Origin of the sequence: Chryseobacterium capnotolerans (assembly GCF_021278965.1) — a bacterium.
GTDB lineage: Bacteria > Bacteroidota > Bacteroidia > Flavobacteriales > Weeksellaceae > Chryseobacterium > Chryseobacterium capnotolerans.
The window spans coordinates 3,980,333-4,095,675 of sequence record NZ_CP065589.1 but is presented as its reverse complement, the minus strand read 5'-3'; the positions used below and the strand labels follow the sequence as shown (position 1 = coordinate 4,095,675).

Genomic DNA, 115,343 nt, shown 5'->3' with positions numbered 1-115,343 from the left:
GGATTAGATACCCTGGTAGTCCACGCCGTAAACGATGCTAACTCGTTTTTGGATTTTCGGATTCAGAGACTAAGCGAAAGTGATAAGTTAGCCACCTGGGGAGTACGAACGCAAGTTTGAAACTCAAAGGAATTGACGGGGGCCCGCACAAGCGGTGGATTATGTGGTTTAATTCGATGATACGCGAGGAACCTTACCAAGGCTTAAATGGGAAATGACAGGTTTAGAAATAGACTTTTCTTCGGACATTTTTCAAGGTGCTGCATGGTTGTCGTCAGCTCGTGCCGTGAGGTGTTAGGTTAAGTCCTGCAACGAGCGCAACCCCTGTCACTAGTTGCCATCATTAAGTTGGGGACTCTAGTGAGACTGCCTACGCAAGTAGAGAGGAAGGTGGGGATGACGTCAAATCATCACGGCCCTTACGCCTTGGGCCACACACGTAATACAATGGCCGGTACAGAGGGCAGCTACACAGCGATGTGATGCAAATCTCGAAAGCCGGTCTCAGTTCGGATTGGAGTCTGCAACTCGACTCTATGAAGCTGGAATCGCTAGTAATCGCGCATCAGCCATGGCGCGGTGAATACGTTCCCGGGCCTTGTACACACCGCCCGTCAAGCCATGGAAGTCTGGGGTACCTGAAGTCGGTGACCGTAACAGGAGCTGCCTAGGGTAAAACAGGTAACTAGGGCTAAGTCGTAACAAGGTAGCCGTACCGGAAGGTGCGGCTGGAACATCTCATTTTAGAGCGTCTTCGGACGATAAAAAAATTAGTATCGCAAGATACAGAACTTACTTAAAGTTCCAGCTTTAGTTTTTTGTTTGGTTGAATTATATTAAAAATACAAAACCCACTAGAAATTAGTAAAGGGATTGAGAGAGACGAGGATGTAAGATAAGATGGTCAGTTAAATCTGATATCTATTATCTGAAATCTGATAGTCTAAGAGACAGTCTCGTAGCTCAGCTGGTTAGAGCGCTACACTGATAATGTAGAGGTCGGCAGTTCGAGCCTGCCCGAGACTACTAATTAAAAGACGGGAAGATATGAGATAATAGACATCAGACATTTAGGTCTGAGATCTAGAATCTGACATCTGAAGTCTACTAGAGGGGGAATTAGCTCAGCTGGCTAGAGCGCCTGCCTTGCACGCAGGAGGTCAAGGGTTCGACTCCCTTATTCTCCACAGTTTTGGAAGACTGATTTAAAAGTTACGAATGGAGCCAAAAACAACATTTGTTCATCAGTTGGAAAAGAAGACATTAAGATCATTGACATTAACGGTAAAGACATCACAAAGAGAAAACCGAGCGCATAAAGCGCTTGAGTAACCTAAAAATAGGAAAGAAATCGTTAAGGGCGTATGGCGGATGCCTAGGCTTTCAGAGGCGAAGAAGGACGTGGTAAGCTGCGAAAAGCTGCGGGGATTGGCACACACGAATTGATCCGCAGATGTCCGAATGGGGCAACCCGGCTGGTTGAAGACCAGTCACCTCGTAAGAGGAGCAAACCCGGAGAACTGAAACATCTAAGTACCCGGAGGAAAAGAAATCGAAGAGATTCCGTAAGTAGTGGCGAGCGAAAGCGGATTAGCCCAAAAGCTAATATATGTTTAATAGAATGTTCTGGAAAGAACAGCCGTAGCGGGTGATAGCCCCGTATATGAAAGGCATATTTGAGTGATAAATGAGTAGGGCGGGACACGTGAAATCCTGTCTGAATATGGGGGGACCATCCTCCAAGGCTAAATACTCCTGAAAGACCGATAGTGAACAAGTACTGTGAAGGAAAGGTGAAAAGCACTTCGAATAGAAGGGTGAAATAGAACCTGAAACCGTACGCCTACAAGCGGTCGGAGCAGCATTAAGCTGTGACGGCGTGCCTTTTGCATAATGAGCCTACGAGTTAATTTTACTAGCGAGGTTAAGGTATTAAGTACCGGAGCCGGAGCGAAAGCGAGTCTGAATAGGGCGTATAGTTAGTAGGATTAGACGCGAAACCTTGTGATCTACCCATGGGCAGGTTGAAGCTCTGGTAACACAGAGTGGAGGACCGAACCGGTTGACGTTGAAAAGTCTTCGGATGACCTGTGGGTAGGGGTGAAAGGCCAATCAAACTGGGAGATAGCTCGTACTCTCCGAAATGCATTTAGGTGCAGCGTCGTATATAAGTTTATTAGAGGTAGAGCTACTGATTGGATGCGGGGGTTTCATCGCCTACCAATTCCTGACAAACTCCGAATGCTAATAAATGTTCTACGGCAGTGAGGGCATGGGTGCTAAGGTCCATGTCCGAGAGGGAAAGAACCCAGACCAACAGCTAAGGTCCCAAAATATATGTTAAGTTGAAGCAACGCGGTTGGACTGCATTGACAGCTAGGATGTTGGCTTGGAAGCAGCCATTCATTTAAAGAGTGCGTAACAGCTCACTAGTCGAGCGGTCCGGCATGGATAATAATCGGGCATAAACATATTACCGAAGCTATGGATTTGTATTTAAGATACATCTGGTAGGAGAGCATTCTATTTGCGCCGAAGCAGTACTGTGAGGTATTGTGGAGCGGATAGAAAAGAAAATGTAGGCATAAGTAACGATAAAGCAGGCGAGAAACCTGCTCACCGAAAGACCAAGGCTTCCTCAGCCATGCTAATCAGCTGAGGGTTAGTCGGGACCTAACGCGAACCCGAAAGGGGTAGTGGATGGACAATGGGTTAATATTCCCATACTTGCTCACGAATAAAGGGGACGGTTGGATGTAGCTGCTGGAGACTGACGGAATAGTCAAGGCCTAGCCTTCGGGCGAAGCTGCTGCAGTGTAATCTGATCCAAGAAAAGCCGAAGTGAAGCAACCCGTACCAAAACCGACACAGGTGGTCGAGGAGAGAATCCTAAGGTGCTCGAGTGAGTCGTGGCTAAGGAACTAGGCAAAATAGTCTCGTAACTTCGGAAGAAGAGACGCCATCAGCAATGGTGGCCGCAGTGAAGAGGCCCAGGCGACTGTTTATCAAAAACACAGGACTCTGCTAAATCGAAAGATGCTGTATAGGGTCTGACACCTGCCCGGTGCTGGAAGGTTAAGGAAGGTGCTTAGGTTTAAACCGAAGGCATTAACTGAAGCCCCAGTAAACGGCGGCCGTAACTATAACGGTCCTAAGGTAGCGAAATTCCTTGTCGGGTAAGTTCCGACCTGCACGAATGGTGTAACGATCTGGGCACTGTCTCAGCCACGAGCTCGGTGAAATTGTAGTATCGGTGAAGATGCCGATTACCCGCAATGGGACGAAAAGACCCTGTGAACCTTTACTATAACTTCGTATTGACTTTGAGTAAGTAATGTGTAGGATAGGTGGGAGGCTTTGAAGCAGGCACGCTAGTGTTTGTGGAGCCGACGTTGAAATACCACCCTTTACTTACTTGGAGCCTAACTTCTTTTAGAAGGACATTGCGTGGTGGGTAGTTTGACTGGGGTGGTCGCCTCCAAAAGAGTAACGGAGGCTTTCAAAGGTACCCTCAGCACGCTTGGTAACCGTGCGTAGAGTGTAATGGCATAAGGGTGCTTGACTGTGAGACCAACAAGTCGATCAGGTGCGAAAGCAGGACATAGTGATCCGGTGGTTCCGTATGGAAGGGCCATCGCTCATAGGATAAAAGGTACTCCGGGGATAACAGGCTAGTCTCCCCCAAGAGCTCACATCGACGGGGAGGTTCGGCACCTCGATGTCGGCTCGTCACATCCTGGGGCTGGAGAAGGTCCCAAGGGTTGGGCTGTTCGCCCATTAAAGTGGCACGCGAGCTGGGTTCAGAACGTCGTGAGACAGTTCGGTCTCTATCTATTGCGGGCGTTAGATGTTTGAGAGGGCTTGATTCTAGTACGAGAGGACCGAATTGAACAAACCTCTGGTGTATCAGTTGTACCGCCAGGTGCACCGCTGAGTAGCTACGTTTGGAAGAGATAAGCACTGAAAGCATATAAGTGCGAAACTCGCCTCAAGATGAGACATCTTTTAAGGGTCGTTGTAGATGACGACGTTGATAGGCTATAGGTGTAAAGACAGTAATGTCATAGCCAAGTAGTACTAATTACCCGTAGATTTATAGCCTATTGGTTGCTGTAATCTAGAATAATATCATATTAAATAGACAAGTACTTTATGCGCAGTAAAGGTTTTGTCTTTGTGAAAGTTTTTATCGCTTAAAAACGCAATTGGCAAAAAGCAATTAGCGATTGGCATACAAGCCAATAGCAATAAGCAATAAGCCAGCTGCTATATACAACCTTTAGGGTGGTTTTAGCGGTGGGGCTCACCTGTTCCCATTCCGAACACAGAAGTTAAGCCCACCAGCGCCGATGGTACTGCTAACGCGGGAGAGTAGGCCGCCGCCAGTTTTTATTTTATTTTTAAAAGTCTCATACAGCAATGTGTGAGACTTTTTTTTTGCGTTATACTTTTTATCCCCAAGGGAAAGCAAAGAGAAAATATCAGTAATCAGCAATGAGTAATGAGTAATCAAATGATACTTGTATTCCCGTGTTGCTGCTATTCCTATTCCTACCACCGGTTTCTTATACGGTTCTTTATTCTTTATTCTTTATTCTATAACAGATACACTCATGGTATCACTACATCAAACCAATATTTATCATTTACACCTCCTTTCTAGCCCTGATAGCAACGGTTACCCCGCAACAAGAGTTGGAGAGTGGCAGGGTTTGAGGGTGGCCGGCTCAGTGTGAGGAGTATGAGTGGATAGCAGGATTAAGCTCCTGAATGTATTTTGCATATAGTATCAAGATTATTTCTATTCATAAAAACTACAATAGACTAAATCTCTTAAAGAACTTTTATTTATGTTGTAACTTTAATGTATGAAAGAGCATATTGTGAGAGGGTTCAGATTTGAAACTTACAAAGCACCGGAACTCTCCGTATTCGATCGGTTACTGGAAATTTTTACAGATTTGTTAACCCATACTTCTGGAGATTTTGATGAAGCCATTGATTGGCTTCGAATGCTGGATGAAGAATATCAGCTTACTACTCCGGAATATACTATTGATGACTTTATTGAGGACCTTAAAAAGAAAGGATATATCCGCGAAGAAATTGATCCTAATGGAGGAAATGGAATTCGCCTGAGTGCAAAAATGGAACAAAATATTCGTAAACAAGCGCTTAATCAAATATTCGGAAACCTTGGGAAAAGTGGTAACGGAAATCATAAAACCAATAAGAGCGGAACGGGAGAGGATACAACAGGAGAATTCCGTAATTATAATTTTGGAGATCCGGTAGAGAAAATTTCTATTACGGAAAGTCTTAAGAATGCCCAAATCAATAACGGAATCGGAGATTTTCATCTTACTGAAGATGATCTCATTGTAGAAGACAGTATTCATCAGTCACAGATGAGTACCGTTTTGATGATTGATATTAGCCACAGTATGATATTGTATGGTGAAGACCGTATCACGCCGGCGAAAAAAGTAGCAATGGCGCTTGCAGAACTGATTACAACCCGCTATCCAAAAGATACGCTGGATATCATTGTTTTTGGTGACGATGCATGGCCTGTTAAAATTCAGGAGCTGCCTTATCTGCAGGTTGGTCCTTATCATACCAATACAGTTGCCGGACTTCAATTGGCAATGGATATTTTGCGAAGAAAGAGGAATACCAATAAACAGATTTTCATGATTACCGATGGAAAACCAAGCTGTGTTCGTCAGGCTGATGGTAGTTATTATATGAATTCTTACGGTTTGGATGAATATGTTGTCCAGAAATGTTATAATATGGCCTCTCAGGCGAGAAGGCTGCATATTCCAATTACTACGTTTATGATTGCACAGGATCCTTATCTGCAGCGTTTTGTGAGCGAATTTACAGAAGCTAATCAAGGGAAGGCCTTCTATACAGGACTCAATGGATTAGGACATATGATTTTTGAGGATTATGAGACCAATCGTAAGAAAAGAATCCGTTAAAAAATTATTATTCATTAAAAATATATTTCAAAGTTTATAAAATCAGATTTTAAATACAATGACTGAAAAGCCAAACATAAAAACACTAGGTTCATTAAGAACTTCAGGATATCTTTCAAAAAATATAAAAGACGAATTAAGAGATAATTTAAAAACTAAAATTCGTAATAAAGAGTCTGTATTTGAAGGGATTTTCGGATATGAAAATACGGTTATCCCTCAATTGGAACATGCTATTCTAAGCCGTCATAACATCAATTTATTAGGATTGAGAGGTCAGGCGAAAACAAGATTGGCCAGAATGATGACCTCTTTACTGGATGAATGGATTCCTTTTATTGAAGGAAGCGAGATTAATGATGATCCATTTCATCCAATTTCCCGTTATGCTAAAGAATTAATTGAAAAAGAAGGAGATCATACTCCAATAGAATGGCTTCACCGCGATGAAAGGTTTTTCGAGAAACTTGCGACTCCGGATGTTACGGTTGCCGACCTGATCGGTGATGTGGATCCTATTAAAGCTGCTAATCTTAAACTTTCTTATGCAGACGACCGTGTCATTCACTTTGGGATGATCCCACGTGCGAACCGTTGTATTTTTGTCATTAATGAATTGCCGGATCTTCAGGCGAGGATTCAGGTTTCTTTATTTAATATTTTGCAGGAAGGTGATGTGCAGATTCGTGGATTTAAAGTGAGAATGCCTCTGGATATACAATTTGTTTTTACAGCAAATCCTGAAGATTATACCAACAGAGGAAGTATTGTGACGCCGCTGAAAGATCGTATAGGATCACAGATTTTGACTCATTATCCTGAAAATATCAATATTGCAAGAGAAATTACCAATTATGAATCCAGCTTAGACAGTCGTCAGAAAAATGGAGTGTATGTTCCTTCTTTAGCGAAAGATCTTTTGGAACAGATTGGTTTTGAAGCTCGTGAAAGTGAATATGTAGATTCAAAAAGTGGAGTAAGTGCCCGTATGAGTATTACAGCTTTCGAAAACTTATTGAGTACGGCTGAACGCAGATCTTTATTAACAGGTGACGAAGCAACTTCTGTAAGGCTAAGCGATTTTGTGGGGGTAATTCCTGCCATCACAGGAAAGGTGGAATTGGTGTATGAAGGCGAACAGGAAGGAGCAGAAGCGGTGGCTCAATTATTAATTGATAACGCGATCAGAACTTTATTCACCTCTTATTTCCCGAAAGTGGAAAGACTGGAGAAAAAGAGCATTGATGGACCGTTTAGCCAGATTACAGATTGGTTTTTAGAGGACGATGGTTTCTTGGAAATTACAGATGAATCTTCGGATGAAGCCTATGCAAAATCTCTTAACAGAATTCATCCTCTTGATCAGATCATTGAAAAATATCAGCCAGACACTCAACCGGAAGATATTTTATTTTTAAAGGAATTTATTCTTTGGGGATTGGCTGTTAACAAGAAACTGAATAAAGAAAGATTCAGAACGGGAGTTTTCTTTTCTTAAATTTTCAAAAAATTCAAGGGTATAAAACAAAAAGATGTGGAATTAGTTTCCACATCTTTTTTATATTTTTAATCAAATGATGATCAGACCTGGATAACTCCGAGGTTAAATTTCTCTGTAATAGGAGAGTGATTAGCCGCTTCTATTCCCATAGAAATCCATTTTCTGGTGTCTGTTGGGTTGATGATGGCATCTGTCCATAATCTGGCAGCAGCGTAGGTAGATTCAGTTTGTTTTTGATATTTTTTTGAAATAGTATCTAATATTGCGTTGTGTTCTTCTTCAGTAATTTCTTTACCCTGTTTTTTCAATGTAGATTCCTGGATTTGTGCTAATACTTTTGCCGCCTGTGCTCCACCCATTACTGCAAGATCTGCCCAAGGCCATGCTACAATTAATCTAGGATCATACGCTTTTCCACACATCGCATAATTTCCTGCTCCATAAGAATTTCCTGTAATAATAGTGAATTTAGGAACTACAGAATTGGAAACAGCATTGACCATTTTAGCACCATCTTTGATGATTCCGCCATGTTCAGATTTAGAACCTACCATGAAGCCGGTAACATCCTGTAGGAAGATTAAAGGGATTTTTCTTTGATTACAGTTGGCAATAAATCGGGTCGCTTTATCAGCAGAGTCGGAATAGATTACTCCTCCAAATTGCATTTCTCCTTTACCACTCTTTACTAATTTTCTCTGATTGGCTACAATTCCTACAGACCATCCATCTACTCTTGCAGTAGCACAAATGATACTTTTCCCATAGTCTGGTTTATATTCTTCATATTCGGAGTTATCCACAATACATTTGATGATTTCATAGGTATCATATTGTTCGGCTCTGGAAACCGGCATAATTCCGAAAATATGATCAGCACTTTCTTTGGGTGGGAAGCTTTCTATTCTGTCGAAACCTGCTTTTTCAGTACTTCCGATCGATTTCATAATGTTTTTGATTCTGTCTAAAGCATCTTTATCATCTTTAGCCTTATAATCAGTAACTCCTGAAATAGAACAGTGGGTAGTAGCTCCGCCCAATGTTTCGTTATCAATACTTTCTCCAATCGCAGCTTTTACAAGATAGCTTCCTGCCAGGAAAATAGAGCCTGTTTTATCCACAATCATAGCTTCATCGCTCATGATAGGAAGATAAGCTCCTCCTGCTACACAGCTTCCCATAACAGCAGAAATCTGAATGATTCCTGAAGCACTCATTTTAGCATTATTTCTGAATATTCTACCGAACATTTCTTTATCCGGGAAAATTTCGTCCTGCATAGGTAAGTATACACCAGCAGAATCAACAAGATAAATGATGGGAAGTCTGTTTTCCATAGCTATTTCCTGTGCTCTCAGATTTTTCTTTCCTGTGATAGGAAACCAGGCTCCAGCTTTTACAGAAGCATCATTAGCTACAACAAGACATTGTCTTCCGGAAACATATCCCATTACTACTACAACTCCTCCACTAGGACAGCCACCATGTTCTTCATACATTTCATAGCCTGCAAAAGCCCCAATTTCTATGGAATCAGAATCTTTATCAAGGAGATAGTCTATCCTTTCTCTTGCTGTCATTTTTCCTTCCTCACGAAGCTTTTGAAGCCTCTTTTCGCCGCCTCCTTTTTTGATCTCGGCAAGCAAGCGATTTATCTCTGATAATTTTAATCTGTTCTGATCTTCTCGTTTGTTGAATTCGATGTCCATAGAATTTTCAATTTTTTACGCTTAAAGATACTATTTTTATGAGGAATGTGAATAAGAAGTAAAACAGATGTTTAATAGTTTGGTTACTAGTAAATTGTGAAATTTTTAACAAAAAAATATTTTTAAATAATCTATATTTTTTCTAACTTTACATAAGAGTAACAGAGGATGATATCCTCTGAAAAATACTCAGTTCCTAGTTTATTTTTTTAATAGTTTATTATTTGAAGGCCCTGAAAGTTCAACCAATTTTCAGGGTTTTTTGTATTATAGATTAATAGTATTTTCTATACTCTACCATATTCAGGTCATTGATGCTATCTTTACTTTTTTTGTATTTTTTTGCTGGAATGAATCCTAATTTTTCAGGAATTTTTTTGCTGGCTATATTTTCTTCGTCTACAGGATATAGAATGTATTGAAATATGAAATTGTTTTCCAGAAATCTGATAAGAGCTGTTATAATTTCAGTTCCTAATCCTTTTCCCTGAGAGCTCTTTTTTAACCATAAGCCAAGCTCAATGGATTCTTCTGTTATATGATGAATACCACAACATCCAATAAAATCCTTATTTGAATCCAGAACCACCATGACCAAATCTGTATTTCGTAATAAATTCTCTTTTGATGTTTGTACAAAGTTTTCAATCTCTTTTTTGTCACCTTGTGGATTAAAAGGCATATATCTGGTGACTTCTTGTGTAAAATGTTCTAAAATATCATCTATATATGAGTCATCAACAGGCAGTAGGATTAGATGTTGTGTACTGATTTGAATATCTGGATGTAATTTCATATGCTTATCGAAATAGTATTGTTTTTTTTTCTCTAATAGCCATTGTTTTTGAGAAAATGAACAGAATTGATCATCTATTAGGAAGAAAAATGATTAAAAACTTTATTTTTCATTTTTTTATTAAAGTAAATTTATATTTTTTATAAGATTTATAAAAGCCTATTTGTAAATTTGCCTGTTAAAATTTTAAAGAAGGTAGGTTATGCATAAATTAGCGCTTTTCAGATTGCACTTAATAGTATTTTTATGGGGATTCACTGCAATTTTAGGAAAACTGATTCATGCGAATGCTCAGATCCTTGTATTTTACAGAATGTTGTTTGCGGCGGTCTTTCTTTTTGCATTCATCAGAATCTATAAAAAAGAAAGTATAAAGGTTTCAAAAAAATATTTTTCCAGTTGGCAGCCATTGGTTTTACGATGGCGCTTCATTGGTATTGCTTTTTTTATTCCATTAAAGTTTCTAATGTTTCCATTGCATTAAGTTGTTTATCATTATCCACACTCTTTGCTTCTATTTTGGAACCTATTATCTTTAAAAGGAAGATTGATATTTCAGAGGTGTTGATGGGAGTTGTGATTGTAGCCTGTATCTTATTGATCTTTAAAACTGAATTTCAGTACAAGGAAGGGATCATATATGGTATTCTATGTGCGGTTTTTGGGACCATATTTTCAGTTTTTAATGGTAAAATGTTTGGAAAAACGAGTTCTGGGAACATTATATTTTACGAAATATTCTGTGGATGGTTTATTTTAATGGTATTTTATTTGTTCTCAGGCCAAATTTTTCAGATGAATGAAATAAACTACCGTGATATAGCGTTAATATGCTTATTAGCCAGTGTTTTCACTGCTTTTCCTATGTTGGAATCAGTAAATTTAATGAAATATATATCACCCTTTACTCTAATTTTAACAGTTAATTTGGAACCGGTCTACGGAATTATACTAGCTTTTTTTATCTTTGGGGAATCAGAACATATGAGCCCTATATTTTATATTGCTTCAGGAGTTATGATACTGGCAATCATTGTAAATGGATTAATAAAAGCCAGAAAGACTAAAAACTTTAACTAGCATCAATTTTATATGATGAAAAAATATTTTTTACTTGCATTTTCACTGTTCTATGGGCTGTCTCAATCTCAGATTATCAGGAAATATTCCAATGAATTCTTAAATATCGGAGCAGGAGCCCGAGGACTGGCAATGGGAGGTGCGGTAATATCCAATCAGGATGACGTGTATTCTCCTATGTGGAACCCGGCAGGTTTAATGGGGGTTGAAAAAGACTGGCAGGGAGCTGTAATGCATGCCGAATATTTTGAATCAATTGCAAAATATGATTATCTGGCCTATGCCAGGGTAATGGAAGAAGGTGTTTTTGGAGTTTCAGTAGTAAGACTTGGGGTAGATAATATTTTGAATACTACCCAGATGATTGACTCAGAAGGGAATATTGATTATGATAAAATCACAAAATTCTCTCAATCTGATTATGCTGCTATACTTTCATACGCATTCCGCCCTGGAGGAAACCCAAACCTTGATGTTGGGGTGAATGCAAAAATTGTCTATAGAAATGTAGGTAAATTTGCGAATGGTTATGGTTTCGGTTTTGATGTGGGTGCTATTTATAAAGGTGAAAACGGATGGAAATTCGGGGGAATGGTAAGAGATATTACCACTACTGTTAACTTTTGGAGCATTAACCAGAAAGAATTATCCACAGTAGTGAACGGTGAAGAATTCAACCCGGCGCCAAAGGATAAAATGGAACTTACCATGCCTAAACTTAATGTAGGAGCAAGTAAACTATTTGAAATCAACAGCAGTGTTTATGTATTGCCGGAAGCGGGAATCAATGTTGATTTTGCGAAAACGGCTTCTTTAATTTCAACTGATTTTGCAAGTATCAGTCCTTATGCGGGAGCTGAGTTAGGTTATCAGAAAATGATTTTTGTGAGATTAGGGATCAATAGGTTCCAGTCTATTACAGATATAGAAGATTTAAAAAGAAAAGTTTCATTCCAGCCAAGTGCGGGGATTGGGATAAGATATCGAGGACTTACCCTGGATTATGCGATTACAAATTCAGGAATTGGCGGTTCTAATTTCTATTCTAATTTCTTCTCTCTTAAACTGGATATGGGGGCATTCAGAAATGATTAAAATGAAGGTTATGAAAAAATTATCAATATTGATGTTGGCAATTTGCTCAACAGCTGTTTTCGGACAGAAGGTTTCAGATTATAAATATGTATCTATTCCGGAGGAATTTACAACATTCAAAGGAGATAGCTATGGATTGGAAGCTGCTTTAGCAAAAGCATTAAAAGGCAAAAATTATGTGGTCTTACCTGCTAGTATAGATCAGTGGCCATCAGAAGCAAAAGACAATTCATGCAATGTTTTGAATGCTAATGTTCTGAATGTTAAAAGTCTATTGTCAAACAAATTAATGCTGGAATTTAAAGATTGTAATAATAAGGTGATCCTTGAATCTAAAGGAAGCTCCAATATTAAAGAATTTGAAGAAGGTCTGGCAGATGCTCTGAAGGTAGCTTTAATAAAAGTAAGTACTTCTAGTCCTGTTGCCATGTTACCAGCTAAGAATCAAAACCAGTCTGCTGCAACTATTTCAAGTCCTGTTCAGACTTCTACGGCGGAAACTGTTTCAATGTCTTCTATGACACCTGCAGCGGGTAATTATTCGAATGGAAACGTGACCGTACAAAAAATACAGATTGATGCGAATCAGTTTATCCTGGCGAAATCAGGAAGTTCTGTACCTTTTGCAATCTTTAAAACCACTTCGAAAAAAGATGTGTTTATCGTAAAGCTTGAGAATGGCAATACAACCATTGGTTATTTTGAAAATGGGAGTATTGTAATTGATATTCCACAGGCGGATGGAAGATATTCTAAAGAGATCTTTGCAGGAAAATAATGAATTTCATTGAAAATAAAACTTAAATAAGCTCTTGAAAAAGAGCTTATTTTTTGTAATATATATGTTGATGTGTTTTTTCTATACTTATAGTAAATTTTTCTTGGTAATGGAACTCTACTGAATTGTATCGTGTAAAAATTATTTTGAAAAAGTAAAAGGTTAGGAAAGTAAATGATATTATATTATCATTTGTAGAATGAGTGTTTTTTCATGGTATTGTTTCTTTTATTTTATAATACTAATTTATGAAAAAAATACACATAATCATATTATTTGTTTGATATTTTAAATTTATTTGATTTTTATTAGTTTGAATTTGTGTTTTGTCCTTAATTTGTGACATTTGTCCCTTGTTGAGAAAATAGGGTTTGTGTTGAAATTTTGTAAAAAAAAGTTCAATTGTTTGTGAAAAATAAATTAATGTAGCAGGTGTGATTACCCATTGGTATTGAAAAACTCCCAAATCACTTTCGCTTTACTTTTACCTAAGATCTCTTCCAAGGTTTCTTGGTTGGCTTCTTTGATTCTTTTTACAGACTTAAGTTTGGAAAGAAGCAGTTCGATCGTTTTTTCTCCCACGCCAGGAATTTCTTCCAATTCTGATTTGATGGTAGAATTTTTTCTTCTCGTTCTGTGATGTTTTACCCCGAATCGGTGAGCTTCATCTCTTACTCTTTGCAGGATTTTTAAAGTTTCAGACTTTTTATCAAGATATAATGGAATAGGATCTTCCGGGAAGAAAATCTCTTCAAGTCTTTTTGCAATTCCTACGATGGTAATTTTCCCATATAATCCTAGTAGTCTAAGACTTTTGACAGCAGAAGATAATTGTCCTTTTCCACCATCAATAAGGATGAGTTGTGGCAGATTTTCACCTTCGTCCAGCATTCTTTTATATCGGCGGTAGATAACTTCCTCCATTGTGGCGAAGTCGTTAGGCCCTTCTACAGTTTTAGGATGGAAAATCCTGTAATCTGCTTTGCTGGGTTTTCCGTCTTTAAAAACTACACAGGCCGAAACCGGGTTGGTTCCCTGGATATTCGAGTTGTCAAATCCTTCAATATGTCGTGGCTCAACAGGCATTCTAAGAAGTTTCTGCATTTCTGCCATAATCCTGTTAGTATGTCTTTCCGGGTCAACAATCTGAACCTGTTTTAATTTTTCCAAACGATATTCCTTTGCATTCTTTTCGGAAAGCTCTACGATTCTCTTTTTATCACCAACTTTAGGAACAATAAGTTTTACATTTGGAATTTCTACAGATAAATGGAAAGGAAGCAATACTTCTTTTGAATCCGAACCAAATTTCTGCCGGATCTCAATTAAAGCCTCTTCCATAATATCCTCATCGGTCTCTTCCAGGATTTTTTTGATTTCGGTGGTGAAGCTCTGTATGATATTCCCGTTTCTTATTTTAAAGAAGTTGACATAGGCAGCTGTCTCATCACTGGTCATACCAAAGACATCCACATCATCAATATTTGGATTGACTACGGTGTTTTTAGCCTGATAATCTTCCAAAATATCTAGTCTTTCCTTAATAATCTGTGCTTCTTCAAACTGAAGGTTGGAGGCGTGTTTCATCATTTGATTCACCAGATACTCCTTTGCCTTACGGAAATCTCCTTTAATAATTCCACGGATGGCCTCTATCTTTTCATCATAATCTTCTTTGCTTTCAAGATCTTCACAAGGCCCTTCACAATTTTTAATATGATATTCCAGACAGACTTTATACTTTCCATCTGCAATTTTGGCCGGTGAAAGATTCAGATTGCAGGTCCTGAGTTTATAAATATGTTTGATCGTATCCAGTAATATCTTGGCAGGTCTTACTTTTGCATACGGACCATAATATTCCGAACCATCTTTAATGACATTTCTGGTTAAGAAAATTCTTGGAAAATCTTCATTTTTAATACAGATCCAAGGATAGGTTTTGTCATCCTTCAGCATGACATTGTAAAATGGCTGATGCTCCTTAATCAGATTGTTTTCCAGCAAAAGAGCGTCATACTCACTATTTACAATCGTAGTTTCTAGGCGTTGGATCTTGCCGACCATAATTTTGATCCTGTATCCTGAAAGATTTTTATTGAAATAGGAGAGAACCCTTTTCTTTAAATTCTTAGCTTTTCCAACATACAGAAGTTGTTCGTTCTTATCATAATAACGATAAACACCAGGTTCGGAAGGTAAAGTTTTGAGTTGTAATTCTAAAGAAGGATTCATATAACAAAATTAAGGAAACTTTCCCTATTTAAAAAAAGAAAAACCTGCAGATGATTCTACAGGTTTTGATATTTTGATGATGCATTTTATCCATTGTTCATATCAGTATATTGATATACTAAAAAGCTAAAATAATCCCATTCTACAGAATTTTTTGGATATTTTTTCATGAATTCGGCGTTATCTCCAAATAAAAAGTCATAATTGTCTTCAAAATCATCTTTGTGGAGCCACATTACCTTATTTCCTTTCTTTACATAATAAGATTTAATGACACCTCCTCCAAATGCGGGAGCACCAGCAAAACCAGTACTGATCGTTTCTGCAGCAAATGGATCATGGTAAACAGTTATAAGTTCATTAAATTCAGGATTGATGACCTGCATTAAAAAAGCTTTGGGTTCTTTCTTGTTTTTTAAAGAAACGATTTGGTTTTCATAGGGAATCGCATCGTCGGTTATAGATTTTTTGTATTTTTTGGTGCTGTAATTTCTCATATTTGAAATAAACTTTGCTGCTTTCATAGATTTTTCAGTGTCTGTTGCATACAAATACATTTCAGCAATATCAGCCGCTGCAAATTTCATAGGTTTTCTTGAATCAACATCTTCAATAGTAATAGAAAGAATCTGTCCTCTTTGCTTTTCCCATGATTTGCTATATCCTTGATGTTCAGTGTTGTCCTTTAAAATAATGGTAGAGACCTTTTTGTCTGTTGCAGTATTGAAGCCTTCGTTAAATAGATAACGGTTCATTTCTTTTCTTTCCTCCTTGGAATATTTCACTTTTTGGGCAAAAGTGGCTGTACTTGCAACGCATAATGCCAGCAGTAAAGTTTTCAGTCTCATGTATTATAGTTTTTAATTTTCGGCGATAAAAATAGCAAATTAATTTACTTCTTTAGATAAAAAGATAGAACAATAAAATTTAGTTTCTCCAATTATTGTTAAATGCGTAATTTTAAGAAAATTTTTTAGAAATGATATACGGAGTAGATGTTTTTACTTTCCATGATGTTCTGGAAATATGTAAAAAACCTAATAAAGCCAAGCTGAATAAAGCAGCAAAAGACCAAATTTTAAAATCTCAGAAAAACGTACAGCAAATTGTAGAATCCGACAGATGTGTATATGGAATCAACACTGGGTTCGGGCCACTGTGCGATACTAAAATATCAGCTGATGAAACCGCACAGTTACAGTATAACCTGATTATTTCTCATGCAGTAGGAGTAGGGAAACCTATTGAAAAAGAACTTTCCAAAATCATGATGATTGCTAAAGTTCATGCGTTGTCAAAAGGATTTTCCGGAGTTTCTCTTGATGTTATCGAGAGAATGATCCTTATGCTTGAAAAGGATATCATTCCTGTGGTTCCTGAGCAGGGATCTGTAGGGGCGTCAGGAGATTTGGCTCCTTTGGCACATCTGGTATTACCTCTACTAGGTCTTGGACAGGTTTGGGAAGGAGATAAAGTGTCTGATACCATGGAAGTATTGGAAAAGTATAATCTTGATCCATTGGTTCTTGGGCCAAAAGAAGGATTAGGATTAATTAACGGCACCCAGTTTATCCTGGCACATGCAATCAAAGGGCTGGAGAAATTTGAATATCTTTTAGATCTTGCTGATCTAACGGCTGCCATGAGTATTGAGGCGTATAGAGGTTCAGCAAGCCCGTTCAAAAAAGAACTTCATGACATCAGACCATTTGAAGGGAGTAAAAAAGTAGCCGCAAGAATGCTTAAGTTCCTGAAAGGTTCAGAAAATATGAAAGCTCATGAAGACTGTGAGAGAGTGCAGGACCCTTATTCCATGAGATGTGTACCTCAGGTTCACGGAGCGAGTAGAAATGCTTTTGAGCACCTTAAGAGTATGGCAGAAACAGAATTAAACTCTGTAACCGATAATCCAATTGTATTAAGTGCTGAAGAATCTATCTCAGGAGGAAATTTCCACGGACAGCTGATGGCTTTACCATTAGATTATGCAACCCTTGCTGCTGCTGAATTAGGGAATATTTCAGACAGAAGAAGCTACTTACTATTGGAGGGCAAATATGGACTTCCAAGATTATTAACAGAAAGCTCAGGATTGAATTCAGGATTTATGATCCCTCAATATACTTCTGCAGCATTAGTTACAGAAAATAAAACGTTATGTTTCCCTGCATCCGCAGACTCTATTCCTACAAGTTTAGGACAGGAAGACCACGTTTCTATGGGAAGTATTTCTGGAAGAAAATTCAATCAGGTTCTAGGAAATCTGGTTAATATCTTATCTGTTGAGCTAATGTTTGCCGCTCAGGGATTAGAATTCAGAAGACCATCAAAATGCTCTAAGATCATTGAAGAAAACTTCACGATTCTTCGTTCGAAGGTTGCTAAACTTGAAGACGATCGACTGATCGGTCAGGATATGCTGGCAATTGCAGAGCTCATTAAAGAAAGAAAGTTTGTTGTAAACTAATTGAATAAAAATGAAAGGCTCCCAATGGGAGCTTTTTTGCTTCTAAAATCTATTAAATAAATATGACCATACATAGAACCGATTCCAGCTCTTTAGATTTTCAAACCTTGGTAAAGCATCTCGACTCTACGCTTGCAGAGCATAACGGAGCTGAGGATGCCTTTTTTGCCCAATTTAATACCATTGATAAGATTAAAAATTGTATTGTGGTTTATATTGATGAAGTTCCGGCAGCATGTGGTGCTTTCAAAGAACTTTTTGAAGATACGGTGGAGATTAAAAGGATGTTTACTAATCCTGAGTTCAGGAAAAGAGGATTAGGCTCTTCCGTTGTAAAGGAATTAGAAACATGGGCTAAAGATTTAGGATATAAAAAAGCAGTGCTTGAAACTTCAAAGGATCTAACAAATGCTATTTCCGTATATGAAAAAAGCGGTTTCCAAAGAATACCTAATTATGGACAATACATTGGTATTGACAACAGTGTTTGTTTTGAAAAAGAATTGAAATAGGAAAATATAATGCCAATAGAAGCTGTAGTAATTCCCTCCAGAGAAGGGTGGGCAGTGCTGTAATTTATCTCATATTCATTAAAGTGCAATTATTTAAATGTTTTGGATAATTATCTTCAGAATTAATATTCATATAATGCTAAATTCATTTTTTTTAAACTTTTAATTCTCTTGAAAGTGTTATATTGTGGCTCCAACCAAAATTATAACATATGAAAAAAACTGTATTTTTCCTGGCATTATTTTTTGCCTTAAACTCCTGTACTCAGGAAGAACTTCGCAATGAGAACCCGAATATTGAAATGTCTCAAAAAACACCGTTAACGGAAAAACAGATCAATGAAAGGATCAATCAGGCTATAAAAACTGAAGGAATTTTCAATTGGAAAAATGAATCCGATCACTTTATTTGGAGCGCTGTTTTCCGTGGTAACAGAATGGTATCTATTGGATTTGGTTCGTCCAAAGATGATTTTGACAGGAGTAAATCTCCGGATCATAAAAATATGGAGGAAGAGATTTTAAATAGTATTGCAAAATCTGAGGGAAAAGGATCTGCAAGGTTCCTTTTGAATTCTGACAAGTATCTTAATCAAATGGATGTCACTATCGAAAAAGAGGAAACGATAACGGCTCTTCGTCAGATGAAAAACATCAGATATGTAGAACCCGCAGACTATCACTATTTTGAAAACGAAGCTAAGTACAACACTGCTGCAAAATCTTCCGGCAGTGGATCTTCCGGATGCGGCTTTTCGACAGCAACTCTAAGTGCTGTAGATTATACTTCTACAACACCAAGTGCAAAAATTCCATGGGCATTTGCCAAACATAATATTCCTGATGCCTGGAACTACAGTACAGGAGCAGGAGTAACCATCGGTCTTATTGACACGGGAGTTTCTCCGGACCAGTCTTTATTGGGATCCAGCTTTAACAATGGAGCATCATCAGGCAGAACGATTACTAAATACGGAGTATATAATGCTGATGGTTCAGCGGATCAGTGTGGGCACGGAACCAAAATGGCTTCTGTAATGGCTGCTCCCCGAAACAATTCAGGGCTTCCGGTGGGAGTAGCCTATAATGCGAATCTTATCGCTTACCGTGCTGCCGAAAATGTTGTATTGGAAACATCCAGTGAACAAAACGGAGTGAAAACGGCATTTACAGACCTTGGAAACAATACCAATGTAAAGATCATCTCTATGTCTATGGGACATATTTTTTCAGTAGGAAAAATTGAAGATGGAGTAAAATATGCTTACGCCAGAGGAAAACTGATTTTCTGTGCAGGAGGAACATCTACCAGCTTTACCAATTTTGTTGGGGTTATTTTCCCTGCTTCAATGTCGGAAACTCAGGCAATAACAGGAGTGAAAGAAGGAACTTCTAACCAAAAATGTGATGTTTGCCATTCCGGAAGCCAGATCGATTTTACCTTCCAGATGGAAAGAGCATCAGGAAATACAGTTCCGGTTCTGAGTTATTACAACGGACAGGCTGATTATGTAGGCGGATCTTCTGTAGCAACAGCCGCTACTGCAGGAATTGCAGCTTTGGTTTGGGCTAAGAATCCATCATGGACAAGAGATCAGGTACTTAATAAAATGAGACAGTCGGCAACCTATTACCCAACTGTTAATTCAAGCTATGGCTATGGGAACATCAATGTTTTAAAAGCTGTACAATAAGATCTTTAGAAAGGAAGCAGGAAAACAAAATTCCTGCTTCTTTATGTATACTTAATCTCCCAATTGATAATCCAAAGGAAGCATTTTTTCAATTTTATTTCTCGAAAATTCACCCTGGGTAACAAGCTGATCAGGGGTGGTAATATTTCCATCTTTTGAAACTTCAAAAGATTCCCCTTCGTCAGAATAGAGATAAGTAGTGAGATTTCTACTGTATTTTCCTTTAATAAACTGATTTTTCTTAATATCTTCATAAGGTATTTTGGTATAATTAACCTGAAGAATATCTTTAAAACCAAAGATAACCTGTTCATTTGTTCTTTTCACATAATCAGAATCAGGGATCAAGGTTTTTGTAATGGCAAGTATATAAGATTGTTGACTGTTCTTTCTGCGGGAAATATCTTTGATGTCTTCGGGAATATTGATAGTTTCTGACAATTTTAATTGGGTCATAAAATCCTTTAATGTATTCAGTTCCTCCTCTGTAGGATAGTTTGAATTGGGAAGTTTTACAACCTGATTGATAATAAATCCGTTTTCAGAAACCTTATTGTTATAAATACTCCTGAAAAAATGAAGCGAACTTCCGTCATAAGCATTCATCCTGTTAATTTTTACCCGATCTGTATTTTTAGTTTCTTTAAAGAAACTGGTTCCTGTATAATTGGTAATATTGGTATTAAAGTCTGTTGAATAATCGATCAGATTGTATTCAATTTCATATCCCAGATTTTTATTTTCAATGAGTAACGTTTTAGGCGCTTTTACCCTAAGCAGTTTCTTCTTCTTGTCATAAGAAAATTTAAGTGTCTTTTGATTCTTGATTCTCACATTTTCGAGATCATCTCCAATAAAATTACGGAGAAAAGCATGGATATATTTCGTGTAAGCTTCAGAAGTATAAGGAATGAGTACTATTTCTTCAATAGTATTCGTTTTAGTTAAGACAACTTTCAGATTTTTGTTGATAACTTCAGAAACTTCAGTGCTGAATGTTTCATAATCCTCTTTCTGAAAAATAATATTGCCGCTGGTTGGTGGAGAAAGAGAAAGCGTAAAAGTTCCATCTTCTTGGGAGACAGTTCCTGTTTTTGTTCCGTCAATATAGATGTTTACATTGTTTAATCGATGTTCCTTATCGTCTACTACAGTACCTTTAATGATCTGTGCAAAAGAAACAGAATAAACGAATAAAAAAAATAGTAATATCGTTTTCATGGTTAACAATATTACTAAAGTTTTAGTGATAAAAAAACATCTGATGGAGAATTGTTTATCCAATTCTTACACTGGTCATGCTTAATGAGCCGCCAATAAGTTCATCATTAAATAATTTCAGTTCCTCAGCCTGATCTTTCAAACCTAGCGTGTAAATCAACGGGAGATAATGGTCTGGAGTAGGAACTGCATATTGTAAAGATGTTCCCTGTTTGTGATAATCAATAATATTCTGAAAATTGCCATCCAAGAGCCAATTATTGGTTTTTTCTCTGGCTTCTATCGCCCAATCCCAGCCAGCACCTACTGTATTGATATTTTTCCAGTCGATCATACGTAGGTTATGAACAATGTTTCCGCTTCCTATAATCAGGATTCCTTTCTCACGAAGTTTATTCAGTCTTTTGGCAAGGTCATAATGATATTGTGGAGGTTTCGTATAATCAATGCTTAATTGAATAACGGGAATATCTGCATCAGGATACAAATGCCTGATGACAGACCACGCACCATGGTCCAATCCCCAGTTATGATCTTCCTCTACTTCTACCGGAAGTAAAAGCTCAGCAGTTTCCCTGGCAAGTTCGGGACTGCCAGGAGCGGGATATTGTACTTCAAACAGTTCTTTAGGAAATCCATAAAAATCGTGGATTGTTTTGGGCATTTCCATAGCAGTAACCAAAGTTCCCGGCGTATACCAATGCGCAGAAATACATAGAATTGCATTAGGCCGTGGAATTTCACTTGCTATTTTTCGGAATCCCTGTACAAATTGATTTTCTTCAATAGCATTCATCGGCGAACCATGCCCAAGGAATAAAACCGGCATTCGCTGTGTGCTATTGAAATTTTCACTTATATTTTGAAGATCGTTGAGGTTCATAATGCTTGCATATTGATAAAAAATAAAAGGTTCAAGGTTTTTTAGTAAAATCCCTGAACCTTTTAAAAAGTATGTTATAAATTAAGCTTGTTTTACAAACTGTAATTCACCAGCGATTTTTACATCATCACTTACCATTACACCGCCTGCTTCAAGAGCTGCGTTCCAGTTCAATCCGAAATCTTTTCTGCTGATTTTACCTTCAAAAGAGAAACCTGCTTTGGTATTTCCCCATGGGTCAACATTAATTCCACCGAAGTCTACATCTAATGTTACAGGTTTTGTGATCCCATTGATGGTAAGATTTCCAACTACTTCATTGTTCAGATTTTGAGATTCAAAAGTAATTGTTGGGTGATTTTCAGCATTGAAGAATTCAGCAGACTTTAAATGATTGTCTCTGTCTGTATTGTTAGTAAATACAGAATCAGTCTGAATTGTAGCTGTAGTTTTAGCGTTTGCAAAGAATTCATCTTCAGATTCAATTTCAGCGTTGAAAGTTCTGAAGCTTCCTTTTACGTTAGAAATCATCATGTGTTTTACTTTGAAAGTGATTTCACTATGCGTAGGGTCTAAGATCCATTTTGTTGCCATTGTATTTTGTATTTTTTGTTATGATTAATGATGCAAATTTAGGATAGCGAGCATATACAAGTCATTGATATAGGATAAGAAATGAAATGATCTGCATTGGATGATGAATTATCTTATTATAGTAAGTGTTAACGTTCAATATTTTCAATCAATTTTATCGAAGATAAAAATCTTGCGCCTTAAAAACATATTATATTAAATATTTTTTGCGCCCTTACTTTTTCCAAACTAAGTCTACAAAATTCTACTATTAAGGTAAGAAATATTTCCTATAGATGAATTAATTCTATTTTATGAATGTTTTATTTTAACGTTTCTTAACGGATGGTTTTTATTTCTTATTTTTGACGGATTCAATTTTATACGATGAAATTACATAAATATTCTTTATTGATGCTTGTTTTGGGGAGTGCAGTATTTGCCCAGACACAGAAGTTTACAATGGCAGAAGCTGTAAATGGGATGAGAACGAACCTGGCAGTGAAAAATATTTCACAGTTTTCATGGTCTGCAGATGGGAAATCTTATATCCAATCCGTAAAAGGAGGATACCTGGCTACAGATCTAAAAACAAACAAACAGGATACGCTGATCTCTTTGACACAGCTGAACAGACAGTTTATAGATGATAAACTGAGCAGTGTCCCATCTATTAAGTTTACAGGAATATCCAACGCATATTTCAATACAAATGGTAAAATGTTTTGGATTGAAAAGTCTGGAAATGACTGGAAGATAAAGAATTCAGCAAAGATTGATCTTGATGCTGCCAATGTGAAAATGTTTGGAGACGGGCAGACGTTTGCCTTTACCGCAAAGAATAATTTATTTGTTAATAAAAATGGAAAAACCATAGCGGTAACCAATGAAGCCAACGAAAATATTATCAGTGGCCAAGCTGTTCACAGAAATGAATTCGGAATTGATACCGGAATCTTTCCGGCTCCGAACTCAGAAAGCGTAGCATTCTACAAAATGGATCAGTCAATGGTTGCAGATTATCCGATTATTGACTGGTCGGTAACTCCAGCTGTAAACCATAATATCAAATACCCAATGGCGGGACAAACTTCCCATCAGGTAACATTAGGTGTTTTCAATATCAAGACGCAGACAACAGCTTTTCTGAAAGTAGAGGGTGAAAAAGATCAGTATTTAACAGCTGTTACCTGGAGCCCTGATTCAAAATATATTTTTGTGGCAGTATTGAACAGAGGGCAGAATCATATGAAGATGAACCAATATGATGCGGCTACGGGAACACTGGTAAAAACTTTATTTGAAGAAACAGACAGCAAATATGTGGAGCCACAACGTCCGCTTACTTTCTTCCCAAATTCAAATACAGATTTCATTTGGCAAAGCCAGAGAACAGGGTACAATCACTTATTTCATTATAGTTTAGAAAAAGGATTAGTCGCTCAGATCACAAAAGGAGATTGGCTGGTAACTGAGATCTTAGGATTTAATGAAAAGAAAAAGAAATTTTCTTTACTTCTACAAAAGAAACTCCTTTAGAAAGACACTTATATAAGATCAATTGGGCCAACTTTAAGATGGAAAAGCTGGATGCTGCCGAAGGGATGCACTCCGGAGTTCTTAGCAGTGACGGAAACTACCTGTATGATACTTATAGCAATTCAAATACTCCAAGAGTAGGAAACATTATCAATACATCCACTTTAAAATCTACCAATATTCTTACTTCTGAAAATCCATTAAAGAATTATCAGAGACCGGAGATTAAAAACGTAGAGTTAAAAGCTGATGACGGAACTCCTTTATATGGAAAGATCATCCTGCCAACCAATTTTGATCCGAATAAGAAATATCCAACCATCGTATATCTGTACAACGGGCCGCATCTGCAGTTGATTACAAACAGCTTCCCGTCATCCGGAAATCTTTGGTATGAATATATGGCTCAGAACGGATATATTATCTTCACGATGGATGGAAGAGGTTCTGCCAACCGTGGAATGAAGTTTGAGCAGGCTGTTTTCAGAAATCTGGGAACAACAGAGATGAACGACCAAATGAAAGGAGTAGATTATCTGAAGTCACTTCCTTATGTAGACGGAAATAAAATGGGTATTCACGGATGGAGCTTCGGTGGATTCATGACAACAAGTTTCATGCTTCGCAAACCGGACGTATTCAAAGTAGGAGTTGCAGGAGGACCGGTAATCGACTGGAATATGTACGAAATCATGTATGGAGAAAGATATATGGACACCCCTCAGGAAAACCCGCAAGGATATGCTGCGGCTAATCTTTTGGATAAAGTTCAGAACCTGAAAGGAAAGCTATTGATGATCCATGGTGCACAGGATGATGTCGTGGTATGGCAGCATTCTATTAAATTCATCAAATCAGCAGTAGATAATGGAGTTCAGTTAGATTACTTTGCTTATCCGGGGCATCCACACAATGTGATCGGAAAAGACAGAGTTCATCTTATGCAGAAAATCACAGATTATTTTGATCTGTATCTGAAAAAATAATATCAAAATCCAGCCAGTCCGGTTGGATTTTTTTGTTGCTTTTCGTTGGAAATTACAAGGGCCAAAGAATATTTAATATAATATGTTTTTAAGGTGTAAGGATTTTATATGCTAAGGTGTATGGATTTTATCTGCGATAAAATTGTATACTGCTAAATGATAGCCAAGAATCCAGGGCTTTTTTATGAGTGCAAAAACCTATGTGCCCCTTTGTGGTTTTAAAATTTTGAACCACATAGGCACATAGAATATCGTCTCTAATATACTATCATCAGGTATTCGTGGCAAAAAATCTGCACAGTTTTTACTGAAAATCTTTGATTTTCTTGCGCCTTAAAAACAACATAATCTTTAATCCCTTTGCGCCCTTGCGTTTTCCAACATCATAAAAAATTATCTGTGTTTAAAACATATTATCGATCTTATCAAACATCAATGCATCTGACACTTTAGAGCTGTATTTTTGTATAACTAAAATCAACAATATGGAATTAGGAATAGGAATGTTCGGAGATTTGGCTTTCGATCAGTCAACCGGAAAATATAGAGATGCAGGAATCAAACTTCAGGAAATTCTGGAGCAGGTAAAATTCATGGATGAAGTAGGAATAGATGTCTTTGCGATGGGAGAGCATCACCGTCCGGATTATGCTGTTTCTTCGCCGGAAATAGTATTGGCGGCAGCAGCAAGCATTACAAAAAATATAAAATTAGCGAGTGGAGTAACTGTTTTGAGTTCATCAGAACCGGTAAAAGTGTATGAAGACTTTTCCACGTTGGATTTGATCTCAAATGGAAGAGCAGAAATATTTGTGGGACGTGGAAGTTTCATTGAATCATTTCCTTTATATGGTTATTCGTTGAATGATTATGAGGAACTTTTTGATGAAAAGCTGGACTTATTATTAAAGATCAATGCTGAGGAAAATGTAACCTGGTCAGGGAAACTTCGTGCTCCAATGAATAATCAGACCGTATACCCAAGAGCAAAAAATGAGGGTAAAATATCGATCTGGAGAGCTGTAGGAGGAACACCACAATCTGTTTTAAGTGCTGCTCAATTGGGAATGCCATTAGTGGTAGCCATTATTGGCGGAATGCCGATCCAGTTTAAAAATCTGATTGAATTCTACAAACAGGAATATCAAAAAGCAGGGCATGATATGTCCAAAATGCAGATTGCGATCCATTCACATACTTTTGTAAGTGATGACCAGAAGGTGGTAGACGGATATTTTCATAACTATAAGTCTCAGATGGATAGGATAGGTTCTTCCAGAGGCTGGGCACCTTACACAAAAATGCAGTATGATGGCGGAAGAAGTAAGGATGGAGCATTGTTCATCGGAAGTCCGGCTGAGGTAGCAGATAAAATTGCTTATATGAAGGAGATCTTTGGAATCACAAGATTTATCGGTCATATGGATATTGGTGATCCGGCTCATGATATCATGATGAAATCTATTGAATTATTTGGGAAAGAAGTAAAACCGCAGGTGCAAAATCTGTAAGGACAGGTTTTCTTTAAACACAAAAAGTCACACAAACGTTTTTGAAAACAAAGCTTGTGTGACTTTTGTAGTTTAAAAATTATATGATTTGAATTAAGCTTCCCCTTTCCTCATCTTTAATAATGTTAAGTGCGGTAGGAATCTTTTCTTTAAGCTCTTCTACGTGAGAAATAATTCCCACAATTCTATTCTCCTTCATCAGGTTAGTGAGTGTCTCAAATACAATATTTACTGATTCTGTATCCTGGGTTCCGAAACCTTCATCAATAAAGAAGAAGTTTTTATCAGCCTGAGCATTGGATTGAACACTTTCTGCCAATGCTAAAGCAAGGCTTAAAGATACCTGGAATGCCTGTCCGCCCGAAAGCGTTTTCACACTTCTGCTTCTCCCTTCGTTGAGGTAATCAATGATCTCAAAGTCATTATTTTCATTAAGCTGCAGGCTCAGTTGATTTCTTGTCATCCTGTGGAAGCGGGTATTGGCATGATCGCACAACTGCCTCAGATAAATGGAGGATACATATTGTACAAAACCGGCACCTTTAAACAGATTCATCATCAGTTTCAGATTTTCAGAACGTTTCTGAAGCTTTGTTAATTCTTTCAGAAGCTCTTCTTTTTTCTTATATTCTTTCTCTAACCTGTCTTTTTCGGCGGTCATGGTTACCACAGCATCGTTGATCTGTTTCAATGCAGTCTGAGCATCATCAAACTGTTTTTCGGCCAATGAGAACTGTTCAGCATCAAAAGAAATTCCTTTTAATTTCAATTCTAACCCTTCAATTACTTTCTTTAAAGTTTCAAAATCAATTTTGAACTGCTGGATTTTCGCTCTTGTTTCCTGAATATTAATTTCCTGTTTCAGAATAGTTTCAACCTCATTAAATGCTGTGAAATGGTTCTCATTTAAAGCCTTATCAATAGTTTGCTGATTTTCAGAAATCTCTTTTTCAATGTCTGCAATTTGTTTCTCCGTTTGGCTGACAATCGCTTTCTGTTCTGCAAGTTTAGGGGCAAGATCTTTTTCCTGTTGTGAGGCTTTTTGATATAATTGTTCAGTTTCAGTATTGGATTGTTTCAGTTTCAGATAAGCTTCCTCCACTTCAGTTACTGTTTTTTGTTTATAAAGTGTCCATTCCAGGATTTTAAGATGGGAAAGGCTTATGTTGATTTCTTTCTGCTTGGTAGCTTCTTCCAATTTGAAAGTCTCTAAGGCATTTTTATATTTTTCCAGGACTTTATTTTCCTTTTCTAAGGTTTCACGTTCCAGCGTAATGGTTTTGTCTGTTTCTTCAATCTTTTTTCCAAGGAAAAAGAATCCGATCTTTTTTCTCAAAATCATCCTCATGGTCCGGGCTGAACTGTTTCCATATAAACTGTTGGAGATGACTTTCTATATCTTTTTGGATCTGCTGGAGAACTTTCTGTTCAGAGATCAGCTGCTCATCAAAGATCTTTTTTCTATCCAGTATTTTCTCAATAGCAGTTTCCTGTTGCTGAAGATGTTGAGCTTCTTGTTCAACGATCTTTATTTTTTCCTGAATGTCCTGGAGCTCGGTATTTACATCATGAAATTCCACAATATGCGGATGCTCCTGAGAACCACAAAGCGGGCAGGCCTCTCCATCATGGAGTTCACTGGCAAAACGGGAAAGTTCTTTTTGAATCTTCAGTTGATCCAGTTTTTGAGAAAGTTCTTTTTCTTGGCTTCCAGAGCTTCTCTTTTATTATTGAAATCAGTTTTAAAGTTTTCCTGAATCGCAAAAGATTTTAGTTCCTCAGCAATGAGCTCAATTTGTTTCTGATGTTTTTTCGTTTTTTCAATCTGTTCCTGTTGGGATTTTTTGAAGTTTTTCTGTTGAATAAACCAGTTCCCCACATTGGAAAGTAAAGAGGTGTCAAGTTTCTGGCTTTTTAAAACATCAATGTTTTTAGAAAGCTCAGTAATCTTTTTCTGAATAATATCTTTTTGAGCTTCTACTTCCGCTACCTTTTCCGATCCTTTCTGAGTTCTTTCATTAAGTGTTTCAATCTCCTTATAAAACTTCAGGATCTGTACAATTAGACTTAAATCATTTTCCTGTATTCTGGATTGTTCCAAAGCTTTAAATTTAGGTTCCAAAGCTATGAGTTGTTCCTTTACCGCACTAAAAGTAACCTCCGTTGCCTGTAAAGTTTTGATTTGACTTTCTTTTTCGTTTCTTTTTTCAGTAATTCCTTTTGAAAGCCTGTTTTTATCAGCAATCAATGGATTAAAAACCCTGAAAATACGATCATACAGTTCTAATTGAGCTTCCAGTGCATCTATTTGAGGTTTCTGCTCAGAAAGGGTGTTGAAATTTCCCCGGTTTTGTTGTAAACTTTCAAAATCTGTTTTTAGGTTCTTCAGTTGTTGATAAGTCTGGGAAACCTTTTCAAACATTTCATTAGCCTGAACAAGCTTTTTCTGTTCTTCTCCCAGAAGGTCTTTCTGAAGCTGAATTTTTTCCTCACTGATCTCTTCAAAACCTTTCAGCTGGCCTTCAAGTTGATCCAATTCGGATCTGTTTTTTGAATTCAAAGCTGAAACATTATTTTGCAAATCATATTGCTGAAGGTTGAAAATCTCCTTCATCATATTGGTTCTGTCTGCAGCTCCCAATTCAAGGAATTCTTTGAATTGCCCCTGAGGAATAATAATCGTTCTTTTAAAATTAGAATAGCTTAAACCAATGATAGCTTCTGCGTTGGAATGCTCCAGAGGAATCCACTTCCCATTACTATTTTCATAGAAGGCTACAGAATTAGGCTTTACATCCTCAAACTTTTTAGAATTTCGTCTGAAATCTCTGGTTGCACGGAAGAGTTTATTTTCATAATTAATAAAATCAAACTCAATATAAGAGCTGTTTGATTTTAAATTCATCATATTGTACGCTCTTTTGTCACGCATATTCAGACGTTCCGTTTCACCATATAAAGCAAACGAAATTGCTTCAAGAACTGATGATTTCCCCGAACCTACTGCTCCAAAAATACCGAATAATCCGGCTTCCGTAAGGTTTTTGAAATCTATGGTCTGGCGTTCCTGGTAAGAATACAGACCTTCAATAGTTAATTGAATAGGAATCATAGCTTAGGAATTTAAAATTTCGTTAAACAATTTTATCAGTTCTTCATTGGCCTCCTGTCCGCCGTTTTTTGATTTAAAATAATCCTTAAACAATGTCTCTATATCTTGACTTAAATTGATTTCAGTACTTGTTTCCTCACCAGATTCCCGGTTTTTAACTTTAGGGATAAGATGCACAATTCCTGTATGAGACTGGTAAATTAATCTACGTTCATCGGCTGTTAAAAAAGTTTCACTTTCTAAGGTCAGCTCAATAAACGTATATGGATTCTCTTTTAGCCAGAGAACGGCTTCATCAACAGAGGTAAATGTTTTCCTTACTAAAGTTCTTCCGCTTTGCAATATTTTTTTTCATAAGAAACAGGTTTCCCAGGTTCAGCATCGATGATGGAAACATATTTTTTCTGGCCGGCCTCACTAAAACTATAGCATAGGGGAGAAGATGAATAAATTACCGGTTTTTCTTTCGTTCCGATATTCTGAAAGCCATGCAAGTGGCCTAAAGCTGTATATTGAATCTGCTCAGGAATACTATCAGAAAAAATAAGATCAGCATTTCCGATTTTGATGGGTTTTTCTCCTTCAGGTTCTTCTAAAATCTCAGCTCCCTTTTTATTCATGTACAAATGGGCTGTTAAAAGGTTGATCCCCTTTTCATCACAAAACTGATCTGCAAGATCTTTCCATGTTCTTGAAAGTACGTTATTAATCTCTTCCTCTTTATTTTCTCCTAAATATTCCTTCAAACGGATTTCATTAGCGTAAGGAGTGTGCAATAATCTTATAGGAAAATCAATTGCATTGATCTTCATTTCTATAAATCCTTCTTTTGAACGGGTAATATTAAAATGTTCTGTTCCAAATGGAATAATTTCCGCTTTGGGATGTCCTATTAAAATAATTCCACATTCTCTGGCCAATGGATCCGGGGCATTGATGAGGTTTGGAGAATCATGATTTCCTGAAATAGCGATGACGGGACGTTTTCCGTTTTGAGACAAGCGCTTCAGGGTTTTATAAAAAAGCTCAACAGCTTCAACAGCAGGGTTGAAATTATCAAACAGATCACCGGCAACAATGATAAGGTCTGCCTGTTCTTCATCAGCAATCATAATGATTTCCTCCATCACTGAAACCTGCTCTTCCAGTCGGGAAAAGCGATCCAGTTTTTTTCCTAAATGCCAGTCGGCGGTGTGTAGAATCTTCATAAAAAGTTGATCATATTTTAAAGAAATAAAGATAAATGAAGTGGTATTTTAAAAAATACGGGTTACCTTAATTTATCAGGAAGTATATTTAGATAAAAGAACTTGTTTGTAACCCAAACTTTATGGGTTATTATCGGTTTCTTTTCCTTTGAAATCTTGATAAATTTGTTTTAAACGTGCTTTTCTCTCCGTTTCTGCATTTTGTGTTTTCCGTTTTTTCTGATCAATTTGCTTTTTATTTTTTTTCCTGTTGGCGTCGTTATTTTTGCTCATATTGATTTGCAGTGAATAATTTTTATGGGTAAAAATTGCTTCATCAAAAATACTAAAGATTAAGAGGGGAAACAATTTTAGTCGGTAAGTCAGATAAAATGTTTTAATTTTACTGCGTTATGGAAGAAAAATCAAAAGATCCTTTACACGGAAAAAGACTTGATGCCATTCTTGAAGAGTTGGTAGAATATTATCAGGGCTTTGAGGAATTGGGAAAACAAATCAATATTAAATGTTTTACAGATAATCCGAGTATCAATTCCTCATTGAAGTTTTTACGAAAAACAGATTGGGCAAGAGCAAAAGTTGAAAGTTTGTACTTGTATGTCTTAAGACAGAAAAAAAGAGACGAAGCCAGGAATAAAAAATAAAGATTGTAAGCTTGAAGAATAAGTGGTGACCTTATAACTTCTGACAATTATTTTAATTATAATAAAAAGAGTTTTGGAGGATGAAAAAAGAGCTGTAGGGATTTTTGTGTCCCTCATAACTTCCTTCTTCCATCTCCCAGCTTTCAACCTCATGGAATCATTTCAAAAAGAGTATATTTGTACTATCGTTAATCGTAAAAAAAATTACGACAAAAAAAGAAAAATATGACAATTGAAAACAATCACGTTGTAGCTGTAAAGTATATCCTTCACACTATCGAAGCAGATGGAAGTAAAGTTCTTGTAGAAGAAACAACAGCAGAAAACCCACTTACATTTTTGTATGGTGTAGGAATGATGATTCCAAAATTTGAAGAGAATATCCTAGGTTTGAAAGCTGGTGATAAAGCTGCTTTTGTAATTCAGCCTGAAGAAGCTTACGGAGAAAGACAGCCTGATGCTATTGCACAATTACCAATTGAAATGTTCAAAGAATCAGGAACTCCTCCAATCGGAGCAATTTTACCTTTATCAGACAACCAAGGAAATAACTTCCAGGCTTTTGTAGTAGAAGTAACTCCTGAAGCTGTAGTAGCAGACCTTAACCACCCAATGGCTGGTAAAGTGTTAGATTTCCAGGTGGAAGTTTTAAACACTCGTCCTGCAACAGAAGAAGAATTGTCACACGGTCATGCTCACGGAATTGACGGAACTGACGCTCACTAAGAAATAATATAAATGTCCGATTTTTTCGGGCATTTTTTTTGTGCTGCAAGTACATTGTAATACAATATAAAAATCACCAGCAGAGCATTCTGTTGGTGATTTTGTTTTATATACTAATCTTAGTATAATGCTTGGCATTCCCCTCCGCTGGAAGGGTGTCAAATCGAAGATTTGACGGGGTGGTTTTCACTATTTTCTTACTCAGCATCATACTCCGTCACATCAATAAACGTAAGGAACCATTTTCCTTCAACCTTTGTCATGACAAATCTAAATCCGTTAATAGGAGTTTTTTCTTTACTGTTCTCAGCAAGTGTTACAAAAACAACATCTTTAGGATTGGAATTGATCTTAAAAATCGTCTGATCCTTTACAGCATATAGTTCTGAAAACTTGTCAGCATAATCATTAACTGTATTAGAATTAAACTGAACCGATAATCCTTCTTTTGACCATTTCTTATTTTTTACATCATATCCATAACTCTGATCGAATTGTATTGGAAATTGATTTCTGATATTCCATGCCTTTTTAATATGTCCTAATGGCATATTGAAATCTACATCTTCATTTAAAACAAATCCCAGGTCACCACCACTTTTAAAAAGGACACCTACACCATAGGTTTCATTCACATATTTATTCATGAGATCACCATTTTTAGTCTGGAATCCTTTTAATATATCAGTAACAGCAATAGATATCTCTTTTTTATCCTCAGCTGTTTGTGCATTGAAAATTCCAAAGCTGCAAAATAAAAACAGCAATGTGTACATAAAATTCTTCTTCATATTTTTAGTCTAAAAACTTACCTGAAACATAATACCAGCGTTCATGCATTTTCTGGAAAACAGAAAACTCGTGATGGATTTGAGGATGCCCGTCCTGATCTGTATAATAAGCCTTAAATTCTACGTGATTTAAAGCAGGAGTCTGAACAATTTCCAGTTTTGTCCATTCATTGATCTCGCCCCATTCCTGAAGATCCCGTTTGTTGTGATATTTACGTTTTCCCGGAAGGGTGGTTTCCATTAGATATTCACCATTCGGGATTGCGAAAGCAGAAAATCGGGAACGCATTAATGCTTCAGCGGTAGGAGCATGTTTTTCTCCGGTGTGATAAGGTTTGCAGCATTCTTCGTAAGATTTTCCTGAACAGCAGGGACAATTCATCTTTTAAGTTTAAAATTTTATGCTGCAAAAATAAGGAATATCAATAGAAACAGCCTTGATTTTTTACTTCTGTTATAATGTTATTGTTGGAAAATCGCAGAGGCACAAATTGTTTATTTCCTAAGGTGTTTTTAAGGCGCAAAGATTTCATCTGCGATGAAATTATATACTGCTGAAGAATCGCCACGAATTCACGAATGATAATGCTATATGTGGTAAAAGATTTTAAACCGCATAGACAACATAGAATACAGTGCTTTATATATGAGTTTCAATAAAAAAATGGGCATTCGTGGAAAAAAAGAAGCACTCTTAAAAGAATGCTTCTCAAAGTATTATTTAATAAACCCTCTGTTTCTTAATAAAGGTTTGATATCCGGATCATGCCCTGTGAAATCTCTGAATGCCTGGTTAAGATCTACAGAATTTCCTACAGAAAGAATATATTTTCTGAAACGGTCACCATTTTCTCTGGTTAATCCACCATTCTTGCTGATCCATTCCCATGCGTCGTTATCCAATGTTTCAGACCATAGGTAAGCATAATATCCTGCTGAATATCCACCACCCCAGATGTGGGCAAAATAAGGTGTGTGATATCTCGGCGGAACTGTTGCTAAAGTGAATCCATGGTTCGTTAAAGATTGTTTTTCAAAATCTAGAACAGGAATAAACTGGCTTTCATTCGTTACAGAATGCCAATCCATATCTAAAGCGGCTGCAGAAATCAATTCCGTAGTCATATATCCTTGGTTGAAAGTAGCTGCTTTTTTAATTTTATCTACTAAGGCTTGAGGAATCGGTTGTTTTGTTTCATAATGAACTGCATAGTTCTTGATGACCATTGGATCCAGTGCCCAGTGCTCATTGATTTGAGAAGGGAATTCCACAAAATCTCTTGGCACATTCGTTCCGGAAAGAGATGGATATTTCTGGCTTGCAAACATTCCGTGGATAGAGTGTCCAAACTCATGGAAAATAGTTGAAACATCATCAAAGCTGATTAAGGAAGGTTTTCCAGGAGCCGGTTTCTGATAATTGTAACAGTTAACAATGACCGGTTTTGTTCCCATAAGATAAGACTGCTCTACGAAGTTACTCATCCATGCACCACCATTTTTAGAATCTCTTGTATAGAAATCCAGATAATAGATTGCGATAGATTTTCCGTCATGATCGAAAACTTCATAAGTCACTACATCCGGGTGGTACACCGGAAGATCAGTTCTCTTTTTGAACGTTAATCCGTAGAATTTTTCAGCAGCGAAGAAAACTCCTTTTTCTAAAACCGTTGTGATTTCAAAATAAGGTTTGATTTCACTCTCATCAAGATCAAATTTAGCCTTTCTTACCTGCTCAGCATAGAAATTCCAGTCCCAAGGCTCTACCTTGAAACCTCCTTTTGCTGATCAATAAGATCCTGGATATCTTTAGCTTCACGTCTTGCTGTTTCTACAGCCGGTGTAGCCACCTGATTCATTAATTTAGTTGCTGCTTCAGGGGTTTTCGCCATCTGATCCTGAAGTTTCCATTCTGCAAAATTCTTTTTCCCAAGAATCTGAGCTTTCTTCAGTCTGATTTTAGCCAGTTTTTCAATAGTTTCTCTCGTATCATTAGCATCACCTTTTTCAGCTCTTGTCCAGGAAGCTTTGAATAGCTTTTCTCTGGAAGCTCTGTTTTTCAGGTTTTGTAAAAGAGGCTGCTGGGTTGTATTTTGTAAAGCAAGAAGATATTTACCCGGTTGTCCTGCCGTTTTAGCATCAGCTGCTGCCGCTGCAATTTCATCAGTAGAAAGTCCGTCCAGTTCTTTTGCATCAGCAAAGAATACACCACCTTGTTTTCTCGCTTCCAATAACTTATTGGCATATTGAGTAGAAAGAGAAGCCAGTTCCTGATTGATCTGCTTTAGTTTTTCTTTGTCAGCAGCAGAAAGGTTCGCACCTGCAATCTCAAAGTTTTGCTTATAATATTGAACTAATCTCTTGCTTTCAGAATCTAGGCCATCTTCTTTGATGGATTTGATTCTTTTATAAAGATTTTCATTCAGGTACATTTTATCAGAATGTGCTGCAAAAATAGGCGCATATTCTTCATCCAAAGCCTGTAGAGTAGGGTTGGTATTCGCACTTGTCAGATTCGAAAATACAATTTGAGCTCTTCTCAGTACTTCACCACTTTTTTCCAATGCAACGATTGTATTTTCAAAAGTAGGAGTAGCAGGATTGTTGGCAATTTTTTCAATTTCAGCAGCATGTTGCTTTAATCCGAATTCAAAAGCCGGTTTAAAATGTTCGTTTTTAATTTTGTCAAACTCCGGAGCTTCGTACTGAAGCTTGCTCTTCTTCATAAAAGGGTTTGAAGATAAAGATGGATCAGGAGCAGGAAGTTCCTGTTGTGTATCGGTCTGTTTCATTGTAGTACAAGATTGATTGAACGCCAAGGCAGAAATTAATAATACCGATGAAATATTCTTCATAAATATAGTTGTTATTAAACCATAAAGATATTAAAAACTTGCTTTATGACAGATATTTTCATGAATGTATTTAATAAAGGAAAGAAGTGAATATTTTTCTATGATGAGGAATAAAATCTGAATTTATAAAAAGCTCCTGATAAGAGGTTGATTTTCTATAATCATAAAGATCATACAAGATGATGTAATATTTTTTATATTTTAGTTGTTATTAAATTATATATCTAAAAAATAATCTCTAAAAAAAAATAAACATGAAAAAAAAGACTCTTTTTATTTTCTCAGCCTTAGTGGTATTAGCCTCATGTAATGAAAGACATGAGAAGAAAAATAAAGAAAATAACGGTTGGGTTGAGAAAGTAATCAATAAGGAATCAGGACCTATTCAGCAGAGAGAATTCAATGGAGATTTTGATGAAATTCAGGTTTCTCAGGCAATAGATGCAGAAATTGTAAAGTCAGATACTGAAAAAATAGTGATTTCAGCCCCTCAAAGTATCATTGATGAAATACTTGTAGAGAACGAAGGCGGAAAAGTACACATTCACTACAAGAAAGGAATAAGAGTAATGAATATTAATAAAGTTACTGCAAAAATTTATACCAGAGATTTTACAAAACTGACTGCAGAATCTGCAGCAAGCATTAATGTAAAAGATAAATTTACTCAGGAAAAAACTGATATTGAAGTATCAAGTGCAGGAAGTATCTCCGGAAATCTTGAAGCTAACGAATTCAATATTAATACAGATAGCAGCAGTAGCTTCAGTGGGAAGATCTGGGCTGTAAATCTTGATATAGAATCTTCATCAGGATCAAGTATTGATATTTCCGGAAAAGCTAAAAATGCCGATATCAGTTCTTCTTCAGGCAGCAGCATTTCAGCTAGAGAAGTGATTGCAGATAATGTAGTGGCTGATGCATCCAGTGGGGCCAGTATTCATATTAGCGCAGTTTCTTCCGTTAAGGCAGAAGCTTCTTCAGGGGGAAGTGTTGATATCGCTAAAAAAGGAGACCTTAAAAGCGTTACTAAAGAAGAAAGTAGCGGCGGAAGTGTGAACATCCAATAAATCAATCTTGGGATTCTTCCTCGTCTTCTTCCTCAGTGGATGAGGAATCTTCCCAATTTTTATTATCAAAATTAAGATTATCGTAAGCCAATAATTCCTCCTCACGCTGGAGGATTTCTTTTGTGGTAAATAAAGCAATATCGCTGTCTTCTGTAGCTTTTGCCAGTTTTCTGATGGAAGCCTTATCAATGGCCATAAATCTTTGCCCAAGACGTCTGGCTGCATACTTTCTCATCCCCGTTTCATGTAGGACATCAACGGCCATATCAACAGCTGTTCCCAATGTTTCCCGATAAATATGATTGATTCCATTGTTAAGATATTCATAGGCATCAATTCTGTTCTTTGCTCTTACAAATATTTTTACCTCCGGATAATGTTCACGCACCAATTCTGCAATAAACATATTGTCATCCGGATCATCAAGACATAATACCAGAATCTCGGCGTCTTCAATTCCTGCTGCTCTTAGAATGGGAATCCTTGTAGCATCTCCATAATAAACCTTAAAACCATAGCTTCTTAGAAGCTTCACACGGTCAGAATCTCTGTCCAAAACAGTTGCTGATATTTTATTAGCTTTTAAAAGACGTCCAACAGTGCTTCCAAAATGCCCGAAACCTACAATAATAATCTTTTTCTGGCTTACATCACTGTCCAGAATATTGTAATCATTTTCCTCTTCAGGGATTTCTTTAATAAACTTAGGGGTAATGAATTTATCATTGAGGATCAGAAGAATAGGAGTAATGCACATGGTGATTGCTGTAACAGCCATCAGTTGTGCATTCAGCTCAGGACTTAAAAGATAAAGATCTGAAGCATAATTAATCAATACAAAGGCAAATTCTCCCACCTGAGAAAGGGCGAAAGCATAGAAAAGACTTTGTGGAGTATCTATTTTATAAAACTTACCAATAGTATACAACACTAAGAACTTTACTGCCAATACCGCGAATACCGTACTGAAAATAAACAGGGGATCTTTTTGAATGATATTAAAATTGATGGTTGATCCTACACTTACAAAAAATACTGCCAACAACAGCCCTTTAAAAGGATTGATCTGGGCTTCAAGCTCATGTCGGAATTCACTGTTGGCCAGCATTACTCCTGCCAGGAAAGCTCCTAATGCCGGAGAAAGCCCAATAACGATCATTAATTCTGATACTCCAATAACTAGGAATAGAGAAGAAGCGGTTAATAGTTCTGCCATTCCTGATTTTGAAACATAGCGTAAGAAGGGTACAAATACATATCTGCCCAATAGAATCAACAAGGCTACCCCAAGAATAACGGTGCTTGCCTGAAGCCATTCCGGAAGTTTTTGTATAAGAATCTGAATTTCATTATCGTGATGCTTTGCCTTATAATTGGCAATAATTGGTAGGATAGCCAGAATAGGAATTACAGAAATATCCTGAAACAATAAGGTAGAGAAAGATGCTTCACCAGCTGTGGTTTTAAAATTATTCTTTTCCTGGAGTGTTTGTAATACAATAGCAGTAGAGGATAGGGCGAAACACATCGCTACTGCAATAGCCTTATCTATTCTCCAGCCTACACTGATGAATACAAGAAATAATAATAAAATAGTCAGAAGCATCTGAGTAAGCCCCAGCCCCATAATTTTCTTACGCATTTCCCAGAACTTCCTTGGTTCCAGTTCCAGCCCAACAATAAATAAAAGCATGATAACCCCAAACTCACTGGCATGCATAATGTCATTAACATTATTTCCGGTAAGTCTGAGAACGTAAGGACCAATGATGATTCCTCCTAAAATATAACCGATGACTGAACTCAATCCAAATTTTCTAGCCAGTGGAACCATGATAATGGCTACACCCAGAAAAAGTAATGTGTTCATCGCTAAGCTGGACTCCATATATTATTGATTGAGCAGTTCTGTAAACTCTTTTTATGTAGAATAATTTCTTTTTTAGACAATTTATTGGCTTCGTAAACGATCTTGATAAGCTTTATATCTGCCTTGAAAACCTTTAATGAAACAATAAGTCCACTAATCAGTTCATCTACGGTATATTGATAAGTTCCGGTTTTACTGAAGGATCTTTCTTTTCCACCGGTGGTTACCAGAATATAGACTTCTTTATTTTCAAGTGGGTTGTGCTTTCCGGGCTGAAGCCAGTCGCGGTCGAAAACTTCATCAATCCATAACCTTAACAGAGGTGGCATTCCGAACCAGATCAGTGGAAACTGAAAAACAAAGCGATCGTAGTTGGCTAAACGTTTTCTTTCCCTGAAGGCAGCAATATGGAAGTCAGGATATTCCTCATAAAGATCTCTTAAGGTATAATGCTGGTGACGAACGTAGAAATTGATGAGCTCTACATTCGAATTGGAGTGCTCCAGATAGGGGTGTGCAAATACTACCAGCGTCTTCTTCATAATCCTGTTTTCAGTAAATATACTGAAAAAATATTGAATAAAAGGTAGGTTTTATGTTGATTTATTAATTTTTTAATATGTGAATATGGATTTAATATTAATTAAAATCAAAGAAACGTAGTTATTTTAAGTTTTTAAATAAAAAATCAGGCCCTTAAGACCTGATCTATTTGATATGTGATTGTAATTGTTGTGAGATTACCATCCGCCGGAAGCACCGCCACCGCCGAAACTTCCACCGCCACCGAAGCCGCCAAAGCCTCCGCCACCACCGCCGGAACTTCCACCTCCGAAGCCACCGCCACCAAAACTGCCTGGGAATGGGAAGAACCCGCCAGGATAATTTCTGCGTCCTCTTCGCGTGATGATAACATCATCATCGTCGTCATAATTACCACGACCACCGCCACCGCCTCCTCGGTTCCCGAAGAGAATAGCAATGATGATAAAAATAACAAAGGCGATAATAAGAACCTTAAGAGCACTGCCATCACCGGAAGGTGCTGTTGTAGGAGCAGGTTTAAATTTGCCCTGAACAGCTTCCATAATAGCTGAGGTACCACGGTTGATCCCTTCATACCAAAGGCCCTTTTTGAAGTTAGGGGTAACAATATAGTCCAGAATCTGTCCTGCAACAGATGCAGTAAGATATTGTTCCACAGCCCGTCCCTGTTGGATAGACATTGTGTGATCTTCAGTCGCGATCAGGAAGACCACTCCATTATCCACTCCTTTTTTACCGATTTTCCATTGTTCACCAAACATCGTTGCTAGAAAGTTGACATCTTCACCTTTGGTAGACTTAATGATCACCACCTCAATTTCTGTGGAAGTGGAATCGGCAAATTTGATGAGCTTATTATTAAGTTCATCTTTTTCCTGCTGGGATAAAATCCCGGCTTCATCAAAAACAGGATATAAAATTGCTGGTTTTTGAGGAATAGTGTATTGTGCTGATACAAAAGTGTAAAAGCAGATCAGTAAAAATGAAAATACTATTTTAAGAGAATGTAATTTCATTCGGAAGTTGGTTTGGATTTTCTCCTTCAACAGGAAAATATTTTTTAAGTTCAATGCCGGTTTCCAAAATAGCACTTTTCAATGCCTGATAATAATTTCCTTTGGCAAATTCAGAAGTAATATAGTCATGAAGATGATCCCAATAGGATTGATGAACCTTCTCATGAATACCTATGTCACCAATAATGGTAAGGTATTTCTGTTCGAAATTAACATGAAAAAGCACAGCGTTCCTGTCGGTAGTTTTATCCATACACAGTTCGGTGAAAACTTTAAATGCTGTTTTAGCATCACGGTTTTCCGTATTAGAGTCAATATGTACCCTAATTTCCCCTGTAGAATGGTCTTCTGCTGACTGAATCGCTTCCACAAGGGAAGCGATCTGTTGATTTGTAAGGAAATTACCCATTATTATTTGAATACTTCAGGGGCTTTCTGAGCTCCTGCATCAGCTTTGAAATAAGGTTTTTCTTTAAAGTTGGTGAAATTCGCCAAAATATTATTCGGGAAAGTCTTGATAGAAGTGTTATAATCCTTTGCAGCATCATTATAATAAACAGTTTCTGTTCTGATACTGTTTTCAATAGCGGTATACTCTCTTTGGAAATTGATATACTGCTGATCTGCTTTTAAGTTAGGATAAGACTCTACCACAGCCATTAATCTACTTAATGCACCGGATAACTCACCCTGTGCAGCCTGGAACTTAGCAAGATCGGCTTCTGTCATATTGGTAGGATCAATGTTGATAGAAGTTGCTTTAGAACGAGCTTCTACTACTTGCGTTAAGGTTTCCTGTTCAAATTTTGAATACGATTTTACGGTTCTTTCCAGGTTAGGAATAAGATTCGCTCTTTTTTGATATACGGTCTCTACATTAGACCATTTTGCATTAACATTTTGTTCTTTGTTGACAAAGCTGTTATATCCGCTTTTTCCCCAAAAGAATAGAACTGCAACAATAATAAGGAGGGCAATACCAATAGTTCCGGCGCCCAGACATCCTTTATTTTTCATAGTTTATTTTTTTTTAATTTTTTGTGCTAATCAAATATACAAATTATGTGCTAATTTTGTAGAAAATTATATTTGAATGACAACAATAGTGGTGGCAATGGGAGAGAAAAACGAGATTGGTTTTGAAAACCAGTTGCTTTGGCATCTTCCGAAAGATTTAAAACATTTTAAAGACCTTACTTCCGGGCATCCGATTATTATGGGAAGAAAAACGTATGAGAGTATTGGAAAACCACTTCCTAACCGTACCAATATTGTTGTTTCAAGAAAGAAAGATTGGTTTGAAGAAGGAATTCTTATTGTGGGAAGCCTTAAAGAAGCCATCAAGTTTGCTAAAAAAATTGATGAGGAAGTTTTCGTTATCGGTGGCGGAAACATCTATGAACAAACAATGGATATTGTGGATAAACTTGAGGTTACGCTGGTAAAAGCTGATCTGGAAGCAGATACATTCTTCCCGAAAATTGATGAGAAAATCTGGAAAAAAACAAATGAAATCTGCCATGAAAAAGACGAAAAAAATGGTTGTGATTTCTGTTTCCAAACGTTTGAAAGAATCAAAAAAGAAGCTTAGAAGTCAATAGTCAATTTTTGCTTCGCAAAGTGAATCGTGAATTACTGATGATTATCAACAATTAATCAGTATAGTGAATTCACCATTCACCATTGACTTTTTGAACTTTAACCTTTAAATTTATTATCTTTGCACTTCTAAAATTTAATAATGAATAAGAACATTAAAATTGCAGTAGCAGCACTTCTTATCCTTCTGGGACTTTATATGATGATTTTCACAAGAAATCTTGGATGGGGGATTGTTGTTTTTCTTTTAGCAGCTATTCCAATTGCGCTTTACTTTAAAAATGAGTATATCCTTTTGGCATTCTGGCAGTTGAGAAAACAAAATATGGAGAAAGCTGCAGAATGGTTAACAAAAATTACAGACTATAAAGGACAACTTCATAAAACTCAATACGGATATTTCCACTATTTATTAGGGTTAACACAAGCTCAGGATCATCCGACAAAAGTGGAGCCTTTAATGAAAAAAGCTTTGGAATATGGTTTGAATATGAAGCATGACAGAGCAATGGCAACTTTAAATCTTGCAGCAGCGGCTATTTCCAAAGGAAGAAAGCAGGAAGGTCAGAAGTTACTGGATGAAGCTAAAAGATTAGACAGTGCAGGAATGATGACAGATCAAATCAAAATGATGAAAGATCAGTTGAAAATGCCAACTATGCAGAAGCATATGCACAATCCTAATATGAGAAATAGAGGGAAGTTCTTCTAAGAAAAAAAACTTATATCAAATATAAAAGTCCTGAATTTTCAGGACTTTTTGTTTTTTAAAGGAGCGGGTTCTTCAATTTGTAGGAAAGTGTCATTCGGGTATATTTTTTTTTCTGACTGGATTTAAGGTATCTATTTTTTCAAACTGATCTCTGAGATTACTTGCGTAAAAGCGCTTTCTTTGATTTTTATAAGTGACAGATACAAGTGCCCAGTCATCATTTTTATCAATCGTATCCGTTTTCTTTAAATATTTAAAATAATTTTCAAAAGATGAAGGATCATCGGCTTTGATCTTATACATCATTTTAGCTAACTTTTGTTGTCTATCAGAAGGATCTTCTCTTGAATACTTTTCTACGAATAACGTATCATTTTGCTTTGTAAAAGTATATTCTTCAAATGCAAAATATGTACAGGCCGGGAAATTCGTTTTTATTTTCACTGTATCTCCATTCTCCATTTTTTCTGAAAACTGATAAAGATCCTTATCAAGATCAAATGTGTGTTCCTTTTTACAGGATAATAAAGAGAATATCAGAATAATGAAAGAGAGTTTTTTCATAGTATTACATTTCAGAAGTCTGATCATAGCCATAAAATTTAGGCATCTGCCAATGGTATTTCACGGCAAGGGTTCTGATGCCTACAATCAATAAGATGGTAAAGATCTGGATGAAAGTATAGGATAACGGAGTATACTTTGTCATCAGTAAAAATGCTGCTCCACCTACAATACATGCTGTAGCATAGATTTCTTTTCGGAAAATCAAAGGAATTCTGTTCAGTAATATATCCCTGATAATTCCTCCAAAACAGCCTGTAATAGTTCCCAATCCAATGCAGATTAAGGGATGGATCCCAACATTTAATCCTTTCTGAATTCCGATAATGGTAAACAGTCCTAGTCCAAAGCTGTCGAAGATAAATAAGGTGACCTTAAAGTTTTTTTCAAGGGATTTGAATACCATGGAGACAACGCTGGTAATAATAATCAGAGCACACATCAGAAGATCATGCATCCAGAATACGGGAATATCCAGCAAAAGATCTCTTACAGTTCCTCCACCTACAGAAGTCACAAAAGCAATAATAAGAACGCCAAAAGGATCCAGCCGTTTCTGCATCGCTGCAAAACTTCCTGACATGGAAAACGCGATGGTTCCCAATACTTCTATGGCAAAATTGAACTGTTCGTGCATATATTATGATGAGTAATGAATAATGAGCAATGAGTAATAAAAATTATGCCACTTAAATTTGGGACAATTTAAACTTATATCTGGTCATAACTTTTACAAGCTCTTCATATTCTGATTTTAAATGTAGAATTTTTTCTGGACTTATGTATTCTAGTTCTTCAATAATTTCAAGCCAAAGTTGTGTTTCATCAATTTCTTCAACTGCAATGCAGATTTTAGCAAATTTTTCTTTTTCAGACCTAGCTCTTGAAACGGCTCTATAATTAGCAGCCACTGAAGTTGAAGACCTGATGATTTGCTTTCTTATTATTGAAAGATCGTCAGAATACGGTAATACAGAAAGTGCTCTAATGATAGCAATAGAAAATTTTTTAGTTCTTTCACGGAAAATCTGATTAAAATCCATATTGTTAGAATTACCTATTGCTCATTACTTATTACTCATTATATCTACCTTTCAACCCTAACGGAGTCGGGAACCATCAGTTCGTATTCGCCGCCGTGGGTAATGATTTCCCTTACAATGCTGCTGCTGATGAATGATTTTCCGGAAGAAGTTAATAGGAATACAGTTTCCAGTTTTTTGTGAGCTAATGTTCTGTTGGTGTGAGCGATTGCTTTTTCGAATTCAAAATCGGCAGGATTTCTCAACCCTCTGATGATGTATTGAGCATTCTTTTCAAAGCAGTAATCTACTGTTAAGCCTTCAAATGAATCTACCTCTACATTCGGGAATTCTGCTACAGAGTTTTGAATGAATTCCATTCTTTTTTCAAGAGGAAACATATATTTCTTCTGGGAATTCTGTCCGATGGCAATAATTAATTTGTCAAATAGCGGAGCCGCTCTTTCTATAATATCGTAATGTCCTAAAGTGATAGGGTCGAAAGACCCTGGGAAAACAGCAATTTTCATGTTGTATGAGTTATGATTTTGAGTGATCAACCAGAGGTCAGCCTTAAAACTAACCTTTGGTTTTTAACTTCTACTATCTATTTTCTTTTACTTAAAGCTTTTTCAACTTCATTTCCACAAAGATCCATAATGGAAATTCCATAATGCTTTGCCTGTTGAGGAAGGATACTTGCAGGAGAGAATCCCGGGTTGGTATTCATTTCAAGCATATAAGGAATACCGTCCATTAGAATGAATTCACTTCTTGAGAATCCGCTCATTCCAAGCGAATTGTACGCTCTTTTCGCAATTTCTTCAACTCTTTTTGTGGTTTCTTCGTCAATTCTTGCAGGAGTAATTTCTTCAGATGCTCCTTCATATTTAGCTTCATAATCGAAAAACTCATTGGTAGGAACAATTTCTGTAATCCCTAAAACGATGGTTTCTCCTTTAAAATCGATAACTCCTACAGAAACCTCCATTCCGTTTAAGAAACTTTCGATCAGGATTTCGTCATCTTCTTTGAAGGCAATTTCTGTAGCTGTGATCAGCTCAGATTTTTCTTTTACTTTAGAGATTCCCAGTGAAGAACCGGATTGGTTAGGTTTTACAAAAAGTGGAAGATTCAGCTCTTCTACAATTTGATCCACATTGATGTTTTCTCCTTTTCTTAGATAAATGCTTTTCGCTGATGGAATTCCATATTTTGATAGTACGGCAAGTGTATCTTTTTTGTTGAAGGTAAGGGCACTCTGGTAAAAATCACATCCAGTGTATTTTTGACCTATGGCATCCCAATACGCCTGCAAAATACCATTTTCACCCGGTGTTCCGTGAATGATATTGAAACATGCGTCAAATTTTAATATTTCCCCATTATCTAAGGTAACAGAAAAATCTCCTCTATTGATAGGGAGTTTTTTATCATTTTCTCCTAAAAAATACCATTCATCTTTAAGAATTACTACTTTATATACATCATATAGATTTCTATCTAAGGAATCATAGATCAATTGTCCGCTTTTTAAGGATACAACATATTCATCAGAATAGCCTCCCATTACTACGGCAACACTTTTTTTATTCATAACCATATAGTATCAATTAAGGCAAATTTAAACATTTTATGCAATGCAATACGGGAAATCGGGAAATTTTCAAATCAAAAATGAATTGTGTTAAATAAAAAGTCCATTCTAAAATTATTAGCTATATTTGCGGTTATAATTAAAGTATTTTTAAGTATGCTTAAATCACTTTTCAATTGGAAAGTTTTAGTCAATTTAGTAGTGGCAATCGGTGTTTTCGTAGGGCTTGTATGGCTTACGTTCCGCTGGTTAGAGTACCATACTAATCACGGTCAGGAAATTCCTGTTCCTAATGTTGTTAATAAATCTGTACACGATGCTGTTAAAATATTAGATGATACAGGTTTGGAATATGAAGTAGACAGTGCCAATTATGACCCTAAATACAGACCATTTCAGGTTTTACAAATCTATCCTGCTCCGGGCTCCCGTGTGAAGGATGGAAGAACAGTACGTCTTAAAGTGAATCCTAGAACATGGGCTCAGATTGCTGTTCCGGATGTTATCAATAAATATTCAGGACTGGCATTCCAGAGATTGGATCAGGTTGGGCTGAAAATTGGAGATACCATTTATGAGCCAAGTATTCAGAAAGATGCTCTATTAAGAATTTTATATAAAGGAAACGCGGTAAACCCAGGTGCCCGTCTTCCTAGATTCTCTGTCATTGATGTTGTAGTAGGATCAGGACCAATGAGAAATATTTCAATTCCTAATGTAGTAGGACTTTCCGTAAAAGAAGCAAGAGCAGTCATTACGAAAAGTATGTTTGAAGTAGGATTGGTAGAGCATGAAGATGGAGGTAAGGATGAATCTGATATTATCTATTATCAGGATCCTGCTTCAGGAGATGTTCGTGACCAGGGAATGCAGATTGACCTCTGGGCAAGTAAGAGAACCCCAGCAGAGCTGAGAGCAAAAGTGGAACAGTTGAATTCTATTTATCGAATGAAAGTAGATACTTCTCTGCCGCCAGTACGATATGAGGAAGTTCATAATGAACCTAGCTATGAAGCTCCTGTAGTGCCTGCACCTGCACCTAGGAGAGAAACTCCAAAGACAGAAGCTCCTAAAACAGAGACTCCAAAGCCTCAGGCTGCAACTCCGAAACCAACAAGTACAGGAACAGAGAAGCCGAAAGCTTCTACCAGTACTCCAGCCACAGGAACTTCAGCCAAACCAGCTGCCTCCACTACTACACAGCAGCCTGCTCAAAAGCCGAAAGCTAAGAAAGTAGTCGTAGAATAACTACAGATTAAAAATAAAAATATAGGCTTCAACTGCAAAATGTTGAAGCCTTTTGTGTAAAAAAAATAAATACAATGTCAGAAGATAACGAAGATTTTTTAGACGAAGAATTGTTGGATTCCAACAGTATTGATAACATCGATATTGATGAGGAAAACAAAGGGTTATATGAGCATCTTAATATCACTGTTGATCCCGGACAGGAGCCATTAAGAATCGATAAATTTCTTTTAATACACCGCCAGAACTCTTCAAGAAATAAAATTTCTCAGACCTGTAGGGCTGGAAACGTTATAGTCAACGGGACTGCAGTAAAACAGAATTACCGTGTAAAGCCCGGAGATCAAATCTCAATACTGCTAACCCGCCCGCCAAGAGAAAATGTGATTATTCCACAGGATATTCCTATTAATATAGTGTATGAAGATGAAGATCTGGTAGTCGTAGATAAAGAGCCAGGTATGGTAGTACATCCGGGACATGGAAATTGGGATGGAACTTTGGTTAATGCTCTGGCGTTTCATTTTGAGAAAAATGGCGCAAAATCTGATCTTGACAGGGTAGGCCTTGTTCACAGGATTGATAAAGATACTTCCGGACTTCTGGTAATTGCTAAAAATGAATACGCATTAAGTTTTCTGGCAAAGCAGTTCTTTAACAGAACGACTAAGAGGTTGTACTGGGCTTTTGTCTGGGGAAATCCTCAGGAAGAAGAGGGTACCATCAGAGGGCACATCGGAAGGCATCCTAAAAACAGAATGCAGATGTCTGTTTACGAAGATGGAAGTCAGGGGAAACATGCTGTTACCCATTATAAAGTCTTAGAGAGATTCAAATATATGACTTGGGTGGAATGTAAACTTGAAACGGGAAGAACGCATCAGATCAGAGCACACTTCAAACATATCGGGCATACATTGTTCAATGATGAGCGTTATGAAGGCCATACGCCTTTAAGAGGAGTGAATCTTCCAAAGTACAAGCAATTTATTAAAAATGTTTTTGAAATTCTTCCGAGACATGCACTGCATGCGCATACCTTGGGATTTATACACCCAACAACAAAAAAGGAATTATATTTTGAAAGTCCAATGCCTAAAGATATGGAGGATGCTGTAAAAAAATGGAGAATTTATTTAGAAAACTAAAAATATATTGAGATTTTTTTTATATTTGTTGAATTGAAATCAAGATTTGTTATGAGAAAACTATATGCTATCGTATGTTTAGCTCTTTTGTCAAATGCATACAAAGCACAAGAATCACTACCATATTATCAACAGTACCTTTTGGATGGTGATTTCCTGTTCAACCCGGCTCAGTACGGTAAAACAGACTACGTACAGCTCAATGCCATTTATCAAAAGCAATTTTCAAAATTCAGCGAATCCCCAAATGTACAATCTGTGGGAATTAATGCAAACATTTTCGATAGAGTAGGTGCCGGTCTTACCGTATTCAGAGACAGTAATGGAGCTGAATCTGCAGGAGGAGTTACAGCAGGTGCTTCATATTTTATTCCTCTAAGTAGTGAAGGAGACAGAAAAGATCAGTTCTCATTCGGTACAAGTGTTAGTTTGTACAACAGAAATTTTGATTATACTAAAATCAATGTGGAAGAGCAGGGAGATCCTTTAGTAAAAGGTGACCAGCAGAATATCTTTATGGCGTATGCTAACTTCGGTTTGGCTGCTACTTATAGAAACCTTTTTGGAGGTGTTTCCGTAAATGATATTGCATTAGGAAATGATAAACCTATCGTAAACGGATGGGAACCTTCTCCAATTAAATTTTTCTTAAACTTAGGATATAACTGGCATATTGCAGATAACATCATGTTAACTCCTGCTGCCATGATTAACCTAAACACGAACTCAACAAGAGTAATGGACTATAACCTTATGGCTACTTTCAATAATGAGGTGAATGCATTCTCTGTAGGGGTAAGTTATAGAGCTGCTCAGAACAGATTTGACAGCCAGCAATTGGAAATTGCTCCGGTTGTTAAAGTAAGACTCAACAAAATTATGATTGGAGCTACTTATAACCTTGGTTTGTCTGATATTCAAACGTATGGAGGAAACAGCTTCATGATCGGACTTGGTTATAACTTCGATAACTTTATTAATGTTCGAGGATATAGATATTAATCAATTTAATTTAAATAAATTTGAGCTCTGAATTTTTTCAGAGCTTTTTTTATGATATATATTCACATTCCGTTCTGTAAGCAAAAATGCAGTTATTGTAATTTTCATTTTTCAACATCTCTTAATTTTAAAGATGAAATGCTTCGTGCGATGAAAACTGAAATTCAGCTTAGAAAAGATGAGTTACAGAACCCGAATTTAAAATCTCTGTATTTTGGAGGTGGTACGCCATCTATTCTTTCAGTGGATGAGATTAATTCCTTAATTGACGAGGTTTTACGCTATTTCAGTTTTGAAAAAGATATTGAGATTACATTGGAAGCTAATCCGGATGATCTGGATAAGAATTTCTTAAAGCAGCTGGCGGGAACACCTGTTAATCGCTTGTCAATTGGAACACAAAGCTTCTTTGAAGAAGATCTTAAACTAATGAATCGGGCACATACTGCTTCAGAAGCAGAAGGATCGATCAAACGGGCTCAGGATTTTGGATTTGAAAATCTGAGTATAGACCTAATTTATGGTTCACCTACCTCTAATCTGGAGATCTGGAAAGAGAATTTACATAAAACCATTGCTCTGGAAGTACCTCATATCTCCTCTTATGCTCTAACCGTTGAGCCTAAAACAGCTCTTGATAACTGGATAGCAAAAGGGAAAGTTAAAAGTCCAAAAGAAGAAGAACAGAACAAAGAGTTCTATTACCTGTCTGACTTTTTAAAGGATCATGGTTTTGAACATTATGAAGTTTCAAACTTTGCAAAACCTGGTTTCTATTCCAGACATAACTCGTCCTATTGGAAGTATCAGGAATATTTAGGGATAGGCCCTTCTGCACATTCTTACAACGGATTTGATGTAAGAAGCTGGAATATAGCTAATAATCAACAATACATTAAAAAGCTTAGTACAAAACTCTTGGCTAAAGAAGTGGAAATTCTTTCGAAAGAAGATCAGTTTAATGAAATGATTATGATTGGGTTGAGAACCATCTGGGGAGTAGATCTGAAAAGCTTAAAAGAAAAATTTGATGAACGTTTTCTTGAACATTTCCAGGACGAGATCAAACAAAAAATTGAGGAAGACATTTTAATCATAGAAAATGACCATTTGAAAATTCCAGAAAAACATTGGTTTATGGCCGATGGAATTGCTTCAGATTTATTTATAGTATGAAATGGAAAGAATGCATAGACTTCGCTCAGCATGACATGACCTAATAATGTTGTATTAATTACAAGGTAATACAACGTAAATTCATTAATTTTGTATAAAATTTCAGTTCATTTGAAAACTAAGAAACAAGATTACTCGCATCTTTCCCCTAACCAGCCTATCGGTATTTTTGATAGCGGAGTAGGAGGTCTTACTGTAGCCAAAGAAATCAAAAGGCTTTTGCCTAATGAAGATCTTATTTATTTTGGAGATACCAAACATCTTCCTTATGGCGAAAAGTCAAAAGAAGCGATTATAGAATATTCTACAAAGATTACTAACTTTCTGCTGGAGCAGAATTGTAAAGCCATTGTAATTGCCTGTAATACGGCTACAGCAAATGCTTTGAATGAAGTAATGCAACTGGTTGCCGGAAAGGTCCCTGTTATAGATGTTATTAATCCTGTAGCAGAAAAAGTGGCTTATGAGATCCATAATAATGTAGGAGTGATTGCTACCAAAGCTACTGTAAACTCCGGATTGTATAAGAAGAGTATCAGAAAACATAATAAGTGGATTAAGGTTGACGAATTGGCCACTCCATTATTAGTTCCGGCTATTGAAGAAGGTTTTAAAAATCATCCAATTACCCATGCCATTATTTACAATTATCTGAGCAATAATAAGCTGAAGAATATTGAAACATTAATTTTAGGCTGTACACACTACCCTCTGTTAATTGATGAAATTAAGCAGTATTATGGGAATAGAGTCAGAGTCATTGATTCTCCTAATATCGTAGCGAATCATCTGAAGATTATCCTTGATAAATATAACCTTCTGAATGACAATAATACTAAACCGAATTATCATTTCTACCTTTCGGATATTACCAAAAATTTTGAGAAGATCTCTAAGAAGTTCTTCGGTAAAACCATAGATTTAGAACTTAAAGTATTATAAATAAAAAGTCTGCCTCATTAGAAGCAGACTTTTTTCTTTCTCTTGTCATTGCGAGCGAAGCGAAGCAATCTCAATATTGTGTTATGTTGGGAAATGCTAAGCTGCAAGGATTTTATCTTCTTTACAATTTTATTCTTGATATATTTCTCGCAGATTTCGCGAATCATGCAGATTTTCGTCCGACCTGCTTAATCTACATAATCAGAGAGTTTTTACTTTCCCACAGATCTCACAGATTTGCACAGATGCTTGTGACTATTTGTGTGAAAGTTCGTGTCCCTCTGAAAATAAATCTGTGGAATTGGTATGTAAAAACTATGCTTCCAGGATTACTTTCTCAGCTTTTAATCTTGTTTTTGGATTAAATTTAGGCTGATTGGCATCCGTATCCAATTTTTCCCCAATAGCAACGGCAAACAGAGTTTCATATTTATCGTTTTTCAGGATTTCATCATAGAGTTCAGGTTCTATTCCTTCCATAGGTGTTGAATCTATTCCCATGTCTGCACATGCAGAAAGAAGTACTCCCAGTGATAAATAAACCTGGTGACCTAACCAAGATTTAACAAAAGCGTCCCCTTTAGGTTTTACTCTGGTTCTGTAATAATTGACAGCGCCCTCAGGCAGGTTTTCCTCAATTTGTTTCTCAAAATCTTCTGGGTTTTTAAGGACCTGGAAAATAATCAGATGGCTGCAGTCTATTACTTTTTCTCTATTGATAAAAGAAACTTCTGCCAATTGCGATTTAAGGTCACCTCGATTTACAAAAATAAAATTCCATGGCTGGCTGTTAATGGAAGAAGGGCTCAGATTCAGGATTTCTTTCAGTTGAGAGATTTTTTCTTCACTGATATTGCCTTGTGGGTTATACTTTTTTACAGTATACCTTGTTTTCATTTTGTTTAAAAAGTTCATAATTTTATACTATCATTTTTATAGTTACAAAATTAATTTAAGTTTATTAACTTTGCAATAACGGTTAAAAATGATAGTATAAAAAATGTATATAATAGATAACAAATCTTACCCTTGCTGTACAAGTGTAACCATGCGTTTCATAGGCGGAAAATGGAAAGCTGTAATTTTACACCATCTTATCCATGGAGCCAAGAGATATAATGAATTGAGAAAAGATATTCCGACAATTACAGAAAGAACATTGAGTCTTCAGCTTAAGCAATTAGAGGAAGATAACATCATTGATAGAAAAGTATATACAGAGAAACCACCTTTGATGGTAGAATATACTTTAACAGAATTTGGAAAGACTTTATTGCCAGTTCTGGAAGCTATTACGCGATGGGGAATAAATGCTCCCGGTAATTCAAAAAAATAATCAAGAACTAAAGTTCCTGATTATTTTCTTTATTCGGATCAAAAAACTGAAACTTACGTTTCCGTATTTTCTGGTGTCTACTAAATTAGGATGTTCCAGTTTCATACGGCTTTGGTGTTCTACGATAAGAACTCCGTTTTCTTTCAGGAACTTATTATTCAGGACTAAAGAAATCAGTTCATAGTATTTTTTCTCTTCCATTTCAAAAGGAGCATCAGAAAAAACGATTTCGAAAGATTTTTTATTTCTGAATTTCTTCAGCCAGTCAAATACATCACCTCTCTGTACGTTGATCTGAAGAGCCATATCAAGTTCAGATGCTGTAGTATTAATGAATGCCGTGTGCTTTGGATTCATTTCTACAGAAGTTACATCCTGACATCCTCTGGAAGCAAATTCAAAGGTGATAGAACCAATTCCTGCGAAAAGATCCAATACAGAAATCGACTGCATATCGTATTTATTTTCCAAAATACTGAATAAGGCTTCTTTCGCAAAATCAGTGGTAGGCCTTACATCAAAGTTTTTTGGGGCGGCAATTTTTTTGGCTTTCCATTTGCCTGATATTATTCTGAACATATTATATTAGGGTTTAGGTAATAGATTATAGTTGGCAGGTGATGATGTTTGGATTATATTCCCTATTCCCTGCGGCTTGCAATCTAGTTAAGTATAAAATTCTTATTAGGAATATTGTCAAAAACGATCTTCAGGTTTTTTACAAACTTCTGAAGTTCGGAAATAAACGTCTCATTTTCCGTAGTTTCACCATAAGCGTAAAAGCTGGTCTCATTAATTCCGAAACCTATTTTGCTTAGCGTAAACATGATAAAATAAAGGAAATCAACTTCAGAATTTACATCCAGATTATTGTAAAGGATGATCTTCTTATTATCAATCGCAAAAAATTCGCACTGGTTGTGGTAAAGATTGATATGAATTTCTTTATTATTCTTATTGTGGATAGAGCTTAAAAACTTTTCCCCTGAAAAATTAAAATGTACCGGTATCGCCAGTTCTTTTATTTTCTTGTAATAATTCTTTGGAAAAGTATAATAAAACTGAATGTTGAATTTTTTGTTGATAGAAAGCATCAGTTCTTCTTTTTCTCTATCAGCCGGAGCATTGAAGGAGATCAGGTCGAATCCGGTATCATGGTCGGAAAAACCTTCCGGCATCAATGTAAAATGATTCAGAGCAGAAATCACCTGGATTTCATCAAAACGCTGTTTGATAAGAACCTCATCCAGCTTTTCCTCAATGAGGTTAGCGGGTGTTTCTTCAGTAACAAAATAAGATTTTTCTTCCAGAATGCTTTTGTTTTTCACAATCTGATAGATTAATCCGTCTTTGGTAAAAAGTAAATTAAGTACGTTCATATTTCAATTCCTGCAAATTTAGTGAAATTCTACCATTACCGCACCCGATTGATGGTGAAGTATTTCCTTATTATAAAAATCAATATTAACCTGGCTTTCCAAAACATCCCGAACCATCCGCTGTAAAGTACCGTCACCAATTCCATGAACGATTTCCAGTCTCTTCAAATTGTTTTTTCTGCAAAACTCAATCACTTCAATTAATTTTTCCTTTTGAATAAACAATCTTTCAAAACTATCATAATCATTAGGATTCTTTACCAAATTATGAAAATGCAAGTCTAAAACCAAATGATTTTTCTGATGTTTTTTAGACATGATCTTTTTAGGTTCTGCTTTTTTTACTATTCGGATATTTTCATAAAGATCAGCATTCTTGGGAACTAGCTTTTCTTTAGGATATTGATGGGTAAAGCCATATTTATCTTTAAAAACCACAATATTCCCTTTCACGGAAGTGACCATTCCGCTTAAATCTTCATCCACTACAGAAACTGTATCTCCAATTTTCATTTTCTTATTGCATCAATAATGCTCTGCTTACTATTTATACTTTAAGCCTAACATGTTTTTGAAATCTGTTAGGTTAATTCGGATCCTTACACTCTTGAACCAAGTTCAATAATCTCCAGATCCTTTATCTCTTCTCCATCTACCACAAAACGCATCATTGTTCTCACTTTATGCCAGCCTTGTTTTCCACAGGCTCCAGGATTCAGATGCAAAAGACTGTTCTTTTCATCATACATTGCTTTTAAAATGTGAGAATGCCCTGAGATAAATAATTTAGGCGATTTTTTAGCAATTTCAGTTTTAGTCAAAGGAGTGTATTTTCCGGGATAACCACCAATGTGAATCATTAAAACTTCTAATTTTTCACAGAAAAAACGGTTGACTTCCGGAAACTCAGATTGTATTTTTGAGTTGTCAATATTTCCGTAGACCCCTTTTAAAGGTCTAACTTTTTCAAGTTGTTCAATAACATCCATACTTCCAAAATCTCCGCAATGCCAGATTTCATCAGCCTGAGATGCATATTCAAGGATCCGGTCATCCATATAAGAATGAGAATCGGAGAGGAGAAGAATTTTTGTCATTATCTAAGGGTTCTTTGAGTAATATTTTCGTCGTATTTTTCTTTAAATATAGCTACACGTTCAGGGTTTAATGCTCCATCCTGATTGATCACCCTTTCTTTGATCAGCCATTTTATCAGCTTTTCCATTCCTTTTTTAGAATTCATGAAATTGGCAATTTTTGCTAAGTCAGTAGATTCTACTTTTGTCTTTTCTGTTAGAAAGTTCAGGATAAAGTAATCGTCACTTACATATCGTGGCGTTTCATTATCCATATATTTATACATTAGGACTTCCTCATCATCTTTCATAGAAAAAAATGAATATTGGGTGAGATTGATTTTTTCTGCTTTTAGGATTTGCTTTCCATCCAGTAGAACTTTGTCATCTTTAATGGTCACATTCTGCGATAAATATAAATTACAGCCCGCTATCAGTAAGAAGAAAGCAAATAGTCTGTGTATTGTCATTTTTACTATTTTAAATTGCAAATATAAAGAAGCTTTACTAAAACTATTTTGATTGAACTTTGTTGGGTACTAATAAGAAATATTTTTGCTTCTTCGTATAGAATCAAGTTTCTTTTCAATGTCTGGACTGAAGACTTTTCTTAGCTTCAGTCCACTTTCTGTAAGTCTTGAAATCACAAAAGTTCCGTCCATACTATTATTGGATGAAAATACAATAGCAATGGTGGTGTCCGAAACTTTTTTCCAGCTTCCCATGTATCTTTCCATTTTTGAAGCTTTTCCCGGAAAATCATCTTTTGCGTTATAGCCATTGGCTGATTTACTCAAATTTCCAATGATCTTTCCATTTTTGCTAAACTTTAAACCAGGGGTTTTAGCATCAAAAATATTCTGCTTTTCATAAGTATAAATGTAGTCATCAAGCTTATTCAGTTTCCAGGTCTGGAAGAGAAATGGGTCTGAGGTTTTATCCTGGCTTTTCATAAAACTTACTGCGAAAAATAACAACAGAAGAAATGAGATTGATTTTTTCATATTTTAAAATGATTACACTTACTAGCGACAAAATTAAGCTTTTCAATACAAGGCTGAAAGTTTTCTATTTAATATAACCTTGTCACAAACACTTAATCTTTTATAAAGTCTCACATTGAGACATTTTCTGTTTTTCTATTGTTTTTTTATTTAATTCTTAAATGCTTTTTTTAGAAAATACCAAAAGTTAATCTTTGCTATTAAAAAAAGGGACTCATAAAACGTATGTATTCACTTTTTAGTGTATTAATTAATTGGAATTATGTGTTTTAATGTATTGATAATCAGATTTCTGATTTATTCATTTTCGGTATTTTAAATAATTCTTTTGCTAGGTAAAAAATATGTATATATTTGTCTTAATTTTTATTTAATCTAAACAAAAATAATAATGAGTGTCGGTTTGTACTTATTGGAAAACAAAAACTGGTATTATTTTGACCTTATACCAAAGTTTGATGAAGAGTTGTCAACGTTCATGAACAGTTGTTCTGAAAGTAAATTCATCCGAATTAATATTACAGGTAAAGAATCTTATTTAATTGTTCCTGTAAAGCATTTTTCTACTACCGGAGTTCATTACATCGGAAATGATGTAGGGTATAGAGAAAAGAAAATGGGCGAAGTGGTTAAGATAAGCGCAAAGGAAGCGTATCGATTTCTTACTTCCATTGTTTACGGTGGAAATACAACCGTAGAAAATCCCGAAGAGGTTTATATCAACTATTTTTCTGAAGAATTTAATGAGTATTTTGACCAGGGCCATACGACTGTAGAAAGTACTGATACTTTCACAGACTCTGTTAAGGTAGGATCTATCTTTAAATTTTTCGGCTACGATAATGATAACCTGCTGGAATTTATTTCTAAGAATATTGCACTGGAAACCAATTATGATAAGAAAGCCGCCATTATCCGCTGGTTTTCAGAATATACCCACTCCTTGTTGAAAACAGCAGTAGGAAAGTATATTGAGGAAGGGATTATTTATAACAGTAATATCGAGCATACATTTATCAGCCAAAATGCAGATAAAGTAAATATTTATTTTGATGAGTATATTACAGACGGGGCGGTAATAAGAACGGAAAAAGCTGAAAATTTTATAAGAACTCATGTGGTATATTACAATTTGTATCCGGTTCTAAGACACTTGGCTTATCTGGGTTCTGTAGAAGAAGAGGTTCTTTATCAGATTGTAGATACTGAAATTGATTCTTTGAGAGAGGTTTATGGTGATGCCATGAATTTTATTTATGAAACGATAGAAGCAAGACTTTTCCTGAAGCAGGCTTATAGTGTAGATCAGGATACCTGGAAAGAATATATCAGACAACATAATTTCCTCATTAATCCTAAACACTATTCCAAAAAACTGATAAAACCTGATTATGGGGAAATTCTGCATAAAAGGTATTTCAACAACGGGACTTTAGAAATTACTTTGAGAGCTTTTAATCCGGAAACGGATATGGAATTCCTTCATGAATGGTCCAATATGGAGTATGCTAAAAAATACTGGGAAATGGATGTGGATCAACAGGAATTTGAAGAAGCTTATATCAAACATATGGGGGTTGATTATTCTCATCCGTATATCGGTCTTCTGAATGGTAATCCTATTTTTACTTTAGAACTGTATTGGGCAATAAAAGATGAGGTTGGTAAATATTACCGTTTCAATCCAGGAGATTACGGCTTTCATATGCTCATTGCTCCTGCCAAAGAAAAAATTCCAAACTTTTCAATGAACGCGTTGGCTATGTGTATGGAATATTTCTTCTCTTTCCCACAACTGACAAGAATGATAGGGGAGGCCTCAGCATCTCATAAAGGAACTCATAATCTGATTACCAAAGTAGGCTGTGAATTCAACAGATCATTGGCACTTCCTTATAAAACATCTAATCTGACTTTCCTTGACCGTGAGAAATTCTATGAAACAACGGAAGACATCTTTAAAAATTCGGTCCTGAAAATAAACATTACAACATAATACTTGAATACTGAAAAAGATAATTTATGAAATATGATATCATTGGTATAGGAATAGGACCTTTCAATCTAAGTCTTGCGGCTTTGCTTGAAGAACATGATCTGAAAACCATATTTTTTGACAAAGCACCCAGGTTTGAATGGCATAGTGGTTTAATGATAGAGCGTACAACGCTTCAGGTTCCTTTCCTGGCAGATCTGGTAACGATTGTAAATCCTAAAAGCCCTTTTACCTATATCAATTATTTAAGAGAACAAGGTAAAATTTTCCGATTCTGTTTTAAGGAAAGTTTTTATGTAACAAGAATGGAGTATAACCTGTATTGTAAATGGGTAGCATCACAAATTAAAAGCCTTAATTTCAGCCACACTGTTACAGAAATAGATTACAACGAAACCCACGAGTGTTATGAAGTTTCTGTGATTGATCTTATTAATTGTGAAAAGAAAGTTTATCTCACCGATAAAATCGTATTAGGAGTAGGTTCAATTCCTAATGTTCCCAAAATTACCGAGCGCTTCTCTAAAGAACATATTTTCCACTCTTCTGAATATCTACATAGAAAACAATATTTAAAGAAAGGAAGTACTATTACCGTATTGGGCTCCGGACAAAGTGGAGGTGAAGTATTTTTTGATCTTCTTTCTTCCAGACCGGAATTAGGTTTAAAGCTGAACTGGGTAACAGCCGCTGACAGATTCTTCCCAATGGAAAATTCAAAATTCACATATGAATTTACTTCCATGGATTATATTTCCTATTTCAACAGGCTTCCATTAAACAAAAGAAGAGAAGTGATCAATAAGCAGGATATTCTGTATAAAGGAATCAATGACGAACTGATCAGTACCATTTATGATGAGCTTTATCATCAGCAGATGAAAGAAGAACAGCCTCTTCCTGTTAAAATATTGACCAATAGCCTGCTTGAAGATATGTCTTACAGTGAAAACTATACATTAAACTTGAGGCATCTGGAAGAAGAAAAAACTTTTTCATTCAATACTGATTATCTGATTCTGGCAACCGGTTATCGATATGAAGTTCCTCATTTTTTACAGCCAATAGAAGGCCGTCTGAACAAGAGTCAAAATGATGGAACGTTACTATCCTCAGAAAACTATACCGTGGATGTAAACGATAATGAAATATTCATGCAGAACGGTTGTGTAGATTCACAGGGGATTATTACATCAGACCTTGGAATGGGTCCTTATAGAAATGCTACGATTATCAATAAAATATTAGGCCACGAATATTATCCATTAGAAAAGAATATTGCTTTTCAGCATTTTGGAGCATTAGAAACGATATAAAATATGAAGCGTATATTTTTTCTGATCACTGCATTTTCTTCTTTAGCATTGGCTGCATGTCCGATTACCATAGCGGTTAAAAACATCAGGAATTATAACCATGACGAGGTTTATGTGGTGATTAACGGAGAAAAGAAAAAGATTTCAAAACAGGGAACTGTTGATTTTGCTGAAGTATCGGATGGTCTTGTGAAGGTGTCTGTAATGTATCAAAATAAAGTTATATACAATGATACGTTAGATATCGACTGTCAGATGGGCCAGAAGTATGAAATTGCAATTTCAGATGCAAACCGTATTGATGAGGTTTATATCAGAGGTAAAAAAGAAGCTCGAGAAGCTTAAAGAAACCCCGCTAAGTGTTAAGATTGTTGATATGCAGGCAGTAAAAAGCCAGGCCAACAATATTGGTGAAATATTAAATATGGCGACAGGAGTTAAGCTCCGTACAGAAGGCGGTGTCGGTTCTGCATTTCAGGTCAATCTTGGCGGGCTTCAGGGGAAAGCGGTCCGAATTTTCAGGGATGGAGTTCCCATTGAATTTTATGGACATAGCTTTAATCCTAATGTTTTATCGCCCAATATGCTGGATAGAGTAGATGTCTACAAAGGGGTAATGCCTATTTCGCTGGCATCGGATGCTTTGGGAGGTGGGATTAATTTTATCTCGAAGCCGATACAGAAAGATAACCTTGAAATATCAAATGAGATTGCATCATTCAGTACCTATAAATCGCATCTTAATGCTGTATTTATTGGCAAAAAAGACAGTCTGTTTTATATAGGAACCCAGGCAAGCTATGTATTTTCCAAAAACAATTATAAGATTTTGGGTGACGTTATAGATCCGGAAACAGCCAATCTTAAAAAAGTTGAAGCCAGAAGATTTCATGACGATACCGAAGCTTCTTATATGGAAGTCTATACCGGGGTAAGAAATAAAAGCTGGGCCAATGACTTTAGAGTTGGATTCATCTATTCTCATTTCTATAAGGAGATTCAGAACGATCTTGAAATGAGAAAACCTTACGGTGAAGCTTTTGCCAAAGAAAACAATGTAACGGGTTACCTTCAGTATAAAAAAATGCTCTTTGATAACCGTCTTAAACTGGATTTGATGACTGCTTTTGCCAGATACAACAATTCTTTCGTAGACATCAGCAGACGCAGATACAATTGGCTGGGTGAATACACTTTTAGTGATGAAAACAGCGTTGGCGAGATCAATAAGGGGAATGATATGAAGATGAATTATAATATGTTTCATACAAGGCTTAATGCCGCATTCCGGATTAATAATAATCACAGCCTGGAATTTGGAAATGTGTATTTCTACCAGCGAAGAAAAGGAAGTGATCCTTATGGAGCTGTCAATGTATACGGAGATGATGTTCTTAAAACTCCGGCTGTTTACAACAAGAATATTGCTGCTTTGGGATTGGTGTCTCATTGGCTCAACCGTAAAGTGGAAACAGTACTTGGGGTAAAGAATTATTTCTTCAGTTCCAAAGGGTATACTACGGATAAATACAATTTCACATGGGAATCTGACCGGAATAAGAATGCTTCCGGATATATGGCTGGTATAAGCTATAAACCTAAAAACTTTATCCTGAAATTATCCTATGAAAAAGCAGTTCGTCTTCCTGATGAAACCGAAATTTTCGGAGATGGAATTCTAATTAAAGAAAATCTTGATCTGGAACCGGAAAAAAGTGATAATATAAATTTTGTGCTGGATTATACTTCATCGAATTATAAACTGAATACAAGTTTAAATCTATTTTACAGAAACGTCAAGAACACCATCTTCATGATACCGGATAATCCTTATGGACGTTACCAGAACTATTATGACAACAGAATTCTTGGATTGGAGTATGAAATCAACTATCAACCTATAAAAAATCTTCAGACAGGGTTTAATTTTACCTACCAGGATATAAGGCTTAAAAACCTTTCCGGTAATGAAAAGATCTGGGAAGATGCTAGGCAGCCCAATATTCCTTACTTATTTGGAAACCATTATATGAGGCTGAACTTTTCAGATATTTTCAGCATGCGGGATAAGGTGGAGTTGTATTATAACATCAATTATGTACATCGTTTCCTGCTATATCCTGTGCCAAAAAATCTGGAACCGGGCCTGTTTTCTAAAGCAACGATTGCTTCCAGTGATCTTCTGATTCCAAATGACGGCAGACTGGGAATGGTAGACGTAGGAGTAGGGATTACCTATTTCCTGGCAGATCCTAAACTTGCCATTAATTTTAGCATTAATAATCTTACGAACGAAAGACTGTATGATAATTATAATGCACAGAAACCTACAAGATCATATCATTTGAAATTAACGTATACAATTTTTTAATATTATAATCATGAGAAAATCAAAATCGATTTCAATCATTTTATCTGCATTAAGCCTCCTGCTTTTTACCCATTGCAGCAGCGATGACAGTATTGAAGAGCAGAAACAACCCACAGAAACAAAAGACAGCTGGATTATTTATAACAGTACAGCAGGATGGGGAGGAAATATTTATTCTTTTTCAGAGCTTCCTCAGGGAGAACTTTCATTAGCGGATAAAAAACCTTTCTATCAGATTGCTTATTCTGCGGGAGGAAAAGCTTTCGGAGAAAATATGTACAGATTGGGAGGTGCTGCTTCTTCAGAAGAAGGATTTTCTAAACTTACAGCAGATAATGCCGGAAATATTACCCAAAAAGGCTTCATCGCCACTCAAAATAACGGATTTGAGCCTAATTATCTTGTGGTAAGTGAAACCGAAGGATATTATTGGGATGGTTCAAGAGGAATGCTTAAAATTCAGACCTTTAATCCTGGAACCATGCAACGTACAGGAGAAATTGACCTTTCTTCATTGGCTCAAACTATTGATCCTTCAGTGCTTGAACCAGGAGAAACAGCCTATCAGGCAGCTGGGCAGTTAATCTTAATAAAAAGAGATGATAAACTGTATCTTGATTTACAGATCGGTAAAAAAGGATCAAACTGGCAGATCAAACCTGTTGTAAAAGAGGTAGCAGTTGCTGTGTATAACCTGACTTCAAAAAAAGTGGAAAATGTTACAAAGTATCCTAATGCAACCAACCTGGGACTTTTCACGGACCATGTTCTATGGAGCATTGATGAGGTAACCAAAGATATCTATATGGTAGCTACATCAGATATGAAAGCTCAGGAAGCAGCCTATTCATCAAAGATCCTTAGAATTAAGAACGGGCAGACTACTTTTGATACTGGTTTTGAAATTGATATGAAGAATTTTGTGCAGCCAGCAGAGTTTAACAGAATCTTCGCTCATAATAATAAAATTTATACTACCATTCCTTCAACTGGAGCATCTTATTACAGTGGCGGGCATGGAGTAGGGTATAGAAATGATATCTGGTTCTGGAACGAAATTGATGTTCAGACAAAGAAAGCTGTAAAGCTTGATATTCCTGTGGATAACTTCTACAACTATCAAAATCCATTCTTGTATAAAAACAGAATCTATTTCATGTCTAATAATAAGGCTGATAATTTCTCAGGTTTAAGTTCTTATGACCCTATTTCTAAAAACACTAAAGTTGAATTTAAACTTAAAGGAAGCGGCAGATTGATGGGAGTAAATATTATTTCCAAAAAATAATTTCTTTTTTGTTAGTACAATAAGATCATTTGATTTAACGACAGCCGGGAGGATTTTCTTCCGGTTTTTTTTGTGGGCAAGGGTTAGGAAGCTGGAGGAGGGAAGCGGGAAGTTATTGTATACCTTATTATCAAAGTTCAATCTGAACTACAAGTTAAGTTTATAAGAACTTCCTTTTATACAGAACCTGACAGTACTTCCAGCTTCCATTTAAACTTAAAGGAAGCGGCAGATTGATGGGAGTAAATATTATTTCCAAAAAATAATTTCTTTTTTGTTAGTACAATAAGATCATTTGATTTAACGACAGCCAGGAGGATTTTCTCCCGGTTTTTTTGTGGGCAAAGGCTAGGAAGCTGGAGGAGGGAAGCGGGAAGTTATTGTAGACCTTATTATCAAAGTTCAACCTGAACTACAAGTTAAGTTTATAAGAACTTCCTTTTATACAGAACCTGACAGTACTTCCAGCTTCCATCTTCCAGCTTCCATCCATATAAATCACAATTTTATTATTCTGTACTCAGCTTATTTACTAAATTTGGGAAAATTAAAAAATAATAATGCAGAAATTTTCTTTTTTCATTTTTCTTTTAACCGTAGGATTAGCGAATGCACAGGTTGAAGAGAAAAAATTGGATGATCTGATCCAGAATACCCTGAAAACTTTTGACGTTCCCGGAATGTCTGTAGGAATCGTAAAAGATGGTAAAGTGACTTATTCCAAAGGATTTGGAGTGCGTTCTCTAAACTCTAAGCAAGCAATGGATGATAATACCTTGGTAGGAATAGCTTCCAACTCCAAAGGGTTCACCTGTGTGGCATTAGCAATTTTGGCGGATGAAGGAAAATTAGACTGGGATGATAAAGTTTCAAAATATATTCCTGAATTTCAGATGTATGACCCTTACGTTTCTCAAAATGTTACGATCAAGGATCTTATTACCCACAGAGCCGGATTAGGATTAGGACAGGGAGACCTGATGTTTTTTCCGGAAGGAGGAAACTTAACGGTTAATGATATTGTTCATAATGTGAGATATCTGAAACCTGAAAACCCTTTCAGAACAACTTTAGACTATAATAATATCATGTTCATTGTTGCTGGTGAAGTCATTCACAGAATCTCAGGATTAAGCTGGGCTGAATTTATTGAACAAAGAATTATGAAGCCTGTAGGGATGACTTCCAGCTTTGGAAGCTACAACAGAGCGAAGGCCGTAACGAATAAAATTGATGCTCATGCCCCTGTAGATGGAAAAGCTGTAGCAGTTCCTCATGATTGGAATGAAGCCGGAAATGCTGCCGGAGGAATCATGAGTAATATTAAGGATATGACTACCTGGGCAGAATGCTTATTGAATAATTTCACGACCAAAGATGGTAAGAAATTAGTCTCCGATAAAAATGTTCAGCAGCTTTGGAGCCTGCAGATACCAGATAAGGTAGCTGCTAAAAACCCGTATGATACCAGTTTCTACGGATATGGTTTAGGCTGGTTTTTAAGCGATGTGAAAGGACATAAACAAGTACAGCATACAGGAGGGCTGATTGGAACTGTTACACAGTTTACTTTAATTCCTGATCTTAAATTAGGAATTGTAGTATTAACCAACCAACAATCCGGAGCTGCATTCAACACCATTACCAATACGGTGAAAGATTCTTACCTTGGCGTGGCAGACAGAAACTGGCTGAAAACATATGGGGATAGAATGTCAAAAGTGGAAGCTGAATTTAATAAACAAAAGAAAGAGGCTTTCGCAAAATCAGAAACCTTTAAAAAAGAGAAAGCACTTCAGCCAAAAGCAGAACAGTTTACAGGAACTTATAACGATGTGTGGTTTGGCGATGTAGAAATTGTTCAGCAAGGAAATACTTACAGAATTTCATGTAAAAACTCACCAAGGTTAAAAGGAGAGCTTCTTCCTTATTCCAATAATTCATTTATCATCAAATGGGATGACAGAAGCTATGATGCTGATGCCTATATCCTATTCGATTATGATGAAAACGGAAAAGCTCAGTCGGCAAAATTAAAAGCAATTTCCGATGTTACGGATTTCAGCTTTGATTTTGATGATCTGGATCTGAAAAGAAAGTAAAAAATAACATATAGATATTAAAGAACGGACTTAGGTTCGTTCTTTTTTGTTCTCGCAGATGGTGCTGATGACGCAGATTTTAAATAATCTGTGGGATCTGTGGGAGATACAACTGTAAAAACTATATTACCGGAGAAGGTTTAAGTCCTGTTCAGTGCGGGCAAGCTCCGAATGGAGATGATGCTTTTCAAAGAACCTTTTTAATTCAAGCAATCTCTTTTTGTTGTTATAAGGAATGTTGGAGTTGAGTTTTCTCTGGCAGAGTGAGCAGGCTCTTACATAATGAAAATCAGTTTCGGAAAGAGTACTGGTTCCATTCATCACACAATTTGCATTGAGGCAGTGAGTGACTCCAAACATATGTCCAATTTCATGAGAGCTGATCTTCATCAATCTTGTAAGACTTTCGTTAAAATTAGAATCTGTAAGATGCCCGTTGGCAAATCTATACATTGAAGTAACACCCACGCCATTTTCGTAGGATGCAAATCCAAAAACATAGTTCCAATCGGGTCGTGGGTAAAGGTCTCTTTCGGTTATCCCCATAAGCACTACAGCATCTTTGGGTTTTCTTTTGATTAAAACACTGTCCAGCACATATCCGGCCAATACTTGTTCTTGGCCGTCCTTGAAAATTCTTTTTACATTTTTGGGGAAAATGCTGTTGGGTAATACAGGTAATATTTTCGTTTCCAACTGAAAATAAATTTTCAAATACTCTTTGGTGAATTTAATCTCTTTCTTCTGTAAGAGACTAAAATCACCGATAGGCTGAAGATAAATTGTATTTTTTCCAGATTCAGGTTTGATCTTTTTTGTTTTTTGAAAATCTTCAAACTGCTGAAATTGTTCATGATGATTATACCTCCAGCTTCCAGGTTGGGGAGTGGCAGACAGTTTTACATCATTGAACGCAATTGCTTCAAAATAGCTCATCTTCTTTTTCTGGCATGAAAAAAAGAAAATAAAGACTATTGCATATAGGATTTTAAAGGTGAAGTTATATTTTCCCCGGCTCATAAAAGAATAGAAGTTTCTTTTTGGCCCCATCAAATTCAGACCATGACTCACAGTCTACTTCAAAGCCAGCTACGCCGCAGGTTGGAAAATGAAAAATATCTTCAGAGATGGAATTGGCAAAATTGGAAATTCCATTATTATGAGAGAAAAGAGCCACTGAACTCAGGTTGTCATCCAGATCATAGATTACAGATTCAAAATTTCTTTCTGAAGGATTGTATAATTTTTCATTTGTAGAACAGCTTAGCTGATACGTTTGATTAAAAATTTTACAGGTATTCAAAGCACGTACTGCCGGGCTCGATACAAAATAATCGATGGAAATATTATTGTTTTTAAGGAATCTGGACATGTTCATAGCATCTTCCAGGCCTTTGTCTGCCAAAGGTCTGTCAAAATCATCCGTTTCTTCCGGCCAGTCGCTTTTCGCATGTCTTACGAGGATGAGTCTCTTCATATATCTGTTTTTTGGAAGATTAAAATTATAAAAAAAAATATGGAATAAAACATGATTTACATAAAAAAACTGCGTGATGAATAAAATCAGTAAATTTTACTAAATTTGCAGACTTATGGGACAAATCCTTGCAATAGACTACGGAAAAGCCCGTTGTGGCATCGCTGTAACGGATGATATGCAGATTATAGCCAGTGGGCTGGAAACTGTAGAGAACCGTATTTTAATGGAATTTTTGAAAAAATATTTCAGTGAAAATAAAGTGGATGAAGTAGTCATTGGACTTCCCATAGATTTGAAGGGAAATATTTCAGAGGTGGAAACCGATATTTTAAAATTCATTGAAGATTTTAATAAAGAATTTTCGGATATTGCAGTCCATCGTTTTGATGAAAGATTTACTTCCAAAATGGCTTCATTCTTTATCTCCCAAAGCGGAAAAAGTAAGAAGAAAAGACAAGAAAAAGGATTAATAGATAAAATAAGTGCAACTATTATATTGCAGAATTTTTTAGAACAAAGATTAAGATGATATTACCGATAAGAGCTTTTGGGGATCCTGTTTTGAGAAAAGTAGGAAAAGATATAGAAAAAGATTACCCCGGATTACAGGAACTGATAGATAATATGTTCGAAACGATGTACAGTGCAAACGGAATTGGTCTTGCTGCACCTCAGATCGGTTTGGATATCCGTTTGTTTGTAATAGACGTTACTCCTCTTGCGGAAGATGAGGACTATGAGGATATTAAGGATGAATTGGCAGAATTCAAGAAAGTATTCATCAATGCCAGAATTCTTGAAGAATCAGGAGAAGAATGGAAGTTCAATGAAGGCTGTCTGTCTATTCCGGATGTAAGAGAAGACGTGAAAAGAAAAGGGACAATCGTTATTGAATATTATGACGAAAATTTTGTGAAACATACAGAAACTTTTTCCGATATTAGAGCCCGCGTAATTCAGCATGAATATGACCACATTGAAGGGATTCTGTTTACCGATCACTTAAGCGCTTTGAAGAAGAAATTGGTGAAAGGAAAGCTGTCCAAGATCTCTCAGGGGGATGTAAGCATCGGTTACAAAATGAGATTTCCAAAATAATTAAACAAGGATTAAAAATAATAAAAAGCAAAAAGCTTAGCGCTGATTGCAGAATTTACAAAAAATAAAATTATGCTGTTAGAAAAAATAATTTCAATTTCTGGAAAACCAGGACTTTACAAATTAGTTTCTCAATTAAGAAACGGATTCATCATTGAAGATGTTACCAACAAGAAAAAAGTAAGCATTGGAAACTCTAGCCAGGTAAGCTTATTAGATAATATCGCAATGTTTACATTTGAAAAAGAAGTTCCATTGTTCGAAGTTTTTGAAAATATTGCTAAAAACAACGACTACAAAGAAACTATTTCTCATAAGTCTTCAGATGCAGATTTAAAAGACTTCATGTTGACCTCTCTTCCTAACTATGATACTGAAAGAGTATACGCTTCTGACATCAAGAAATTGGCTCAGTGGTATAACATCCTTCAGAAAGCAGGATACATCACTCCTGAAAGTTTCGTAAAGGCTGAGCCTGAAACTTTAGACGGTGAACCTGCAGAAGAGGTAAGTTTAGATATGGATGCTAAAAAAGCTGCTCCAAAAGCAGAAAAGCCTGCTGCTCCAAAAGTAAAAGCTACTTCAGCTGCAAAATCGGCTCCGAAAAGTACGCACAGAAAACAAGGATAATTCAGTTCAGAATTAACAATATAAAGCCTTGCCGGGAATTTTCCTGACAAGGCTTTTTTTATTCTCCAAAACCTAACAGGTTTCAAAAACCTGTTAGGTTAAACATACAGTATATCACAAACTCTCTATCCCGCAACTTTCACTCTCAATGTTTGTAATGATGTCCGAATAACCCTTACATTTGTATAAGATTGAATTTCCAATTACTTATGAATACAAAACAGGAAAAACTAGAAGCTTTCGGGAGACTACTGGATATTATGGACGATTTACGCGAGAAGTGCCCGTGGGATCAGAAACAGACTTTACAGTCTCTTCGCCATCTTACTCTTGAAGAGACTTATGAGCTTTCCGACGCCATTTTACAGGAAGATTTGCAGGAGATTAAAAAAGAATTGGGAGATGTATTGCTTCATCTGGTTTTTTATTCTAAAATAGGTTCTGAAAAAGGAAGCTTTGATATAGCAGATGTTATTAATTCCCTTAATGAAAAACTGATTTTCCGCCACCCGCATATTTATGGAGATACTGAAGTAAAAGATGAAGAGGAAGTGAAACAAAATTGGGAGAAATTAAAATTGAAAGAAGGAAATAAATCTATCTTAGGAGGTGTTCCGAAAAGTCTGCCAAGTTTGGTGAAAGCCTATAGAATTCAGGATAAAGTAAAAGGAATCGGCTTTGAATTTCATGATGCGGAAGATGCATGGAAAAAGGTAGATGAGGAAATTCAGGAATTTCATGCAGAAACAGATTTATATAAAAAAGAACAGGAATTGGGAGACGTATTTTTTTCGTTGATCAACTATGCAAGAATTTCAGGAATTAATCCGGACTCTGCATTGGAGAGAACCAATCTTAAGTTTATTTCAAGATTTCAGAAGATGGAAGTCCTTGCTGAAGAGGAGAATTTAAAGCTTGCAGACATGTCCCTTGAAGAAATGGATGTCCTTTGGGAAAAGGCAAAACAGCTATCATAATTTCCGAATTGGAACAATTAATGCTACCTATATTCAGTTAAAAAAATAAAATAAATATGTTACGTTTTCTTATACTTCCTGCTATGCTTTTATTGAGTTGTAATCCTAAAGCTCAGAATTCACCTGCTGAGAGTAGTGATCTGAAGCCCCAATTTTCTTTACCTAAAAAATTAAAAGAAGTTTCCGGTATTACCATTTCAAAAGATAAAAAAACAATCTGGGTAATAGAGGACAGAGGAAATAAAAACGCAGTATATGGACTTAGTGACAGCGGGCAGATGATGGCTAAAGTTCCGGTTGAAAATGCTGAAAATACAGACTGGGAAGATATTATATCAGATGCTCAGGGGAATATTTATATCGGAGACTTTGGGAATAATGATAATGACCGAAGAGATCTGGCTATTTTAAAAACAGATCTGAAAGATATTACCCAAACTACTACAAAAGTTGTTCAAACCACTAAGTTCCACTATGAAGGGCAGACGGAATTTCCCCCAAAAAAATCAAATCTCCTGTATGATTGTGAAGGTTTTGTAGAGATGGATGGGAACTTCTATCTTTTCACGAAGAACAGGAGCAAGGGATTCGACGGGACGTTCCTTGTATTTAAAGTGCCTAATAAAGAAGGTGATTTTGAAGCTAAACTGATTGGTAAACTGAAACTTCAGGGTGGATATAATGATGCTGCAATTACTTCAGCAGCCATCAATAGTACAAAAGATAAAATTGTATTATTGACCCATAAAAATGTACATGTTCTTACAGGATTTAATGCGGATGATTTCAGTACAGCTAAGGTGGCTAAGATTCCTTTAAACCATAACTCACAGAAAGAAGCAATTGTTTTTCTTAATGATCAGACCTTAATGATTGCAGACGAAAAAGGAAAAGATGAAGGAGGAAATGTATATGAGTTTTCGCTTAAACCGTAACTTTATATAATTGTAAAATAGTAAAAAACCACAGAGAAGTCTGTGGTTTTTATATTTGATCTTACGGCTTTTTCTTAAAAGTCTTTTTTTGAGGCTGAATTTCATTATATAAAGCTTCCAGTTCCTTCGGCGGGTTACCAGAGTCAAAACTTGCAGAAGTGTAGGCAGTACCATTGCTTGTGATAATAAAAGTAGCTTCCATCGCTTGGTCAGAATATCGCCCGGTTGTAGGAGACGGATATGTTGATATTTTAGATAAATCCAGTGCAGCGGCCTTGCTTAATATACGCTCCCATTCTGATGAAGACATTGGTGAATTACTTATTTCTCCGTTGAAAGAATCTGTTTTAGAGGTCGGAGTAAAGGTAACCGTTGAACGGCTTCCTCTGGTTTGCTCTGTCAGTTGTATTTTTTCGATTTTTTTCCGTTGAGAAGTTTCGGTTGATTTTTTTTCGATATTTCCATTTTTATTGTGATGATTGCAACTTAAATTCAATAAAATGAAAATAAAATTAATTAAAATAAATTGGTTTTTCATTGTTTTATTTATATGTTATGGTTTAAAATTTTAATTATTTGTTATTTTTTTATTGTTTTGTTTATATATTTGCTAAATTATAAAAACATTTTAAATGCAAAAAACTATTTTTTCAAAATTATCTATCGTACCATTATTGCTTGGGCTGGTATTGGTAAATGCTCAAGATAGAGAAGGCCTAAAAGAGTTAAAACAATTTAGACAGAATAATTCAAGTGCTGACGGCATCGAGAGGTGTGGTACTATTGAAAATGAGATGTCATTAAAGAAAATGGTTCCTGGCAGAATGTCAACAGAACAGTTTGAAACATGGCTGGCTCCTTTGGTGGAAAAGGCAAAAAGGGATCACTCTTTGAATAAATCCCAAAATGGGAATATTATTACTATTCCGGTAGTGGTTCACGTTATTCATAACGGTCAAAATGTAGGAACTGCCCCTAATATTACAGATGCTCAGGTAAAGTCGCAGATTGCGGTAATGAATAATGATTATAGAAGGCTTGCAGGATCCCCAGGATTTAATGCCAATCCTGTAGGAGCAGATGTTGAAATACAGTTTGTTTTGGCCAAGGTAGATCCTAAGGGGAACCCTACCAACGGTATTGACAGGGTAAATCTTTGTAAGGATTATTGGGCCAGAGGTGCAGTAAGTTATGGCTATGAAGATTTTATTAATGGTACAGTGAAGCCTAAAACAATTTGGGATCCTACAAAATACATGAATATGTGGAGCTTAGAATTTGCAAAAAATGGATTACTGGGATATGCTCAGTTTCCGTCTAGTTCAGGGCTTCAGGGGCTTGAGCCGGATGGGGGAGCAGCTACGTCAGATGGTGTTGTTGCAGGGTACTCAACCTTTGGAAGTATGGATTATAATGATGGAACATTTCTTATGATAGCCGGTTATGATAGAGGAAGAACAATGACTCATGAAGTAGGACACTATTTGGGATTAAGACATATTTGGGGAGATGCTTCATGTGGAAATGATTATTGTGCAGATACCCCTACAGCTCATACTGCAAATTATGACTGTGACCCTGCGATAGCTAGCTGCGATGATCCGTCTGTATTTGAAATGGTTCAGAATTACATGGATTATACCAATGATACCTGTATGAATATTTTCACCAGCGACCAGAAAACAAGGATCAGAACAGTAATGGATAACTCTCCAAGAAGAATGGAGCTAAAGGCCTCTACTGCTGACCAGCCTATTCCTTTATTTCAGAATGATGCTGAAATAAAATACGATGGAGGATGCTCATTGGGAATTGTTAATTGTGGTGCAGGAGTATTACGTCTTTTAATTACAAATAGAGGTACTGGTAATTTAACATCAGCTTCTATTTCTTATTCTTTTAATGGTGGAGCTGCACAAAATTATAACTGGACAGGTAATCTGACACAGGATCAATCGAGTGTTATCAATATTCCGGTAGATGGCTCTGTTGCTTCTTCTCCCGTTTCTTTTTCTATTGTCACTGTCAATGGAGGCGCTGATCAGAGAAGTACGAATAACACTTCAACAGGGAATTATGTGAAACCTGTAGCCCCTGAATATTTCCCTGCAACTTCGGTTACTTTTACATTAAAAAGAGACCGATATGGAGTAGAAACAAGATGGAACTTAAAAAATAGTGCCGGTCAGATTGTCAAGTCAGGTGCATATAGTAATACAAAGCCTGGGCAACCGGATCCTGCTCTTATTACCCAAACATGGACGCTGCCTGCGGATTGCTATGCCTTTACAATTTCAGATGATTTTGGTGATGGTTTAGAGAACGGCTATGTAGATATTGCCACCAGCTCAGGCCAGGTGATATTCCATAAAGATGGTGAATTTGTATATGAGACTAAAACATTTACAACAAGAGAAACTTTAGGAACTCAGGAAACGAATAAGAAAAGCAATTTTGGAGTATATCCTAACCCAGCCAACGATGTTCTTAATATTACGGCTGTTTCAGGTGAAACTCAATTTGAAATTCATAATGCAGTTGGGCAGATTGTGAAGAAAGGAAAGATTGACAATAATCAGGTTCGTGTAGCAGATCTTGAAAAAGGAGTTTATGTGATCACGATACAGAATAAGAATATTTCTGAAAGTATCAAGTTCGTTAAAAAATAATATCAACGATACAATTCAATAAAAAACTCAGGAATTTCCTGAGTTTTTTTATTTTCAAATATTGTATTTAGAATTTCATTCCTATTCCTGCGGAGATACGTCCGCCATCTGCACCATAGAAATAATTCAGTCTGGCAGACATCATTTCTACAACACTTAACCAAAGACCGGCACCTACTGATTGATGCCATTTTCTTGAGTATTCACCATCATTCCATACACGGCCGATATCATATCCAACTAGGATTCCCAAGTTGGCAGGAATAATATTGTTTCTGATTCTTCCAAAATCCCAACGAATCTCTGAATTGTTAGTGAAATAGGATCTTCCTGAAAATCTTTCATTCCTGAAAGCTCTCATTCCATTGTTACCTCCAATGGCAGCAGCCTGATAGAATTCAAAATTATCATTGTTGATCCACATGGCATTGCTGGCATTCGCAAAAACAAAAATTCCTTTTTATCAATTCTATGGTCAATAGCGAATCTTCCTTTTACCGTCAGGAAATTTCTGTTGAAATTGGAAAAAGTAGCTTTCCAGTCGGCATTCAGCATCAATTCCATTCCCAGTGTTGGAAAAGCAGGATTGTCCGCATTTTTATAGCTGAAAGTATAGTTTGCTCCTAAGAATTGCTGGCTGTCAAATACTTCAGGTTTTACATCCGGTGAGGTATTGATAAAACGGCCGTCTTTTCTTTGTACTTTATTATCTTCAAAAGTAAGCTGGAACTGATGGTTAAAATTCATCCAGCCTTTCTGTGAGATGGAAGGTGCAACGTTAAATTTAGAGATTCTGGCCCTGTTATATTCTCTTTCCGTATTTTCTTTATCATAGGGACTGTCGTTGGAAAGTCCAAAGAAGTTCTGAGAAAATCTTGGAGTTGTATATGCGGCATCAATATTAAAATCCCATCCTGAAATCGCTTTCTTAAAGATCCCTTTGTAAGTAAGGCTGAACCCGGCAGTAGCAGTATAAAAATTAGCTTTTAAACTGTGCTTTTGGGTAAAAGGATCACGGATGAAATTATTCACGGTGTAATTTGCTAAAACACCTATAATCACCCCGTCATCAGGGTTATAATCAACGTTAGGATATCCGGCAAATGCATTGTATTTTGGATGCTTGTAATTGTAGGTATTTACCTCATAATCATCTGCAATATTTTTAGTGGCATTCCCTGCGTTGTAGGTGTTTTTTTGAGACTCAAAGTCGTAGATCTTTACTTTTCTTCCGTCTGCTACATTATAGACATCATGGTTATAACCGCCAATCAGCCTGATATTCATCTTCGGACGTCCGGTTCCTACTACATCGTAAACATCGTCATCTTCCAATCCGTAAATCCAAAGTTCTTTTGTTTTTGAATCATGATAAGTCTTTTCAAAAACCAGTTCGTTTTTATCTTTGTTTTTACCTAATTTATATTGCTGTACAAGAACAGAATGACCGTTTTTGGTAATTACAAACCTATCCGGGCCTATTGTGCCAGCCAGAGGAACTTTTTCCTGCAGGACATTGTAGTAGTCGGAAGCGTATTTTTGTAATTTAGTTTTTCTTATTTTCAGTTTTCTCTGGATATCCGCGATAGTCTCATCCTGAACTTCTTTAGGAAGATTATGAAAAGCATCATCAATATCAGCGTCTGTTAGATGTTCCTGAATATATTTGGCCTGTGCTTCCCATTCTTCCTGAGTAGAAGATTTTAAAAAGACAAGATCCATTGGATAAGGTTCCATAGCCAGCCATTTTACACTGCTGATATCTTCCGTAAAGGTTTTCATGTGGCGGATAGCAGGAACATTCATAATAATCTTAAATGCAGCTCCATCATATTTGCTGAATGCCTGGTCTCTATCTTTTGGAATCGGTTTATAGATGATTTTATCACCATCTTCATATTGCGCCCATTTCCATTGATCTGAATGTCTGTCCCAGTCACCAATCAGCATATCAAACAGTCTTGCCCTGATATAAGATTCCTTATCTACCGAGTATTTGTAATTTTTAGCCAGATTTTTCAGAACATCATCAGTAGAGACAATATCTTTTGCATTATTGAGATAAGCCAGTGTTTTTGGATCTGAAGAAAAGCGTTCTTCAATCATATACATTTCATCCCCATAGTTTTGATTATACTTTCCTAAAGCTTGTTGTTTGGGAATATAATACAACTTCGGATTGCTATGGAGAATATTCAGTTTTTCTGACATATTTCCTATCGTAAACGGAGTAAAGGGATGGTTGGTAGTATAAAAATCCAAAAGAAATTTCTCTGGAAAACTATTGGTAAGTTCCTCCCCAAAGGTACTCCTTGTGAACGCCATGTTATTTAGAAACCGGATTGCACTTTTTTTCACTCCGCGCATCACAAATTCCTGTCCGTCGTTCGCTTTTAATCTTAAACTGTTGGATTGGTTTCCACCTCCTTCTCTAAATGGAGTATAGCCTCCGTTTAATTCTGATAGATTGGCGGTAGGAGCTTCAATGGACATTCCATAATATTTTCTGTAATGTTCTCCCCAAAGCCATCGGTAAACTCCTCCTTTTTGTGTTAGCTGTACCGGATAGATGGTTGAAGGTATGGCAGCCGGAAATGTATTGGGAAAGTTATTTACAAATACATCCGGTTTGGATATCACAGAAATCTGTGACAATTTCTGAAGCTTAGCATCCTTTGTGGAAAAGAATTCTACATCGGTGCTCTGGTCTTTTCTCATATTCAGGACCGCAAAGCCGTTTCCTCCATAGGAAAAATCTGTTTTTTCAGCAATGGTAGACGGATCTGTTTTAGAGCCGGCACCACTGATGATCTGCCTCATATTTCCTTCTTCATGATATTGTAAATTATGATCGTGTCCGGAAACAAAAATCACATTTTCCTTATCCTGAACAATACTTTTCAACCTGTTGGAAAGTTCTGCATAATGCTGATTATTAATGTCAGCAGGACTTATTCCTGAAGAACTTCTCAGGATATTGATGGCACTGGCAACTCCGGGTACCGGTATTTTGCTTTTAAGAGGATAAAGGTGCGATTTCGCTGAATGAAAACCTGCATGGGTTCCGCTGCTGATAATCGGGTGGTGTAGGGCAATGATGATTCTTTTACCCTGATTTTTGATGATCAGATCTTTAAATTCTGTATAAAAATCTTCACGGGTTTTGATATTACAATTTTTATTAATTCCAGGATAGTTATCCCAATTGGTAATCACCCATTCAGTATCAATGGCGATCAGCTTAATATCTTTGGTAATACTGATATCATCAATAGGACATCCGTTTTTAGGAAGGAATGCCTTTTTATCATCAAAATATTTTTTGACTAATGATTCCTGAGCATTTAATCCACTCAAACCACTGTACCAATCATGATTTCCGGGAATTACCAGAGTTTTTCCTTTAAAATTTTTAGTAATAGATAGTTGATCCTCCAGTTTTTGCTTGGCTAAAGCATAGCCTTTATCTGATTCCTTAGGCATTCCGTTGGGATAGATATTATCCCCAAGGAAGATCAGCATTGAGTTGCTGTCTGCAGAATCAAGTTTATTTTTAAGTAAATTCAGTGTTTTCTGTGCCTGAGGTTCATCTGCGTTTCCGGCATCTCCAATCAGGAAGAGTTTAAAATCATTTTCAGATTTTATCTCGGAATCTTTTACTTCAAATAAGTTTTTCCCTTTTTGTACGTTATATGTTGCGCAGGAGTACATCACTCCGGCGGACATTACTGTTCTGAGAACAATAGAAGTATTTTTTAGATGATTTTTAAAGGATAAATTCATAAATTTACATTAACAAAAATTCAGGAATGAACATTCTAGACAAAGCTAAAAATTATGTTGAAATCTTATTCAAAGATAAGTTATCTTCAGTATATTTTTATCATAATTTTATTCATACTGCCTATACGGTCAATAAGGCTGAGGAGATTATGAAGCATACCCCTGTTTCTGAAGAAGATCAGGAAAAAGTTCTTGTGGCCTTATGGTTTCATGATACCGGATATATAGAATGTGCGATGAATCACGAAGAGAGAGGGGTGGAGATCATGAAAAACTTTCTCCATCAGGAAAATTATCCGGAAAGCTATATTGCTGACGTGGAAAAATTGATCCTGGCCACTAAAATCACCTATGTTCCTCAAAGTGTATTGGAGAAAATTGTAAAAGACGCTGATTTCAGCCATTTTGCAGGTCACGACTATAATGATATTTCTGATGCTTTAAGAAAAGAATGGGAGCTTACCAATGTAAAATGTTTTTCTAATGAAGAATGGAATGCCGGAAATCTGGATATGCTGAAAAATAAGCATACCTTTTATACCGATTATGCCAAGGAAAACTGGGAACCTTTAAAAAGAAGAATATCAAGAAGATCGAAAAAAAGCTGGAAAAAGAAGAGGAGAAAAAAGAGAATTCGGATAATAAATCTGAGAATAAAAAAGATAAGGAAAAATCAGACAGAAGTGTAGATACCTTGTTCAGGGTAACGCTTAATAATCATACAAGGCTGAGCGATATTGCAGACAGTAAAGCAAATATTCTATTGTCCGTAAATGCCGTTATCATTTCGGTTTGCCTTTCTGTATTGGTGCCGAAGCTGGATGCTCCTAAAAACTCACATCTTATTCTCCCAAGCTTTATACTGTTACTATCAAGCGTACTAACAATTGTCTTTGCGATATTATCTACAAAACCTAATGTTACCAAGACAACATTTACTTCGCAGGATATTGCCAACAGAAAAGTCAATCTGTTGTTCTTTGGAAATTTCCAACAGATGCTGTTTGATGATTATCAGAATGCGATGAGAGATCTTATTAAAGATAGGGATTATATCTATGACTCTATGGTAAAAGACTTGTATTATCTTGGAAAGGTTCTTGATAGAAAGTATAAGCTTTTATCCATTACCTATAAGATCTTTATGGCTGGAATTATTATTTCCGTGCTTTCTTTTGGGTTTGCTTTCTTTAGCCTGTAATTAAAAAATAAATCATAATTTTCAGTTAATTCATAGATTGACTGAAAATTATGATTGTTAATAATGAGATTCTTCCTTCGTCAGAATGACAATGGATGTGAAATTATATTATCATCTTATTTTTCTGAATAAGTCTGGCTAATGGATACTCGCAGCGCAAGCAGTCCTGTAATTCCCTGAAGGTCTTCTACCTTTACAAATTCTGCATCATGTTCCAGAATACCTTTTTTCTGAAGTTTGGTGACGTATTCCAGATATTCTCTCTGGTTTTCCATTCCGAAATAGACGATGGTGATTTTTCCGGGCGCTGTAATACGTTCTGAAGAATCTTTTACATGAGCTTTATCCAGACGCTTTTTAATGATCTCGTAGTAAGAATTATAAGCTCCGTCTACATCAAAACGCTTTTCATCCATTCTGAAGCGGATGTCTATTTTTTCATTGTACACGAAGATCAGAGATGCAATATCTAATGGAATAGGAAGGTCCTGTTTAAAGGACTGAAACTCAATTTCCATTTTGCAGATGGTTTTCAGCTGCCAGTATCTTAATTTGTGTACAACTTTTGACGTATAGTGAAGCTCGGGTGCAATATTATGGCCAATGTACAGATTGTGTTCTACGCCATCGGATTTAAATCTTTCATAATAATGAGGAAAGATCTGCTGGGCTTTAATCTGGTTTTCATCCAGCATATCTGCCAGTTTTCTGTTGAGCAGTGTTATAGAATCATCCAGTTTTTTTCTGTGATTATAGAACAGATCAGTTTGAGGACGCATCTGTAAAAAATAATCCTTAATCTTTGTTTTTACTTCCCTGGGTGATCTCATTTCCAGTTTGGCTTGTAGAAAAGGATGAACTTCTTCTCTCAATAATCTCTGAAAGCGTTGTTCTGTATCAGCTTTGATTTCATTATTCAGTTCATTCTCAAAAACATCAAGAGCTAATGTAAATTTTTCCGAATCGGAATTCGTTAATGTCAGGATATTAATAAGCCATTCAATTTGTTGGTTAAGATCCTGAAGCATTAAGTTAAAACGTTTTTCAGAGGAAGAACGAATATCGGATACTCCAAATAAAGGAGTTAGGTTTTTAAAGGAAATCTGCTTTAAAGTATATATTTTTTTCCCAAGTGAAGCCGTAAAATATTTTTCAGCTTCATTCCTGAATTTCCATACCACACTGTCATGGATTGAAGTATATTCACGCTGGATGATCGCTTCTATCTGGTAATTTTTTTCAAAATAGAATCTGCTTAGAGAGAAAAGAACCATGTCTGAAAAAAACTCCATTTTTTTGAGTTTTAAGCCATTAAAACTGCCGGCAATAGGAGAGGTAAACTCCATGATAGCAAGCAGATCATTATCTTTCATGATAGGGATTACCATGAAGCTGTTGACATTATTATCCTTTAAAATAGTAAAAGATGGAAGTTGCCTTACACTTTCATCCAGGTTATTCACATCGGAGACTACAATGGGTTTTGAATTATGACTTAAGTTATTGAATGTATTTATTCTGGTTTCTTCATCAAAAGTATTGATCCAGAAATCGAGAATATGATTCGTTAATACACTTTCGTAAATAGGGAGCTTATCCAGTTTTTGTTCTTTCCTGTTAAAAGTCATCAATCCGAAGTTGAGCTCAGCGACATCAAAATAAGATTTGAAGATCTCAGTAAGATTAGCATTAGGGTTTAAATCTTCGGGATCAATTTCTATCATGCTTGATTTCAGATCAGATAATGCTACCTCTGAAGTGCAATCCACAAGGGAAATAATGGTAAATCCTTTCAGGACCCAGGATTGTGATGGAAAATATTTTTTCCACAGCTTAAAATCATCCAGATTTTCCAACAGCATATCCAGAATATCATCAGAAGGAATTTTGGCATCTTCCGTAGGGAAAATTTCAGTGAAATCTGAATTGACTGTAATTTTATAATGTTTCATAATTCCCTGTTTATTGGGAATATCATAATAAAAAGGGATGGTACTTTTTATATCTTTTTTAAAATACGCTTGAAGAATCAGGCAGCAACAAAATACATAAAACTCATTATCATTAATATTTCTGAGTTCTATTTCAAAGTCTTTTCCGGCATCTTTAAGGATTCCTTTGAACCTTTCAGTATAATTAAAGGTGATGTTGGAAAGAGGAATACTTGCCGCTTTTATCTCGTTATGGGTAAGTCCGGTAGGGAAGAGGTCTGCAAGAAGCAGCCTGATGAGGTCTCCATTTTTTTCCAGAAGGCTGATGTCCTGAAAGCCATCTTTCAGTTCCGTAAAATTCTTTGTTTTCTCAATGAGGGATTCAGCATAATTCACCCTATATTCCAGGCGGTCATTATAACGGATATGCTCCAATACATCCAAATATTTTTTGAATGATATATAAACCTGAAAGGGAGAGTCTTTTTTGTAGAGATTAGCCAACTGCTGAAATTTAGAGTAAAGTTATGAAAAAAGACTATTTCCAGTGCTGTTTTGGATTGGTAAAAATGTTTCTTTAGCATCGCTTTATTTTATTTTTTTGAACAAATAATCAAAAAGAATGGAACATTGCATGCTTCTGTTCTCATTTTAAAAAATATTTGCAGTGAGAAATCATTTCTATATGATTGAAAGATAACGCTGATCTTTTCTATTTTTTATTGACGGGATTGTTTTGCCCCTTTGTTAGAGGGATTTCAATCTTCTTATCTTTAACAAGTGAAGCCGCAAATTCTTTGAATGATTCCTGAGCACTGAGGATATAATCGTTCAGAATATTCTTTTGGGTCTCTTCATTGATTATTTTATCAACATCGCCAGTGTTGGTGTAGTTAAAAATATAAGTTTCATAAGTGGTTTCTGCCTGTTCGTCATTCAAATAGTTATCTACTTTGAACTTTACCCTTACAGAAGTTTTATTCTGGGAAATATCTTCAGCAGTATAGGTAGCTGCACAGCCTGAACCACAGCTGAGAGTAAAGGAATTGTTGTCCATATCCGCTATGGGCTTTTGGGTAGGAGCTGTTGTACCTGTAGTTTGTACGGGTGGAAGATTTTCTATTTTTTGTTCCAGGGTTTTCTTTTACAGGAAACAAGAAACAGAATTGCTAAAATAGATAAAGTAGCTTTTTTAAACATATTTAATCAAAACTATAAAATTATGTTTTTAGTTTTATTTTTTCTTGTCAAACTTTTTCGTGCAATCGGACTTTGTTTTAGCAATAGTGTTAGATAATGATTCTAAGGTGTTTTTGAGATCGAAATTGAAATTTTGTATACAAGTTTCTGTATATCCATCTTGCCAAGAATAGGATTCTTGTTCTATTTTCTTTAAAATAAAAGACTCGTTACTACTTGATATATAATAATTACTACGAGAGTCTCCTCTATCTGGAAATACCGTTACTAGTACGAAGCCATCTTTTGTTTGTTTAATGTCGGAAATTTGATTGCCTCCATCTTGCGAGAAATTAGTTGTTTTTAAAACAAATTTATAGTTGGAACTATTATCCCCTAAAAAGAGTAATAAATCTTCACCTTCGTATGGTTTACTGCTGATAATTTTATCTGAAAATCCATCCTTATTGATGTCAAAAGTTTTAACCAGATATTGATTGTTGTTGAGATATTTGCTAATACTTATAGCGTTTTTTTCTTCTGCTTTTCCATTTAATAATTTGATATCCTCATTAATATTGTTAAACTCGTCTTGATTTTGTTCAATTTTATTAAGTTTCAATTTTTTAGAAGGAGAGGAATGTATATATACATTTTTAGAGTTTTCATCAAAAGAAAAAGTGCCTTTCACGAATTCTGGAACTTCATATGTTCCTGTAAAATTAAGCGCATCTTTGCTGAAATGATAAAGGGAATAAGTAGAAAACTGCTCTGTAAACGAAGGCAATAACAAATATCCTTCAGAAGGATCATTATCTTTCAACAAAATATGGATGTCTTTTTCTGCAAGCTCAAGTGAGGAGTCATAAAAAAATTGAGATGAACAGGGTTCCAAGAAACAGTTTCTTTTTTATTATTTTCAATAGAAATATAAGCTCTTTCAGAGATATACCTAATTTTTACAGTAAGTGAATTGTGATGTAGATCTAGCTTTTGAACCTGCTTGTTTAGATCGTAATCTTTTTGCTTACTAATATTTGAAACTTCTGTATATAAGTTCTCTTTTATATTATTTGTAGTATTTACTATACTGGCTTTTTCATTTGTGGTGTTTAATGAATTAGCTTTTTTACAGGAAAATAAAATAACTAGAAATAAGATATGATAATGGATTATATTTTTCATTTTAACAAAATAAGTATTTAATTTAAATTCGTTTCATTTAATTTACCAGCCCCATTCACTTCGTTAATTTTGCCTTTATTTTTTTCATTGGTCTGTGCATTTCTTTCACTTTCAGACTGTTCATCATAAAATTTATAATTGACAAAATACGCAGGATTTATTCTATAGCTTGTACCTGATCCCATTGCGTACCTGCAAAATATTTCAAAATGTAAATGTGGCGCACATGTGCCCCCTGTAACACCTGATCTTCCTGTTGTTCCTAATTGCTGACCGCATTTTACTTCTTGTCCAAATGTAAAGTCTTTTACAGAGTGCAAATGTGCATAAAATAAAAATAGGTCACCAGATTCTGACCAACCTGCTCCCTTTTCCATTTCTCTAGTTGTTTTACGAGTGTAATCAGTTCTTTTCCTTGCCATAAAAGCTTGAGGATCTTTTACTTTTATGGTAATTGTATTTCCATATCCAGAATGCCAGCGTCTATTATAAACGGTTCCATCAACACAAGCATAAATTGGTTTTCCTCTTTCAGCAAATAAATCAAGGCCTGTATGTTTTCTGGAAACCTCTCTCCTAATATCATCACCAAACAATCCCCATATTTTTGAGGTGCTGTCAAAGTTACCATTTTGGTAGAAATTTGTACTCATAGGATGATCTACTGGATCATGCCAATCTCCTGAAGAAGGCTGCGTCTTATTTTTATCACAGATAAAAACCGGTACTTTTTTCAGTTCTGTTACATATTTTTTTCTTTCTTCAAGTCCTTTGTTTCCTCCATTTATTAAATATGAAATTACAACAATGTCATCATTATCTGCAACCAAATTCAAATCGATACTTCCATATCTTTTGACAATTGAGCCGTCTGTATTGGTAAATTTGGTATCATAATTTGATTTAGGATAGGAGCGATTACTTAAGTTGTATTTCTGTCGATCCGTGCCGTTAGGGCTCCAAGAGTTACCAACTGATAAAAGTTTTCCTTGTTTAAAATACCATCCTGCACTATCAAATGCTAAATCTAAATTTTTTGCGAGTTCATCAGGATTTGTTACTAGGGTATTTTGATTTCTGTAAAAAGAATATCTTTCATAAGCTTCTTTATGAGTCAGTTGAATGATACCTCTTCCTCTATATGGATCATAAGCAGATGTATGTGAGTTATTGTATTCTTTAGTTGAGCGTAATCTATCTGTTTCATGATAGCATTCAGCAATAAAGTATACCTTTCTAATACAAGAGTTTATTTCATATTTTTTCATTATTTTATTTAGCTGGTCGAGTGTAGAAGCTATTGACGTATCACTAGGGCTGGCACCACTTGTATACTGTGGGTTCCAGATATTATTAATTTCTAATTTCTCAGATTCTCTTAAGTGTTTTAAAATTTCTTTAAATTCATTTATAGTAAGATCTCTGTTACAAGAGCATTTTCCTCCGCCAATCTCAAAATATGCACCAACCTTATTCAGGAATTTTTTATCATGCTGCTTCTGGCCCTGAGCTTTAGCATGAAGGTACAGAAATTCTGGTACTTTTTTTAGAAGTTTAAAGGTAATAGTATCTCCGGCCTGATAATTTTTTATTACTAAAACTTTCTTAATTTCTTCTTCGCTGGAAGTTTTGCCGTTTTCTATTTTAGGATTTTTAGCATTACCTTTCTGAGCATTTTCGAGGATGACTTTAGCTGTGGAAGCTTTCTGGGTTTCATTAGTTATGTTGTTAGCACCTCCGAATGTATAGGTATATGTTCCGTCTTCTTTTCCTTTGCTGATCTTATCTTGCCACTGTTTCAGCTCTTCTTCGGATTTTGGGCGGAGATGGATTGGGATTTGGACAATATTGTTTTTTACTATTCCTGTGAAAACTGTTTTTTCAGTTCCCGGAACGGCTTGCCCGGCAGGCGTTTTCTGTTCCATTTGTGCTTCTGTAATTTCCAGAACAGGCAGTAACGCATCCGGTGATCCTTTAATGATCCCGTCTTTTTCTTTGATGGAAATAGTCACCTGCTGTCCATCCAGAAGCATGGTTCTGGCTACCAGATAAAGTTTTTCGTCAAGTGGAGCAGTACCTACTTTTTTAAAATCTACCCCCAGTTTGAAGGTTTTAAAAGTAACGGTCTTTTGATTTGTAGTATCTTTCCCATAAGCTTCAGCGGTTAATGCTGCAGCAATTACTTCTAGTGTTGTATATTTCTTTTGAGCTTTCAGACTTTCTTTTATTTTATTAAGAATAGTCTGGGCAACTTTGTTTTTTTCTTCCGCCGTACCTGTTTTATTGCCACTCTTACTTCCACCGAAGGTATAAGTATGGGTACCATCTTCCTCGCCAGTCTCTTTGATGTATTCTTTTTGGCAAAATAAGCATCCAGAAGATCTTCAATATTTGTAGGATTAACCGTAGTAGGAGAGGCTCCTCCAGGGGCTGCGGGGGTTGGCGGCTGTGTGTTATGAGCACTCCCATGAGCTGATTGTGGATCAGGTTCAGGTTGTGCCGGAGATGGAGCAGGCTGAGGCTGCTGAGGTTGAGATGGTTGTGGCTGAGGTTGTTGTGGTTCCGGTTGTGGTTGTGGTTGTGGTTGTGGTTGTCCTGATGGTGTGCGCAATTCCTCAGGGGTATTGATATTTATATTATTGGTAGCATGCTTTTTATGAGAATAATATTCCACAGTTACATAAAATTCCAGTTGCTGAGGATCGGTTTCACCTTGCATAGCTTTTCTCATCAGAGCTTTTGTCAGCATGAATTCGGCTCTCGCGATTCCGTTTTTTACCTTTTCTTTTTTGCTTTCTATGAGCAGGTTATTATTGCTATGACCTGAATTGCTGGCGTCATCTTCCCAAAGACTGAACTGCAGATATTGGGCCTCCAAATTTGTGCATTTGGCTTCTGCAACCAATTTTTCCATGAAACTGAACACTGTTCCAGGAGTATCGTCTATATATTTTAATTCAACTTTATTGATTCTTGGAATATCACTGGGCTGGGGCTGTATTTCCAAAGCCATGGGAGCTCTTCCTTCCGGATTGTGAAGGTAAGCTTCAATTCTGAAGGTATCTTTGTAAGAGTTTGTATTAAAAGTAAAACTGCTTACTCCCACTTTTTTGATATTGGTAGGAACAAATTTTCCGTTTACCTTTTTGAACAGATGCCAGGTAACATGTGCCGGGTTTCTCTTTTCTAATGGAGTAGCAGGATACCATTCATCAATTGTATAGGTAACCAGTTCTCCAATCTTAGGCTTCGTATTTCCTGTGATTTTATAAATTCCTTGTTTTGACATGGCTGAAAAGTTTAAGTTTAATAGGCGTCTACTTCATCATCTTCTGTTTCCTTCTGAAATTCTTTAAAATTTATAAAAGGATTGATGTTATGCTGTTCCTGTGGATCAGCTTTTTTTACATTCTGTTTGTTCATCGATGCGGTTTGACCATGTTCCATAATGATGATTTTTCCACCTGTAGAACACATGAGCTCCGATATTTCTGTGACGCAGCTATTTCCCAATACCTTTACTTTATCATAGATTTTCTGCCATGTTCCGGCTGGAGCGTAGGCACAGGGAAGATATCCTCCCGGTGTTGGCTTCAGTTTGCATTTTCCAAAACTAGGGCCTTGGGGATTGAACTGAAGATCCTGTTCAGTGACAGCCAAAAAATCAGCCTGCCCTTCTTCATTATTCCAATAATGTTTTTGATGGGTAGTTACTTTAAACTGCGGAAATTGGTCACCCTGATTACATTGTGCTTTTCCTTTCTGAATGACAAAGTGTTTTCCGTCATGTGGTGATGCTGAATTAGACATATTTTGTGGTTTTTTGGTGTTGGATCAAGGATAATAATTTATTTTAATTGCTTTTCTACAGTAAAAATATCCTGTTCTGTTACATCTCCTATCTGAATTTCAAACTGGGCTTCAACTTTTTGAATCATCAAATTGGTAAAATTTAAAAAGTATTCAGCTTCATGACGGCAGACCACCGAGTAATGATTGACGGGATGCTGTTCATGGTATTCATACTCTTTATTATAAAGCTGATTCAGATTTCGGTAGTCGCATGATTTTCCAAATTGCTTAATCTTTATTATATCATTGTCTTTTGGTAACATCCGGTTATAAAGCTCAAAACGAATAGGGGCTGCATTTGATAGCCAGGGAATAAATTCATGGTAGAGATCAGAATCTGTCCAGTCGCTATATTTTGCTCTGTAAAAAGAACCAAAAAGAAACTGAACAGGTAATGTGTTTCTAATACTCCTTACCAGTTGAAGCGTGTCTTCAGTTATTTTCTTGAGTTGATCAATATAAGATGCAGATAGATCATCTGTAAAATACTTTTTTAGATCATCCAGTTCGCTTTTAATCACCGCTTCTGAATGAAAAAAATTGCTCTCCGTTATTTTTCCTGTTTTGTCTACTCTGATTTCTACAGGAAATATGATGGCTGCAGTAGCTTTTGATAAGCTTGAAACTTTGCTGTCTGATTCTATTCCATTTTTATGAGAACCAAATATTTGTAATGAAAAGAAATGATCATCTTGTTCAGCTTTCAGATATTTAAGTTCAGTTTGGTATGAATAGCTTGTATGGACGTTTCCATTTTCAAGTTTTTGATGGGTTATTGTATAAACCCCACTGAGTAAAGGTATAGGATGTGGTATTTTTCCATGTGTTGGATGATAGTACAAGCTATCTCCATTTTTATTGATCTCTTGATTAAGTTTCTTGATTTCTTCACCAAAGGGAATAAGAAGCAGCGTTCCCGGTTTCATTTTCACTGGTTCAGCTAGCCTGTCATGTATAGCACAGTGCTTATTATGAAAATCTTTGAGGTATGTTGGATTTTCTACTTTCAGATCAGAGGCAATTTTTTCCAATGTATCATCTGGAAGTGTCATATAAGTAATCATGTGATTGGTGATTAATGATTTTTTTTAATACTGAGATTCATTTCTCAGCATGAAATTTAGAAAAAATCTTACAAAAAAGCCTTCCAAATCATGTGAAATATCTATTAATAAGGCAATTATCCCTGAAATCAGGGAGTAATTTTATACTCCGGATACAACTTAATCTGATGTTTGAGTAGAACTGTGTTCCTGAAGAAGAAGTTATTTCATAGAATTTTCTGTCACAGGAGGTTAAAAACTTAAGTACATAAAAAAACCTTTCAGATCTCTGAAAGGTTTTTTTGATATAGTATGGATAACTTTTTATAATCCGAACACTTTTGCAAACAGATCCGGGAAAACTCCAAGGATGATAATGGCAGCGATTACAAATACTGCAACAATATTGTAAGTAAGCGTTACTTTTTCTGATGATTTGAATGTTGATTCTTTAAAGAAGAACATCGCGATAATTAATCTTAAATAGTAAGCGATAGATAGGGCAGAACCTAAAACTGCTACCAGTACTAAGAAAGCTGCTCCGTTCATTGCCTGAGAGAATAAAGCAAATTTCCCCATGAAACCAGCCGTTAGTGGAACCCCTGCCATTGAAAGCATAGAGATCGCTGCAGCTGTTGCCAATAAAGGTTCTGTTTTTGCCAATCCTTTGAAAGCTCCGAAAGAAGTTTCTCTTTTTAATTTCTCTACCCAGATCAGACACATGAAAACTCCTACTGTAGATAAAGCATAAGCGAATAAATAGAACGCTAAGTTATAAGTAGAAAGACTTGTCATTCCGAAGAATACCAATCCGATATATCCTGCGTGAGAAACTGAAGAGTAAGCCAACATTCTTTTTGCATTCGTCTGAGCAAGACCCATAACGTTTGCCAATAATAAAGTAATGATTAAGAATACTCCTAAAACATTAATCCATTCGTGAGTAACTCCGGCAAATCCGATTGTCATTAATCTGAACAATGCGAAGAATCCTGAGATTTTTACCACACTTGCCATGAAAGCCGTGATTAATGAAGGTGATCCTGCATATACATCAGGGCTCCACATGTGGAAAGGTGCTAAAGCCACTTTAAATGCCAATGCACAAAGAATAAGTAATACTCCTAGGATGAACATTACGTTTGAAGCATTGGCTACTCCAAAGTCGTGGATTTTATATAAATCAAAGCTTCCGGCACTTCCATAAATAAATGCGATCCCGAAAAGTAAGAAACCTGTCGCGAATGCACCCATTAAGAAATACTTGATTGAAGCTTCATTTGATCTTAAATCAGTTTTGTTGGCACCAGCCATTACATATAACGGGATGGAAAGGATTTCAACACCTAAGAACATGGTAACCAGGTTCTGGTATCCGAAAAGTACGATTCCTCCACATAATGCAAATAACATTAATGCATATAATTCTGACTGGTGGCTTCTGTGATTGCTGAATGCAAAACCTCCCAGGAAGAATAACAATAAAGTTGTTACAATGGATAATTTAGTGAATAATGCAGTATTGGCACTGTATTCATACATATGCTTGTAGTGATCGAAGAACGAACATTCAGGCATAAAGCTTACATACAATGCGATGATTAAACCCAAAATCCCAATGTATCTTGCGAATTTTCCATGTTCGAAAACTCCTGAAAATAACGCAATAACTGCCGTTAGGAAAACAATAATTAAAACACTCATAATATAGATTTGAGATGTGAGATCTGAAGTTTAAAGTTCAAGGTTCAGAGTGTAAAGTTTCCGGTTCAAAAATTCCCGTCTCTTATCTCTTCGTCTTTTATCTTTATGCTCTCTAATCTCTTATTTTTTTAATTTTTAAATCTTTTAATTTTTTAGTTAGCCATCGCTGTGTAGATAAACTTCACTGAACTACTCACCATTTCTATTACCGGTTGTGGGAAAATACCAAGTAAGATCACAAAAACCGCTAAACTCGCCAATACAGAGAATTCTACACCAGATAAATCTTTTGCTGTGCTTAATACTTCTGCATTTCCTTCTCCAAACATTGCTTTTCCGTAGAATCTCAATAAGTACACTGCACAAAGAATTACCGTAAGACCAGCAATTACTGCTGCTGTTCCGTTGAAATCATATACTGCTTTTAGCAGGATAAATTCTCCGATGAATCCATTCGTCAATGGAACTCCCATTGAACCTAATATAATAATCAGGAATAAAACAGCAAACTTAGGCGCTACTTTAGCTAAACCACCCATTTGTCTGATATCTCTTGATTTAAATCTCTTGTATAAAATATCGCAACAGTAGAATAATCCAACAACGTTGATACCGTGAGCGAAAGTTTGTACCAATGCTCCTTCAGCACCTTCCACATTGAAAGTTCCTCTTAAAGTAACTACTGCTGAGGCGAAGATACCCGCTACCATCAATCCTACGTGAGAGAAAGATGAATAAGCGATGATTCTCTTCATATCTGTCTGGATGATCGCAATCAATGCTCCGTGAACAATTCCTACGATCGCAAGGATGATTACAATCTGTCCTGAAATTCCGGCAATCGGAAGTGGAGTAATTGGAAGTAAATAACGCATTACACCATAAACTGCCATCTTAAGCATGATACCGGATAACAACATCGATCCTTGAGTAGGAGAGTAGGTATAGGTGTCAGGCTGCCAGGTATGGAAAGGGAATACCGGTAATTTCACTGCAAAAGCAAAGAAAATAAACCAGAATACCACAGTCTGTTGAGTTTCGTTCAGTTGCGCATTGTAAAGATCTGTTAATGCGAATGATGCAGAGTGGTTGTACACATAGATCAATCCTGCTAACATAAATAAAGATCCAACGAATGTATATACGAAGAACTTCGTAGTGAATTCAAACCTTTTATTCTCTTGTCCCCAAAGTCCGGCAATAAACCAAATTGGAATCAAAGTTACTTCCCAGAAAATGTAGAACAATAATCCGTCTAAAGAAGTAAATACTCCTACAAGACCGAATTGCATCAACAGAATCAATCCGTAGAATGTATTTCTGTAGCTTACATTTTCATTGAAAGAAGATAAAATGATGATTGGCGCTAAGATGTTAGTCAGCAATAAAAGAAGCATACTCATCCCATCGATACCGAAGTGAAGAGAGCTCTTCATAAATTGTGACCAAGGATAATTGATCTCGTGCTGCAATACGCTGTCTACTGTCGGAGTAAAATCAAAATCCGAAAGTACATAGAACGTAAGAAGCATTTGAACCAATGCGATTCCTAGTGCCAAATATTTGCTGGAATTACTCTTCCACGCAAAAACTAATCCCGAACCTACTAGAGGTAATAGTAATAATGTTAATAATAAACAAGACATTATTATTGTAATAAAAAGTTAACAATTAATATAATTCCCACAGCTAAAGACATGATAAGAATATACGTCTCTACATTTCCGTTTTGTACACGCTTCATAGCTTTACCGCTGTCTTCAGCACCATCACCTACAAAGTTTACAAAACGGTCTAAGATACCCTTATCAAACATCTTTCCTCCGCGTCCTAATCCTTCAACAGTTTTTACAATCAATGCGTTGTAAAGTTCGTCTACATATAATTTCTTAGCAGAAAGCTTTTCCCATCCGGTATAGCTTTCTTCTGCCACAGCCATTTTTTTCTTTTTCACGTAGGTATTTCTTACGATAAACCATACAGAGAAGAACATTAATACTGTTGCTGCTAATAAGATCATTTCAGTGTTGAAAGGTACTCCTGAAAGAGTAGCTTCCATTTGGCTGTAGCTTTGTTCCGTAAGAACAGGCTTCAACCATTCCATCAGTTTAGCATAGTGTCCGTGACCGATGAAGTGTGGCAGGTTGATGAAACCTCCAACTACAGAAAGGATAGCCAATACGATCAATGGTAATGTCATATTAGACGGGCTTTCGTGTAAGTGGTGTTTCTGCTCTTCGGTACCTCTGAACTCTCCGTGGAAAGTCAGATAATATAGTCTGAACATATACGTTGCAGTCATTGCCGCTAAAACAAATAAGATTACCCAGTAAACAGGGTTTTTAGCGAAAGCTGCTACTAAAATTTCGTCTTTAGAGATCATCCCTGATAACAGAGGGAAACCTGAAATGGCTAATGTTCCGATAAGGAATGTAGCGTGGGTAAGAGGAATATATTTCTTAAGACCTCCCATGAAACGCATATCCTGTTCGTTGCTCATCGCATGTATTACAGAACCTGCTCCTAAGAATAGTAAAGCTTTAAAGAAAGCGTGCGTCATTACGTGGAACATTGCTGTTGTATAAGCACCAAGACCTAAAGCGATAAACATAAATCCAAGCTGTGAAACAGTTGAGTATGCCAATACTTTTTTGATATCGTTCTGACGTAGTGCGTAGAATCCTGCTAAAGCTGCCGTTAAGAATCCGATGAATAAAATTCCTCCTTGTACCGTTGGAGCTAAAGTAAATAAGAAGTTAGATCTTACTACTAAATAGATACCCGCCGTTACCATGGTTGCCGCGTGAATTAATGCAGAAACAGGAGTTGGCCCAGCCATCGCGTCTGGTAACCAAGTATATAATGGAACCTGAGCAGATTTACCGGTAGCACCGATGAATAAACTCGCTGTGATAAAGATAATCACTGTTCCGTCTAATTCAAATTTTGAAGCATTTTCAGCTACAGAAAGGTAATCTACAGCATTAGTTTGAGCAGCAATCATAAAGATACCGATCAATAATGCCAAGTCACCAATTCTGTTCATGATGAAAGCTTTTCTTGCCGCTTTACCGTATTCTTCGTTGGTATACCAGAATCCGATCAACAGGTAAGAACAAAGACCTACACCTTCCCATCCGATGAATAAGATAAGGTAGTTGCTTCCCATCACTAAAAGTAACATTGAGAAGATGAAAAGATTCAGGTAAGTAAAGAACTTATAGAATCCTTTATCATGACTCATATATCCGATAGAGTATAAGTGAATCAGTGAACCGATACCCGTGATGATCATAACCATCATTAAAGAAAGTTGATCAATCTGGAATCCAAAATTGATCTGAACTCCGTTTACTCTAAACCATTCAAAAGCTTTTACGATTACAGGCTGGCTTTCAGAATTGAAATTCATGAAAAGACTTACAGCAATACAGAATGATCCGAAAACCATTGCTGTTGCCAAAGAACCAACTACTATTTTTGGAAGATTTTTTCCGAATAAACCGTTAATAAGAAACCCTAAAAGTGGTAAAAGTACTATTGCATATACTAAATTCTCCATTCTTATCCTCTTAATTTATTAAATATACTCACATCTACAGAACGGGTATTTCTATACAGCATAGCAATAATTGCCAGACCTACCGCTACTTCAGCAGCAGCTACCACCATAATGAAGAACACTAAAAGCTGTCCGTCTCCATTTCCTTTGTATGCTGAAAAAGCAGCCAATAAAAGGTTTACAGAGTTAAGCATAAGCTCTACACAGCCTAGAATCACAATAGCATTTTTTCTAAGCAATACTCCCATCACTCCTAAGCAGAACAATACTGAACAAAGGATAATGAAGTAATCCAAAGGGATGCTTTGTATAAATGTATTTACTTCTCCCATAATTTTATAAATCTTTTTTACCGATTAATACCGCACCTACAATACCTGCTAAAATCAGGATAGAAGCAAGCTCAAACGGTAAAACATATTCATTAAACAAAAGTCTACCCAGATTTTTAGTAAGACCAACCCCTCTGTCTACATTCTCTACAACAATATGGTTTTGCTGAACGCCTCTGAATACTCCTAAAACTCCAACTAAAAGAAGACCTGCAGTAAAAACTCCAATAAATTTTAAAGTATTACCCTTCTTACTTTCGTCTGCTTTATTAAGGTTAAGCATCATTAGAATGTAAAGGAAAAGTACCATGATAGCACCTGCATACACTATAATCTGGATAATTGCTAAGAATTGAGCATTCAAAAGAATGTACATTCCGGCAATTGAAAACATCGTAACAATTAATGACAAAATAGCATATAAAGGATTTTTGGCAAATACGAAATACACCGCACTTGACACTGCTAAAAACGCCACCAAGAAAAATAAAAACTGATCCATTATTTTACCGCATTTTTTTGTTTCTCGGATTGTCTTGTCGTGATGTCAATCCTTTCATTTATTTTTTCAACTAATTTATCTTTTCCGTAAATGAAAGAACCTCTGTTGGTTTCTACGTCTACCAATCTATCGGTAAGATAAATGGCAGATTTAGGACAAGCTTCTTCACACATACCGCAGAAAATACATCTTAGCATATTGATTTCATATACTGAAGCGTATTTTTCTTCTCTGTAAAGCCCTTTTTCCTCTTTAGTTCTTTCAGCAGCAGTCATCGTAATGGCTTCTGCAGGACAAGCTACCGCACAAAGTCCACAAGCAGTACATCTTTCTCTGCCTTCCTCGTCTCTTTTCAAAACGTGCTGACCTCTCCAGATGGTAGTTCTTGGTTTCTGTACTTCCGGATACGAATATACTGCGGGAGCACCCTTTATCACGGTTCTTACAGCATGCTTAAATGTAATCCCCATCCCTGTAAAGATCGCAGGAAGGTAGATTTTTTCAGCAAGGGTCATTTCTTTATTGGAAACAACTTTTGATCTGTTTGTAAGTTTCATTTAATTATAGATATTAGATGTTAGACACCAGATTTTAGACTAATCTTGTCTGCTATCTTAATTATTTAATATTGATGATTGAATATGACAGGCTAAAGATAAAACTTTGATTTCATTATCAAATTTTCAAATCAGCTCATTTTCAAATTTTCTTAGTTTGCAAATGCTAAAATTACAGCACCTGTAATTAATAGATTTACCAATGCCATCGGGATTAATGTTTTCCATCCCAAGTGCATTAACTGGTCATATCTGAATCTTGGAAGTGTCCATCTGATCCACATGAAGATCAGGATTCCGATGACAGTTTTCGTTAAGAATGCTACGATACTTAAGATTCCTGCAACGTTTTCTCCCCAATTCTGCGTTACCCATTCAATACCAGGATAGTTATAACCTCCAAAGAAAAGAACCACCATGAAAGCATTAGAGATAAACATGTTCACGTATTCCCCGAACATATATAAACCTAACTTCATGGAAGAGTATTCTGTAGAGTATCCTGTTACCAATTCAGATTCACACTCAGGTAAATCGAACGGGTGTCTGTTAGTTTCAGCTAAAGCTGCTACAAAGAAGACAAGAAAAGCGATTGGCTGGTAGAAAATATTCCAGTTCATACCAGAAACCCAAGGAATAACTCCCCATAATTTTCCAGTACTTTGGCTTTCTGTAATTTCTTTTAAGTCTAAGCTTCCTGCCATCATAATAATAGAAAGAAGTGCTAGTCCCATTGCTAATTCATAAGAAATCATCTGAGAAGAAGCACGGATAGCACCTAGTAATGAATATTTATTGTTCGAAGCCCAACCTCCGATCATAATTCCGTAAACCCCGATGGAAGCCATTCCGATGATGAAAAGTACACCAACGTCAATGTTAGCCACCTGAAGATCAAAAGAAGTACCTGCAATATTTAAACTTTTACCCCAAGGAATAACTGCCCCAGTGATTAGTGAAATAAACATTACTAAAGCCGGTCCCAATACGAAAAGGAATTTTTCAGCATTGGCAGGCGTAAAGTCTTCCTTGAAGAAGAATTTACCACCGTCAGCAAGAGGTTGCAGTAATCCGAAAGGTCCAGCTCTGTTAGGACCAATTCTATCCTGCATGATAGAGGCAACTTTTCTTTCTGCCCAGGTAGAGTAGGCTGCAATCGTTAATGATAGCAGGAAAAGCGCTAGTACAAGTATAAGTTTAAATGTAAGTAAATCCATTTTTGTTTTAAAGATTTTTAGATGTGAGATGTCAGATACTAGATATGAGATTAAGTCTGATGTCTTGTGTCTGAAATCTAATTGTCTTTATTAAAATTATTTTTCGTCTTTTTCACTGATTTCCTTAGCACCAGGATTATCGATCATGATCAATTCGTCTTTTGGCTTCTGGTAATGATTCAATGAAATTACAGAGTGTCTGTCGATATGTCTAGGACCTTCGATGTTCCAGTCTGATAAAGATTTTCTTTCGAAACGGCATGTATCACAGATGAATTCTTCAACTTCACCCCATTGGTCTTTTCTTGCAGTAACTCTTACAATTTCGTCACCTTTCATCCAAACTACAGCTTTTCCGGAACATTTATCACACTTACAAGTAGCATTCATAGGTTTTGTAAACCATACTCTGCTTGCAAAACGGGATGTTCTGTCTGTTAATGCTCCTACAGGACAAACGTCGATAACGTTTCCGATGAAGTCATTGTCCAAAGCTTTATTTAGATAGGTTGAAATTTCAGCGTGATCTCCTCTGAAAAGAATACCGTGCTCTCTTTCACCTGTTAATTGGTTAGCAGCTAATACACATCTTGCACAAAGAATACAACGGTTCATGTTCAGTTTGATGTGAGGTCCAAGATCATCAGCTTCGTAAGTATTTCTTTCGAATTCTGTTCTTGTTTCAAGGTTTCCATGCTCATATCCAAGATCCTGAAGATGACATTCACCAGCCTGATCACAAACAGGACAGTCTAGCGGGTGGTTTACCAATAAGAACTCGGTAACTGCTTTTCTTCCTTCCTGAGCTTTCTCAGAAGTAAGGTTTTTAACTTCCATACCATCCATAACGTTGGTTCTGCAGCTTGCTACCAATTTCGGCATAGGACGCGGATCTGCTTCAGATCCTTTAGAAACTTCTACAAGACAAGTTCTGCATCTTCCTCCGCTGGTCTCCAATTTGCTGTAGTAACACATAGCAGGAGGTACAGATTTACCACCGATTTGTCTAGCTGCTTCCAAAATAGAAGTACCAGGCAAAACTTCAGTAGTCTGTCCGTCTATCGTTATTTTGAATTTTTTAACTTCTTCGCTCATATCGTATGCTTTAAGCTTTATGCATTAAGCAATAGGCTTTGTTATTTATATTTCTTTGTATTAAATGTATATCCAATTCCCCCCATAATTTGTCCGAAAACAAAATCCTGTTGAGCTTTGTCTGGTTTGTTATTCAATGTGGTTTTAATATCCCACATATTGATGTAACCCGCTTTTCCTTCTAATCTTACCATTATATGGTTCCAAAGTACTAAGTTAAGACTGGCTCTTACATCGGTTCCCATACCTGCAACATGGAAACGGTCACTTCTTTCATTTCCAAAAAGTTTTACATTACTTTTTGGGAACATAAATCCGATACCGGCACCATAAGACCAAACCAAATCAACATTTTTCTTATTGATAATACTTTGGTACTTTTCAAGACCTAAGTTTTCATAGTTAAGGCCGTCTGTATGTTCAAAAGTAAGGAACTTCTCATCTGCAAGGTTCACTTGCCCGTTTTGTACCATAGCAGCATATTCAGGGTCTGAGATATGTCCTTTAAAGTTAACGGTTTGATCCTGATCCATCACATACTTCATGTGGTCAATCCCTAAAACAAGCGCTAAATTATCTTTAATAAAATATCCTATTCTGAAATTATACTGCGTTACAGTAAACCAACTTGGATCAAAATAAACAATACCGAATTTGGTAGGTCTATCCTGAGCCGTTACATTATTCAGTTGGAAATCATATCCATTTCCTTTAAAACGAATATCCGAATTACTGAACGCTGCTCTGTTCCATCCATAAAAAGCGAACATCTGACCTTTTTTGCTTAAAGGCTCTGGTTTCTTAGAAACAGGAGTTTTAAACAAGTCTGCATTATTTTCTACTAGTAAAGAATCTTTTTTCTGTCCGAAAACAAAACTCGACATCATTAAGCCGACAACCAATAACTTTTTCATTTTACCTATGCATTCTTTTCAACAGCTGGGATAGGATCTGCATAATGTGCCAATCCATAATTTTGGGTCTGAGATAACTCAGGGTTTTTTACGTGCCACTCAAATTCGTCTCTGAAGTGACGGATTGCTGCTGCAACAGGCCATGCTGCTGCATCTCCTAATGGACAGATCGTATTTCCTTCGATTTTTCTCTGGATATCCCAAAGCAGATCGATGTCTTCCATTTTTCCTTCTCCTTTCTCAATTTTCTTAAGGATTTTATACATCCATCCCGTACCTTCACGGCAAGGAGTACATTGTCCACAGCTTTCGTGGTTGTAGAATCTTGCTAAAGTCATGGTGTGATCTACAATACACTGGTCTTCATCTAAAACGATGAAACCTCCCGATCCCATCATTGTTCCGGTAGCAAAACCTCCGTCAGCTAATGATTCATAGTTCATATATCTTGGCTCTCCGTTCACGGTTCTCAACAATAAGTTTGCTGGAACGATTGGAACAGAACTTCCTCCAGGAATACAAGCTTTTAATCTTTTTCCGTCTTTAATACCACCACAATATTCATCAGAATAGATAAATTCTTCTACAGTGATCGTCATATCAATTTCGTATACACCTGGTTTGTTGATGTTTCCACAAGCAGAAATCAATTTCGTACCTGTAGATCTACCTACACCAATTTTAGCATACTCAGCACCTGTAATATCAATGATTGGAACGATTGCCGCAATAGACTCAACGTTGTTTACCACCGTTGGTCTCTCCCAAAGACCTTTTACAGCCGGGAATGGCGGTTTTAATCTTGGGTTACCTCTTTTTCCTTCAAGGGATTCAAGCAATGCAGTTTCTTCACCGCAGATGTATGCTCCACCACCTCTCTGTACGTAGATTTCAAGATCGAAACCAGTTCCTAAAATATTTTTACCTAAAAATCCTGCTGCTTTAGCTTCTTCAATAGCTTCTTCAAGGATATCCGGAATCCATGAATATTCTCCACGGATGTAGATATAAGAAGTGTTAGAACCTAAACAGTAAGATGAAATTAGCATTCCTTCGATCAATAGGTGAGGAAGGAACTCCATCAGATATCTGTCCTTGAATGTTCCAGGCTCAGATTCATCCGCATTTACCACAAGGTGTCTTGGAACGCCCTCTGGTTTTGCCAAAAAGCTCCATTTCATCCCTGTTGGGAATCCAGCTCCACCACGACCTCTTAGTCCTGAAGTTTTTACTTCTTCAAGAATTTCGTCAGGAGTCATTTTCAAGGCTTTTTCAGCAGCTGTGTAACCTCCTTGTTTACGGTAAGTTTCAAAGTAGCGGATGCCTTCTATATGTGCGTCTTTAAGTAAAAGTTTTTTACTCATTGTTTATTATGCTTTTAGCGTTCGGCTATTGGCTTGTGGCTTTTAGCTTATGGCTATTTTTAATGTGTTAAAATTTATTTAGTCTAAAGCAAGTTGTCCCTGTCTGCAAAGATCAAGGATTTCATCTACTTTTTCTATCGTTAAATTTTCATGAAAGAACTTACCAAGCTGCATCATCGGTGCATAACCACATGCTCCAAGACATTCAGCAGGCTTTAGGGTGAACATACCGTCTTCAGTAGTTTCTCCATCTTTAATGTTCAGTTTCGTTCTGATATGGTCAAGGATTTTTTCGCTTCCACACACCATACAAGGTCCGGTTCTGCAAACTTCCAAAACATATTTACCTACCGGCTTCATGTTGAACATGGTATAAAAAGTAGCCACTTCATATACTTCGATCGGTTTGATACTTAATAGTCCGGCAACATAATCCATCACAGGAACATCTAACCATCCTCCGAATTCTTTCTGTGCCAAGTGAAGGACAGGAAGAAGAGCAGATTTCTGTCTTCCTTCAGGATATCTTGCGATAATTTTGTGTACCTGTGCTAAACTTTCCGGTTTAAAAGCTATTGTTTCGCTCATTTTTTATCTAAGATTAAAGAGTAAAGAACAAAGAAAAAAGATTCTAAAGTTCGTTATTCTAAATTCGTTTTATTTGGGGTTGAAGAAAGTCTATTATCTTTTCTTCTATTATCTTTTTGTCTAATGTATTATGCGTCTAGTTCTCCCGCAATAATATTCATACTACACATCGTTACAATGGCATCTGAAATTACAGAACCTGTAATCATTTCAGGGTATGCCTGATAGTAGATGAAACAAGGTCTTCTGAAGTGAAGTCTGTATGGGCTTCTTCCTCCGTCGCTCACAAGATAGAAACCTAATTCTCCGTTTCCTCCTTCTACTGCATGGTAAACTTCACCTTTTGGTACATCAGTTTCACCCATTACAATTTTGAAATGGTAAATCAGAGCCTCCATTTTCTGATATACATCTGCCTTTTCAGGAAGATAGAAATCAGGAACATCCGCGTGGAATGGTCCTTCTGGAAGGTTTTCGTATGCTTGTTTGATAATTTTAATGGATTCCCAGATTTCCTGTTGACGAACCATGAAACGGTCGTAAGTATCTCCTGAAGTTCCTACAGGAATAATGAAGTCGAAATCTTCGTATGAGGAATAAGGTTGTGCAACTCTCACATCGTAATCTACACCTGCTGCACGTAAGTTAGGACCAGTGAAACCGTAGCTTAATGCCCTTTCGGCAGAAATAGCTCCCGTACCAATGGTTCTGTCCATGAAAATTCTATTTCTTTCTAATAGGGTACAGAATTCTTTGAATCTTGGTGGGAAAGTCTTTAAGAAGTCTTTCAGTAACTCATGGAATTTAGGAGTGAAATCTCTTTCAAATCCTCCAATTCTTCCCATGTTGGTCGTCATCCTTGCTCCACAAATCTGCTCATACATATCATAAATACGTTCTCTTTCGATGAACATATAAGTAAGACCTGTAATCGCTCCTGAGTCCATTCCGGTTACCCCGTTACAGATCAGGTGGTCACCGATTCTTGCTAATTCCATTAGGATAACACGCATATAGTCTACACGTTTTGGAACTTTAACACCAATCAGCTTCTCTACTGTCATATGCCAACCTAAGTTATTGATTGGTGCAGAACAGTAATTCATACGGTCAGTAAGGGTAGTGATCTGAGAATAGTTTCTTCTTTCAGAAATTTTCTCAAATGCTCTGTGGATATATCCTACCGTTTGCTCAGCATGAAGAATTCTTTCTCCGTCCATCGTTAAGATATTCTGGAAAATTCCGTGAGTAGCAGGGTGGGTAGGTCCTAGATTCAGGGTATATAATTGCCCGTCAATCTGTTCCTTACTTTCGTACTGGTTTAGTATATTAGATAATGAGTTATCTTTCATAATGATTGCTTTTAGCTATTTGCTTCTGGCTATTGGCTAGCCGCCATTGGCCATTCGCTTTTTTATCTTCCAAACATATTATCGTCCTTGTCTGTTCTTGTACCATCTTCAAGGCGATATTCCTTCAACATTGGGTGGTATCCAAGATCTTCCATATTCAAAATAGGTCTAAGATCCGGGTGTCCTTTAAATTTAATCCCATAAAAGTCAAACGTTTCTCTTTCCATCCAGTTGGCACCGGCATATAGATCCGTAAGAGAATCTACTTCGATGTTTTCTCTGGACATGAAGATCTTCAGACGTAATCTGAAGTTAGCCATCATGTTATGCAGATGATATACAACACCTATTTCCTTTTCGGGGAATTCAGGATAGTGAATTCCACATATATCTGTAAGGAAGTTGATTTCCAGTGTTGAATCTTTAAGATAATGAATGATCTTTTTGATATCTTCTTTCTTCACTTCAATCGTCAACATTCCATAGGGTTCTGAACTTGAAATGACAGATTCCGGAAATTCTCTGGTGATTGCTTCTAATACAAATTCGTTTGTCATTTCCGTTTAGTTGCTTATATTGTAAGAATCTAATAATTTCTGATATTCAGGCATGTCTCTTCTTCTGATGCTTTCGCTTTCTGCAAGAGCCTGTACCTGCATTACCCCTTCAATAATCTGTTCTGGTCTTGGAGGACATCCAGGAACGTAAACATCTACCGGAATAATTTTATCAATTCCCTGAAGTACAGAGTAGGTGTCAAAAATACCACCGCTGGAAGCACAAGCTCCAACAGCTACTACCCATTTTGGTTCAGCCATCTGAGTATATACTTCTTTTAGGACTGGTCCTAATTTTTTTGATATAGTTCCGCAAACCATCAGCATATCTGCTTGTCTTGGAGAGAAAGAGTTTCTTTCCATTCCAAATCTTGAAGCATCATAAGTAGGGTTCAGGGTAGCCATAAACTCAATACCACAACAAGAGGTTGCAAATGGCAATGGCCAAAGCGAAAACTTTCTTGCCATTCCGATTACACTGCTCAGTTTTGTTGCGAAAAACCCTTCTCCTTCATATCCTTCGGGAGCAGGTGCATCTGTTCTTATTACTGGTTTTTTATCTGACATTTTAGTAAATATTTAAAGATTAAAATATTTAAAGATTAAAAAAAATAAGACCTTCACAATCTTTAAATTACTTAAATAAATTCAATCTTTTAATGTTAAAATTTATTTATCCCAATCTAGTGCACCACGTTTCCAAACATAGAAAAACGCTACGAAGAAGATCGCAACGAACGTAAGTACAGCCAAGAATCCTTCCATACCGAATTCTCTGAAGTTTACCGCATAAGGATAAAAGAATACGATTTCAATATCGAATAGTACGAACAATACCGCAGTCAGGAAATACTTGATGGAAAACGGTGTTCTTGCGTTTCCTTCACTAGGAACCCCACATTCCCAACTTTGGTTTTTTACAGAATCTCCTTTTTTCTGTTTTGGACCTAAGAAATGTGCTCCAAGTAATGAAACAGCGACAAATCCTACTGCTACACCTGCCTGGATAAGGATTGGAATATAACTTTCAGGTAAATTCATTTTTGCATTATTATCTCAATTTGCAAATTTAACGAATAAACAAGAAAGCATGAAATTTATCAGCTTAAAAGTCGGATGAAAATAGACAAAACCTACAATTTAGAATCAATAAAAATAACGAATTATTTCTTCATTTTTTTGAGAAGAGAATACGCCATAAATGCAATATATCCAAAAAGAAGACTCGCAAAAACAATGTTAATCACTGTATTTGTTCTACCATCCTGCGATTGGAAAAAGAAATTGTAGGCTATAAATCCTGCGATTAAAACAGCGAAAATGATAAGTTGTGGCTTCATGGGGGCGAGATTGTTTGAGGGTGGGAGAGTTTTAGAGTAGGTGAGTGAGGTTGTAATTACTCATCATTTATCATTTATCTCAAGTGAGTAGGTTCTTCTTCTCTTATGGTTTACAGGGTTGTAATCCTGCCATAAAAGCTGAATGTTTTTATTTTCTTCCAGTTCGGGATTCGTTTCCAGGTATTTAACTCCTTTTTTTCTGAATATTTTCCAGATTTCTTTGAAAATGATAGAGGTTACTCCTCTTCTTTGATAATCTGGATGGATACCGATCAGGTAAAAATTGGCCCTGTCATTTTTTCTGCCTGCTTTCAAAAAATGCCACCAGCCAAATGGGAGTAGTTTTCCTCCTGATTTTTGCAATGCTTTGGAGTAAGAAGGCATCGTAATTGCAAAGGAAATAAGATGATTGTTTTCATCCACGATGCAGACAATGAAGTCTTTGTCAATAAGCTTAAAGTATTTTTCTTTATATGTTTTACGCTGTTCGTCAGAAATAGGAGTATAAGTGGAAAGATGCTTGTAGGTTTCATCTAGAAGATCAAACATTGGATCCACATATTGGATAATTTCTTCCTTATTATTGAATTTTAAAACTTTCAGTTTGTATTTCTGAGAAATAAGCTCGTTAAACTTGTGGATCTTTTCCGGTAAAACCTCTGGGAAAATAATTTCAAATTCCACCCATTCTTTTTCTTTTACCAATCCCAGTTTCTCAAGATGTTTTGGGTAATAATCATGGTTGTAGATGCCAATCATAGTAGCCAGCTGATCAAAACCTTTAATCAGCATTCCGGCTTTATCAAGGTTGGTGAATCCCATTGGCCCTTCAACCTTATCAATATTCTTTTCTTTGGCGTAATCAATCGCTTTCTGAATTAATGCTTGTGAAACTTCTTCATCATCAATGAAATCTATCCATCCAAAACGTACTTTACGGATCCCTAATTCTTTTTCCTCCTTATGGTTGATAAGAACGGCAATTCTCCCTGCAATTTTGTCATTCTTGTATGCTAAATACTGTTTCGCTTCAGAATATTGAAGAGCGGGATTTTCATCAGCATTCCAGATGTTAATTTCGTCATTGATAAAGGATGGAACATAGTACGGGTTATTTTTGTACAGATCCATAGGAAATCTTACGAATTGCTTGAGTTGACCGGGAGTTTTTACTTCAATAATTGAAACTGTTGACATGTTTTTTGAGAGTAATTTGATGACAAATATAAATAATAAAATCGTATACTTTGGCACAGTTTTTACATCATTATGCTTAAAAATTGAACACAAAATCTAAATAAAATGACGGGTTATTATATCATTATTGGTATTTCAATGTTGGTGAGCTGGTGGGTTTCATCCAGGTTGAAATCAAAATTTGAATATTATTCCAATGTACATCTTCGAAATGGCCTTTCGGGGAAAGAAGTAGCGGAAAAAATGTTGAGAGATAACGGGATTAATGATGTTCAGGTAATATCAGTTCCCGGACAGCTAACGGACCATTATAATCCGGCAGATAAAACAGTAAATCTTTCTGAAGGGGTGTACATGCAGAGAAATGCAGCGGCAGCAGCTGTTGCAGCTCATGAATGCGGACATGCCGTACAACATGCAGTAGGATATTCAATGTTGAACTTACGTTCAAAATTGGTTCCTGTTGTTAATATAAGCTCCAATTTGATGCAGTTTGTTCTTATTGCAGGTATTGCGATAATGGCGGCCACCAGAACTGTGGATAATCCTAACGGAAATACTGCCATCCTTGCCATTGGGGTAGCGATGTTTGCAGTAACTACTTTGTTTGCTTTTGTAACATTGCCAGTAGAGTATGACGCTAGTAACAGGGCAATGAAATGGCTTAAAGATACAGGTACTGTAACTGCTGAAGAATTTGTAGGGGTTCAGGATAGTTTAAAGTGGGCTGCAAGAACATATGTTGTGGCAGCTTTAGGGTCTTTAGCCCAACTTCTTTACTGGGGGGCTTTGCTTCTTGGTGGAAGAAGAGATTAATTATCTTTGATTCAAATGAAATATACAGCATCTCAGATATTTTCTGAGATGTTTTTTTATGAATACAGATTAATCATTGAACTCAAATGAAACATGTTGCATCTCTGATAGTTTTTCAGAAATACTTTCTTTTTGTGCCAGTTTTAATGAAGCGGTAAGGATACAATTTTCGTTGGCATCGAAATTTAAAACCTTAGCATCATATTTTGAGAGTAAAGTAAAAATAATGTTTTGCTGGTTAAAGTTGAACTGAATTTCAATTTCTGTTTCCAATTCTCTGGTAATAATATGGGCTTCTTCTAAAGTGATCTTGGCAGATTCTTTATAGGCTTTTACTAAACCTGAAACCCCTAGTTTTGTTCCACCATAATAACGAACTGAAATAACAAGTACATTGGTTATTTCATTGGCTAAGAGCTGGTTGTAAATAGGAAGTCCGGCACTTCCCGAAGGCTCACCATCATCATTAGCTCTGTAATTTTCACCATTCAAACCCATTCTGAAAGCATAGCAATGGTGTGTTGCTTTTGGATGTTCTTCCCTGATCTTTTCCAATGCAGCTTTGAGCTCCTTTTCATTGGTAACCGGGAAGGCAAATCCGATAAACTTGCTTCCTTTTTCTTTTAATAAAGTATTTTCTATGGGTTTTTCTATGGTTTTGTATTCGAACGTCATCCTGTATTCCGGCTTTAATGATGCAAAAATATTAAATGATTTAGTATTCTACAGTATCATTATGAATTAAGCCGTCAAATTTTGACGGCTTATATCTTTTGAATGTAAAAATTAACTCTTAAATTCCATCTCCACAAAGGTCCATTGGAATCAGGCACATATAGCTTGTTGGGCCACAGAAATCTTCAGGGCATTTATCTCTACACCTTGTAGGCTGCCCGTTAGGTAATGTACATGTTACAAAAACAGCACCTCCTTCGATTGTTCTTAATCCGGCTCTGGATAATTTTCTTACATTTTTCATGGTAATATTTTTTTGGATATTACTAAGGTAAGGAATTATTTCATTCCAGAGTGATAAAGTAGCTTTATTTTGATTTGAAAAAAGAAATGATATTATCTCTGTAGTTTTCTGTTTTGTAAGGAATAAGGTTGAATTCTGGCGCTTTTGTGCCATTTTCTAATTTCAGATTTTCATTTTTAATAACAATAGCTTCATCCCAAAGATCTGCATCAATAAATTGCTGTAAAGTAAAACGGCCACCTTCAATAATAACAGACTGAATTTGTTCTTTGTATAAAGCCTCCATCAAATCAGGAAGGAAGTTTTCTTTTTTGATTTTTATAAATTGTACCTGCCCATCTGTCTCTTCTTTTATAGAATTAAAAACGAATGTTTTGGCTTCGTTATTGAAAATTTTAAAGTTATTCGGAACCTTTAAATCAAAATCAATTAAAATTCTGACAGGATTATTTCCTTCCACCTTTCTTACACTAAGACTTGGGTTATCATGTAAAGCAGTTTGTGTTCCTACTAAGATGGCATGTTCATCAGCTCTTAACTGGTGAACAAACTGATTGACCAAAGTGTTTGAAACCGCAGTTGGTTTAAAATCCTTATCTAAAAATCCATCGCCCGATTCTGCCCATTTCAGGATGATATAAGGTCTTTTCTTTTCATGGTAAGTAAAAAACCTTTTGTTCAGCTCAATGCATTCCTTTTCTAGAATTCCTGAAACGACTTCTATTCCCGCATCCTGAATGATCTTTTTCCCCTTTCCATTAACCTTGTCATGAGAGTCCATCGCACCAATGACTACTTTTTTAAAGCCCAGCTCTTTAATTTTTAAAGCGCATGGAGGTGTTTTTCCATAATGAGCGCAGGGTTCCAGAGAAACGTAAATCGTTGATTCCGGAATCAGGTTTTTGTCTTTAACAGAATTGATGGCGTTGATTTCAGCATGGTTTTCTCCTGCCTTATGATGATAACCTTCACCAAGGATTTCACCATTGTGAACAATCACACTTCCGACAAGAGGATTTGGATAAGTATTGCCCAGGGCTTTTTGGGCCAGCTCAATACATCTTTTAATATATAATTCGTCGTTATTCATACTTATAAAAAGAAAAAGCGAAGACAAATTGCTTTGCTCCGCCCTTATTTATTGTGTTAAGATTTATTCTCCAGCAATAATACTGTGGAGATTTTGCTTTAAAGTTTCCAGATGAGCTTTCTTTTCATCAATTGTGTTGTATGTATCTCTTAACAAAGGGTTTTCTCTTGATGGTTTATTGAAGAATGAAAGGTTGTTTTCAAGTTTAACGATTTCAGCTTCAAGATCAGAGATTTGATTTTTGATCTTTCTTGCTTTATCAGTAAGTTGATTTTCAGATAAACCTTCTTCTTTAAGCTCAAGTTCATTGATCTTATTGATCTTCAATTTCTCTCTTAAAGTCTTATTGAATTCAGAGTTGATGGCAATTTTATCTCTTGGTACTTTTCCAATATTATTCCAAGCTGTTTTGATTGCTTCAATTTTTTCGATGCTGCCCTCATCATTGGACACGGTTTTCAATTCGTCAAGAAGGGCTTTTTTGTTCTTATAATTTTCTTTCCAGTTATCAGTAGAAGTATTGCTCTTTTCTCTGTAATTGTTGAAGAAAGCGTTACAAGCGTCGCGGAATTCATCCCAGATCTTATTGGTCATGCTCTTTGGTACGTGTCCAATTTTTTTCCAGTCTTCCTGAAGCTTTTTGAACAATGGAACAGCAATATCCCATTCTTCGTTATTCTGATTATCCTGAGCCGTCTGGATTAATTTTAATTTTTCTTCCAGGTTGGCCTGTTGAGAACCTTTTAAAGATTTATAATAATTGTTTTTTGTAGTATTAAATCCTCGAAGGGTTGTTTTGAAATCATTCCAGTTTTGATTGGAAAGCTTTCTAGGAACGCTTCCGGTTTTTAGGAAATCAGAACGCAAATCTTCAACTCTTTTGATAGAATTCTGCCAATAGTTGTGATTAGGTGTTTCAGAAGGTTCTGAAAGTTTTTTGATCTCAGCGATAATCTGAGTTTTCTTTTCAAGATTGGCAGTCTGCTCTTTTTCGATGGATGCAGAAAGTTCAGATTTTCTTTCGTGAATTTTATTGGAGATTTCTTTGAATTCTTCCCATGTTTTTTTCACGGAACTCTTCAGCTACAGGTTCAGCTTCTTCTTTCCAAAGTTTATGAAGATACTGAAGCTCATTTAATGCCTTTTGAATAACAGGTTCGTTTTCCAGTTCTTGAGCACGGGCAATAATGTGTTGTCTTTTTTCAAGGTTGTGGCTGTATTCCTGCTCCAAAAATTCCTTATTCAGATCCAGCATTTGATAAAACTGGTTCAGATGATGGAAATAATTATTGTTAAGGATTTTGAATTCAGATTTGGCAACCTGGCCGGCTTTTGACCATTCCTCTTTAATTTCACGGATAGATTTGAAAAGATTGGTTCCCGGTTCGGAATTGGTATATAGATTTTTTAACCTTTCAATAATGTTTTGACGGTGTTCCAGATTTTTCTTCTGTTCCTCTTCCTGTCCTTTTTGGAATTGGTCATGTTTTTCTTTGAAAATATTGACTAAAGCTGAGAATTTTGCCTGTGAAGGGTGTTCATAACTGAATGTTTCAGCAGCATTTCCCGCTTCTACAAACTCGTGCTTTTTATCTTCCACTTCATCATGGATGTGATGACTTGCTTTTTCTTTTAGCTGATTGAATTTTTTAGAATTCTCACCGGCATCAGGTGCATTAATGAGTTTTTCCATTTCCTTCAGGGCATCAGCCAGAGAAATCTCAACATCTTCATGTTCTTCCAGGTGTTCAGCATCATCTTCATGAGGGGGTGCATCATGAGAAACTGTGTTTTCTGATGTCTCCTGAGATACTTCATTAGGATTTTTCTTTTCTTCGTTTTCAGAAAGATTGTTTTCTGTAGTCATAGCAAATCTTTTATGTGAGTGGCGTTAATATCCTTTAAATATAGCTGTAAGGCCAATTAAAGTACTAATTTATGTTATTTTTTTTGAAAATTCCAAATTTCCCAAGCTTTTTCTGCTTGTTGTTCAAGCATATAGTAACCGTTTACTGTTTTTGCTCCTTTTTCAGAAGCATTAAGGATAAATTGGGTATAGTTGGGGTTGTAAATTAAATCAATAATTAAGTGTTCCGGGGAAAGTGCATCAAAAGGAAAGGCCAGACAGTCTTCAACATTTGGAAATGTGCCTACCGGTGTACATTGGATAATAATCTGATGCTCCTGAACAGTTTCTTTATCCAGATTTTCAAAATTGATTTCTGTACTTCTTGAAATGGTTTGGGATGGAATATTAAGTTTGTCCAAAACATATTTCACCGCTTTTGCTGCGCCTCCATTTCCCAGGATTAATGCTTTATTCTGGGATGGTTTTTTGTGAAGGAGAAGGGTCTTTTCAAAACCGAAAGCGTCCGTATTATATCCGGTTTTTTTACCATTTTGGATTAAAACACAGTTTACAGCACCTATTTTTTCAGCTTCATCACTTAATTCATCAAGATAGCTGATGATTTGTTCTTTATAAGGGATGGTAACATTAAAGCCTAGTAATTCAGGGGGAGGAGAAAAGGTTTTCTACTTCATTGATTTCATTCAAATCAAAAATATCATAGGAAAAACCTTTAAGCATAAGCTTTTGGAACTTATTTTCGAAGAATTTTTTAGAAAAAGAATAGGAAATATTTCGTCCTATTAATCCTAATTTTTTATTGGAATCCATACATCAAAATTAAAAAAAAGACCGGATAAATCCGGCCTTTGGTTTGAAATATTTTTTAATAATTATTCTACAATAAATTTGGTAGAGAAATTATCTGTTTTTAAGATGTATGTTCCTTTTACTAAACCTTTAAGGTTGATTTTGTTTGAGTTTTTGAAAGGATTGGCAATGGTTTCAATTACTTTTCCTGAAAGATCATAGATTTCAGCTTTTGAAATTTTGCTAAGGTTTTCACCTTTTACAAACAGTTCATTGTTTCTTACCGGGTTAGGGTAGATCGTGAATTCTGATTTATCTTTCTTCGTTTCAGAAGTTGCTAATGCTCCGCTGTAACATGTCCATTTAAGATCATCTATTGCTACTCTGTTGCTGCTGCTTGGGTTTACAATTTTAATAACAGCACTTCCAGTGATGTTTACATTAATTGTGGTAGTTGTCACTGATGCACTATAAGGAATCGTTCCTACAAGATTATCATTCACAAAAACATTCAGGTTAGCATCTCCTCCATTATATTTCCTTTGAGTAGTTGCTGTTAATGTCTGAACTCCACCTGGCACAGCAGAACTTGTTAAAGTTCCTCCCATAATGGTAATAGCCTTACCATTAATCGTTTCATCTGTTCTTGCTGATGTTGCAGTCCAGTTTACATTATTGTTTGTCCATGTTCTGGTTTTATAATCACTTGCATTCGCAGGAATATTGCTGAAATTCTCATCACCACAGTTTCCTACATTAACTGGTCCGTCAAGAGTAGTTCCTGTTACAGTGTTGCTTTGTGGGGAAGTATTTCCAAATGCATCTTTAGCAATTACATAGAATGAATATTGGGTAAGAGGTAATAATCCGGATACTGTAGCTGTAGTTGATGTTCCAGATACAGTAGATTTAAATGTATTATTTACATAAATATCATAACCTGTTACTCCAACATTATCTGTTGATGCAGTCCAGCTTAATGAAATAGAATTTGAAGTTGGAGTGTTGGTGGCTAAATTCGTAGGTGTTGTAGGAGCCTGGTTGTCAACTGCGGCAGTTCCCCAAATTAAATCTACATAAGTAGGATTATCAATGAATGGGTTTCTGTTCCCTTGGTATGTATAGGCAGCGTTATTTCTATTTATTTCTTCCGGAGATACAGGATCCATGGCATTCCATGCTAAAAGCTGTTGAAGTTCCCATGCTTGAAGACCAGGGAAAGCTGAGCTGCCAAGCATATTACCAGAGCTGAACCCAGAAAGTTTGTCCTCATATCTTGTTACAAAATAGAAGATCATTCTAGCTACATCACCCTTAAAAGCATCAATGGGTTCAAAAACAGTCCCTGAATATCCTGGTGATACTGAATTACCTAATTTAGATTGGTTTTGAGAAGTAAAAGTAGCCGTTCCTACTTTTCCAAATGGATAATTAGATCTCATACCATTCACTTTTCCATCGGTAGGACGGATAAAGTGAATATCTGCAACCATTGGTGAAGCTTTATTAAATAAACTTTGAGGAACAATATGTTCTCTGTTATAGCAATCACTTTCATTAGAATAGGTTCCACATTGATCACTACCTACAGTGAAGTTGTATGGATCTGGTCCATTAGGTTTTTCAGAATAGATGTCTAATATGGTTCCGTCGTTCTCAAAATTCGTATTTGTATCACGATCAGTTGTGTAATAGGCTGTCCATAAGCCTCCATAACCTTTATCTTGGTGACCAAAAGCAATGATCCCTTGAAGGGCTGTTTTAAGAGGAGCTCCTGTTAAACCTGCAGCAGCATTATAATAACCAGCTGGGGCTTGTGCAAATCCATTAATGAATGCAAAGCTCAATAAAAAAAGGATAAAATTCGTTTCATTTTTTTAAAATTGGGGCGTAAAGGTACAAAAAAATGAAACCGGAAAAGGGTTTTAGTGTTAAATCTATAAACTTAGTATATTAATTTTTAGTAATATAGTCTTTACTGATCTTTGAAAAGAACCATGAAATGGCAATTCCAAATATAGAGGCAGTAAGAGCTACAATAAGATAATTCTTGCCTACTATTTTGACAGGGAAGGGTAATACTTCATTGGCTCTGAAGAATTCTGTGTAAAGCTGGAAATAACATAAGGCGGTTCCAAAGATTAAACCGGTAATCACTCCGGAAACAACAATAAGAAGTCCGGTGTAGAAATAGGTCATTCTTAGGTGGCTTAAAGGAAACCCTAAAGAAATAAGAGATTTTGCCTGTTCTTTTTTATCAAGCTGTAAGATAATGATTGCTCCGGCAAGATTAAAGGTAGTGATGAAAATAACCAATGCAAAGATCAGGTAGATGAATAGCTTTTCAGTATTAATCATCTTCCAGAAGGCCGCATTTTCCTCTTCTTTTGTTTTTATTTCAATGTTTTTACCAAAAGAAGAGAGCAGGTTTTGTTTTACAGCATCAGCATTTTCCGGATTTTTTAATTTAATAACAATCTGGTACGCTGAATTTCTGGGAAGACTTAATAATTCTTCCGCAAGTTCAATAGGAGAGACAATATAGTTGTCAAGTTGATCTTTTCCTGGGAAAACACCGGTTACCAGAATATCTCTTTTGTTGTAAATATCATCTTCTTTGTTAATGATCCCAGTTCCTGGTTTTGGCATGAAGATGGTCGCATAATGATTAGAAGAATCCACTGGAATAGATAGTCTATTGTCAAGACTGTTTTCCATCAATACTTCATTAGAGTATTTGAAACTTGGATACGTTCCATAGAATATCTCTTTATTGATAGGATTTACTTTGGTGTATGCAGAATCAACACCGCGTAAGAAGGCAATATCACCTTTTCCATTAAAACTGATGTATACCTTTTCTTCAATAATTCGGGAATGGCTGCTTATATCTTTATTATTGCTTAAAACCTTATTAACCTGATCCAGATTTTTAATGGTTTTACCTGATGCGCTTTTTAAGGTCAGGTCAGCATGAAGGTTGGAGATTAAGTCTTTGTTCAGGTCCTCAAGTCCTGAGAAAACTGAAATAATAACGAACATTGCGGCCACAGCAACCGTCATAGCACCTACTGCCAGCCACGTAATAAATGTAACAGCGGTACTGCCTTTTTTGCCAAAAGGTATCTGGATGCTATGTAAAATGCAATATTCTTCAAGATCTATAAAACTGGATTGTCGCCTTCGCCTCTTAATTCTCTATCCAGTCTTTCTACGTCATCAAGAGCAGTATCTAAGTAAAAGTTAAGCTGCGGAATGATACGGACCTGTTTTGCCATTTTCTGGCCGATAAAATTTCTGTATTGAGGTTTGTTTTCTTCAATTTCCTTCATGACCGCTGTACGGTGTTCCTGAGGGAAAATACTTAAATAAATTTTAGCAATTCCTAAATCTGCCGTTACTTTTACATCTGAAACGGATACCAATATACTTTGTTTGCTGTCAGCAGCCTGTTTGCGGAAAAGTTCTGCGAAGTCTTCCTGAATGATCTGTGCTACTTTTCTTTGTCTGTTACTTTCCATAATTTCTGCAAATTTACTACTTTTGTTTGAATTGATACTTTGAAATTCAGCTACAGTATCAAATTTACGAATTAATTATATTTATTAGTATTTATGAAACTAGAACATATTGGTATCGCTGTAAAGTCTTTAGGGGTTTCTGATGAACTTTTTGCTAAATTATTAGGAAAAGAATCCTATAAACAAGAAACTGTGGAAAGAGAAGGAGTGGTAACTTCTTTTTATGAAACCGGAGAAAGTAAAATAGAGCTTTTGGAAGCCAGCAATCCTGAAAGTCCAATCTCAAAATTTATCGAAAAGAAAGGCGAAGGGATCCATCATCTTGCATTTGGGGTTGAAAATATCCTGGAGGAAGTAAAAAGATTAAAAAAAGAAGGATTTCAATTTATCTCCGAAGAACCTAAAGAAGGTGCTGATAACAAATTAGTTGTATTCCTTCATCCAAAGTCAACAAACGGTGTGCTGGTAGAACTTTGCCAAGAAAAGCAATAAAAAATTTTGTAGTGAAAGAAATTTTACTATTTTTGCAAACACAAAATTTAACCAAGTTTTGAGGTCCTATAGCTCAGTTGGTTAGAGCACCTGACTCATAATCAGGTGGTCCCTGGTTCGAGCCCAGGTGGGACCACAGAAAATCAAGCACTTACAGAAATGTAGGTGCTTTTTTATTTTCTTGAGTAATGTAATCGAGGAATATATTTTGTGATTATCTCTTTCTCATAGTTTCATTATTTTTTGATAAACTGTACAGCTTGTGAGTTCTCAAGTTTCAGCCAGTAATTTCCTTTATTGAGATCCTGAACATGAATTCCTTTGTCTGTATAGAATCCTGTTTTCATTTTTTGTCCAAGGGAATTAAAAATGGTAAATTTCTCATTCTTGAAACCGGAAACATAAAGGATGTCTGCAACAGGATTTGGAAAAGGTTTTATTGGTGTGGCAGAAGATACATTGTCTGTGTTCAGTGTTCCCGTTTCGTAGTTTACCTTCATATTCACAAGCTCTGCAAAAGCAACATTTTGGGCTGAAATAATAAAACCTTTATTACCATTTACAAAGACATCTGTAATAGAATGAATATTGGCGGGAAATTTAAACATACCATTGGTGCCAAATGTAAGATCAGGGATTCCGCTTGCGTTATATTTTAATATGTTTGAAGTATAGTCTATTGGTGAATCACTTTTACGGTAAATTGAAAAAATATAAATGTTGTGATCCATTTCCATAATCTTGTAAGGAATATGTGTTGACCATTGCCCAAATCCGGATTCAACAACTCCTGCATTTCCGAATGAAGTATCAATTGCTCCTGATCGTAAATACCTGGCAGCTCTCAGATACTTATTGGCAGCACTTACATCTACGTATTTGGCGATGAGAATTTTACCATCATCCTGAATATTATAATCGTAAATGTAAATATCTTTTGGAGTATAGATGTAACCATTATCACCAAAACCTGAGTCTGGTGTCCCATTTAAGTAGTGGCAGATCCAAACATCAGTTTGTTGGCTGTTACCAGATTGGTCATAGTAAGACAACGTTGCAAAATTGTAGACTTTACCATTTTTTATTCTGGTTTTTTTTAGATCAACATAGTTATAATCCCTGTTGATCAATACTGAGCTGAAGCCATTATTCCCAAAGCTTGTATCAATAGTGCCGTCAGGAAAGATTTTACAAAGATTGATATACGCTTTAAAACCGTTCGTAATATAGGTTGCTGAATTGTAAACTACAAAAATTTGATTATTTTCATCTTTTATCAAGTTTCCATAAGCCATAGTATTTGCAGTAAAAAGAAAATCAGCCAGTTTAAACCCATTTACACCAAATGAAGTATCAATAGTTCCATTGCTTGTGATCTTAATTAAATAGGCTTTCATATTTGCCGAACAGGAAAGGATTATAGAGTTATCATCCAGCATTACTGATCCATTAATCATAATTTGCCCTGTGTTATTTGGAAGATTGGGTATAGATAAAAGTCCATTATTTCCAAAATTTGCATCTGGTGTACCATCAAAATTATATTTTGTTACAAAATATGTTTTCGTAGTAAAAGAGCCAGTATCATAGTAGCCTACATTTACAGTTTTCTGATCGGAAGTATAGAAGGTTTTGTTGTTATATTCTTTGTTTGCGTTTGGAGGTATATCTACATATAGTCGTCCATTTGTTCCATAGTTGGTATCAAAAACTTGACTTTCAATAGAAATACAGCTTAATAAAAAAAAGAATAGAAGTTTTCTCATAATTAAATTATTAGTTTTTACAAAAATAGTTTTATATCCTTAAACTAAAGAATTTTTTATATGTATAATATTTTGATTTCCATTTTATTGAAGGTTGGTATAGCAAATTACTCCTTCCAACATTTAATAATTTCAGAGAATATCATGTTAAACATATGTTTAAAAAAAGCGTAAAGAATAATTAAAACTCAGTTAACAGCTTTTTTCTGCAGATCCTGTTGTTTTGCAGAAAAAAGTAATGATGGAAAATAACAACCAACTTAACAGAAGAAGGTTTCTTAAGAATTCACTCTTAGCAGCCGGAGGACTCTTTATTGCTCCTCTGATTATAAGCTGTAGTGATGATGATTTTACTGACAATGGAAAAGCTCCTGATGATCTTAAAAATGCAGGTTTTGATACCGGAGTAGCCAGTTTTGATCCCACAGCCGCTGGAGTTATTATATGGACAAGATATTCTGGAGGAGCTGATGCAGAAATTACCTGGGAA

99 protein-coding genes, 3 tRNA genes, 3 rRNA genes and 8 pseudogenes (2 of these 113 running past the window's edge) are annotated in these 115,343 nt (G+C 36.2%); 43 read left to right on the top strand and 70 right to left on the bottom strand.

Annotated features, from left to right (window positions below; genetic code table 11):
- The 7 genes from H5J24_RS19710 to H5J24_RS19680 all read left to right on the top strand — a co-directional run.
- Positions 1–744, top strand: a 16S ribosomal RNA gene (locus H5J24_RS19710); it begins 773 nt to the left of the window's first position.
- A 208-nt stretch (positions 745–952) separates the two neighbouring features.
- Positions 953–1,026: transfer RNA gene (locus H5J24_RS19705), tRNA-Ile, on the top strand.
- An 87-nt stretch (positions 1,027–1,113) separates the two neighbouring features.
- Positions 1,114–1,187, top strand: a tRNA-Ala gene (locus H5J24_RS19700).
- A gap of 157 nt (positions 1,188–1,344) precedes the next feature.
- Positions 1,345–4,101 (top strand): 23S ribosomal RNA (locus H5J24_RS19695).
- Between the two features lie 179 nt (positions 4,102–4,280).
- A 5S ribosomal RNA gene (rrf, locus tag H5J24_RS19690) occupies positions 4,281–4,388 on the top strand.
- The 16S, 23S and 5S rRNA genes sit together here with 2 tRNA genes alongside, the layout of an rRNA operon.
- A 480-nt stretch (positions 4,389–4,868) precedes the next feature.
- Complete coding sequence (locus H5J24_RS19685) at positions 4,869–5,987, top strand: vWA domain-containing protein (protein WP_068940090.1); 1,119 nt, start codon at positions 4,869–4,871, stop codon at positions 5,985–5,987.
- 58 nt (positions 5,988–6,045) lie between these two features.
- Positions 6,046–7,485: an AAA family ATPase gene (locus H5J24_RS19680; protein WP_068940089.1), complete on the top strand. Its 1,440-nt coding sequence runs from the start codon at positions 6,046–6,048 to the stop codon at positions 7,483–7,485.
- 83 nt (positions 7,486–7,568) lie between these two features.
- On the opposite strand, the gene H5J24_RS19675 is transcribed toward H5J24_RS19680, so the two are convergent.
- Both H5J24_RS19675 and H5J24_RS19670 read right to left on the bottom strand, forming a co-directional pair.
- Positions 7,569–9,197, bottom strand: coding sequence for an acyl-CoA carboxylase subunit beta (locus H5J24_RS19675; RefSeq protein ID WP_068940085.1), 1,629 nt, complete (start codon positions 9,195–9,197; stop codon positions 7,569–7,571).
- A gap of 274 nt (positions 9,198–9,471) precedes the next feature.
- Positions 9,472–9,993, bottom strand: coding sequence for a GNAT family N-acetyltransferase (locus H5J24_RS19670; RefSeq protein ID WP_068940084.1), 522 nt, complete (start codon positions 9,991–9,993; stop codon positions 9,472–9,474).
- Positions 9,994–10,195: 202 nt separating this feature from the next.
- Here H5J24_RS19670 and H5J24_RS19665 point away from each other — a divergent pair.
- The 3 genes and pseudogenes from H5J24_RS19665 (at position 10,196) to H5J24_RS19655 (ending at position 12,946) form a co-directional block, all read left to right on the top strand.
- Positions 10,196–11,073: pseudogene (locus H5J24_RS19665) on the top strand (DMT family transporter).
- A 12-nt stretch (positions 11,074–11,085) separates the two neighbouring features.
- The gene (locus H5J24_RS19660; RefSeq protein WP_068940082.1) at positions 11,086–12,168 is read left to right on the top strand and encodes a putative type IX sorting system protein PorV2; all 1,083 of its coding nucleotides are present in this window, start codon (positions 11,086–11,088) and stop codon (positions 12,166–12,168) included.
- A gap of 10 nt (positions 12,169–12,178) precedes the next feature.
- On the top strand, positions 12,179–12,946 hold the full coding sequence (locus H5J24_RS19655) for a hypothetical protein (protein ID WP_068940168.1): 768 nt from the start codon (positions 12,179–12,181) through the stop codon (positions 12,944–12,946).
- A gap of 438 nt (positions 12,947–13,384) precedes the next feature.
- On the opposite strand, the gene uvrC is transcribed toward H5J24_RS19655, so the two are convergent.
- Together uvrC and H5J24_RS19645 are read right to left on the bottom strand one after the other, a co-directional pair.
- Positions 13,385–15,181: an excinuclease ABC subunit UvrC gene (gene uvrC / locus H5J24_RS19650; protein ID WP_068940081.1), complete on the bottom strand. Its 1,797-nt coding sequence runs from the start codon at positions 15,179–15,181 to the stop codon at positions 13,385–13,387.
- A gap of 86 nt (positions 15,182–15,267) precedes the next feature.
- Complete coding sequence (locus H5J24_RS19645; protein ID WP_082810991.1) at positions 15,268–16,029, bottom strand: hypothetical protein; 762 nt, start codon at positions 16,027–16,029, stop codon at positions 15,268–15,270.
- 131 nt (positions 16,030–16,160) lie between these two features.
- On the opposite strand from H5J24_RS19645, the gene hutH reads away from it, so the two are divergent.
- From hutH to H5J24_RS19630, 3 genes are all read left to right on the top strand, one after another.
- Positions 16,161–17,648 carry a histidine ammonia-lyase gene (hutH, locus tag H5J24_RS19640; RefSeq protein ID WP_068940080.1) on the top strand — a complete coding sequence of 496 codons (1,488 nt, stop codon included), beginning with the start codon at positions 16,161–16,163 and terminating at the stop codon, positions 17,646–17,648.
- 62 nt (positions 17,649–17,710) lie between these two features.
- On the top strand, positions 17,711–18,160 hold the full coding sequence (locus H5J24_RS19635) for a GNAT family N-acetyltransferase (RefSeq protein ID WP_068940078.1): 450 nt from the start codon (positions 17,711–17,713) through the stop codon (positions 18,158–18,160).
- 212 nt (positions 18,161–18,372) lie between these two features.
- Positions 18,373–19,854: a S8 family peptidase gene (locus H5J24_RS19630; RefSeq protein ID WP_068940075.1), complete on the top strand. Its 1,482-nt coding sequence runs from the start codon at positions 18,373–18,375 to the stop codon at positions 19,852–19,854.
- Positions 19,855–19,905: 51 nt separating this feature from the next.
- On the opposite strand, the gene H5J24_RS19625 is transcribed toward H5J24_RS19630, so the two are convergent.
- The 3 genes from H5J24_RS19625 to H5J24_RS19615 form a co-directional block, all read right to left on the bottom strand.
- Complete coding sequence (locus tag H5J24_RS19625) at positions 19,906–21,075, bottom strand: carboxypeptidase-like regulatory domain-containing protein (protein ID WP_068940073.1); 1,170 nt, start codon at positions 21,073–21,075, stop codon at positions 19,906–19,908.
- Positions 21,076–21,130: 55 nt separating this feature from the next.
- A complete protein-coding gene (ygiD, locus tag H5J24_RS19620; RefSeq protein ID WP_068940071.1) occupies positions 21,131–21,958 on the bottom strand; it encodes a 4,5-DOPA-extradiol-dioxygenase in 828 nt (275 codons plus the stop codon).
- Between the two features lie 81 nt (positions 21,959–22,039).
- Complete coding sequence (locus H5J24_RS19615; RefSeq protein ID WP_068940069.1) at positions 22,040–22,552, bottom strand: YceI family protein; 513 nt, start codon at positions 22,550–22,552, stop codon at positions 22,040–22,042.
- A gap of 366 nt (positions 22,553–22,918) precedes the next feature.
- Between H5J24_RS19615 and H5J24_RS19610 the strand changes: the two are divergent.
- Positions 22,919–25,056, top strand: a pseudogene (locus H5J24_RS19610) (S9 family peptidase).
- A 485-nt stretch (positions 25,057–25,541) separates the two neighbouring features.
- On the top strand, positions 25,542–26,567 hold the full coding sequence (locus tag H5J24_RS19605) for an LLM class flavin-dependent oxidoreductase (protein WP_068940064.1): 1,026 nt from the start codon (positions 25,542–25,544) through the stop codon (positions 26,565–26,567).
- 79 nt (positions 26,568–26,646) lie between these two features.
- Here H5J24_RS19605 and H5J24_RS19600 read toward each other — a convergent pair whose 3' ends face one another.
- From H5J24_RS19600 to H5J24_RS19585, 4 genes and pseudogenes are all read right to left on the bottom strand, one after another.
- Entirely contained in the window at positions 26,647–27,903 is a 1,257-nt protein-coding gene (locus tag H5J24_RS19600; protein ID WP_232815799.1) for an SbcC/MukB-like Walker B domain-containing protein, read from the bottom strand.
- A complete protein-coding gene (locus H5J24_RS19595; protein ID WP_232815798.1) occupies positions 27,860–28,147 on the bottom strand; it encodes a hypothetical protein in 288 nt (95 codons plus the stop codon). Before H5J24_RS19595 ends, H5J24_RS19600 begins: the two co-directional genes overlap by 44 nt.
- A gap of 89 nt (positions 28,148–28,236) precedes the next feature.
- Positions 28,237–29,679 carry an AAA family ATPase gene (locus tag H5J24_RS19590; RefSeq protein ID WP_232815797.1) on the bottom strand — a complete coding sequence of 481 codons (1,443 nt, stop codon included), beginning with the start codon at positions 29,677–29,679 and terminating at the stop codon, positions 28,237–28,239.
- Between the two features lie 3 nt (positions 29,680–29,682).
- Positions 29,683–30,887, bottom strand: a pseudogene (locus H5J24_RS19585) (metallophosphoesterase family protein).
- Between the two features lie 392 nt (positions 30,888–31,279).
- On the opposite strand from H5J24_RS19585, the gene H5J24_RS19580 reads away from it, so the two are divergent.
- Both H5J24_RS19580 and H5J24_RS19575 read left to right on the top strand, forming a co-directional pair.
- A complete protein-coding gene (locus H5J24_RS19580; protein WP_068940058.1) occupies positions 31,280–31,531 on the top strand; it encodes a VF530 family protein in 252 nt (83 codons plus the stop codon).
- Positions 31,532–31,756: 225 nt separating this feature from the next.
- Complete coding sequence (locus H5J24_RS19575; protein ID WP_068940056.1) at positions 31,757–32,257, top strand: FKBP-type peptidyl-prolyl cis-trans isomerase; 501 nt, start codon at positions 31,757–31,759, stop codon at positions 32,255–32,257.
- A 197-nt stretch (positions 32,258–32,454) separates the two neighbouring features.
- On the opposite strand, the gene H5J24_RS19570 is transcribed toward H5J24_RS19575, so the two are convergent.
- The 3 genes and pseudogenes from H5J24_RS19570 to H5J24_RS19560 form a co-directional block, all read right to left on the bottom strand.
- Complete coding sequence (locus tag H5J24_RS19570; protein WP_141395618.1) at positions 32,455–33,048, bottom strand: hypothetical protein; 594 nt, start codon at positions 33,046–33,048, stop codon at positions 32,455–32,457.
- Between the two features lie 4 nt (positions 33,049–33,052).
- Positions 33,053–33,430 carry a YchJ family protein gene (locus H5J24_RS19565; protein ID WP_068940053.1) on the bottom strand — a complete coding sequence of 126 codons (378 nt, stop codon included), beginning with the start codon at positions 33,428–33,430 and terminating at the stop codon, positions 33,053–33,055.
- Between the two features lie 335 nt (positions 33,431–33,765).
- Positions 33,766–35,906, bottom strand: a pseudogene (locus H5J24_RS19560) (M3 family metallopeptidase).
- Between the two features lie 254 nt (positions 35,907–36,160).
- Here H5J24_RS19560 and H5J24_RS19555 point away from each other — a divergent pair.
- Positions 36,161–36,976 carry a GIN domain-containing protein gene (locus tag H5J24_RS19555; RefSeq protein ID WP_068940049.1) on the top strand — a complete coding sequence of 272 codons (816 nt, stop codon included), beginning with the start codon at positions 36,161–36,163 and terminating at the stop codon, positions 36,974–36,976.
- Between the two features lies 1 nt (position 36,977).
- On the opposite strand, the gene H5J24_RS19550 is transcribed toward H5J24_RS19555, so the two are convergent.
- The 5 genes from H5J24_RS19550 to H5J24_RS19530 form a co-directional block, all read right to left on the bottom strand.
- Positions 36,978–38,864, bottom strand: coding sequence for a monovalent cation:proton antiporter-2 (CPA2) family protein (locus H5J24_RS19550; RefSeq protein WP_068940047.1), 1,887 nt, complete (start codon positions 38,862–38,864; stop codon positions 36,978–36,980).
- On the bottom strand, positions 38,849–39,388 hold the full coding sequence (locus H5J24_RS19545) for an NAD(P)H-dependent oxidoreductase (RefSeq protein ID WP_232815796.1): 540 nt from the start codon (positions 39,386–39,388) through the stop codon (positions 38,849–38,851). Before H5J24_RS19545 ends, H5J24_RS19550 begins: the two co-directional genes overlap by 16 nt.
- 198 nt (positions 39,389–39,586) lie before the next feature.
- Positions 39,587–40,408, bottom strand: a complete 822-nt coding sequence (locus H5J24_RS19540) for a TPM domain-containing protein (protein WP_068940042.1) — start codon at positions 40,406–40,408, stop codon at positions 39,587–39,589.
- A complete protein-coding gene (locus tag H5J24_RS19535) occupies positions 40,389–40,820 on the bottom strand; it encodes a TPM domain-containing protein (RefSeq protein ID WP_068940041.1) in 432 nt (143 codons plus the stop codon). The genes H5J24_RS19540 and H5J24_RS19535 overlap by 20 nt, the downstream gene beginning before the upstream one ends.
- A complete protein-coding gene (locus H5J24_RS19530; RefSeq protein ID WP_068940039.1) occupies positions 40,820–41,425 on the bottom strand; it encodes a LemA family protein in 606 nt (201 codons plus the stop codon). Before H5J24_RS19530 ends, H5J24_RS19535 begins: the two co-directional genes overlap by 1 nt.
- 76 nt (positions 41,426–41,501) lie before the next feature.
- Between H5J24_RS19530 and H5J24_RS19525 the strand changes: the two genes are divergently transcribed.
- Positions 41,502–41,999: a dihydrofolate reductase gene (locus H5J24_RS19525; RefSeq protein ID WP_068940037.1), complete on the top strand. Its 498-nt coding sequence runs from the start codon at positions 41,502–41,504 to the stop codon at positions 41,997–41,999.
- Positions 42,000–42,149: 150 nt separating this feature from the next.
- Positions 42,150–42,719, top strand: coding sequence for a hypothetical protein (locus tag H5J24_RS19520; RefSeq protein ID WP_068940036.1), 570 nt, complete (start codon positions 42,150–42,152; stop codon positions 42,717–42,719).
- Between the two features lie 90 nt (positions 42,720–42,809).
- On the opposite strand, the gene H5J24_RS19515 is transcribed toward H5J24_RS19520, so the two are convergent.
- The 5 genes from H5J24_RS19515 to H5J24_RS19495 all read right to left on the bottom strand — a co-directional run bounded on the left by H5J24_RS19515 (position 42,810) and on the right by H5J24_RS19495 (position 45,902).
- Positions 42,810–43,181: a hypothetical protein gene (locus tag H5J24_RS19515; protein ID WP_232815795.1), complete on the bottom strand. Its 372-nt coding sequence runs from the start codon at positions 43,179–43,181 to the stop codon at positions 42,810–42,812.
- Between the two features lie 106 nt (positions 43,182–43,287).
- Positions 43,288–43,920 (bottom strand): trimeric intracellular cation channel family protein, encoded by a 633-nt coding sequence (locus H5J24_RS19510; RefSeq protein ID WP_068940032.1) that lies wholly within the window; start codon positions 43,918–43,920, stop codon positions 43,288–43,290.
- Positions 43,921–43,972: 52 nt separating this feature from the next.
- Positions 43,973–44,326 (bottom strand): four helix bundle protein, encoded by a 354-nt coding sequence (locus H5J24_RS19505; RefSeq protein WP_068940030.1) that lies wholly within the window; start codon positions 44,324–44,326, stop codon positions 43,973–43,975.
- Positions 44,327–44,370: 44 nt separating this feature from the next.
- Entirely contained in the window at positions 44,371–44,835 is a 465-nt protein-coding gene (coaD, locus tag H5J24_RS19500; protein WP_047098871.1) for a pantetheine-phosphate adenylyltransferase, read from the bottom strand.
- Between the two features lie 77 nt (positions 44,836–44,912).
- Entirely contained in the window at positions 44,913–45,902 is a 990-nt protein-coding gene (locus tag H5J24_RS19495) for a D-alanine--D-alanine ligase (RefSeq protein WP_068940164.1), read from the bottom strand.
- Between the two features lie 156 nt (positions 45,903–46,058).
- Here H5J24_RS19495 and H5J24_RS19490 point away from each other — a divergent pair, with 156 nt between their 5' ends.
- The 5 genes from H5J24_RS19490 to murI all read left to right on the top strand — a co-directional run bounded on the left by H5J24_RS19490 (position 46,059) and on the right by murI (position 51,418).
- Complete coding sequence (locus H5J24_RS19490) at positions 46,059–47,150, top strand: PASTA domain-containing protein (protein WP_068940027.1); 1,092 nt, start codon at positions 46,059–46,061, stop codon at positions 47,148–47,150.
- Positions 47,151–47,224: 74 nt separating this feature from the next.
- Complete coding sequence (locus H5J24_RS19485; RefSeq protein ID WP_185124648.1) at positions 47,225–48,298, top strand: RluA family pseudouridine synthase; 1,074 nt, start codon at positions 47,225–47,227, stop codon at positions 48,296–48,298.
- A 51-nt stretch (positions 48,299–48,349) separates the two neighbouring features.
- The gene (locus tag H5J24_RS19480; protein WP_068940025.1) at positions 48,350–49,300 is read left to right on the top strand and encodes a PorP/SprF family type IX secretion system membrane protein; all 951 of its coding nucleotides are present in this window, start codon (positions 48,350–48,352) and stop codon (positions 49,298–49,300) included.
- Between the two features lie 51 nt (positions 49,301–49,351).
- Entirely contained in the window at positions 49,352–50,476 is a 1,125-nt protein-coding gene (gene hemW, locus H5J24_RS19475) for a radical SAM family heme chaperone HemW (RefSeq protein ID WP_082810989.1), read from the top strand.
- Positions 50,477–50,587: 111 nt separating this feature from the next.
- Positions 50,588–51,418, top strand: coding sequence for a glutamate racemase (gene murI, locus H5J24_RS19470; protein ID WP_068940022.1), 831 nt, complete (start codon positions 50,588–50,590; stop codon positions 51,416–51,418).
- Positions 51,419–51,733: 315 nt separating this feature from the next.
- On the opposite strand, the gene H5J24_RS19465 is transcribed toward murI, so the two are convergent.
- Positions 51,734–52,333 (bottom strand): nitroreductase family protein, encoded by a 600-nt coding sequence (locus tag H5J24_RS19465; RefSeq protein ID WP_068940020.1) that lies wholly within the window; start codon positions 52,331–52,333, stop codon positions 51,734–51,736.
- A gap of 85 nt (positions 52,334–52,418) precedes the next feature.
- Here H5J24_RS19465 and H5J24_RS19460 point away from each other — a divergent pair, with 85 nt between their 5' ends.
- The gene (locus H5J24_RS19460; RefSeq protein ID WP_232815794.1) at positions 52,419–52,754 is read left to right on the top strand and encodes a winged helix-turn-helix transcriptional regulator; all 336 of its coding nucleotides are present in this window, start codon (positions 52,419–52,421) and stop codon (positions 52,752–52,754) included.
- Here the strand turns inward: H5J24_RS19460 and H5J24_RS19455 are convergent, their stop codons facing one another.
- The 6 genes from H5J24_RS19455 to H5J24_RS19430 form a co-directional block, all read right to left on the bottom strand.
- Positions 52,755–53,333 (bottom strand): RsmD family RNA methyltransferase, encoded by a 579-nt coding sequence (locus tag H5J24_RS19455; RefSeq protein ID WP_232815793.1) that lies wholly within the window; start codon positions 53,331–53,333, stop codon positions 52,755–52,757.
- Positions 53,334–53,416: 83 nt separating this feature from the next.
- Positions 53,417–54,133, bottom strand: a complete 717-nt coding sequence (locus H5J24_RS19450) for a DUF3822 family protein (RefSeq protein ID WP_068940014.1) — start codon at positions 54,131–54,133, stop codon at positions 53,417–53,419.
- 18 nt (positions 54,134–54,151) lie between these two features.
- Entirely contained in the window at positions 54,152–54,646 is a 495-nt protein-coding gene (locus H5J24_RS19445; RefSeq protein ID WP_068940012.1) for a Smr/MutS family protein, read from the bottom strand.
- Between the two features lie 86 nt (positions 54,647–54,732).
- Entirely contained in the window at positions 54,733–55,230 is a 498-nt protein-coding gene (locus H5J24_RS19440; RefSeq protein WP_068940011.1) for a metallophosphoesterase family protein, read from the bottom strand.
- Positions 55,230–55,679, bottom strand: coding sequence for a hypothetical protein (locus H5J24_RS19435; RefSeq protein WP_068940009.1), 450 nt, complete (start codon positions 55,677–55,679; stop codon positions 55,230–55,232). Before H5J24_RS19435 ends, H5J24_RS19440 begins: the two co-directional genes overlap by 1 nt.
- A 69-nt stretch (positions 55,680–55,748) precedes the next feature.
- Positions 55,749–56,213: a hypothetical protein gene (locus H5J24_RS19430; protein ID WP_068940007.1), complete on the bottom strand. Its 465-nt coding sequence runs from the start codon at positions 56,211–56,213 to the stop codon at positions 55,749–55,751.
- A 391-nt stretch (positions 56,214–56,604) separates the two neighbouring features.
- Here H5J24_RS19430 and H5J24_RS19425 point away from each other — a divergent pair, with 391 nt between their 5' ends.
- The 6 genes from H5J24_RS19425 to H5J24_RS19400 all read left to right on the top strand — a co-directional run bounded on the left by H5J24_RS19425 (position 56,605) and on the right by H5J24_RS19400 (position 65,286).
- Positions 56,605–58,209: a GNAT family N-acetyltransferase gene (locus H5J24_RS19425; protein WP_068940005.1), complete on the top strand. Its 1,605-nt coding sequence runs from the start codon at positions 56,605–56,607 to the stop codon at positions 58,207–58,209.
- Positions 58,210–58,235: 26 nt separating this feature from the next.
- Positions 58,236–59,525, top strand: a complete 1,290-nt coding sequence (locus H5J24_RS19420; RefSeq protein WP_068940003.1) for a lysine N(6)-hydroxylase/L-ornithine N(5)-oxygenase family protein — start codon at positions 58,236–58,238, stop codon at positions 59,523–59,525.
- A 3-nt stretch (positions 59,526–59,528) separates the two neighbouring features.
- Positions 59,529–59,870: a hypothetical protein gene (locus H5J24_RS19415; RefSeq protein ID WP_232815792.1), complete on the top strand. Its 342-nt coding sequence runs from the start codon at positions 59,529–59,531 to the stop codon at positions 59,868–59,870.
- Positions 59,827–61,896 (top strand): TonB-dependent receptor, encoded by a 2,070-nt coding sequence (locus H5J24_RS19410; RefSeq protein ID WP_232815791.1) that lies wholly within the window; start codon positions 59,827–59,829, stop codon positions 61,894–61,896. The genes H5J24_RS19415 and H5J24_RS19410 overlap by 44 nt, the downstream gene beginning before the upstream one ends.
- 10 nt (positions 61,897–61,906) lie before the next feature.
- A complete protein-coding gene (locus H5J24_RS19405) occupies positions 61,907–63,184 on the top strand; it encodes a DUF4374 domain-containing protein (RefSeq protein ID WP_068939998.1) in 1,278 nt (425 codons plus the stop codon).
- Positions 63,185–63,744: 560 nt separating this feature from the next.
- Positions 63,745–65,286: a serine hydrolase gene (locus H5J24_RS19400; protein WP_185124647.1), complete on the top strand. Its 1,542-nt coding sequence runs from the start codon at positions 63,745–63,747 to the stop codon at positions 65,284–65,286.
- 126 nt (positions 65,287–65,412) lie between these two features.
- Here the strand turns inward: H5J24_RS19400 and H5J24_RS19395 are convergent, their stop codons facing one another.
- Together H5J24_RS19395 and H5J24_RS19390 are read right to left on the bottom strand one after the other, a co-directional pair.
- Complete coding sequence (locus H5J24_RS19395; protein ID WP_228407571.1) at positions 65,413–66,222, bottom strand: archaemetzincin; 810 nt, start codon at positions 66,220–66,222, stop codon at positions 65,413–65,415.
- Between the two features lie 64 nt (positions 66,223–66,286).
- Positions 66,287–66,763 carry a SixA phosphatase family protein gene (locus tag H5J24_RS19390; RefSeq protein WP_068939990.1) on the bottom strand — a complete coding sequence of 159 codons (477 nt, stop codon included), beginning with the start codon at positions 66,761–66,763 and terminating at the stop codon, positions 66,287–66,289.
- A 115-nt stretch (positions 66,764–66,878) separates the two neighbouring features.
- Between H5J24_RS19390 and ruvX the strand changes: the two genes are divergently transcribed.
- The 5 genes from ruvX (at position 66,879) to H5J24_RS19365 (ending at position 70,406) form a co-directional block, all read left to right on the top strand.
- Positions 66,879–67,295, top strand: coding sequence for a Holliday junction resolvase RuvX (ruvX, locus tag H5J24_RS19385; RefSeq protein ID WP_068939988.1), 417 nt, complete (start codon positions 66,879–66,881; stop codon positions 67,293–67,295).
- On the top strand, positions 67,292–67,864 hold the full coding sequence (def, locus tag H5J24_RS19380; RefSeq protein ID WP_066698489.1) for a peptide deformylase: 573 nt from the start codon (positions 67,292–67,294) through the stop codon (positions 67,862–67,864). Before ruvX ends, def begins: the two co-directional genes overlap by 4 nt.
- Positions 67,865–67,936: 72 nt before the next feature.
- Positions 67,937–68,494, top strand: a complete 558-nt coding sequence (locus H5J24_RS19375) for a DUF5606 family protein (protein WP_068939986.1) — start codon at positions 67,937–67,939, stop codon at positions 68,492–68,494.
- A gap of 209 nt (positions 68,495–68,703) precedes the next feature.
- Positions 68,704–69,471, top strand: coding sequence for a nucleoside triphosphate pyrophosphohydrolase (gene mazG / locus H5J24_RS19370; RefSeq protein WP_068939985.1), 768 nt, complete (start codon positions 68,704–68,706; stop codon positions 69,469–69,471).
- A gap of 56 nt (positions 69,472–69,527) precedes the next feature.
- Positions 69,528–70,406, top strand: coding sequence for a hypothetical protein (locus H5J24_RS19365; protein ID WP_068939983.1), 879 nt, complete (start codon positions 69,528–69,530; stop codon positions 70,404–70,406).
- Positions 70,407–70,467: 61 nt separating this feature from the next.
- Here the strand turns inward: H5J24_RS19365 and H5J24_RS19360 are convergent, their stop codons facing one another.
- Entirely contained in the window at positions 70,468–70,944 is a 477-nt protein-coding gene (locus H5J24_RS19360) for a hypothetical protein (RefSeq protein ID WP_068939981.1), read from the bottom strand.
- Between the two features lie 94 nt (positions 70,945–71,038).
- On the opposite strand from H5J24_RS19360, the gene H5J24_RS19355 reads away from it, so the two are divergent.
- Positions 71,039–73,075, top strand: a complete 2,037-nt coding sequence (locus tag H5J24_RS19355) for a M43 family zinc metalloprotease (protein ID WP_068939980.1) — start codon at positions 71,039–71,041, stop codon at positions 73,073–73,075.
- Between the two features lie 67 nt (positions 73,076–73,142).
- Here the strand turns inward: H5J24_RS19355 and H5J24_RS19350 are convergent, their stop codons facing one another.
- Positions 73,143–73,499: a hypothetical protein gene (locus tag H5J24_RS19350; RefSeq protein ID WP_232815790.1), complete on the bottom strand. Its 357-nt coding sequence runs from the start codon at positions 73,497–73,499 to the stop codon at positions 73,143–73,145.
- Positions 73,433–76,858, bottom strand: coding sequence for a metallophosphoesterase (locus tag H5J24_RS19345; RefSeq protein WP_232815789.1), 3,426 nt, complete (start codon positions 76,856–76,858; stop codon positions 73,433–73,435). The genes H5J24_RS19350 and H5J24_RS19345 overlap by 67 nt, the downstream gene beginning before the upstream one ends.
- Positions 76,859–76,884: 26 nt before the next feature.
- Between H5J24_RS19345 and H5J24_RS19340 the strand changes: the two are divergent.
- Positions 76,885–78,059: pseudogene (locus H5J24_RS19340) on the top strand (Pycsar system effector family protein).
- A 116-nt stretch (positions 78,060–78,175) separates the two neighbouring features.
- Here the strand turns inward: H5J24_RS19340 and H5J24_RS19335 are convergent.
- The 25 genes from H5J24_RS19335 to H5J24_RS19215 form a co-directional block, all read right to left on the bottom strand.
- Positions 78,176–80,494: a hypothetical protein gene (locus H5J24_RS19335; RefSeq protein WP_068939974.1), complete on the bottom strand. Its 2,319-nt coding sequence runs from the start codon at positions 80,492–80,494 to the stop codon at positions 78,176–78,178.
- Between the two features lie 208 nt (positions 80,495–80,702).
- Complete coding sequence (locus tag H5J24_RS19330) at positions 80,703–81,047, bottom strand: hypothetical protein (RefSeq protein WP_232815788.1); 345 nt, start codon at positions 81,045–81,047, stop codon at positions 80,703–80,705.
- Positions 81,048–81,224: 177 nt separating this feature from the next.
- On the bottom strand, positions 81,225–81,992 hold the full coding sequence (locus H5J24_RS19325) for a hypothetical protein (protein WP_232815787.1): 768 nt from the start codon (positions 81,990–81,992) through the stop codon (positions 81,225–81,227).
- Positions 81,989–82,354, bottom strand: a complete 366-nt coding sequence (locus H5J24_RS19320; protein WP_232815786.1) for a hypothetical protein — start codon at positions 82,352–82,354, stop codon at positions 81,989–81,991. The genes H5J24_RS19325 and H5J24_RS19320 overlap by 4 nt, the downstream gene beginning before the upstream one ends.
- 17 nt (positions 82,355–82,371) lie before the next feature.
- On the bottom strand, positions 82,372–84,387 hold the full coding sequence (locus H5J24_RS25710) for a peptidoglycan DD-metalloendopeptidase family protein (RefSeq protein WP_283250732.1): 2,016 nt from the start codon (positions 84,385–84,387) through the stop codon (positions 82,372–82,374).
- Between the two features lie 191 nt (positions 84,388–84,578).
- Positions 84,579–85,643 (bottom strand): hypothetical protein, encoded by a 1,065-nt coding sequence (locus H5J24_RS19310; RefSeq protein WP_232815785.1) that lies wholly within the window; start codon positions 85,641–85,643, stop codon positions 84,579–84,581.
- 17 nt (positions 85,644–85,660) lie between these two features.
- Positions 85,661–86,164, bottom strand: a complete 504-nt coding sequence (locus H5J24_RS19305) for a DUF4280 domain-containing protein (RefSeq protein WP_068939968.1) — start codon at positions 86,162–86,164, stop codon at positions 85,661–85,663.
- A gap of 38 nt (positions 86,165–86,202) precedes the next feature.
- Positions 86,203–87,270, bottom strand: coding sequence for a hypothetical protein (locus tag H5J24_RS19300; RefSeq protein ID WP_068939966.1), 1,068 nt, complete (start codon positions 87,268–87,270; stop codon positions 86,203–86,205).
- A 303-nt stretch (positions 87,271–87,573) separates the two neighbouring features.
- Positions 87,574–88,953, bottom strand: coding sequence for an NADH-quinone oxidoreductase subunit N (locus H5J24_RS19295; protein ID WP_068939965.1), 1,380 nt, complete (start codon positions 88,951–88,953; stop codon positions 87,574–87,576).
- 152 nt (positions 88,954–89,105) lie between these two features.
- Positions 89,106–90,599 carry a complex I subunit 4 family protein gene (locus tag H5J24_RS19290; RefSeq protein WP_068939963.1) on the bottom strand — a complete coding sequence of 498 codons (1,494 nt, stop codon included), beginning with the start codon at positions 90,597–90,599 and terminating at the stop codon, positions 89,106–89,108.
- 2 nt (positions 90,600–90,601) lie between these two features.
- The gene (gene nuoL / locus H5J24_RS19285) at positions 90,602–92,515 is read right to left on the bottom strand and encodes an NADH-quinone oxidoreductase subunit L (protein WP_068939961.1); all 1,914 of its coding nucleotides are present in this window, start codon (positions 92,513–92,515) and stop codon (positions 90,602–90,604) included.
- A 2-nt stretch (positions 92,516–92,517) separates the two neighbouring features.
- Entirely contained in the window at positions 92,518–92,847 is a 330-nt protein-coding gene (nuoK, locus tag H5J24_RS19280; protein ID WP_065396642.1) for an NADH-quinone oxidoreductase subunit NuoK, read from the bottom strand.
- A 4-nt stretch (positions 92,848–92,851) separates the two neighbouring features.
- Positions 92,852–93,349, bottom strand: coding sequence for an NADH-quinone oxidoreductase subunit J family protein (locus tag H5J24_RS19275; protein ID WP_068939958.1), 498 nt, complete (start codon positions 93,347–93,349; stop codon positions 92,852–92,854).
- The gene (locus H5J24_RS19270) at positions 93,349–93,906 is read right to left on the bottom strand and encodes a NuoI/complex I 23 kDa subunit family protein (RefSeq protein WP_040996950.1); all 558 of its coding nucleotides are present in this window, start codon (positions 93,904–93,906) and stop codon (positions 93,349–93,351) included. The genes H5J24_RS19275 and H5J24_RS19270 overlap by 1 nt, the downstream gene beginning before the upstream one ends.
- 152 nt (positions 93,907–94,058) lie before the next feature.
- Positions 94,059–95,123 (bottom strand): NADH-quinone oxidoreductase subunit NuoH, encoded by a 1,065-nt coding sequence (nuoH, locus tag H5J24_RS19265; RefSeq protein ID WP_068939955.1) that lies wholly within the window; start codon positions 95,121–95,123, stop codon positions 94,059–94,061.
- A 96-nt stretch (positions 95,124–95,219) separates the two neighbouring features.
- On the bottom strand, positions 95,220–96,218 hold the full coding sequence (locus H5J24_RS19260; protein ID WP_068939953.1) for an NADH-quinone oxidoreductase subunit G: 999 nt from the start codon (positions 96,216–96,218) through the stop codon (positions 95,220–95,222).
- Positions 96,219–96,259: 41 nt separating this feature from the next.
- The gene (locus H5J24_RS19255) at positions 96,260–97,132 is read right to left on the bottom strand and encodes a hypothetical protein (RefSeq protein ID WP_068939951.1); all 873 of its coding nucleotides are present in this window, start codon (positions 97,130–97,132) and stop codon (positions 96,260–96,262) included.
- Between the two features lie 5 nt (positions 97,133–97,137).
- Positions 97,138–98,496: an NADH-quinone oxidoreductase subunit NuoF gene (gene nuoF / locus H5J24_RS19250; protein WP_027373522.1), complete on the bottom strand. Its 1,359-nt coding sequence runs from the start codon at positions 98,494–98,496 to the stop codon at positions 97,138–97,140.
- Between the two features lie 78 nt (positions 98,497–98,574).
- Entirely contained in the window at positions 98,575–99,084 is a 510-nt protein-coding gene (locus tag H5J24_RS19245) for an NADH-quinone oxidoreductase subunit NuoE family protein (protein ID WP_068939949.1), read from the bottom strand.
- A 128-nt stretch (positions 99,085–99,212) separates the two neighbouring features.
- Positions 99,213–100,436 (bottom strand): NADH dehydrogenase (quinone) subunit D, encoded by a 1,224-nt coding sequence (gene nuoD / locus H5J24_RS19240; protein ID WP_047096007.1) that lies wholly within the window; start codon positions 100,434–100,436, stop codon positions 99,213–99,215.
- A gap of 62 nt (positions 100,437–100,498) precedes the next feature.
- Positions 100,499–100,993, bottom strand: coding sequence for an NADH-quinone oxidoreductase subunit C (locus tag H5J24_RS19235; RefSeq protein WP_068939947.1), 495 nt, complete (start codon positions 100,991–100,993; stop codon positions 100,499–100,501).
- A gap of 6 nt (positions 100,994–100,999) precedes the next feature.
- Positions 101,000–101,560, bottom strand: a complete 561-nt coding sequence (locus tag H5J24_RS19230) for an NADH-quinone oxidoreductase subunit B (RefSeq protein ID WP_002983540.1) — start codon at positions 101,558–101,560, stop codon at positions 101,000–101,002.
- Between the two features lie 102 nt (positions 101,561–101,662).
- A complete protein-coding gene (locus H5J24_RS19225) occupies positions 101,663–102,034 on the bottom strand; it encodes an NADH-quinone oxidoreductase subunit A (RefSeq protein ID WP_045492896.1) in 372 nt (123 codons plus the stop codon).
- A 122-nt stretch (positions 102,035–102,156) separates the two neighbouring features.
- A complete protein-coding gene (locus tag H5J24_RS19220) occupies positions 102,157–102,333 on the bottom strand; it encodes a hypothetical protein (RefSeq protein ID WP_167386949.1) in 177 nt (58 codons plus the stop codon).
- Between the two features lie 63 nt (positions 102,334–102,396).
- Positions 102,397–103,530 carry a GNAT family N-acetyltransferase gene (locus H5J24_RS19215; RefSeq protein ID WP_068939945.1) on the bottom strand — a complete coding sequence of 378 codons (1,134 nt, stop codon included), beginning with the start codon at positions 103,528–103,530 and terminating at the stop codon, positions 102,397–102,399.
- 105 nt (positions 103,531–103,635) lie between these two features.
- Between H5J24_RS19215 and H5J24_RS19210 the strand changes: the two genes are divergently transcribed.
- The gene (locus tag H5J24_RS19210) at positions 103,636–104,346 is read left to right on the top strand and encodes a zinc metallopeptidase (protein ID WP_068939944.1); all 711 of its coding nucleotides are present in this window, start codon (positions 103,636–103,638) and stop codon (positions 104,344–104,346) included.
- 69 nt (positions 104,347–104,415) lie between these two features.
- On the opposite strand, the gene H5J24_RS19205 is transcribed toward H5J24_RS19210, so the two are convergent.
- From H5J24_RS19205 to rbfA, 8 genes and pseudogenes are all read right to left on the bottom strand, one after another.
- Positions 104,416–105,021, bottom strand: coding sequence for an IMPACT family protein (locus H5J24_RS19205; protein ID WP_068939942.1), 606 nt, complete (start codon positions 105,019–105,021; stop codon positions 104,416–104,418).
- 118 nt (positions 105,022–105,139) lie between these two features.
- Positions 105,140–105,325 carry a bacteriocin-like protein gene (locus H5J24_RS19200; protein ID WP_068939940.1) on the bottom strand — a complete coding sequence of 62 codons (186 nt, stop codon included), beginning with the start codon at positions 105,323–105,325 and terminating at the stop codon, positions 105,140–105,142.
- Positions 105,326–105,389: 64 nt separating this feature from the next.
- Entirely contained in the window at positions 105,390–106,415 is a 1,026-nt protein-coding gene (gene ribD, locus H5J24_RS19195) for a bifunctional diaminohydroxyphosphoribosylaminopyrimidine deaminase/5-amino-6-(5-phosphoribosylamino)uracil reductase RibD (protein ID WP_068939938.1), read from the bottom strand.
- 63 nt (positions 106,416–106,478) lie between these two features.
- Positions 106,479–108,282: pseudogene (locus H5J24_RS19190) on the bottom strand (DUF349 domain-containing protein).
- 74 nt (positions 108,283–108,356) lie between these two features.
- A pseudogene (locus H5J24_RS19185) lies at positions 108,357–109,095 on the bottom strand (shikimate dehydrogenase family protein).
- A 62-nt stretch (positions 109,096–109,157) separates the two neighbouring features.
- A complete protein-coding gene (locus H5J24_RS19180; protein ID WP_232815784.1) occupies positions 109,158–110,921 on the bottom strand; it encodes an endonuclease in 1,764 nt (587 codons plus the stop codon).
- Positions 110,922–111,027: 106 nt separating this feature from the next.
- A pseudogene (locus H5J24_RS19175) lies at positions 111,028–112,232 on the bottom strand (ABC transporter permease).
- 3 nt (positions 112,233–112,235) lie between these two features.
- Positions 112,236–112,595 (bottom strand): 30S ribosome-binding factor RbfA, encoded by a 360-nt coding sequence (gene rbfA, locus H5J24_RS19170; protein WP_068939931.1) that lies wholly within the window; start codon positions 112,593–112,595, stop codon positions 112,236–112,238.
- A 93-nt stretch (positions 112,596–112,688) separates the two neighbouring features.
- On the opposite strand from rbfA, the gene mce reads away from it, so the two are divergent.
- A complete protein-coding gene (gene mce / locus H5J24_RS19165) occupies positions 112,689–113,087 on the top strand; it encodes a methylmalonyl-CoA epimerase (RefSeq protein ID WP_047095995.1) in 399 nt (132 codons plus the stop codon).
- Between the two features lie 62 nt (positions 113,088–113,149).
- A tRNA-Ile gene (locus H5J24_RS19160) sits at positions 113,150–113,223 on the top strand.
- 100 nt (positions 113,224–113,323) lie between these two features.
- On the opposite strand, the gene H5J24_RS19155 is transcribed toward H5J24_RS19160, so the two are convergent.
- The gene (locus H5J24_RS19155; RefSeq protein WP_068939929.1) at positions 113,324–114,853 is read right to left on the bottom strand and encodes a T9SS type A sorting domain-containing protein; all 1,530 of its coding nucleotides are present in this window, start codon (positions 114,851–114,853) and stop codon (positions 113,324–113,326) included.
- Positions 114,854–115,091: 238 nt separating this feature from the next.
- Between H5J24_RS19155 and H5J24_RS19150 the strand changes: the two genes are divergently transcribed.
- Positions 115,092–115,343, top strand: partial view of an alkaline phosphatase D family protein gene (locus H5J24_RS19150; RefSeq protein ID WP_082810987.1) — the 5' end (the start) only. 1,503 nt of this gene lie beyond the right edge of the window; 252 of the gene's 1,755 nt are visible here — the first part of the coding sequence; its start codon is at positions 115,092–115,094; the stop codon falls past the right edge of the window.

Coding starts and splice junctions, on each gene's coding strand:
- H5J24_RS19590 (WP_232815797.1), bottom strand. CDS start 29,679: ATGATTCCTATTCAATTAACTATTGAAGGTCTGTATTCTTACCAGGAA.
- H5J24_RS19360 (WP_068939981.1), bottom strand. CDS start 70,944: ATGAAAAACCAATTTATTTTAATTAATTTTATTTTCATTTTATTGAAT.
- nuoF (WP_027373522.1), bottom strand. CDS start 98,496: ATGAGTAAAAAACTTTTACTTAAAGACGCACATATAGAAGGCATCCGC.
- rbfA (WP_068939931.1), bottom strand. CDS start 112,595: ATGGAAAGTAACAGACAAAGAAAAGTAGCACAGATCATTCAGGAAGAC.
- H5J24_RS19515 (WP_232815795.1), bottom strand. CDS start 43,181: ATGGAGAATGGAGATACAGTGAAAATAAAAACGAATTTCCCGGCCTGT.
- nuoD (WP_047096007.1), bottom strand. CDS start 100,436: ATGAAAGATAACTCATTATCTAATATACTAAACCAGTACGAAAGTAAG.
- H5J24_RS19505 (WP_068940030.1), bottom strand. CDS start 44,326: ATGGATTTTAATCAGATTTTCCGTGAAAGAACTAAAAAATTTTCTATT.
- H5J24_RS19565 (WP_068940053.1), bottom strand. CDS start 33,430: ATGAATTGTCCCTGCTGTTCAGGAAAATCTTACGAAGAATGCTGCAAA.
- H5J24_RS19435 (WP_068940009.1), bottom strand. CDS start 55,679: ATGACAATACACAGACTATTTGCTTTCTTCTTACTGATAGCGGGCTGT.
- H5J24_RS19270 (WP_040996950.1), bottom strand. CDS start 93,906: ATGAAACTTACAAACAGATCAAAAGTTGTTTCCAATAAAGAAATGACC.
- H5J24_RS19450 (WP_068940014.1), bottom strand. CDS start 54,133: ATGAACGTACTTAATTTACTTTTTACCAAAGACGGATTAATCTATCAG.
- H5J24_RS19430 (WP_068940007.1), bottom strand. CDS start 56,213: ATGAAAAAATCAATCTCATTTCTTCTGTTGTTATTTTTCGCAGTAAGT.
- H5J24_RS19345 (WP_232815789.1), bottom strand. CDS start 76,858: ATGAATTTATCCTTTAAAAATCATCTAAAAAATACTTCTATTGTTCTC.
- H5J24_RS19625 (WP_068940073.1), bottom strand. CDS start 21,075: ATGAAAACGATATTACTATTTTTTTTATTCGTTTATTCTGTTTCTTTT.
- H5J24_RS19220 (WP_167386949.1), bottom strand. CDS start 102,333: ATGAAGCCACAACTTATCATTTTCGCTGTTTTAATCGCAGGATTTATA.
- H5J24_RS19215 (WP_068939945.1), bottom strand. CDS start 103,530: ATGTCAACAGTTTCAATTATTGAAGTAAAAACTCCCGGTCAACTCAAG.
- H5J24_RS19575 (WP_068940056.1), top strand. CDS start 31,757: ATGACAATTGAAAACAATCACGTTGTAGCTGTAAAGTATATCCTTCAC.
- H5J24_RS25710 (WP_283250732.1), bottom strand. CDS start 84,387: ATGCTTCTGGATGGACAGCAGGTGACTATTTCCATCAAAGAAAAAGAC.
- H5J24_RS19550 (WP_068940047.1), bottom strand. CDS start 38,864: ATGGAGTCCAGCTTAGCGATGAACACATTACTTTTTCTGGGTGTAGCC.
- H5J24_RS19570 (WP_141395618.1), bottom strand. CDS start 33,048: ATGAAGAAGAATTTTATGTACACATTGCTGTTTTTATTTTGCAGCTTT.
- hutH (WP_068940080.1), top strand. CDS start 16,161: ATGATATACGGAGTAGATGTTTTTACTTTCCATGATGTTCTGGAAATA.
- H5J24_RS19310 (WP_232815785.1), bottom strand. CDS start 85,643: ATGTCAAAACAAGGAATTTATAAAATCACAGGAAATACGAAGCCTAAG.
- H5J24_RS19405 (WP_068939998.1), top strand. CDS start 61,907: ATGAGAAAATCAAAATCGATTTCAATCATTTTATCTGCATTAAGCCTC.
- H5J24_RS19655 (WP_068940168.1), top strand. CDS start 12,179: ATGAAAAAATTATCAATATTGATGTTGGCAATTTGCTCAACAGCTGTT.
- H5J24_RS19615 (WP_068940069.1), bottom strand. CDS start 22,552: ATGGCAACAAAATGGATCTTAGACCCTACGCATAGTGAAATCACTTTC.
- H5J24_RS19520 (WP_068940036.1), top strand. CDS start 42,150: ATGAATAAGAACATTAAAATTGCAGTAGCAGCACTTCTTATCCTTCTG.
- H5J24_RS19525 (WP_068940037.1), top strand. CDS start 41,502: ATGACAACAATAGTGGTGGCAATGGGAGAGAAAAACGAGATTGGTTTT.
- H5J24_RS19330 (WP_232815788.1), bottom strand. CDS start 81,047: ATGGACAACAATTCCTTTACTCTCAGCTGTGGTTCAGGCTGTGCAGCT.
- H5J24_RS19630 (WP_068940075.1), top strand. CDS start 18,373: ATGAAAAAAACTGTATTTTTCCTGGCATTATTTTTTGCCTTAAACTCC.
- H5J24_RS19230 (WP_002983540.1), bottom strand. CDS start 101,560: ATGTCAGATAAAAAACCAGTAATAAGAACAGATGCACCTGCTCCCGAA.
- ygiD (WP_068940071.1), bottom strand. CDS start 21,958: ATGAACCTCAACGATCTTCAAAATATAAGTGAAAATTTCAATAGCACA.
- H5J24_RS19305 (WP_068939968.1), bottom strand. CDS start 86,164: ATGTCTAATTCAGCATCACCACATGACGGAAAACACTTTGTCATTCAG.
- uvrC (WP_068940081.1), bottom strand. CDS start 15,181: ATGAATCCTTCTTTAGAATTACAACTCAAAACTTTACCTTCCGAACCT.
- H5J24_RS19245 (WP_068939949.1), bottom strand. CDS start 99,084: ATGAGCGAAACAATAGCTTTTAAACCGGAAAGTTTAGCACAGGTACAC.
- H5J24_RS19365 (WP_068939983.1), top strand. CDS start 69,528: ATGTTACGTTTTCTTATACTTCCTGCTATGCTTTTATTGAGTTGTAAT.
- H5J24_RS19580 (WP_068940058.1), top strand. CDS start 31,280: ATGGAAGAAAAATCAAAAGATCCTTTACACGGAAAAAGACTTGATGCC.
- H5J24_RS19155 (WP_068939929.1), bottom strand. CDS start 114,853: ATGAGAAAACTTCTATTCTTTTTTTTATTAAGCTGTATTTCTATTGAA.
- H5J24_RS19290 (WP_068939963.1), bottom strand. CDS start 90,599: ATGTCTTGTTTATTATTAACATTATTACTATTACCTCTAGTAGGTTCG.
- H5J24_RS19445 (WP_068940012.1), bottom strand. CDS start 54,646: ATGAAAATTGGAGATACAGTTTCTGTAGTGGATGAAGATTTAAGCGGA.
- mce (WP_047095995.1), top strand. CDS start 112,689: ATGAAACTAGAACATATTGGTATCGCTGTAAAGTCTTTAGGGGTTTCT.
- H5J24_RS19490 (WP_068940027.1), top strand. CDS start 46,059: ATGCTTAAATCACTTTTCAATTGGAAAGTTTTAGTCAATTTAGTAGTG.
- H5J24_RS19485 (WP_185124648.1), top strand. CDS start 47,225: ATGTCAGAAGATAACGAAGATTTTTTAGACGAAGAATTGTTGGATTCC.
- H5J24_RS19680 (WP_068940089.1), top strand. CDS start 6,046: ATGACTGAAAAGCCAAACATAAAAACACTAGGTTCATTAAGAACTTCA.
- H5J24_RS19530 (WP_068940039.1), bottom strand. CDS start 41,425: ATGAAAAATAAAGGATGTCTGGGCGCCGGAACTATTGGTATTGCCCTC.
- nuoK (WP_065396642.1), bottom strand. CDS start 92,847: ATGGGAGAAGTAAATACATTTATACAAAGCATCCCTTTGGATTACTTC.
- H5J24_RS19210 (WP_068939944.1), top strand. CDS start 103,636: ATGACGGGTTATTATATCATTATTGGTATTTCAATGTTGGTGAGCTGG.
- H5J24_RS19295 (WP_068939965.1), bottom strand. CDS start 88,953: ATGAGTGTTTTAATTATTGTTTTCCTAACGGCAGTTATTGCGTTATTT.
- H5J24_RS19260 (WP_068939953.1), bottom strand. CDS start 96,218: ATGAGCGAAGAAGTTAAAAAATTCAAAATAACGATAGACGGACAGACT.
- H5J24_RS19375 (WP_068939986.1), top strand. CDS start 67,937: ATGCTGTTAGAAAAAATAATTTCAATTTCTGGAAAACCAGGACTTTAC.
- H5J24_RS19255 (WP_068939951.1), bottom strand. CDS start 97,132: ATGAAAAAGTTATTGGTTGTCGGCTTAATGATGTCGAGTTTTGTTTTC.
- H5J24_RS19685 (WP_068940090.1), top strand. CDS start 4,869: ATGAAAGAGCATATTGTGAGAGGGTTCAGATTTGAAACTTACAAAGCA.
- H5J24_RS19235 (WP_068939947.1), bottom strand. CDS start 100,993: ATGACAAACGAATTTGTATTAGAAGCAATCACCAGAGAATTTCCGGAA.
- H5J24_RS19670 (WP_068940084.1), bottom strand. CDS start 9,993: ATGAAATTACATCCAGATATTCAAATCAGTACACAACATCTAATCCTA.
- H5J24_RS19495 (WP_068940164.1), bottom strand. CDS start 45,902: ATGAATAAAAAAAGTGTTGCCGTAGTAATGGGAGGCTATTCTGATGAA.
- nuoL (WP_068939961.1), bottom strand. CDS start 92,515: ATGGAGAATTTAGTATATGCAATAGTACTTTTACCACTTTTAGGGTTT.
- H5J24_RS19540 (WP_068940042.1), bottom strand. CDS start 40,408: ATGAAATTACATTCTCTTAAAATAGTATTTTCATTTTTACTGATCTGC.
- H5J24_RS19545 (WP_232815796.1), bottom strand. CDS start 39,388: ATGAAGAAGACGCTGGTAGTATTTGCACACCCCTATCTGGAGCACTCC.
- H5J24_RS19390 (WP_068939990.1), bottom strand. CDS start 66,763: ATGAAGAGACTCATCCTCGTAAGACATGCGAAAAGCGACTGGCCGGAA.
- H5J24_RS19465 (WP_068940020.1), bottom strand. CDS start 52,333: ATGAACTTTTTAAACAAAATGAAAACAAGGTATACTGTAAAAAAGTAT.
- H5J24_RS19510 (WP_068940032.1), bottom strand. CDS start 43,920: ATGCACGAACAGTTCAATTTTGCCATAGAAGTATTGGGAACCATCGCG.
- H5J24_RS19460 (WP_232815794.1), top strand. CDS start 52,419: ATGTATATAATAGATAACAAATCTTACCCTTGCTGTACAAGTGTAACC.
- H5J24_RS19275 (WP_068939958.1), bottom strand. CDS start 93,349: ATGGATCAGTTTTTATTTTTCTTGGTGGCGTTTTTAGCAGTGTCAAGT.
- H5J24_RS19200 (WP_068939940.1), bottom strand. CDS start 105,325: ATGAAAAATGTAAGAAAATTATCCAGAGCCGGATTAAGAACAATCGAA.
- hemW (WP_082810989.1), top strand. CDS start 49,352: ATGATATATATTCACATTCCGTTCTGTAAGCAAAAATGCAGTTATTGT.
- H5J24_RS19555 (WP_068940049.1), top strand. CDS start 36,161: ATGAAAAAAAAGACTCTTTTTATTTTCTCAGCCTTAGTGGTATTAGCC.
- H5J24_RS19440 (WP_068940011.1), bottom strand. CDS start 55,230: ATGACAAAAATTCTTCTCCTCTCCGATTCTCATTCTTATATGGATGAC.
- H5J24_RS19645 (WP_082810991.1), bottom strand. CDS start 16,029: ATGAGACTGAAAACTTTACTGCTGGCATTATGCGTTGCAAGTACAGCC.
- nuoH (WP_068939955.1), bottom strand. CDS start 95,123: ATGGATTTACTTACATTTAAACTTATACTTGTACTAGCGCTTTTCCTG.
- H5J24_RS19395 (WP_228407571.1), bottom strand. CDS start 66,222: ATGAGCTATTTTGAAGCAATTGCGTTCAATGATGTAAAACTGTCTGCC.
- H5J24_RS19300 (WP_068939966.1), bottom strand. CDS start 87,270: ATGATTACTTATATGACACTTCCAGATGATACATTGGAAAAAATTGCC.
- H5J24_RS19660 (WP_068940082.1), top strand. CDS start 11,086: ATGATGAAAAAATATTTTTTACTTGCATTTTCACTGTTCTATGGGCTG.
- mazG (WP_068939985.1), top strand. CDS start 68,704: ATGAATACAAAACAGGAAAAACTAGAAGCTTTCGGGAGACTACTGGAT.
- ribD (WP_068939938.1), bottom strand. CDS start 106,415: ATGAATAACGACGAATTATATATTAAAAGATGTATTGAGCTGGCCCAA.
- H5J24_RS19605 (WP_068940064.1), top strand. CDS start 25,542: ATGGAATTAGGAATAGGAATGTTCGGAGATTTGGCTTTCGATCAGTCA.
- H5J24_RS19675 (WP_068940085.1), bottom strand. CDS start 9,197: ATGGACATCGAATTCAACAAACGAGAAGATCAGAACAGATTAAAATTA.
- H5J24_RS19455 (WP_232815793.1), bottom strand. CDS start 53,333: ATGTTCAGAATAATATCAGGCAAATGGAAAGCCAAAAAAATTGCCGCC.
- H5J24_RS19350 (WP_232815790.1), bottom strand. CDS start 73,499: ATGTGGATCAACAATGATAATTTTGAATTCTATCAGGCTGCTGCCATT.
- H5J24_RS19410 (WP_232815791.1), top strand. CDS start 59,827: ATGAGGTTTATATCAGAGGTAAAAAAGAAGCTCGAGAAGCTTAAAGAA.
- coaD (WP_047098871.1), bottom strand. CDS start 44,835: ATGAAAATTGCTGTTTTCCCAGGGTCTTTCGACCCTATCACTTTAGGA.
- H5J24_RS19635 (WP_068940078.1), top strand. CDS start 17,711: ATGACCATACATAGAACCGATTCCAGCTCTTTAGATTTTCAAACCTTG.
- H5J24_RS19415 (WP_232815792.1), top strand. CDS start 59,529: ATGAAGCGTATATTTTTTCTGATCACTGCATTTTCTTCTTTAGCATTG.
- H5J24_RS19420 (WP_068940003.1), top strand. CDS start 58,236: ATGAAATATGATATCATTGGTATAGGAATAGGACCTTTCAATCTAAGT.
- H5J24_RS19320 (WP_232815786.1), bottom strand. CDS start 82,354: ATGAAAAATATAATCCATTATCATATCTTATTTCTAGTTATTTTATTT.
- def (WP_066698489.1), top strand. CDS start 67,292: ATGATATTACCGATAAGAGCTTTTGGGGATCCTGTTTTGAGAAAAGTA.
- H5J24_RS19355 (WP_068939980.1), top strand. CDS start 71,039: ATGCAAAAAACTATTTTTTCAAAATTATCTATCGTACCATTATTGCTT.
- H5J24_RS19480 (WP_068940025.1), top strand. CDS start 48,350: ATGAGAAAACTATATGCTATCGTATGTTTAGCTCTTTTGTCAAATGCA.
- H5J24_RS19225 (WP_045492896.1), bottom strand. CDS start 102,034: ATGAATTTACCTGAAAGTTATATTCCAATCCTTATCCAGGCAGGTGTA.
- H5J24_RS19205 (WP_068939942.1), bottom strand. CDS start 105,021: ATGACGTTCGAATACAAAACCATAGAAAAACCCATAGAAAATACTTTA.
- ruvX (WP_068939988.1), top strand. CDS start 66,879: ATGGGACAAATCCTTGCAATAGACTACGGAAAAGCCCGTTGTGGCATC.
- H5J24_RS19425 (WP_068940005.1), top strand. CDS start 56,605: ATGAGTGTCGGTTTGTACTTATTGGAAAACAAAAACTGGTATTATTTT.
- H5J24_RS19400 (WP_185124647.1), top strand. CDS start 63,745: ATGCAGAAATTTTCTTTTTTCATTTTTCTTTTAACCGTAGGATTAGCG.